We start from the raw sequence: 115,343 nt of genomic DNA, 5'->3' as shown, positions 1-115,343 counted from the left end.
TCGGTCTCGGCGCTTACCCACGTACCTTCTTTGTCAACGGTTCCCTTCCTGTAGGTCACCGCACAGTTGATCTCTCCTTTTTCGGTGTCATACCTTGCCACAACCGTGAACTTATAGACCGAGTGGTCGTACGTGTAGCGCGAGAACCGCGAACCGTCGGTTTTCTCGCGCACATAGTACGTATAGGTCTTGGAAGGGCCACCCGTGGAGTCGCCCGAGTCGTCGGGATTACCCCTGATATCAGCGAGCGAGTACTTGAGCTCAACCTCTTTATCAGTGGTGTCTTTGAACGAAAGCATCTGCTTCGTTTCTTTACCAGAGGTCACGGCAGTACCGATGATGTTTTTAAATTTGCTGTCTTTCGCAAACTGAAGTGTAAACTCCTTCATCTCGCCACCCTCAACGACCTTAGTCGCCTTAGGAGTCCAGGAGGCGGGGGGCACGATTTTGTTGGTAAAGGTCGGTTTCTTACTGTTACCGATAGTAACCGTAGTCTTCGTGCTATCTTGTGAGCTATCTTGTGGGATGTCAACGGAATAGCTTTCGGAACCAAGTGGTTTGAAGATGGGATCCTTCTCTGTCTTTTTAGAAACGGTTATTTCTTTTACCTTGTAATAATTAATAGGAATCGACATGAGATATTTAGTGTCGGATGGATTGTCCTCAACTTTTACCACGATCTTGTAAATGGTCTCGTCGAATTTGGTATCCAATTCGTTTTCGCCGCTGATGGGTTCCTCAACAAGATAGAAAACGTATTGTCCCGAAGAATAGTCCTTGCCAGAGTCGAAGGTGATATTGCCGTTTGTTTGATCAACAGGCGCCTCGCCCGCAACACTGCAATCGCCCATATCAAATGTGTCGTCATCTTTCCAAGAAGGCTCGATGTCACCATCCTGGCGCAGCAACTTAAATCTGTAATTGTGCGTGCTAAGGCCTTGCGAGATTCCCTTTTCATCTTTAAGCACCTTGGTGGCATTGAGCTTCATGCTCGGATAAACACTCAGATCCTTGACCTCGCCAACGACAAGATCGCCGTTGGTCATGATGCCGCCACCGTGGGTGTAGGAATAGTTGCCACTGATAATGGTCGTAGCCGCTGTCTGCGCCTTTCCCATGGCATCGGCAGTCGGATGGGCCTCAAGACCGAACATGTACTTGGCCTCGGCGCCGCCATTTGGCTCAATGGTGATCTTCTCGCCGTCGCAAGTGCCCTGCCAACCAGCCGAGTCGCCGCCGAGCATCTTGCCGAGCACAACTGCAATTGTCGAGTTCGCACCATCTTTTTTACGCACCAGGAAGAAATCCTTATGGCCGGATTTTTTGAAGGGCTCGGTAATGTACTCGGAGTTACTATCCTCGTTCTTCCCATATCCGCCGGCAGAGTAGTGTTCACCATTATTATCTTTATTGTTATAAATAGCGGCACCGTTGGAATGCGAAACGATTGTTTCGCCCGTAGGGCAAGCGCCAACGCCGCCGCCCCAGCCGCCAGCCTCATTTTCGGCAATCAACGTCTTTACGATATTGAGCTTGCCGCCCTTCTGGATAAAGACGCCACCGCCGCCCCAGTCGCCGCCGCGATCCTTACCCGTCATAGTCTTGTTGTTCGTAATGTAAATCTTGCTGTTCTCACCAGCGCTAATTGTTGCCATCGTACCAGTGTTGTCACCGCCAGCGATACGCAAACCGCCGCCCTCAGCGTTCTCCGCCACGTTGCCGGCAATCGTGCCGCCAGTCATTTCAAACTCGATGGTCTGGTTGTAAAAACCAGCGTAAACGCCACCGCCAGCCTCATGGGAGTAGTTAGCAGTAACTGAGCCACCCGTTATACTGAGCTTGCCACCATTTACACATGCAATGCCACCGCCACCGAGCAGGCCATTGTTAAACGATTCAGAGATATTGGAATCGACACGATTGTTAGTAATGCTTGCCGAATCGCTGATACTAACGCAAGCATTTTTGGTAAAGACGCCGCCGCCATAACCATTTTCGGGACTGCCGCCGCTGTTGCAAGTGTTTTCATACGTAGCGTTGCCAGAGATAATTCCGCCCGTAAGCTTCAGGGTGGCTCCCTTGTCAGCATAGATGCCGCCGCCAGAACCCGACTTGTTTCCCGCGACCACGCCGCCTGTCATTTCGAGACTGGCATTCGCGCCCGCCTTCTCGCCCGTTATGCACAGGCCACCGCCCCAGCCACCGCCGTTGCCATTGGTGACGTAACCGCCTTCGATTTTGACTTTACCCTCAGAAAAAATCACATGGCCGTCATCGCTCAGATTGGCGGCCGTGGTAATCATGCCGCCCTTGAGATCGAGCGTGCCGCCCTCTTTAACGGTGACCACATGCTTTACGGAACCGCTGTCCGATGCCGCATCAATAGCGCCAAAGCCCGTAACGACATGCCTGATCGTAGTCTCGGTTGTGCCGAGTCCATCTTGATTGGGCGTGCTCTTGGTCTCAAAGTAAGTAAGACTCTTAGGAGTGCCGTTATTAGAGCTGCTTCCCTTTTCCCACTCCATACTCGCAAGCTGACCCGCCGGCGCATTGGCCGTATCGACCGAACTTGGTGCATCTATTGTTGTTTGGCCTAAATCCTCGATAGTGAGCGTGGCTCCGTTTTCGACCACAAAGAAGGAGTCTAAGCCGCCAGAACGGTTACAGAGCATGTTGCCGTTAAGATCGATGGTGGTGTCTTTGCTGATAGTGATCTGCTTATCCGAATAGGCATAATCCGTCAGTCGGAACTTGCCGCCATTGGTAAACACCCCAGCAACATCGCCGCTTACCTCGGTATAGCCATCGGCACTGACGGGAGCGATAGCGTTTTCATCGTTAGTTTCATCATCAGAAGGCTGTGTATCGGAAGGCTGCGCGGCGCCCTTGGCCTCCGCGTCGCCGGACGGCAGTCCCGCGGCAGCGGCGTCTTCGCTCGCGCCATTCTCGGCATCATCGCTAATCTGCTTTTCGGCACCCCCGTTAGTGGTGCTGTCTACACCAGTAGACTCACTTGAGGAACCCCCCCCCATCACAATTTCTTCGGTAGAAACCGTCTGGTCATCGTTGGCAATGGCCTGAGAGATCGGGGGCATGACGAGCGACAATACCAGGCTCAAAACGGAGGCTCCGCACAAGACGCCTGCCAGTACACGGCGCGTCGCTTTATTACTCTGTTTAGATTTGTCTGAATTTGCTTTCATCGATGTCTCCTCCCCAAGAGACCGCAATCTTGCTCTTTCACTATCAAACGTATCTGCGCAATCTGTAATTGCGCACGCTTAGTAATCCATATTGTAGCGATTGTTTGAACATCTGAACAAGATAACCGATTGTTTTGTAGCGAATTCTCAATTCTCTTGACATTTGCTCAGATTTACCTTCGTTTATTCGCTATCTTTTTTTGTTTCTGCTGGTAATATAGTTGTCTATCATTTTTTAATAGCATTAGATTTATTTGCACAACATTTTGCTCAAGAGTAAACATCCTGTAAACAGTCGAAAATCGACCATGAGCGGTAGGTCATTTACCGGGAGTAATACCCTGCCAAACTGATGAGAATATCTTTAGCCCATCGGTGGTTGGAAGCGTAATGTTCAGACAACCATATTTGAATTTACGCGCAGATTTTAGGCATCAATTCGCCCAAATCGCCTGAGGCCACCGCAAAGGCGCCTGTCCCCTTTGTGATGGTTCTCCCCCGGCGCTACAGCAGATGCTCCTCGACAAAGACCGCGATGCCGTCTTTGTCGTTACTCGCGGTTACAAAGTCGGCGGCGGCACGGGTGGCGGCGCTGCCGTTTGCCATGGCCACGCCCACGCCGGCGTCAGCCACCATGCAGGTGTCGTTGTCCGCATCGCCAAACACGCAGATGTTCTGGAGCTCCATGTCGTTGAGCTCCGCCACGCGCACAAGGCCGCGCGTCTTAGACACGCGCGGATCCATGAACTCGTAGAGCCGCTGCGTGGTTTGCAGAGCCGCCGCCTTAACGGTGTCGTCGGCAAACGTCGACGCCCGCTCGATGACCCGCGGCATTACCTCGGGCGCCATGGTAAACATCACCTTGGGCTGCGGCTCGCGCAAAAACTCGGCAAAATCGACCACCTGGTAGGGCACACCGTCGACGCGCGACAGGTGCTCGACGCACGCATTGCTCTCGGGCACATAGAACACGCCGTCTCGGGGGCAGACGGGCGTTGCCGGAAGGTCCGCCATGTGCTTACAGATGCGCGCGATGGTCTCGCCTGGCAGTGGATAGCTCAGCTCGTTGATGTCGTGCGCGCGGTCGATGACCTCGGCGCCACCACAGCCCACCAGCACGTCCACCAGACCTTCGATGCCCCAGAGCTCGTACATGGCCTCGGTCGCGTGGGCATCGCGCCCGGTGCACAGGCCAAAGAGTACGCCGCGCTCGCGCAGGGCGCGGATCGCCGCCACGGTGCGCGGGGACACCGTGTGCCCGCTCGTGAGCAGCGTGCCGTCGATATCGCAGAACACGGCTTTGATGTGGGTGAAGGTGGCGTCCATGGGAGGCCTTTCTGGGTTGTGCGGGGGTGTGGGATGTATTCGTGAACGGCGTACATGGTATACCAAGGCGCAGGCGCGGCCTGCCAAAGCAAAAACCACCACAAAGATGCCTGGCCCCTTTGTGGTGGCCGGACTCGCAGGATGGCCTGGCCGGGGCGCAAACCATCACAACATTCGACGTTTTTCGGCAAAATCGCGATTTTCATCGAATGTTGTGATGGTTTTTACTCCTTTGCGGCACGATCCAAATGCCGGCGTCCAAACAGCAGCAGCGCCGCGGGAACCGCCGTCACGACCATGCCCGCCCCCACGAGAGTCCGTTGTACGCCAAATGTTGCCGCCAGCCACGGTGCAACCGCCAGAGGGGCCACGCCAGCGAACATATTGCCAAAGCCCATGACCGAGTTCACGCGGCCGAGCTGCTCGAGCGGGGCCGTCGTTTGCACGATTGTGTTGTGGAGCGGGTTGACGATGCCCCAGGCCACGCCCAGGGCAATCTGGCCGACAAGGGCTACGCCCACGTACGGCGTTCCCACATAGAGCAGGCTTCCCAGACCCACGGACATGAGCGCCACAAGCAGCGTTTTGAGGCTGACAAAGCGCGCCGGCAAGCGGAGCGCGGCCACGGCGCCCAGCACCGCGCCCACACCGCTGGCCGACGAGAGCCAGCCCATCCACTCAACACCGACGTGCAGGACATCGCGGTAGAAGAACGACTCCAGCGGATCGAAGGCACCATAGCCAAAGTTCGAGAGGAAGATGATGCAGAAAAGTAGCGCGAGGACGCTGTTGGTAAAGACCGTCTTGATGCTTGTCGCGAAGGTGGCACGGGAGGACGCGTTGGGATCGGAGCTTTGGCTGGCCTTGTCCGATGTGATGTCACCGATCGCGGGTTTGCCTTCGTGCGTGACGGCCTGACCCGCACTTGGTCTAAAGCCCCAACCGGCAGTGAGCGCCAACGCGGTAAAGAGCATCATGAGCACGAACACCGCGCGCGACGACGCAGCCGCCGCGACAAAGCCGCCCAGCGTGGGGCCGACGATGATACTCACATTTGAAAACATGGCGATGGCGGAGTTGATGTCTTTGAGCTCGACAGGATCGTCGGTGAGGTAGGCTGGATAGGATGTGGCGATGGGCTGGGCGAACCCCATCACAAAGCCCAGGAGCACCGCGCCGGCAAGAACAGTTCCGGTCGCGCTGCCAAAGGTGATAATCGCCGCGCCGGTTGCCAGCGCGCCGACGATGCTCAGCAGAAAATGGCGGCGTGGGCCCAAAGCGTCGAGCGCCGCGCCGCCCGCAAAGGACCCCAGGATCACAAAGACGTTCATAAACAGAACGGCCAGCGACGTCGCGACGACCGAGGCATCGTCTGCATAGGTGAGCGTTCCGATGACGCCGATAAAGTAGCTGGTCTGAAAACCGGTGTAGATGAGAAAGCGCATCGCCACCAGGCGCTTGGCCTGCACGGGCAGCGATGATTGAGGCTTTGAGAAAAGAGGGGCGAGCATGGAGACTCCTTGTTTCATGCGAATGCGGACGACGGGCATTCGCCACCGTCTGTCAAATCAATCTATCCGCATGATACATTAAGGACGCATCGAGCCTCTTCTCTCCGTTTTTCGCCCGTCATGAACTACTTGGTAGATTGTAAGGCATGTCCCACACATCTACCAAAGCAAAAACCACCACAAAGGTGCCTGGCCCCTTTGTGGAGGAAATGACGTTTGCCCAGATAAAACCTGCCAAAATAAACCTGTCCCTTTTTGGCAGGTTCAGCGTCAAGCCTTAAAGATGGTCTTGGATGAGATCACAGATGGCTCGGGCGTCGTTGATGTTGATGGCTCGGGTCGCAAAGCCGGCGTCGAATGCCTGGCGTGCCAGGGCCTCATTGCAGGCAAGGGCCAGCGTGCGGCCGTCGACTAGGTCGAGCGAGCTCTTGCCGCGCAGACGGTCGACACCGGAGCGCGCGACCACGATGTTGTCGAAGCCCTCGGTCTTGTAGCCCTCGATGATCACCACATCGACATCGTTGTAACGCGATAGCAGCTCGCGCGCGGGCATCTCGTCCTCCTCGCGCGTGTCGGCGTACTCCGCCCAGCGCGTGGCGCAGATGAGGCCCACGTGTTTGGATCCGGCCTGGTGATGGCGCCACGTATCCTTAGCGGGCACATCGATATCAAAGCCGTGATGCCCATGATGCTTGAGCGAACCCACGCGCAGGCCGCGGCGGGTGAGCTCGGCAATGACCTTCTCAACAAGCGTGGTCTTGCCCGAGTTCTGGTAGCCGATAAACGCGATCGCGGGGACGGCCGATGCCGGAGCTGCGGGCGCGGCGGCGACGGGTGCGCTCGCGGGTGCGTTGCCCGCGGCTCCCACAGCCTCAACGGCAGTGGCCTGACGCTCTGCGCGATCCCATACGCCCGAGCGGCCGCCCTCCTTGTGCAGCAGGCGCACGTCAACGATCTCCATGCCGCGATCGACGGCCTTGCACATGTCGTAGATTGTTAAGCACGCAGCACTCGCTCCAGTCAGGGCCTCCATCTCGATACCCGTCTTACCCGTCACGCCGGCCGTAACCAATACATGAAAGCCAACCTGCCCGTCAACGCGCGCCGGCGCCCAGCCCTCGGGCACGTCCTCGGCCGGCGTCCCCGCCGAAGCAATGGGCGCAATGTCGCACTTGCTCTTGGTAATGAGCAACGGATGGCACATGGGGATGATGTCGCTTGTGCGTTTGATGGCCATAATGCCCGCCACGCGCGCGCAGGCAAGCACGTCGCCCTTTTTGGCGCGGTCCTGCAGCACCATAGCCTGCGTCTCAGGATGCATGAGGATAGTGCCCTCGGCGATAGCAATGCGATGGGTCTCGGCCTTGTCGGACACGTCGACCATGCGCACCTCGCCCTTGGCGTCCACGTGCGTCAGCTCGTCACGACGGGCGTCACGGGCGGGCTCAGTGGCAGCACCGGCAGACGGCTGCGCGCCTGCAACGGCATCGCTGGCCGCAGCCGTGGCTTTGTGGGCAGACATCGCGGCCCTGCGAGCGGCCTTGGTGGCATCGGCGTACCTGCTCTTGGCCATATGATCATCCTCCGATTTGGGACATAAATCGTTGCGTGCCCTCAATTATCGCGTGTTCCTGCGGTTTGTGGGCCACGGCATCGCGCCAAATCGAAAGTACCTGCATATCATCACCACGGCGCAGGGCGTCGCGCACCGAATACTCGGCATCGCTGAACAGGCACGGACGCACGTTGCCATCGGCCGTCAGGCGCAGACGGTTGCAGTTCGCGCAAAAATGGTTGGACATGGCGCTGATGAAACCAACCGTTCCCGCCGCGCCCGGAAAGTGCCAGTAGCGCGCAGGGCCCGCGCCGGCAGGAGCGTCGTTGATGTCGAGCGGCTCGAGCTCGCCCAGTCCCGCCGCGGCGGCCCCGGCATTGATACGCGCCCGCAGCTCGTCGCTCGGCACGGTATCGCTCGCATCCCACAGCTCGGGATTGAGCGCGGGAGCATGCGGATCCACAGCGCAATGCGAGCTCGTGCGCTCGTCACCAATGGGCATGTATTCGATAAAGCGCAGGTGGATGGGACGATCGAGCGTGAGCCGCGCGAGGGCCGCCACATCCTGGTTGAGTCGGCGCACCACAACGCAGTTGACCTTAACGGGCTCAAAGCCCCAAGCCAGTGCCGCGTCGATGCCCGCCATGGTCTGCTCGAGTCGACCCAGACGCGTGATCTTTCCAAAGAGCGTAGGGTCGAGTGTGTCGAGCGAAATGTTGACGCGGTTAAGACCGGCGTCTTTGAGCTGCGGCGCCAACTTGGGCAGCAGGGCGCCATTGGTGGTGAGCGAGATGTCCTCGATCTGCGGAATCGCGCGGATGTCGCGAATAAGCGGGATGATACGGCGGCTGACCAGCGGCTCGCCGCCCGTCAGGCGTACGCGGCGAATGCCCTCCCCCGCCACCAAGCGCACAAAGCGGGCGATTTCCTCGGCGCTGAGCAGCTCGTCGTGCGCGCGGGGCGCCACGCCATCGGCCGGCATGCAATAGATGCAGCGGAAATTGCACTTGTCGGTAACGGCAATGCGCAGGTAGTTGATATCGCGGCCAAAACCGTCATGTTGCACGTACCCGTCCACGCAGCCCTCCCCTCACGCGGCGTTTTATTCTTCGGAAAACATAATACCCCACGAGAGAATCATGCCGACACCCGTACGACAGGACAGGTCGCTTCGAGCAAAACGGACTTTCCAAGCCCATCCTCAACACAGACCATCACAACAATCGATGCTTTTTCCGTTTTTGGCAAAAAACGTCGAATGTTGTGATGGTTTGCCTGCCCACGGTACCCCGTAGAAGGACCAAAGCACCCCTAAAGGCCACCGTCCCAGTGACGGATCACGAATTCTCGCAGGTCGTTCTGCCGTTTTTGGAACGCTTCGCTTCGGTCGCACTTAAGGCCCATAGCGAGCGCGATGGCGTTCATCGCCCGGTGCAATTGCAGCTGGTGGGCAAACTGAGTCCCGGTGAGGACGATCATCTTAAAGCCCAGCGCGCTCAGCACGGTCATACGCTCCGCATCCGACGCGCTGCGCTGTTTATCAAGATGGTCCGAGCCGTTGTACTCAATCCCCGTACCGCTCGCAGGCGCATATACGTCGATTTCGAAATACCCGGCCTTTGCGAGATACTTGAACTCGTTGGGAACATCGACCCGATGGTTGAGCTCAATCTTGGCGTATCCCAGCCCGCCCTGGGAACGTTTTGCTACGATCATGATTGCGGTGGCCGTCTCCATGGGCGACCGCGCGCCATCGTGCACGCGCTTGAGCACGGCGGCCGCGCGTATAGCCCCCTGACGAGATCGGTTCTCATTGCAATAGGCAATCATGTCGGCAACGGTATACCTCTGCCCCATCTCGATATAATCGCCTGTCGACAGATGATTCAAATGATATCGGGCACAGATTTCGTAGCCATATTCCAGCTGCTCGGGCTCGCTCATCCACGAACCCGCTTGGACAAAGCACATGGCCTCATCAACCACCAGAAGGCCCTCTGCCACCTCGATAAGATGGCCTGGAGGTATCGGCGCCCCAAACACGTGGCACCTAAATCCAGCCGGCGTCGAACGCTCAAAATCGAAGTTGACGAGCGTGTCGATATGATCGAGCTTTTCTCGTGGAATACCGAGCGAAACCAGATAGTCGGTAACAATCCCAACTGCCGTTGAAGCCCTCAGCCCCTTGGTATCGAGCCCCAATTTGGGCAGGTCCGCAGTCGGCTCCGCCTCGTTAGCAAGCGAGTCCTCATCGTATAGGCTGCTTGCTCGCGAGAGCGGCTCGGACGGGCGCGCCACGTTGTGGTACAGCCAGGCAGTCTTATGGGACAGGACGATCGGCAGGTCCATGAGCCCTCCAATGGAGTCGGATAACCAACCTTATTCCCCTGCCCACGGGTCCGCACACCTTCGTGCGCAAGAAAGCGATTCCACCCGGTCGAGTGGCAGAAAAACCATCACAACATTCGATGCTTTTCCCGATTTTGGCAAAAAACGTCGAATGTTGTGATGGTTTGAGGCGAGGTGAGGAGCATGGAGGGACCAAAGCATCGTGCTCGAACGGGTTAATCCAACTCTTTTAAGCCATGCGCCAGCTGCCAGTACTCGCCGTGCTGGGCGAGCAGCTCTTCGTGGGTGCCGCGTTCGATGATGCGGCCGTGTTCGAGGACCATGATGGCGTCGGCGTCGCGGACGGTGGACAGGCGGTGCGCGATCATAATCGTGGTGCGTCCGCGCATGATGCGGTCCATACCGCGCTCGATGAGCTTTTCGGTGCGCGTGTCAATGGAGCTCGTGGCCTCGTCCAGGATGAGTACCGGCGGGTCGGCGACGGCCACGCGCGCGATGGCGAGCAGCTGGCGCTGGCCCTGCGACAGGTTGGCGCCGTCGGCCGTGACCGGTGTGTCGTAGCCTCTAGGCAGGCGGCGGATAAACGAATCCGCGCAGGCGGCCTCGGCGGCGGCGTGCACCTCCTCGTCGGACGCGTCGAGCTTGCCAAAGCGAATGTTCTGCGCAATGGTGCCGCTAAACAGGTGCGTGTCCTGCAGCACAATGCCGAGCGACCCGCGCAGGCTGGCCTTGGCAATGTGCTTGACGTCGATGCCGTCGTACGTGATCTCGCCGTCATCGACCTCGTAGAAACGGTTGATGAGGTTGGTGATGGTCGTCTTTCCGGCGCCCGTCGAGCCCACAAACGCAATCTTTTGCCCCGGCTTGGCAAACAGGTTGAGATCAGTGAGCACACGGGTGCCCGGCACGTAGGAGAAGTCCACGGCATGGAAGTGCACGTCGCCGGCAAGCGGGACCAAGCCGCACGTGAGCTCGGTACCGTCGGCGGCCAACGCGCGGCCCGACTCATCAACGGCAGCCACGTCATGCAAGTGCCCGTACGCGCCCACACCCTGGCCCTCGGGAATCTTCCATGCCCACGCGGCGTCGCCCGTCTGCACCAGCTCCACGCAGCCCTCGTCCACCTCGGGCTTAAGGTCCATGGCGGCAAACAGGCGCTCGGCACCGGCCAGCGCGTTGAGTAAGAAGTTGCCCAGCTGCGTAAACTGGTTGATGGGCATGGCCGCCTGGCGCACAAAGACCAGGTAGCTCGCGAGTGCACCCACGTCGGCAAGTCCCTTGATGCAGAGCATGCCGCCCGCCACGGCGACGATGGCGTAGTTGACGTAGCCGATCACCACGGTCATGGGCACCATCGAGTTGGCGTAGGCCTGCGCGGCGCCACCGGTGCGGCGCAGCTCCTGGTTGCGCGCGTCAAAACCTGCCACGTTGGCCTGCTCGTGGTTGAAGACCTTGATGACCTTTTGGCCCGAGACCATCTCCTCGACATATCCATCCAAGTCGCCGAGCGATGCCTGCTGGGCGGCAAAAAAGCGCTTGGAGCGGATACCCGAGTAGCGCGCGTACAGCACGATGGCCGCGTCGCACACGAGCGTGATAATCGTGAGCTGCCAGTTGAGGATGATGAGCATGGCCGTGGTGCCGATCACCTGAATGGTCGCCTGAATCACGTTGGCAAAGCTGTTGTTGAGCGCCTCGGAGACGGTGTCGACGTCGTTGGTGAAAAAGCTCATGATGTCGCCCAAGCGCGTACTGTCGAAATAGCTGAGCGGCAGCGTCTGAATGTGCGCGAACAGGTCGCGACGGATGTCGGACACCACGCGTTGGGCCGCGCGCACCATGATCTGCGAGTAGCCTAGGGCCGAGAGCACGCCCGCGGCGTAGATGATCGCCGTTACGATGACCTGCTTGGCGAGCAGCTCCTCACCGCCCGTGGCCAGGCCGTTGACGATGGGGCGCACCATGTAGGTGCCGGCGAGGCTCGCGATGGCCGCGACGGAGGCAAGCATACCCACCGCCAGCAGCGAGAACTTGGCATGGCCCATGTAAGAGAGCAAACGGCGCACAGTGCGCTTGAGGTCGGCCGGGCGCGCTTGGGCTGCGGTCTTAGGCATGGCGCTCGCCCCCTTCCAAGGGTAATCTGCTGGGGACGGAGGAAAACGGATTATTCGCGCAGCCATCGTCGCTGCCGTCGCCGGCGTCTACGTTCCCCGCAAACTCCATCTGCGAGGCGTAAATCTCCTGGTAGATGTTGTCGCCCGCTAGCAGTTCCTCGTGCGTGCCCACGCCGTGGACACGACCGTCGTCCAGCACCACAATGCGATCGGCATCCATAACGCTCGCGATGCGCTGGGCGATGATGAGCACGGTCGTATCGGGGATCCGAGCGATGTGCTCGCGAATCTTAGCGTCGGTCGCCATATCGACCGCGCTGGTGGAGTCATCAAAAATGAGCACGCGCGGATGCTTGAGCAGCGTGCGCGCGATGCACAGACGTTGCTTCTGACCACCCGAGACACCGGCGCCGCCTTGGCCCAACTCGCCGTCCAGCCCGCCGATGCGATCAAGGAACTCGTCCACGCACGCTGCGCGGCAAGCCGCGAGGAGCTCATCGTCCGACGCCTGCGGATTGCCCCACTGCAGGTTCTCGCGCACGGTGCCCGCGAACAACACGTTCTTTTGCAGCACAATGCCCACGGCGTCCCGCAAGGCGACCAGGTCGTAGTCGCGCACGTCGTGTCCGCCCACAAGTACGACGCCCTCGGTGGCGTCGTACAGACGCGCAATCAGCTGCACAAGCGAGCTCTTACCCGAGCCCGTGCCGCCGAGGATGCCCACCGTCGAGCCGCTCTCGATGCGAAGGTCGATATGCTCGAGCACATCCTCGGCTGCATCCGCGCGGTATTTAAAGGAAACGTCGCGAAACTCGACACTGCCGTCCGCTGGCGCCGCAGTCGCGAGGTCTCCCGCAGGGTTGGCGATAAAGGGCTCCTCATCGAGCACCCCTGCGATACGGCCCACACTCGTGAGAGCGCGCGTGAGCAGCAAAAACACGTTGGAAATCATCATGAGCGAGTTCATGATCAGCAGCACGTAGCTCATAAAGCCCGTGAGAGAGCCCACGCCCAGCTTGCCGGCGAGAATCATGCGGCCGCCAATCCACAGGATGGAGAGCGCAGCCACGTACATCGACAGCTGAAACACCGGCAGGTTGAGCACGGCGGTGCCGAAGGTCTTGGTCGCCGTGCCGGCGAGCTCGGTATTGACGGTGTCAAACTTGTCGCACTCGTGCTCGGCGCGCACGTAAGCCTTCACGGCGCGCACGGCGGTAAGGTCCTCTTGCACCACGCCGTTAAGGTGGTCCATCGAGGTCTGGAGTTGGCGGTAGAGCGGACTGACGCGATAGGTGATGACACCCAGCACGATTGCCAGCACGGGCAAGATGATCGCAAAGACGGTGGCGAGCGGGCGCGACAGCATCAGCGCGTAGATAAGGCCGACGATAAGCGTCACCGGGCCGCGCACCATAGGGCGAAAGCCGTTGCTCACAGCATTTTGGATAACGGTGATGTCCGTGGTCATGCGAGTGACGAGCGAGCTGGCGTCGTAGTTGTCCAGGTTACCAAAAGCGAGCGTCTGAATCTTTTTGTACTCGGCCTCGCGCAGGTTAGCGCCTAGGCCCGAGGCAACGCGGGCGGACGTGTGTGCATAACCCAAGCCCAGTACCAGCGAAAGCGCAGCGCACACCAACATGTACGCGCCCTGCAGCAGCATGTAGTTGATATCACCCGCAGGCACGCCCACATCGATGATGTTGGCCATGATGACCGGGATAAACAGCTCGAGCACCGTCTCGACCGACACAAAGAACACGCCGAGAATGGCATCGCGACGGTATGCCCCTAGATAAGAAAACAGTATTTTGAGATTGCGCACGCAGGTTCAACCCCCATCAAACGTTGTTCGCAAACGCACGTATTATTGCGCGCCGAATAATGGTGTCAAGTATTCCGAAATCGTTTTCTGCAAGGTTAACGCCGGCGGCGAGTTCTCGTGACGTGTGTCCATATTCACTCGGAATAATGGTGCGCGTGACTTTTTTCGCCCGGCACCCAACACAAACCTTGACTCTACAATCGTTGTAGGGTTTTCACTACACTGGTACATAAACAAACCCAGTCAGAAAGTGCCCCCGCTCATGGAACACGACCTCACACGCGGCAATGTCCTTAAGACCATCGCGGTCTTTGCCCTGCCCTATATGCTCTCGTACTTTTTGCAGATGCTCTACGGCATGGCCGACCTGTATATGATGGGGCAGTTTAGCGGCGCCGCCGGCATCACCGCTGTGGGCAATGGCGCGCAGACGCTCTATATCATTACCGTGACGCTCGTGGGCCTGGCCATGGGAACGACGGTCATCGTCGGCCACGCCGTGGGCTCGCGCCGCTTCGACCGCGCCGAGACCGCCATCGGCAATACCATCACGCTGTTTATGGGCGTCTCGGTAGTACTGGCCGTCATCTTGTTTGCACTTTGCCCGCAGGTTGTGGCGCTCATTGGCACGCCGCCCGAGGCGGTCGAAGGCACCGCCGCCTACCTGCGTATCTGCTTTGTCGGCATTCCGTTTATCGCCGCATACAACATCCTCTCGGCCATCTTTCGCGGGCTGGGCGATTCGCGCTCGCCTATGTACGTGATTGGCGTGGCATGCATCATCAACATCGCGCTCGACTTTCTATTTATCGGCCACATGGGGCTCGGCCCCGTGGGCGCGGCGCTCGGCACAGTGACCGCCCAGACGGCCAGCGTTGCCCTCGCGCTCGTGTGGCTCAAGAGCCACCGCACGAACATCCACGTTAAGCGCAGCGACCTGCGCCCCCAGCCCGAGGTGCTCGGCAGCATTCTTAAGATCGGCGTGCCTGTGGCTGTACAGGACGGCTGCATCCAGGTGGCGTTTATGTTTATCACCGTCATCGCCAACCACCGAGGGCTCGTCGACGCCGCCGCCGTAGGCCTGGTCGAGAAGATGATCAGCTTTTTGTTCATTGTTCCGAGTTCCATGGGCGCCACCGTCAGCGCGCTCACGGCGCAAAACGCCGGTGCAGGAAAGGGCGGTCGTGCGCGTCAGGTACTCAAGGATGCCATGACGATCTCGGTGGTGTACGGCTGTCTGATCACGATGCTGATGTGGCTGGTGGCGCCGGCGTTTATCGGCTTTTTTGCCAAGGACCCCGCGGTGGTCGCGGCCGGTACCGGCTATATGCACAGTTATATTTTCGACGCAATCTTTGCCGGCATCCACATTTGCTTTAGCGGCTTTTTCGCTGCATACGGCAAGAGCTACATCGGCTTTGCGCACAACGTGCTGGCCGTGGCGCTCATTCGCGTACCCGGCGCGTGGCTGCTGTCGAACGCCTATTCCGACACGCTGTTTCCCATGGGCATCGCTTCGCCGTGCGGATCGATTTTGTCGGCAGTCATCTGTGTTGTCGCGTTTACCGTGCTTAACCGGCGCGGAGCTTTTGACAAGTTGGTAGCGTAGCGGGACAACGCGAGATTGCCCTGATCGACGACATCATTAGCGATGATCCGGCAACCTACGTGACGCAGATCACAGTGCCGGTTGCCCCGTCCAAATAAGAACCGTCCGGAAGGCATCATGCTTCCCGGACGGTTCTTCAATTAGACTATCAATGCACTAAGCCTGGGGCACCTCACCGGTAGCCAAGATCTGCTCGAGCGCGTCCTCGTCCAACACGGGCACACCCAGCTGCTCGGCCTTAGTGAGCTTGGAGCCTGCCTTGGGGCCGGCGACCAGATAGCTCGTCTTCTTCGACACACTGCCCGAAACCTTGGCGCCGAGCACCTTGAGCGCCGCACCCGCCTCGTCGCGCGTGCGGTTTACGAGCGTACCGGTCAGCACGAAGGTCAGACCCGCAAGCGGCTGTGCGTCAGCGAGCTCGCCTGCCACGCCAGCGTCGGCTGCGGCTTGCGCGTGCGCGGCACCCAAATCGACCTCGAGCGACAGGCCCGCCTGACGCAGGCGCTCCAGCACGGCAAGGTTCTCGGGCACGGCCAGGAACTGCTTGACGCTCGCCGCAATCTTGGGACCGATGCCCTCGCACTCGGCGATGTCCTCTTCACTCGCCAAGACGAGCTTGTCAATCGACAGGAATCGTTCGGCGATGACCTCGCCCACGCTCTTGCCCACGTGGCGGATACCCAGGGCAAACAGCACGCGACCGAGCGGCTGGCTCTTGGACTTGTTGAGCTCGGCGATGATTTTCTCGGCCGTCTTGAGGCCTACCGGAATGGGGTCACCCTTCTTGACGCCCTTTTTGCTGTTGGAGCTGGCATAGGTGCGCCCCGTGTCCAGTCCGGCGATGTCATCAACCGTGAGCTGGTAGAAGTCCGCGACATCGTGGATCAGGCCGGCGGCGATCATCTTGTCGACAATCTCGTCGCCCAGGCCGTCGACGTCCATGCAGCCGCGGCTCACCCAGTGGAGCAAGCGTTCCTTGAGCTGTGCGGGGCAGTCGATGGAGACGCAGCGGTAGGCAACCTCGCCATCCTCGTGGACCACGGGGCTGCCGCACACGGGGCAGACCTCGGGCATATGCCAGTCAACCGAATCGGCCGGGCGCTTATCGAGCACCGGGCCCACGACCTCGGGAATCACGTCGCCCGCCTTGTGCACGATGATAGTGTCGCCCTCGCGCACGTTTTTGCGACGAATCTCGTCGATGTTGTGCAGCGTGGCGCGCGCGATGGTGGAGCCGGCGACCGTCACCGGATCGAACTCGGCGACCGGCGTGAGCACACCGGTGCGGCCCACCTGGATGCGAATTTCGCGTAGGACGGTCTGCTTTTCCTCGGGCGGGAACTTAAAGGCAATGGCCCAGCGCGGTGCGCGGGCGGTAAAGCCCAGGTCGAGCTGCTGCTGGAAGCTGTCGACCTTTACGACCACGCCATCGATGTCGTAGTCCAGGTCACCGCGATGCTCGAGGGCCTGGGCGCAGAACTCGTGGACCTCGGCCGGCGTGGCGCAGCGTGCCACGTTGGGGTTGACGCTAAAGCCGGCGCTGCGCAGCCAATCGAGAAACTCGCGCTGGCTGTGGACGTGCAACGGGTCGGTATCGGCGATGGCGTAGATAAAGGTGGCCAGGTCGCGGCGCGCCGTGACCTTGGGGTCTTTTTGGCGCAGGGATCCTGCAGCGGCGTTGCGCGGGTTGGCGAAGGGATCGCGTCCCTCGGCATCGGCCTCTTCATTCAGGCGAACAAAGCTGCCCTTGGGCATATAGACCTCGCCACGGACCTCGATGGCACGCTCGCGGTCGGCACCCATATGAGCGAGCGCCGGCTCGGACAGGTGCATGGGCACATCCTTGATGGTGCGGACGTTGAGCGACACGTCCTCGCCCGTGGTGCCATCGCCACGCGTGGCCGCGCGCACAAAGGTGCCGTTTTGGTAGGTAAGCGCCACGCCCAGACCGTCAATCTTTAGCTCGCAGGTATAGGTGACGCTGCCGGCACCGAGCGCATCCTCGGTGCGCTGGAGCCATGCGTCGAGCTCGTCCAGGTCCATGGCATCGTCCATGGAATACATGCGCGCCATGTGCGTAACCGGCATAAACTGCTCGCTCACGTAGCCGCCCACGCGCTGGGTATAGCTGTCGGGCGTCACCAAATCGGGGTAGGACGCCTCGATTTCCTGCAACTCAACGAGCATTTTGTCAAAGGCGGCGTCCGTGATCTCGGGCGCGTCGAGCATGTAGTAGCGGTACGCGTGGTAATCGAGCTCGTGGCGCAGCTCGGCCGCGCGCGCTGCCGCCTGGGCACGGGCGTCGGTCGGTGCGGCGGCTTCCGCGGTCGTGGGCGTTTCGGTATCGATGTCCACGCCGTCACCAAACAGGCTCGATTGCTCCATAGCGGCACTCCTTCGCTCGATTTCAAACGGATACTAGAGTACCACCGGTCACGATAGGGCCGAATAACCCTTTCGAACCGCACCGAATCGGCAGCCACCAGACTGGAGTGGACAGTTAGTTCAGATACGTATAAATCCTAGAGCCGAATCAAGCACGAACACCCCTGTTTCAACTAATTTGGGCTCCTCGAGACCATGTAAACGTCCCACTCTCCCTTCCAAACACCCATTCGAGCCCCATCCCAATCAAAAATTGCTCAAAACGCATCCCAAGCTGCCCCAGATTTATACGTAACTGAACCAACTGTCCAGACCATTACGAACCAGGCCTCTTATCAGCCCCAAGTGATCCGTTTTCCTCCGTCCCCAACGGATCAATAAGAAAAGAGGGGACTGCCCCACGTTGATGGGACAGCCCCCTCTGGCCTCGATATACGCGATACGGCTCGCTAGTAGCCCTGACCGTAGCCTTGACCCTGGCCCTGCTGGCCCAACAGCTCCTCCAGATACTGGCGCAGCTGCTCGTCGGTAATACCGCCGTTGCCGGTGTCGGTCGCGCTGTCATCCTGCTGCTGGTTCTGCAGCTCCTCATCGGAGCCCAGCTCGACGGTGACCTTCTTCTCTTCCTTGCCGCGCATGAGCGTGATCTCGACCTTCTCGCCCACCTCGTGGCTGCGCAGGGCGATGATCAGACCATCGGCACTCGTAATCTCGTCGTCGCCCAGCTTGGTAATGACATCGCCCTCCTGGATGCCGGCCTTGGCGGCGGGACCGTCCTCGACGACACTCGCCACGTACGCGCCGCTATCGGTGCTGAGCTTGTTAGTGCGGGCGTTAAGCGCATTGACGCTCGAAAGCGTGGCGCCCAGGTACGGGTGCACCGGCGTCTTGCCGCCGATGATCTGGTCGGCAATGTTCTTGGCATAGTTGACCGGAATGGCAAAGCCCACGCCCGAGCTGGAGCCCGAGTAGCTCTCGATAAGCGAATTAATGCCCACCAGCTCACCATTGTCGTTGACGAGCGCGCCGCCGGAGTTGCCCGGGTTGATGGCGGCATCGGTCTGGATCATGTTGGCATAGATGGTGTTACCGTTGGTAGAGCTCATGGCCGTGGAGCGATAGAGCGCCGACACAATGCCCGTGGAGACAGACTGCTCGTTGCCGAACGGCGAGCCGATCGCCATGACCCACTCGCCCACGTTGAGCTTGGAGGAATCACCAATCTCAATCGGCGTGAGCTTGGAGGCGTCAGCATCCTTGAGCTTGATGACAGCCAGGTCGCTCGAAGCATCGTTGCCCACGAACTCGGCCTCGTACGTGGTTCCGTCGTCCATGGTCACCACGTACTGGTCGTAACCATCGACCACGTGGTTGTTGGTGAGGATGTGGCCCTCGGTATCGAGCACAACGCCCGAACCGACGCTGCCCGAACTATCCGACTCGTCGGCAGACTGCGAAAGCGAGCCATTCTGGCTGCCACTCGAAGTAGCGGTGATGGAAACGACGGAGGGCAGGGCCTTGGCAGAGACGGCCTCGGCCAGCGTGGTGTCCTCGGAGTCGATGGTGATCTTTTGCGTCGATGAACCCGAAGCACCCGCCGTCACGGCGTTCCTGCCGCCGCCGATATCGAGCGTGCCGCTCATAATGAGCGCAATGACCAGCAGGGCGCCGCAGGCACAGCCGGCGAGTGCCGTAATAAAGATCGGCAGCTTTTTGGTTTTGGTCTTGACCACCGTGTGCTTGTTTACAACCTGCTGGCCGCCCAGCGGCTTGCCGGTCTGCGTGTCGTAGGCCTGCACGTAGGGAATGTTGCCGTCGGCAGGCGTCGACTCCACCTGTACGCGCGGTTGCTGCTGAGTCTCGCCGGCGTGGCCCGCATCCTGGGGACGCTGGGAATCGTTCTCGCTCATAGCTGCAATCCTTTCGTCAAATAACCAAAGGCCCGCCAAACACGTGGCGGGCCATCATTGTTCACGATGAGTTGTACCCCAATATGCGGGTGCACGTGTATGAGAACGCAATCTTTTAGGAAGGCTTAAGTTCTACTGCAAACTCGAAAGGAACCCGCACCTGCGGCAAAACCACCGCAAAGGCGCCTGTCCCCCTTGCGGTGGAAATCTAGTCCTTAAACAGATAGCCCACGCCGCGGACGGTGGTGATGTGTGCCGCGATCTGCGGGCCCACCTTGGAACGGATGCGTCGAATGTGCACGTCGACGGTGCGCGTGCCGCCGCAGTACTCAAAGCCCCACACGCGGTGCAGCAGCACTTCGCGGCTGTAGGCGCGGTTGGGGTGCGTCGCCAAAAAGCTCAGCAGCGAGTACTCCATCAGCGTCAGGTCGATGGGCTCATCGTCGAGCGTCACCTGGTAGGTGGCAAGGTTAATCTCGAGGTTATCGATGTTGAGCACATCGTCGGCGGCGACGGTCTCCTCCTCGCCCATCAGGCGCTGTGCGCGAGCCTTGAGTTCGTTGGGCGTCGCCGTGGGGCATACAAAGTCGGCATGCGCGTGATTCGGCAGGCGCAGGGTGCCGAGCGCCTCGTCGTCGACGATCACCAACATGGGGACGCCGCCGCGATCGTCAAGCCACTTGGCAATCTGATCGATGCGGTCGCTGCGGATGCCGTCGGAATCGAGGATCAGCAGGTCAAAGTCGTGCGCCGCAGTCGGCGAATCGGGGGTAGCCAGGCTCACCTCGACACCCAGGGTGGTCGTCAAGCTGCGGGCAAACTCGTGGAAGCGCGTCGTGCGCGCCATGAACAGGGCACTCTTTTCGGACATATCGGCCTCCAAGGAAATGAGCTCAATCGTACTGGAACAAGCCAGCGCGATTAGGAGTTCGCCAGGTAGTGCTTGATCTCCCACTCGGTGATCGTGGACTCAAACTTATGCCATTCGTCGCGCTTCTTTTTGAGGAAGAAGCTGTGGATGTGCTCGCCGAGGGCATCCTTCATAAACTGCGAGTCCTCAAAGACGTCGAGCGCCTCTTTGAGCGAGCGCGGCAGCGGCGTGTAGCCGGCCTCGAGCATCTGACGGTCGGTGAGTTTGAGTGTCTCGGCCGTGGCCTCGGGCGGGAGCTCCAGCTTACGCTCGATGCCGTCCAGACCAGCCGCCAGCGTGACGGCGTTGACCAGGTACGGATTGGCCATGGGGTCGGGGCTACGAAGCTCGATGCGCGTGGACAGCTGTTTGCCGGGCTTGTAGACCGGGATGCGGATCATGCTCGCGCGGTTGCGCAGGCCCCACGTGGCGTACTGCGGCACGGAGTCGCCACCCGTGGTGATGCGCTTGTACGAGTTGACCGTGGGGTTGGTGATGGCGCTGATCTCGCGCGCGTGCGCCAAGATGCCGGCCATGTAGTGCTTGGCGATATCGGAGAGATGGTACTTCTCGTCGTCCTCGCCCCAAAAGACGTTGTTGCCGTCGTGGTCGAACAGCGACTGATGCAAAAACATGGCGCTGCCGTCCTCGCCCGCCAACGGTTTGGGCATAAAGGAGGCGTGGCAACCGCTCTCGTAGGCCTGCTGCTTAATGATGAGTTTGGCCGTGGTGACGGCGTCGGACATACTCAGGGCCTCGGCGTGACGCAGGCTCATGCCGTGCTGCGAGCGGCCGGCGGCGTGGAAGGTGTACTCCACGGGCACGGACATCTTCTCGAGCGTGAGGACCGTGTTGCGGCGCAGGTCGCGGGCGGCGTCACTCACCGAAAGATCGAAGTAGCCCACGTTGTCGAGCGGCTCGGGGGTGTGCTCGTCGGGGAAATAGTAATACTCCAGCTCGGCGCCCACGTTGAGCAGATAGCCAGCCTTCTCGGCCTTGCGGAACATGCGGCGCAGGGCATCGCGCGGGTCGCCGGCAAACGGCTTGCGATCGGGAGTGCACACGTCGCAGAACACGCGGGCGACGCCGTTGTGGCTCGGGCGCCACGGCAAAATCTGGAAGGTCGAAGCATCGGGAAACGCCAGCATGTCGGCTTCCTCGGGCGTGGCAAAACCCTCGATGGCGGAGCCGTCAAAGCCAATACCCTCCTCAAAAGCGACCTCGAGGTCTTCGGGGCTAATGGCAAAGTTCTTGAGGCGGCCGAGAATGTCGACAAACCACAGACGCACAAAGCGGATGTCACGCTGCTCTACGGAGCGGAGTACGTAATCGATGTTCTGCTGGTTCATGTCGCTCCCCTTTCTTTCGGGCGGGTTTCGACTGGTCTATATCGCAGATACTATCGCAGAAAAATGTTTCCGCAGGGTTAAAGCGTATCAAGCGCTCAAAAAACGTTCGCGAACAGGCGGGTGCCAAGCACGAACAGACCGACTCGGACGGGCGACTAGCGCAAGGTCGATGCGCGGTGTTCGATGTGGCCGGGGATCTCGATGCGCTTGGGGGCGAGCTTTGCGGCATCGCCTACCGTAGTGGTAACGACGTCGATGCGCTCGGACAGACGCTCGACTACGCGCTCGGCGATGGTAAGGGTATCCTGCGCGGCCGTGGTCACGCCGCCAAAGAGCACGTGGTTCCAGGGGTAATCGTCAAATGTCGCGATCTTGAGCCCAGCCGGCAACGAGGGCCCCAGCTGTGCTAGCGCCTCGGTCAGACGCAGGAAAACCAGGCCGTTAACGGCGATAAGGCCGAGCTTTTTGCCTGCATAGCCGCGGATGGTCTCATCCAAGCAGCCGACGCCCGTGGTACCGCCATCGGCCAAGGTGATAACCTCGCCGGCAAGGCCGCGGTGCGAAAGCTCGTCGACAAAGGCCTCGGCGCGCTCGCGATGGACGGGGCTGTCGTCGCTTGCCTCGATGAGCAGGCACAGGCGCTCGCTGCCAGCGGCAACCAAGGCGTCTACCAAGCCGGCGACCAGCTCGCGGTTGTTGGACGTCACCAAGTCGATGCCGCCGTCGGCAACATCGCGGTCGAGCAGTACAACGGGCAGTCGTCCCGCTGCCGCGGCGATCGCCTCGTCGTTGCCTCCGCAGGTATTGACGACCAGGCCGTCCACGCCGGCATCGATAAGTCTGGTGAGCGACTCTGCCTCCTTGGCGGGGTCGTTGCCGCTAATGGCCGTCATGAGCGAGCAGCCGCGCGCGGCGGCACTGGCGGAAAGCCCTTCGAGCATGGCACTGGAGAACGGGTTGGCGATGTCGGCCAGAATCACGCCGATGAGGTTGGTGCGTGAGCTGCGTAGATTGCGTGCGGCGGCACGTGGGCGATAGCCAGTGCGCTCGATAACCGCCGCGATGCGAGCGCGGGTTTCCTCGGTCATCTGCCCGGGGCGGTTATTGAGATAGCGCGAGACCGTGGCCGGACTCACGCCCGCCTCGACGGCAATGTCCCTGATTCTCATCTGCGCCATAGCGCACCCCGTTTCCCAATGTCGGCAGTCTGAGCCATTTTAGGCATTTTTTAACATTCTCGGTTGCAAAACGCTGTAGGTGAGCGGCATCGTTTTTGCGCCTCGAGCAGATGCGATGATGGACTAGACTGACGAGTCTTTAGGCAGCTCAAAGTAGTCGGGATGCAAGGCGATAACCGGGCCCTGCTCCTCGGGCATCAGATGCAAGTGCGTCTCTGCCAGATAGCTCGCCGTGTCGGTATCGCCCCTCTTAATGGCCTCGAGAATCCGGCGATGCTGCCGGCGAATCGGCTCCCAATCCAGGTCCTGCGACACCATACGCAACCAGTTGTATCGCTCAAAATGCGTGTTGACGCTCTTCATCCAATCCCACAGCATGTGACGACCGGCAATCACGAAACACGTCTCATGAAACAGGTTGTCCAGATCGAAAAAGCGACGCGTTTCGCCATGGTCGAGTGACTCAGACTCGGCAAGAATCTGCTCGAGCCGATGCTTTTGCTCAGGCGAGGCGGCCGAACAGCATTTAATAAGCACGCTTCTCTCGAGTTTCTCGCGCAAGAAACAGGCGTTCTCGGCGCGCTCCATGCTGATTTTTGAGACATAGGTGCCGCTTTTGGGACGGGTTTCCACCAGCTCCTGCTCACGCAGGCGCACAAAGGACTCGCGAATGGGCGTGCGCCCGATTCCCGTCTCCTTTTCCAGACCAATCGCCGAAAGGCGCGTGCCGGGCTTGAGCTCGGCATAGATGATCTTGGAGCGCAATGCGTTGTATGCCTGGTCTTGCAGGCTCTGATAATGCTGGTGTTGTTCCATAAAGCCCTCGGATGAAGCCCACGGTTTGTCGAATTTCACCACGTAATACTATCGCATCGACACGCCCCAGCTCCCAATCAGTCTTTTTGGGTCGGGGCTCTTTTAGCTACCCTGGCCCGCAGATCGGCCCCCTTGCCACAAAAGTGGCCCATCTACTACATTAACACGGATAGCCTCGGCCATACCGAAAACCGTGAAAACAAAACCGCAGGTAGACAGCTTGTCGATTTTCGAAAAAGCCGACTATGGTTGACCTCTGCGGCTTAAACGTAGTAGATAGGCCCTTTTCGTGGCGCAGCACTACTGCACCCCAAATTGGCACCCCGAGCCTGTTATAAGTTGCTGTGAAATACGGACGGTTGATAATCAAGGCGCGCTATACGGCTTGCTATATCTCACTATACTTTGCTGTACGTCGCCATACTTTGCTATAACTTGACAATAATCGGCCCGTTACCATCCGGGACATAACGGACCCCAAGCCAACGCTGGCTTGGGGTCCGTCTTGTACCATGGCTCTTTTTGACTATGAGCGCTCGTATTTCGTGGCCCGCCCGGTTCCCTGCCTTACGATTGCATTCCGTTCAAGCAGAGATTCGAGTGCCGTCAACGTCCGCATGCGGCTCAGCCCCGTCTGTTTTTCAATCTCGCTTCGCGATATAATTCGACCGCCCGACAAGGCCTTGAGAACCTGGACCTCTTCCTCGGACCCTTCAAGGGCATCGGTAACGGGCAATGTGACGGCCACCATGCCGCCGCGAACATCAAAAATTGGTTGATTGATCGAATCGCGATAGGCACGTCTAATGCGCGCGATTCCCGTACCAAATTTCTCGATGTAATCCAGCTTTAAGAAGGCCTCTGCAACGATGGGGTTTCTGAGCACGGATATCTGCCCATACAGGTATTGTTCCGTCGTCAAACCGGCGGGCAGCGATCCGGGGGAGGTCACAACGACACGATCATCGTACAGGGCAATTTGAACGTTCGCTCGAACGTCCCACGTCCGATGCACCAAAGCATTTGCGACAGCTTCGCGAAACGCCTCGAGAGGAATTCGATCGGTTTGGACGCGCTCCATCCCTTCGATACGCTCATAACGGTAGTAGCGTGCAAACATAGCTACCGCCCTGTCCACCTGCTCAATTGCGGATACATTTGTCGCTGCCTCGCGATCCAAGATCACATCCTCGGTATCGCCAAAACGGACGCAGTCGATGCCCGGAAAATCATTCTTATCCGCTAAAATCGCCGCGGCATTGGTATAGCCATCCTTGCCGAGCAAGCGGAGCGTACGCAAGATATCCGACGTTAGCTCGGAAATGCCGAGGTGTTCAACACACTTATGCTCGAGCGTATGAAAGCTCAAGTCCTGGCGAGCCGACGTGAGCGCGTCGAACGTTACGTTGCTGCCTTCGAGCGTCAGCCTGCCATACTCAAACCGGTCGACCTCCACCGTTGCCGAATCGTTTCGTCTGTAGGCCTTTCCCTTGCTTCGATAGGGTTTGTCCTGCCCCTCATAAACCGTAAGGATTACGATCCCGTGTTTCTCATCGGGCTCAAGCGAATAACGGGGTGCGGGATCAAGACTGTCGTTAATCATGTTCTCGATGCGCAGGCATTCTGCAACCGGATCCGCAAGGCCGACAGCCACACCCTCGTCATCAACGCCAAACTCAATCTTGCCCGTCCCGTAGTTTGCATAGGCGCTCACCGTTTTAAGAAACGTCGGCGTAACGCTTTCCTTGTATTCGACTGTAGGGCTCTCTCTAACAACCATATGCACAACCCCCTCGTTTCGTACCATTCATAACCGTATTATAAGACGAAAACCGTTTGCGTACTGATTTATAGAAGACGCAAACGGTTTTCGTCTTGATTTGCGTACGGAATTAAGACGCATCATTTCGCTTTCGTATGGCTCAATACCGGACGCAGACTGTTTTCGTCTGTCAATACGTCTGCAATCCAAACGAAAAGAGCCCCGAGCTCGTATGAACTCGGGGCTCTTTGTGCCGCACATCTATGAGAGAAGAAATTCGATGCGTACGGACGCTACTCCATGAAGCCGCCCTGGGATGGCGGCAACCTCGTCAATGGGGTCAGGTTTACATGCACCAACTTGGTGCAAACCAACCTGTCCCCCACGCACCAAGGGGTTGACTAGAGCTCGCAGGCAATCTTGTAGCCGTCGCCGATGGCGTCGCGGATGTTGCCGCACTTCTGGGCATCGCCCAGTACATGGGCAGCAACGCCAGCAGCGGCAAGGTCGTCGGCCAGCTTGGTATTGGGACGATAGCCCATGGCAAGCACCAGCGTATCGGCACCGGTGATGGTGCGGACCTCGCCGTCCTTCTCGTAACTGATGGTGTCCTCGGTGATCTCGGTCACCTTGGCCTCGGTCAGCACGTGAACGCCCTTGGAGAGCATGCGCGTGATGAGCACCGCGCGACCGGCGCCGCCCTCGTTGGCGGCGAGCGTCTTGGTCATCTCGATAACGGTGACATCGCGATTGGCCGGCGAGAGGTCGTTGACCAGCGGGGCCAGGTAATCGGCCGTCTCGCAACCGACGGTGCCGCCGCCCACGATGACGATCTTCTTGCCCGGGAAAGCCTTGCCACCCAGCAGGTCGTCAGCTGTCATAACTTGCTTAAAGCCCTGCATGAAGGCCGGAGCGATGGGCTCGGCGCCATAAGCCAGGACAACCTCGTAACCTGCGTAGTCGCGCTGAATGTCCTCGGCCGAAAGCTCGGTGCCAAATACGCACTTCACGCCGGCCTCGGCCAGGCGACGGTACTGATACTTGATCACGCGGGTGAGCTCCTGCTTTGCCGGCGGAACGGCTGCGATGCGCATCTCGCCGCCCGGCTCGTCCTGCTTATCCACGAGCACCACGTTATGACCACGCTTGGCAGCAATGTAGGCTGCCTCCATGCCCGCAGGACCGGCGCCCACAACGAGCACGTTCTTGACCTCGTCGGCAGGCTCGTAGCCGGCCTCGTCGCGCTCAACATCGGGGTTGACGGTGCAGGAGATGCGCTTGCCAAACATAATGCCGTTCAGGCAGCGCAGGCAGCCAATGCAGGGGCGGATGTCGTCGGCGTTGCCGGCAGCGGCCTTGTTGCAGAACTCGGCATCGCACAGATTGGCGCGGCCCATCATGCAGATGTCGGCAGCGCCGTCCTCGATCAGCTCCTCGGCGATCCAGGCCTCGTTGATGCGGCCGACAGTAGCGACGGGGATGTTGACGTGCTTTTTGATCTCGCGCGAGCAAGCGGCGTGCGAGGCCTGCTGCGTGCCGGCGGCGGGAATCGCAGAGCCGCGCTTGATGGTGGTGCCGCCCGACACGTGAATCATGTCGACGCCAGCCTTCTCCAGGCGACGCGAGACGTAGATCATGTCGTTGAGGGTCAGGCCACCATCGGTGTACTCATCGCCCGAGATGCGGACGTCGATGATAAAGTCCTTACCGCAGCGCTCGCGAATCTCGGCGATGACCTCGAGCAAAAAGCGCATGCGGGCGTCGAGCGAGCCGCCGTACTCGTCGGTACGCTTGTTATAGAGCGGAGTCAAAAAGCCGCCGAGCATACCGTGGGCGTGTGCCGCATGGACCTCGACGCCATCGACGCCGGCCTTCTGCATACGCACGGCGGCGTCACCGAACTGATGCGTAAGTTCGTGAATCTCATCGACCGTGATGGGGCGCGGCGCCTCGCGGGCATAGGACGGGCCCACAAAGGACGGAGCAATCAGGCGCGGCGTGCCCGGAATGTTAAAGGCCATGTAGGCGGGGTGGAAGAGCTGTGGCATGATCTTGCAGCCATACTCGTGGACGGCCGCGGCGAGCTTTTCCCAGCCGGGGATAAACGTATCGTCGTAGCAGCACATGTCACCCGGCAGATAGGTATAGGTAGGCTCGACCGTCACGACCTCGGTGATGATGAGGCCCACGCCGCCCTTGGCACGGGCACGGTAATGATCGACCAAATCGTCGGTCACATAGCCATGATCGGCCAGGTTGGTGGACACCGGCGGCATAAAGACGCGGTTCTTGACCTCGGTCGTACCGACCTTGATCGGGCTAAAGAGCATCGGGTAGGCGGATGACTCCATACAGGCTTCCTTTCGTTTAAGCCGCTCGGCGGCACTTGCAGACACCCCTATCGTATCAGTACCCGCCGCATTCGCGCTCGCTCGCACTCCCCACCTTCAATCCCGACCCTCAAAAAAAGTTGCGGTGGAATACGGAGTAGATGAGGCTTTTAACAGCCAAAATAGTCCGTATTTCACCGCAACTGATGGGCGGGGTGGAATTGAGGGCTCAGATAGTCAGTCATGCCCTCATCCGCCACTCCCTCACCTACAGCGCGCCGTCCAGCATAAGGTTCACCTTGAGCACGTTGACCGTGGGCTCGCCGAACACGCCGAGGAAACGGCCCTTGGTGCACGCGGCGATGATGTCGCGCACCTCGTCCTCACTTTTGCCCGTGGCCTTGGCAAGGCGCGGGACCTGGTACTCGGCGGCATCCGGAGAGATCTCCGGGTCGAGGCCGGACCCCGAACACGTCACCAGGTCGACGGGTACGGCGTCCATATCGGCATCGGGGTTGGCGGCGCGAATCTTCTCGACGCGCGCGTCCACAAGCTGCCGGTACTCCTCACTCGCCGGGGACAGGTTGGACGGGGCACCGTACGCCATGAGCTCGCCGTCTTCGCCTTCGACAATTGACATGTTCTGGATGCGGCCCCACATGTGGTCCTCATCCTCGAAGTTCTGGCCGATCAGCTCGGAGCCCACGATCTTGTCGTCGACCTTGATGAGCGAACCGTTCGCCTGATACGGGAACGCAACCTGGGCGATGCCGGTCACGACGAGCGTATAGCCCAGGCCGCAGACAACGGTAAACAGCGCGAACACGCCCAGTGCGCGCGATGCAACACCTTTGAACATACAAACCTCCACTTACATAATGCCGCAGAACGCGAGCAGCATGTCGATGAGCTTGATGAATACGAACGGGGCAACGATGCCGCCCAGACCCCACACGAGCAGGTTGTGGATCAGCAGCTGTCCGGACGGCACCTCGCGGTACTTAACGCCCTTCAGCGCGGCCGGGATCAGCGCGACGATAACGAGCGCGTTATAGATGATGGCCGAAAGAACCGCGGACAGCGGGCTTGCCAGACCGAGGATGTTGAGCGCGCCAAGGCCCGGGTAGATCGGCGAGAACAGGGCCGGGATGATAGCGAAGTACTTCGCCATGTCGTTGGCGACCGAGAAGGTCGTGAGCGAACCGCGGGTCATGAGCAGCTGCTTGCCGATACGCACGACCTCGATGAGCTTGGTGGGGCTGGAGTCGAGGTCGACCATATTGCCGGCCTCCTTGGCAGCCTGGGTGCCCGTGTTCATGGCCACGGCGACATCCGCCTGCGCCAGCGCCGGCGCGTCGTTGGTGCCGTCGCCGGTCATGGCGACCAGGTGGCCCTCACGCTGGAACTCGCGGATCTTCTCGAGCTTGCCCTCAGGGGTGGCCTCGGCCAGGAAGTCGTCAACGCCGGCCTCGGCGGCGATTGCCGCGGCGGTGAGCGGGTTGTCGCCCGTCACCATGATGGTCTTGATGCCCATCTTGCGCAGGTCGGCGAACTTCTCCTTAACGCCGGACTTGATGATGTCCTTGAGGTACACAACGCCCAGCACGCGGCAGTTCTTGGTCACGACCAGCGGGGTGCCGCCGGCCTTGGCGATGCGCTCGACGGCCTCGTCGCACTCCTGGGAGAACACGCCGCCGGCTGCCTCCACATAGGTGCGCACGGAATCGGCAGCGCCCTTGCGGATCTCATTGCCCTCGTAGTTCACACCGGACATGCGGGTCGCCGCGGTGAAGGGGATGAACTCCATACCCTTATCCTCGAGTGTGCGGCCGCGCAGACCGAACTGCTCCTTGGCGAGCACGACGATGGAACGGCCTTCGGGGGTCTCGTCGGCCAGCGAGGAAAGCTGGGCGGCATCGGCCAGCTCCGCGGGATCGATGCCGTCGACCGGGATGAACTCGGCGGCTTGGCGGTTACCCAGGGTGATGGTGCCGGTCTTGTCGAGCATGAGGATGTCGACGTCGCCGGCGGCCTCGATGGCGCGGCCGGACATGGCCAGCACGTTGGCCTCGTTCAGACGGCTCATGCCGGCGATGCCGATGGCGGAAAGAAGGGCGCCGATGGTAGTAGGAGCCAGGCACACGAGCAGCGCCACGAGCGTGGTCACGGCCGTGGGGTTGTCCATGTCGTTAAGACCGACCGAGAAGCAGGAGTAACAATACAGGGCCAGCGTGACCAGGATAAAGACGATGGAGAGGGCCACCAGGAAGATCTCCAGAGCGATCTCGTTAGGGGTCTTCTTGCGCGCGGCACCCTCGACCATCGCGATCATTTTGTCCAGGAAGCTCTGGCCGGGCTCACTGGAGATCTTGACGATGATCCAGTCGGACAGCACCGTGGTACCGCCGGTAACGGCAGAGCGGTCGCCGCCGGCCTCGCGGACCACGGGGGCGGACTCGCCGGTGATGGCGGACTCGTCAACGGAAGCAGCACCCTCGATGACGTCGCCGTCGCCGGGAATCTGCTCGCCGGCGCGTACGATCACCAGGTCGCCGCGCGTGAGCTCGGTGCCGGGAACGACGGTGAAGTGCTCCTTGTCCTCAACGGACTCGATGCGATGGGCCTCGACATCCTTCTTGGCCGCACGCAGGGAATCGGCCTGGGCCTTACCGCGGCCCTCGGCAAGCGCCTCGGCGAAGTTCGAGAACAGGTCGGTAAGCCACAGGATGACCGCGATGGCGACCACATAGTAGGTGGGCACACCCGCGTCCTGCACACCGAAAATGGAAGCGACGGCCAGGACGGAGGTCATGACGGCGGAAAGCCACACCAGGAACATGACCGGGTTTTGAATCTGGACGCGAGGATCCAGCTTGGCAAACGAGTCGCGGACCGCGCGGCCCATCATGTCTTTTTGCATAGTCATAAATCTGCGCCCTCCTTTACGCAATCATCTGGAAGAACTCGGCAACGGGGCCAAGCGCCAGGGCCGGGAAGAAGCTCAGGGCACCGATCAGCAGAACGATGAACACGAGCAGGAATACGAACATGCCGTTGGTGGTAGACAGGGTACCGGCGCTCTCGGCGACCTTGCCCTTCTTGGCCAGCGAGCCGGCGATAGCCAGCGTACCGATGATGGGCATGAAGCGGGCGAACAGCATCTCGAGGCCGAGCATGACGTTGATCCAGGGAATGTTGCAGTTCATGCCTGCAAACGCCGAGCCGTTGTTGCCGCCGCATGAGGTGAAGGCATACAGCGCCTCGGAGAAGCCGTGCGCGCCACCATTGTTGAGCTGGTCGGCAAGACCGGGCACCATGCAGGCGATGGCCGAGCACACCAGAACGGCAAACGGAGTTGCCAAGCACAGGACAACTGCCCAGCGCATCTCGCCCGGCTCGATCTTCTTGCCCAGGAACTCAGGCGTGCGTCCGACCATGAGGCCGGCGATGAACACTGTGAGGATGGCGAAGCCGATCATGCCGTACAGGCCGCAGCCCACGCCGCCGAAGACGACCTCGCCCAGAGCAATCTGGAGCATCTGGACAAAACCGCCCAGCGGGGTGTAGGAGTCGTGCATGGAGTTAACCGAGCCGTTGGAAGCAGCCGTCGTGAAAGCGGACCAGGTAGAAGAGGAGGCGATACCGAAACGGCTCTCCTTGCCCTCCATGTTGCCGCCGGCCTGGCCGTCGGTCATCTCGATATTGACCGCTCCGCCATCGGCCAGCTGCGGGGTGCTCGCATGCTCGTTGACGGCGATGATGCCGGTGAAGATCACCAGCAGGATGAACATGGCGGCAAAGATGGCCTTGCCCTGCTTGGTGTTCTTGACGCCGATACCGAAGGCGAAGCAACAGGCGGCCGGGATCAGCAGCAGGCTGGTCATCTCGATGATGTTGGTGAAGGCACTGGGGTTCTCATACGGATGGGCGGAGTTCACGCCGAAGAAGCCGCCGCCGTTGGTGCCGGACTGCTTGATGGCGACCTGAGGAGCTGCGGGACCCTGGGGCAGGAACTGCTCGGTGACCACGCGCGCGCCCTCGACAACCTTGCCGTCGACCTTGACCGTGTCGCCCTCAATCTGGGCGCCGTCGATGACGCTCCAGCCGCCGTCTGCATTAGGCTGAACAGCGACGGGTTCTACGAGCTCAGCCTTCTGAGCTGGCTGGAAGTTGGAGATGACGCCACCGGCAGCCAGGCAGATGCCGAACACGAGGTTCAGCGGGATGAGCACATACAGGACGGTGCGGGTGAGGTCGACCCAGAAGGAACCCAGACCCTGCTCCTTGACCTGACGGAAGCCGCGGATCAGCGCGAACATGACCGCGATACCGGTGCCAGCGGAAACGAAGTTCTGCACAGTGAGACCCATGAACTGCACAAGGTAGGACAGGGTGGTCTCACCGGAGTAGGACTGCCAGTTGGTGTTGGTTATGAAGGAAGCAGCCGTATTGAACGACAGGTCCCATGACACACCCGGCAGGTGCTGGGGATTGCCTGGCAAGAAGGACTGAAGCGCCTGGAGTGCCACAAGAGTCACGAGGCCGATCCCCGAAAAGACCAGCACGCTCGCCAGATAGCGCCTACACCCCATCTGTTCTGCCGCGTCGATGCGAAGCAGACGATAGACGCCACGCTCCACAGGAGCAATCACAGGCGACAGGAACGTATGCTCACCATCCATGATATGGGCCATGAACCGACCGAGCGGAACGGCCAGGACGACGAGTACGGCAAAGTACAAGATGTACTGAATCGCAGCGTCCATAGTTTACGAATCACTCCTCATCAGAATGTAGATGTAATAGATAAGAAGTCCAATGCAGACGACTCCGATGATGGGAATGAGGATGTCCATTTACCGCCCCTTTCACACGCGGTCCGATGTCTCGGACGCCTGCCCTCGCAAGCGTCTGGGGACAGTAAACGCTTCTAGGGATTAAAGAGGCGTGAGGGCCGGGGCTCACGTCCTTAAGATGCCGTAAAGATGCAGGTAGAAAGCACTATTGCAGCTGCAGTGCGCCTATACTCGACCTCGCGAGCATACAGTGGTGTCTTCACCGCGTATGCACGCATGGACAACGCTTCAGAAAGGCTACGCTATGCAGCGCGACGCATCGGACACTCGCGTCAATCCAGACCTCATCCTCAAGGCAATTGAGAAAGACGAGGTCGCCGATGACACTCGAACCAGCCGGGGACACCTCAAGATTTTCTTTGGCTACGCTGCTGGCACAGGCAAAACCTATGCGATGCTTCAAGCCGCCCACGCCGCCAAGCGGCGAGGTGTCGACGTCGTCGCGGGATACATCGAGCCGCACGAACGTCCGGCAACTGCCCATCTTGCACAAGGGCTTGAGAACGTGCCCTGTAAACTCATCGAGCACAACGGCATTGCGCTCAGCGAGTTCGATCTAGATGCGGCTATCGAGCGCGCCCCTCAGCTCATCCTTGTCGACGAGCTCGCCCATACGAATGCGCCGGGGTCTCGCCACGACAAACGCTATCAAGACGTCGAGGAACTTCTACATGCGGGCATCGACGTCTATACGACCGTGAACGTTCAGCATATCGAGAGCCTAAACGACATGGTTGCATCCATCACCGGCGTTGTCGTGAGCGAACGAATCCCCGACCGTATCTTCGATGATGCCGACCAGGTCGAGCTCGTCGACATAGAGCCCGAAGACCTACTTGAGCGCCTTCGCGCCGGCCTCGTCTACCGTCCCGCACAAGCCGACCGAGCGCAACAGCATTTTTTTACCGTCGAGAACCTCACCGCACTCCGAGAAATCGCGCTGCGCCGCTGCGCCGATCGCACCGGTCACCTCACAGACGCCGCACGCGTGCTGGGAAACCGTGACTACTACACCAGGGAGCGTATCTTAGTCTGTGTCTCCCCGGCGCCGACCAATCCCCGCATCGTCCGTGCCGCCGCACGCATGGCGAAAGCGTTTCGCAGCGAGCTCGTCGCCCTGTTCGTAGAGAGCCCGCGCACGCAAGCCATGAGCGATGATGAGCGCGCCAAGCTTGCAGCCAATATCGCCCTAGCCGAGCAGCTCGGAGCACATATGGAAACCGTCTATGGCGACGACGTCGCGTTTCAGATCTCCGAGTTCGCGCGCCTGTCGGGTATTTCGAAGATCGTCATGGGGCGCACGGGCGAGCACAGCAGCGTCCGTCAGGCCCTCTTCGGCCGCAAATCTCTCGTAGAACAGCTCATAACATTCGCCCCGAATCTCGACATTTACATCATTCCAGACCAGTCGACTCCGCCCTCCCGACCCAAAGGACGCCGCCATGCGCTCGCCCTGCAGCCGCCCAGCAGCCGAAACGTGCTTCGCACGCTGGCCCTCTCTCTTGCCGCCACGGCGATCGGCACGGCTTTCCGCCATCTGGGATTTGCCGATTCCAGCATCATATCCCTCTATATCCTCACGGCCCTGCTGACCGCCGTCACCACGACGGGACGTATCTGCACAATCGTATCGAGCGTGCTCTCTGTAGTGCTTTACAACTTCTGCTTCGTCACGCCTCTGTTTTCGCTCGCCAGCTACGACCGAAGCTATCTGGTCACGTTCGGCATCATGTTCGCTACCGCTATGGTCGCCGGCGAGTTAACTGCGCGCATCGCCGACAACGCCCGTACATCCGCCGAGAACGCATTCAAAACGCGCGTACTCCTCGAAACGAACCAGCTCTTGCAGCAAGCCCATAGCGCGGAGGAGTGCGCCCGCGTCGCCATGAACCAACTCGTCAAACTGCTAAAACTCGACGTGGTCTTCTACCCCGCCGAACACGGCACGCTCGACAAGGCGCTCTATGAGTCCGCTGGCACCGAAAACCGATCCGCGTCGCTGCTCACCGACTACGAGCGCGCCGTTGCAACCTGGGCCTACACCAACAACAAGCGCGCGGGCGCAAGCACGCGGACCCTGCCTGAGGCGCGCTGTCTCTACCTCGCGGTTCGCACCGGCGACAAGGTATTCGGTGTCATCGGTATCGCCCTGGAGGGGCGCGAGATCGAAGCCTTCGAGCATTCGATCGTCCTATCTATCGTAGGTGAATGCGCCTTGGCGCTCGAAAGCGACCGAGCGGCGCAAGAGCGCGAAGAGGCTGCGGTCTTGGCGAAAAACGAGCAGCTGCGCGCCAACCTTTTGCGCTCCATCGGCCACGATTTGAGAACACCCCTCACGGCTATATCCGGATCTGCGGCAATCCTTCGGAAGAGCGACGAGAGGCTCAGCCTCGAACAACGCTGCGATCTTGCCGATGCCATCTACGATGACTCCCTCTGGCTTATCGATACCGTGGAGAACCTCCTCGCCATCACACGCGTCGAGGACGGCACCATTCGCCTCAACCTCACATCCGAGCTCATCGACGAGGTCATCGAGGCCGCCCTCAGCCATGTCGCCCAAGCATCGCATGGACATGCCGTCACCATCGAGCACACTGACGACATCCTGCTGGTACGCGTCGACGTCCATCTCATCATGCAGGTGCTTACGAATCTCATCATGAACGCCTTCAAATACACGCCCGAGGACTCGACTGTCACCGTCAGCGCACGTCGCGAGGGCGCGTTCGTCGTGGTGGACGTCGCAGACGATGGGCCGGGTGTGGCAGACTGCGACAAGCCTCATATCTTTGAGCGCTTCTTTACCTCAGGCAATACGCGGCCCGTGGATTCGCGTCGAAGCATCGGCCTTGGGCTGTCGCTCTGCCGCTCCATCGTGGAGGCGCATGGCGGCGTCATCGAAGTTCGCGACAACCACCCCCATGGGGCCGTCTTCCGTTTTACCCTGCCCGCTGAGGAGATCGAGATTCATGAATAATGCCGCTAAGCCACGCATCCTCCTGGTCGAAGATGACCTGACCGTTCAAAACCTCGTTTCGACCGCGCTTGACCTCCACGGCTATGTCGTGAGCAAGGTTTGCAACGGCCAGGCCGCCATCATGGATGCGGTGTCGCACGGCCCCAGCCTCATCATGCTCGACCTCGGCCTTCCCGACATTGACGGTATCGAGGTCATCACGAAGATCCGAAGCTGGTCGGCAGTCCCCATTATCGTCATTTCAGCGCGCACCGAAGATTCCGACAAGATTGCAGCACTTGACGCAGGGGCAGACGACTACCTCACCAAGCCCTTTTCTGTGGATGAGTTGCTCGCGCGCGTCCGTGCGAATTTGAGGCGCTCCTCGATGGCGTCGAGCGAGTCGACAGAAGCGAGCACGTTTGACAACGGTCCGCTGCATATCGACTACGCCGCGGGATACGCGACGAAAGACGGACGCGAGCTCTCGCTCACCCCAACCGAGTACAAATTGCTCGTCCTTCTGGCGAAAAACGTCGACAAGGTGCTCACCCACACCTTCATCACCCACGAGATATGGGGCACGAGCTGGGACAGCGATCTGGCGAGCCTGCGCGTGTTCATGCGCACCCTGCGCAAGAAGATCGAGGCAGACCCCTCTCACCCCAAGATGATTCAGACGCACATGGGTGTCGGGTACCGCATGCAGCGTCTCTAGCCCACTCCACAAAAAGTTGCGGTGGAATACGGAGTAGATAAGGCCTTTGACAGCCAAAACAGTCCGTATTTCACCGCAACTGATTTAACGATACCCCAAAAATACTCTTCGACTCGCCGTGCTCTCCCTCAAATGCACAAAGCGCCCCGCGAACGGATGCCCGCGGAGCGCTTGAATGTCCGGACCTTATTTGATACCGCGGCCCAAGTCTTCGGCGATTTTGTCCACGCCCTTAAGCGCGGCACACGTCTTTTTGTTGGAGCAATGCCCCGTGCAAACGCCACCCTGAGCGCAGTCGGCGCAGGTGCCCTTGCGGTAGATGCGCACGCACACGGCGACAAACGCAATACCGATAACAGCCAGTACAACAATATCGATAGGTGCCATAGCAAGCCTCCTCTAGTTAACCATCACTTACTTTACCCCATTCTCCACCTACCAAAAAGGGACAGGTTTATTTTGGTCGGTTTTATCTGCGGAAACGCCACATCTCTCCCATCAAAAAAGCCCGAGTATCACTGAGACACCCGGGCTCGTGGAAAGGGGTTGATACTTATTCGGACTTAGGCGGAAACTGCAGCGGAAGCAGTGTTGGTCTCGTCCTCGTCGGTCCAAGCGTGCTTGGGCATAGGACGGAAAATCTGGAAGAGCATCGCGACCAGCAGCACGATAGCCACAACCGTCCAGAAGCCAAACTGCCCAAGGACAAGCAGGTTATAGAACTGGTTGATGAACAGGCCGATGACCCAAGCGAAGGCGCACTCGTAACCGATGGCAATCGCGGTCCATTTGCCGGAGTCCATCTGGTTGCGGATGGTGCCCATGGCGGCAAAGCACGGAGCGCACAGCAGGTTGAACGCGCCAAAGGCAACGCAAGCGCCCATGGTCGGGAACATGCCGGCGAACGCGGTCCACAGGCTCGGGTCGGTCTCGGCGGCATCGGCAACGGACAGCAGCGAACCGGCGGTGGCGACGACGTTCTCCTTAGCGACAAGGCCAGAGACAGTCAGCGCGGTGGCCTGCCAGGTGCTAAAGCCGAGCGGGGCGAAGATCCAGGCAACCAGGTTGCCCAACATAGCGAGCACGGAGTAGTCCATAAACTCCTCGGGGATGCCGTCCATCGCAGGCAGGAAGCCAAAGGAACCGTTGTAGCTACCAAAGTTGGAGAGGAACCAAACGACGACGGTGGAGGCGAAGATGACCGTGCCGGCCTTCTTGATAAAGGCCCAGCAGCGCTCCCACACGTGCAGCGCCCAAGAGCGGATCGCCGGGAAGTGGTAGGCAGGAAGCTCCATAACGAACGGCGTCGGGCGGCCGGCGAAGAGCTTGGTCTTCTTGAGCATGAGGCCCGAGGCGATGACGGCAAAGACGCCCAGGAAGTAGAAGAGCGGGCTGATCCACGCGGCGGTGGTAGAAGAATCGCCGATGATGGAACCCATGAGCAGGGCGATGATCGGCAGCTTGGCGCCACAGGGAATAAACGTGGTGGTCATGACCGTCATACGGCGGTCCTTCTCGTTCTCGATGGTCTTGGTGGCCATAACGCCGGGGACGCCGCAGCCCGAGGACACGAGCATGGGGATAAAGGACTTACCGGACAGGCCAAAGCGGCGGAACACGCGGTCCATGATGAAGGCGACGCGGGCCATATAGCCGCAGTCCTCCAGGAAGGACAGCATGACGAACAGCAGGAACATCTGCGGGACAAAGCCGAAGATGGCACCCAGGCCGCCGACGATACCGTCGCAGACCAGCGAATCGACCAGGCCACCGTCCTCGGTGCCGCCCGCCACAAGGGCGTCGTGCACCACGGTGGTGATACCCGGGACATAGGGGCCGTACTGCGCCGGGTCGACCGAATCGGCAGCATCGCCCGCTGCCTCGACGGCCGCATCGTAGGCGTCGCGGCCCTGACCGAGCACATACCAACCGTCGGTACCGAAGAGCTGGTCGTTGGTGAAGTCGGTCACCGTGCCACCCAAGGTGGAAACGGCGATGTAGTACACGCAGAACATGATGACCACAAAGATCGGCAGGCCCAGGATACGGTTGGTAACCACGCGGTCGATCTTCTCGGAGGTGCTCATCTTTGCCGGAGCCTTGGTGAGGCACTCGTCAATGATGTGGGCAATCACGCCGTAGCGCTCGCCGGTGATGATGGACTCGGCATCGTCGTCGCAGTCCTGCTCACACTGGGCGACCAGCTCCTCCACGCGAGCGGCCTTCTCCTTGGTGAGGTTGATGAGCTTGCAGGCGTCCACGTCGCGCTCAAACAGCTTGACAGCGTAGTAGCGGCGCTTGTTGGCGGGAACGCTCGCCGGAAGGTTATTCTCGATATGCGTCAGAACGTCCTCGATGGAGGAGTCGAACTTGTGCTCCGGCACCTGGCCCTTAGAAGCAGCGGACTTCTTGACCTGCTCGAAGAGCTCCTTGATGCCCTTGTTCTTAAGAGCCGAGATCATCATGACCGGGCAGCCGAGCTTCTTGGAGAGCTTGTCCGTGTCGATCTTATCGCCGTTCTTCTCGACCAGGTCGGCCATGTTGAGGGCAACGACCACGGGCAGGCCGGTCTCGATAACCTGAAGCGCCAGGTACAGGTTACGCTCGAGGTTGGTGGCATCGACGACTTGGACGACAACATCGGGCTCGCCGCTCATGAGGTAATCGCGCGAGCATTGCTCCTCGGGGCTGTAAGGGGAAAGCGAGTAGATGCCAGGGAGGTCCGTGATGGTAACGTTCTTGTCGCTTAGGAGCTTGGCTTCCTTTTTCTCAACCGTGACGCCGGGCCAGTTGCCAACGTAGCCGTTGGCGCCGGTGATCAGGTTGAAAAGCGTGGTCTTGCCGCAGTTGGGGTTACCCGCCAGCGCGACATGGATCTGAGAATCCGCCATTCAATCCTTCTTCCTTGTGTGCCTGCGCTGCTTTCTCCGCGCAGGCTGGATAATGTGCTTCAAAGATGCTGCATTAAGTTAGAAAAACCTAACTTTATCTGCAGAAATATACGTCGTGAGCCCTTACTGGACCTCGACGACGGCGGCCTCCTCCTTGCGGATGGAAAGCTCGTAGCCGCGCACGTTGATCTCGACCGGATCACCGAGCGGCGCGACCTTCACGACCTTGAACGAAGTGCCCTTGATGAGCCCCAGGTCCATAAGGTGGCGGCGAAGCGCACCCTCACCGTGAAGCTTGACGATGGTAGAGCTCTCGCCCACCTTAACGTCACCCAACGTCTTCATCCTCTTGTCCCCCTTTCGGTTTTTATGAAATGCTGCAGACTAACCGACGGTCATGATGTGCATGGCAACCTTGGAATCGATACCAAAGCGTGCGCCCAGCACGGTGACGATGATATTGGCGCCACTCGAGCTCACCACGTGGATTTCGTTGCCCTCGACAAAGCCGAGGTCCTTGAGGTGGTGTTTCATGTCCTCATTGCCCTTTACACGGGACACGCGCACGGTTTCGCCCGCTTTTACCATCGAAAGCGGCATTGCCGGCATCTGCGGTCCGCAAGACATGACTGGGCTCCTAACATCGATTCGTCCTCCACATCGGCGCAGTAAAAGTTAACCACGTCTATGTTCGCTTTAGTAAACTAACACGTGGTTAACTTTTTGGAAAGGGTCCCCATTCAGATTTCGAAAAAGTTTCCTATACGAAACAAAGGCGCCGCAAAGACTGTCTCTTTGCGGCGCCTTGCCATACCAATTGATGCAACAGAGGGGACTGCCCCTTTGTCACATTGTTGAGGTTAGAGCGAGAGGTTTCTGATCGACGTAACGCAGGAGGCCTCATCTACGCCCGAAACGCGGAAGATGATGTCCTCGCCGCACTCGCCGTAGAGAGCCATGAGTCCCATGACATCGCGGCCATCCGTGTGGCGATCGCCGATGCTGACTGACACGTTGCTACGATGCTTGGCAATGATGTCATAGAGCAATGCAACCGGGCGGGCATGTAGTCCCAACGGATCTTTAATCGTCTTTGTAAACTCGACCATGTCCCCTCCCGCGACATCGCACATCGGCCGGCAAAACCCAGCCACGTGGTAGTTATTGTAGCGTTAGATGCTTCTCGAGAGCTCCTCTGAACACCTCGTGGTCAAAAAGTGGCAAATATGAGTACTGTCACCAATTTAGTAGCAGCAAAATCGAAAGCAAATTGCCAACTTTGAGCGATTTGAAGAGGTTGAAAGCCGTCAAACGCCCTTTAAAGGGGGCTAGATAAATTGATTATGAGCCCATTTTCGCTCAGAGCAGGCCGAAAAATATGACACCTCTTTTGCAACATTACTCATATTTGGCATTTTTTGACCACAGGGTCCAAAACATGTCTCAAAACACAAAAGGAGGGGCCCGAAGGGCCCCTCCTTAGGAAAGGGAATCAAGTTGTTCCTCAGCTGTGAATAAATCCCAGCTTCTACTCCATCATGTCGAGAACAGACGGACGCAGCTCGCTCTCGGCAGCCTCGGGATCGGTCTCGCGCAGACGGTTGATATAGCGGTTGTACCACATCACGGCAAGGCCCAGGAAGACAACCACACCGCCAACGTTGTAGACCAGCGTCAGCCACAGCGGCTGATCGAGCGGAATGGTGCCGCAGATAAGCACGAAGCAGAAGACCACAAGCAGGAATGCGGCAACGACCAGGCCAAAGCTGCGCGAGCCCATGCGGAAGTCACGGGGAGCGGCGTCGAAGTTCTTGCGCAGCATAAAGTAGGCAAGCAGAATCAGCAGCGGCGGGAGCAGAGCGGTGGCAGCCGTCATGTTGGTGACGATCATGAGCAGGTCGTCGAGGTTGCCGGAGCCCAGGGCCGGGATGATCAGGATGGGGACGACGATGGCGAACTGCAGCCAAGCAGCGCGGGCAGGAATGCCGTGCTCATTGAGCTCGACGATCTTGCTACCAAAGACGCCCTTGGGAATCTCGGTGAAGAACACCTTGATGGGAGCGGAGGTCCACATCATGAGGGAGCCCAGCGTAGCGGCGAGAAGGATCAAGCCGATGGCGCGCGTAGACACTTCCATGGGAATGCCAAAGTGGGCAAAGACAGCGCCGAATACGTCGAAGATACCGGTGGAGATGGCAACGCCGCCCTCGGGGATGAACAGGTTAACCAGCAGCGAAGCGCCTGCATACAGAAGGCCGATGGTCAGGCCGGCGATAACGACGGTGCGCACGAAGGCCTTGACGCCACCCTTAAGGTCGTTAAGGAACACGCCGACAGACTCAGCGCCGCCAACGCCCTGGATGATCCAGGCAAGCGTACCGAAGAAGCCCCACGCAGTTGCGAAGTTGCTCATGTCGGGAGCCATGTTAGCGGGAGTAGGAGCCGTAGCGAACTCAACGCCGCCAAAGGCAGCAGCCAGGGACAGCAGGATGAACACGGCGGTCAGGCCGAGAGCCGCGGTCGAACCGAAGGAGGAAATGGAGCCGATCCACTTAGCGCCCTTGGTCGAAACCCACGTGGCGATAGCAAAGACGACGATCTCGATAATGGTGATCCACAGCTGCGAAAGCTCGGCGTTGGCACCAAAGAACACGTAGCTCGCGTAGATGATGACGTTGGGCAGGACGGACGCAAAGAAGAACAGGTTAACAAACCAGTAGCTAAATGCCGTCAGGAACGCCCAGCGACCACCCATCGAGGTCTTAACCCATGCGTACACGCCAGACTCGGAGTCCTTGTTGAGGCCGACGAACTCGGCGGTAACCAGGGTATAGGGGACAAAGTACAAAAGCGTGGCGAAGAAGAACGACGGCGCAGCTGCCAAGCCGATGGCCGCGTTGTTATTGATGATGTTCTTGATACCGAACACGGCGGCGACCGTCATGCCCAGCAGAGCGAACGAACCAATCGTTCCTCGTTTTTCAGAGCTCATAAGCCCTCCCAATCATCTGTTAAATGTCATCTAAAACCGTCCGAGCTGCAAGTGCAAACACGGACGGCGCACCTGCTAAGGGGAATGGGGAAAAGGGAGTCAACAAAGCCATCCCCCTTAACGGCGCGAAGCAAACGTCCAGGCGGACGAATACTACTTGTTGGGGAAGGAATAACCTTCGACTGTCACGTGCAGTACCACGACGCGGGGATCCGCGGCATCGGCCACGACACGGTAGGCCTCGTCAATTTCGACGACGGCAACGCCGCCGGCGGGAATCGTCACGGTCTCCCCCGTACCCTCAAAGCGCTCGCGATCATCGATATCGCTGTAGGCGCGGGTGCAGGTGAGGCCTGCCTTGGGGGCAACCTCGACAGTCAGGTCGCCGTCGAGCGGGGCGAGCACGGCATGATAGCGACGGTGACCGACCAGATCGGCGGTAGCCGCCTCGTGGGCGTTCACCCACCAATACACCAGCGAGTCGCCGATGGAGTACGCCACATCGTGCTGCAGTTCAGAAACGCCGTCGAGCGCCTGTCCGGTACGCATCCACTTCTTGACGGAATTCATCTGAGCGTCGAAATCGGCGCGCGAGTTAAAGACATGCATGACTTATGCCTCCTTAATGGGTGCCAGTACCTGAGCCAGATCGGCAGACGTCAGCGGTCGCAGGGACACCTCAAAGCTGAAGCTCTCAAAACGGGTGCGATAGGAATCGAGCACCTCGGAACCCCAAGAGTTCGAACCAAGGCCGAGCAGCTGGTCGTTGATGTTGACCGTAACCGTGTCGCCCTTGACAAGGTCGTAGACGTGCTTGGCGTTATCGATGGCCTCGCAGCTATAGGGCCATGCCGAGAACGAGAACGGATTGGAGGCAGCGTCAGCCGGACGCGTCACCAGCACGCCGTCACCGTGGCTAGAGCGCAGGGCAACCCAGCGGGTACCCTCGCGGTTGGCACAATCCTGGGGCATGACATACGGCGTGAACATGTCGTCGACCGTAGTGCGGTAATGACCGACCGGGTTGGCGCGCAGCGAGTCCGGATAGTTCTCGCCCGGGCCGTGGCCATACCACTCGACGGCACGATCGCAACCGGGGACCTCAAAGGAGATGCCGATGCGCGGGATGATATCCGAGTAATCGCCGTAGGGCTCGCCGGAAACCTTGAGGTCGACGCGACCGCTCGGAAGCACGGTGTAGACAAGCTCGACGCGCATGCCGAACGCACGGACGGGAGGAGCAATGCGTTGGCTCACGGTAACGGCGACCGCATTGCCGTCCTGCTTCCAAGAAACCTTGCGGGTGGACGTCTGCATTACATCGATGAAGTTGTCCTTCCACAGGGAGTCGTACTCCTGGGCGTGGTTGTCGACGAGCGGATGCCAAAAACCAACCTGGGGGCCAGAGGCCATGACGTCGCGGCCGGATGCCTTCCACTCGCTCACGGTGCCGTTTACCTTGCTGAAGGTCAGCTCGCCGTTGAGGGAGTGAATGCGAATCTCCTGCTCGGTCTCCTCGACCGTAAGCTCAGGACGAGTGGGGGCCGCAATGGCCGGCGCCGGATGGTTTGCGATGGCAAACTGGTTTGCGCCCAGTTGGAACATCGGCTCGCACCAGACGTGAGCGGCCATGGTGTAGGCGCGCACAGTCAGCAGGGTCTCGCCTACCGCGGCCTCGTGAATCACCAGCGGAAGCTGGACGGACTCACCGGGGGCAACCGCACCGGGCATGAGCGTCTTGCGGCAGACCACGTCGCCGTCCACCAGGGTCTCCGCCGACAGGCAAACATCCTCGAGGGTGGTAAACCAGCGCTTGTTGGTGACAGTCAGCTCGCCCGCCTCGGCGTCATAAGCCATGCGAACCGGGCAGATGACCTGGCCGTACTCGGTAAGGCCCGGGCTCGGCTGCTGCCAGGGGAACACCATGCCATCGATGCAGAAGTTGCTGTTGTTGGGGTAATCGCCGTTGTCGCCGCCATACATGTCGTAGGCAACGCCGTCCTCGGTCACAGCAGCCAAGCCGTGGTCGCACCATTCCCAAATGAACTGGCCCTGGATGCAATCCCAGCGATCGAAGACCTCCTGGTACTCGGACAGGCCTCCGGGGCCATTGCCCATGGAGTGACCGTACTCGCAGTTGATGCGCGGCTTGGGGAACGGATGTTCACCAAAGTCGTTCATCTGCGACACGCGGGAGTACATGGTGGAGATAACGTCGACGGTATCGGCGTTGCGGTCCTCCTCGTAGTGGACCGGACGACCATCGAGCTCGTGAGCCTTGGCATACATTGCACGGATGTTGCAGCCATAGCCGCTCTCGTTGCCCATCGACCACATAATGATGCAGGCGTGGTTGCGCTCCTGCATCACCAGGCGCTCAATGCGGTCGACGTAGGCCGGCTCCCATGCCGGGTCGTCGGTGACCAGGGCGATATTGCCGATATTCTCGAAGCCGTGGCTCTCCATATCGGTCTCGGCGACCAGCATGATGCCGTACTCGTCGCACAGCTCGTAGAAGCGCGGGTCGTTGGCATAGTGAGAGGTGCGCACCGCGTTGATGTTGTGCTGCTTCATGAGCTCCAGGTCGCGGCGCATGCGATCGAGGCCCACGGCGCGGCCCTTGTGATCGTCGTGATCGTGGCGGTTGACGCCATGCATCTTAAAGTAAGTGCTGTTGAGGTAGATATGATTGCCCTCGACCGTCACCTCGGCAAGACCCTGGCGATGCGGGACGTACTCGCTCACCTTGTCGCCGTCGTAGACCTCAAACGTAAGGTCGTAGAGGAAGGGGTCCTCGGGATTCCAGAAGTGGGCATCGGTCACGCTGCACTCGGCATGGCCGTCGACGCACTCACCCGTAGCCACCACGTTCTCGCCATCGCTGAGCGTATACACAACGCGGGTAGCGCCCTCGGCCACCGTATCGAGCGTAATCAGAGCGGTATCGCCCTCGCGGTGCGTGCGGAACCTAAAGTCGACCAGGTGCGCGGCGGGACGCTGCACAAGGTATACATCGCGGAAAATGCCCGAGGCCCACCACATATCCTGGTCCTCGATATAGCTGCCATCGCTGTACTGCAGGACCTTGACCGCAAACAGGTTGTCGCCCTCGACGAGCGCGTCGGTCACGTCGAACTCGGCAGACAGGCGCGAGCCCTTGGTCATGCCGATAAACTGGCCGTTGACGTACAGCTCGCCATAGCTCTCGATGCCGTCGAAGCGAATGATCTCGCGAGCGCCGGCGGGAACAGCGGGAAGATTGACGATGCGCTGGTAGACGCCCGTGGGGTCGTCGGAGGGAACGAACGGCTGGTCCACCGGGAACGGGAAACCCTCGTCGGTATAGGCAAGATTGCCATAGCCGTCCACCTGCCACAGGTGCGGAACCTCCACGTGATCCCACTCGGGCTTGTACGTGGAGAGTTCCTCGTTGGAGACGGCAGCGGGGCCCTCAAAGAGGCGGAACTGCCACGAGCCGGACAGCTGGACAAACCCGCGCGACAGCTCGCGGCTGTACGTTGCAGCGAGATCGGCGGTCTCATAACCCATAAAGTACGCATGGGGTGCCAGGCGGTTCCTATGGGTGAGCGCTTGGTTTTCCCAATCGTTAATGGTGTCCATGGTGATGCTCCTTCGTCATCGTAGTGATTCTTGTGCAACCGGTTGTCCTTATCTTACGGGCGATGCAAAAAACTGTGCAACCGGTTGTCCGCTGAACGGTCGATTTGGTCGGGTTAACGGTGCAACCGGTTGTACAACCGCGACACTTATGTCACCCTGAGTATCGAAACTCAGCGCAAGACATCGTTCTCAAGCTCGTAGGCAACCGCCACGCCCGCTGATATCTCACCCATACGAGACGTATTCAATTGCGGCTTGGTTGCAAAACGACACCGGTCACCGGATATCATGAACGCTGTTCAGGCGCACTATAGTAAGCTGTATCCGCACCAGCCCGTATCAGCGACAACATCGACCGCATTCTCCAGGAGACGCCATGACCCAACCAGTTCGCACCGCACCTACGCTTGCCGAGGTTGCCGCAGCTGCCGGCGTGTCGCGCTCCACGGCATCGCGCGCTCTCAACGATTCGCCCCGCATTAGCGAGGAAACCAAAAGGCGTGTCCGCGCGGCGGCCAAGGAAGTCAATTTTGTCCCCAACGCTCGTGGCCGAGCGCTCGCTGTCGGGCGCACGGAAATCATCGCCGTGCTCGTGACCGAGCCCCTAAGTGAACTCTTCAGCGACCCCACCTATAGCGAGTTTTTGAGCGGCATTACCGAGGAACTGTCGGAGTCGTCCTATCTGCCCGTTATCTTGCAGGCGTCTTCTACGCATGAGCGCAACCGCGCACGCGAGCACTTTGAGCGCCGCTCGTTCGACGCCGTGATCGACGTCTCCCCCTACAAGGGCAGCGAGCTGCTCGAGGTACTGTGCGAGCTGGGCGTACCCACCGTGTTGTGCGGCCAGCTCGAGGGCCACCCCTATCGCGATGTGTTCTCGACAGTCTACTCTGACGACGAAGAGGGCGGACGCTTTGCGGCACTCGCCATAAAGGATCGCGGGCGCAAAGATATCGTCGCCGTGTTGGGACCGCAAGACAACCCCGCTGTTGCCGACCGCCTGCGCGGCTACCGCGCCGTCTTGGGCGAAGACCTCCCAGACGCAAACGTTATCTATACCGGCTGGAACAGCGGAGACGGCTATCAGGCCATGCACCAGATTCTCGCGCGCGAGATCGCTTTCGATGGCGTGCTCTGCGGATCGGACCGTATCGCGGCTGGCGTCATCACCGCACTCAACGAGGCGGGCCTATCCGTTCCTGCGGACGTTTCTGTCGTCGGCTTCGACGATCACGAGATTGCGACGCGCTGCGTCCCCGCGCTCACGACCGTCCGCCAGCCCCTGCGCGAAGAAGGCCACATGGCCGCCAACATTGCGCTCGACATGGTCAAGGGTGCCGAGCCTACCACCTCCGTGATGCACATGCAGCTGATCCAGAGAGACTCGCTATAAGAAACTGGGGCAGGCTTTCTGCCAGACAGTTGTTGCGGAAAGCCTGCCCCGTTTTGAGCGCTCATTCTGGGGCACAGTTTCCGTTAGACAGCTCAACCGGAAACTGTGCCCCATTATTTTGCCGAATTCTGGGTCGCGCTTTCCCAGAGGACCCCCTTTGGGAAAGCGCGACCCGTTTTGGACGCAAATTCCGGGTCGTAGTTTCCGCGACGCCCGGTCATCCCATGCCCTCACGACCTCGGCGCATAAAAAACGAGGGAAGGCACGCGTCCTTCCCTCGTTACAGGCAATATGTAGCCGCTTCCCTACATCAGGCGCAGACTGACGTCCTTGAGCTGGGCACCGCTAACGGCACTCGGAGCGCCCGACATGAGGTCGGAGCCGCTGGCCGTCTTGGGGAACGCCATGACGTCGCGGATGGAGTCGGAACCGGTGAGCAGCATGCACACGCGGTCCAGGCCCAGAGCGAAACCGCCCATCGGGGGCGCACCAAACTTGAGGGCCTCCATGAGGAAGCCGAACTGAGACTCGGCACGCTCCTCGGTAAAGCCCAGGAGCTTGAGCATGGACATCTGCATCTCGGCGTTGTGGATACGCATACCGCCGCCGCCGGCCTCAAAGCCGTCCATGACAAAGTCGTAGGTGCAAGAACCGGCCGCCAACGGGTCGGCCTCGATCTTGGCGATGTCGGTCTCGGTCGGCAGGGTAAAGGGCTGATGCTCGGCAGCGTAGGCCTTGCGGTCCTCATCCCAGTGGAACAGCGGGAAGTTGACGACCCACAGGAAGTCGTGGCCCTCGCGCTTGATCTCGAGCGCGTTGGCCATGTGGGAACGCATGCCGCCCAGGATCTCGTCAGAGAGCAGGCGCGGGCCGGCGGCAAACATCACAAGGTCGCCGGGCTCGACGTCCATGCGCTCGCGCAGGGCTGCCATCTCCTCGTCCGAGAAGAACTTGACGATGGGGCTGTTGATAGAGCCGTCCTCGCGGAAGGCGATCCAAGCCAGGCCCTTGGCGCCAAACGTGGAAGCCACGCCGGCGAGCTTATCGATCTTGGCACGTGCCCAGGCACCGGCGCCCTTGGCGTTAATGGCCTTGACGGCAGAGCCCTCCTCGTTTGCGGCAGTCGCAAAGACCTTAAACTTGGAGTTGGCAAAGATGTCGGTCAGGTCGACCAGGTGCATGCCATAGCGGGTATCGGGCTTGTCGGAGCCATAGGTGTCCATGGCCTCCCAGTAGTCCATGCGACGCAGCGGCGTGGGCATCTCGACGCCCATGCGGCCGAAGGCGTCGGCCAGGACCTCCTCGAGCGCGCTCATGACGTCATTCTGGTCCACGAAGGACATCTCGATATCGACCTGGGTGAACTCGGGCTGACGGTCAGCACGCAGGTCCTCGTCGCGGAAGCACTTGGCAACCTGGTAGTAGCGCTCGACGCCACCGACCATGAGCAGCTGCTTCAGAAGCTGCGGAGACTGCGGCAGGGCGTAGAAGTTGCCCGGCTGAATACGGCTGGGAACGATGAAGTCGCGGGCGCCCTCGGGCGTGGACTTGAACAGGGAGGGCGTCTCGACCTCCATGAACTCACGGTTGTGCAGCGCCTCACGAATGGCAAAGGTAAAGTCGGAACGCAGCTTGAGGTTGGCCATCATCTCGGGACGACGGAGGTCCAGATAGCGATAGCGCAGACGGGTGTCCTCGCTGGTCTCGATGCCGTCCTCGATCTGGAACGGCGGGGTGACGGACGTGTTGAGCACCTCGGCGTGGTCGGTCAGGACCTCGATCTCGCCGGTCGCGAGCTTGGTGTTGGTGGTCTCCTCGCCACGAGAGCGCACGACGCCGTGGATCTTGATGGGCCACTCGGGACGCATGGTCTCGGCGATCTTAAAGGCGTCGCCGTCGGAGTGCTCGGGGTCGAAGGTGAGCTGCGTGATGCCCTCGCGGTCGCGAAGGTCGCAGAAAATAAGGCCGCCGTGGTCACGGCGACGGCTCACCCAACCGGTGAGGGTGACCTCTTCGCCCACGTTCTCGCGGCGAAGCTCGCCGCAGGTACGGGTGTGCATGGAATGCTCGTCGATGGGACGGGTCTGGCTCATACCAGTGATCCTCCTTTATGGATCTGTGCCGCCCCGTGTCGTTCCGGGCGGCGTCGTACAGATTTGCCCAGCCTGCGTAAACCGCGCAGCCAGACATGGCGTTCTATCTTATCGCACCCGCGTCGATGTGCCGCGAAAAAGTGGCTCCTGCCCAAAGACTTGACGGAGACGAAACAATTGACGCACCGCGGCCGTCGCTCAGGCTTGCGGCGTGCGACAATATCCCCCAATATAACTGCACTCGGAAAGGCCCGCCATGACTGCACGCCTCATCGTTATGGATATCGACTCCACGCTCATTAACCAGGAGGTCATCGACCTGTTGGGCGAGGAGGCCGGCGTGGGCGAGCAGGTAGCGCAGATCACCGAGCGCGCCATGCGCGGCGAACTCGACTTTAAGCAGGCGCTCGAGGAGCGCGTGGGGCTGCTTGCCGGCCTGGACGAGAGTGTGTTCGAGCGCACCTTTGAGCACGTGACGTTTACCCCCGGCGCGCTGGAGCTTGTGCGCTCGGCGCACAGCAAGGGCTGGAAGGTCGGCGTGGTAAGCGGCGGCTTTCACGAGGTCGCCGATAAGATCGTGGCCGCCGCGGGCATCGACTTTTGCCTCGCGAACCGCTTGGAGGTCGTGGACGGCAAGCTCACCGGTAAGCTGGCGGCAGACATCGTGACCAAGGAGTCCAAGCTCATCCAGCTACTGGACTGGGCGGTTGAGTGCGGTGTCGATATGGCCAATACCGTCGCGATCGGCGACGGCGCCAACGATATCCCCATGATTCAGGCCGCGGGCACGGGCATCGCGTTTTGTGCCAAGCCCAAGACGCGCGAGGCCGCCCCGTTTGCCATCGACGAGCGCAACCTGATGCTCGCCATGGACATCATCCTGCGCGACTAGCCGATCCGTCTAACAATTGAATCAGTCTGTCCTATAGTTTCCGAACAATTTTGTCTTAGTGTTCGGAAACATACCCTTTGAGTGCTAGACTTTGCGCCGTCGAAGGGAACATATATGGATAAGCAAGATCTTGAGCAATTGCTGAGCGATGTTGCCGGCGGAGCAGTCACCCCGGCAGTCGCCCTCACGCGCATCCAAACGGCGCCAACCGCCGATCTGGGTTTTGCACAGCTCGATCTTTCGCGCGGAGTGCGCCAGGGAGCCGGCGAGGTTGTCTACGGTGCCGGTAAAACCGCCGAGCAAATTGCCGCCATTATCGAAGCGCTGCGCGATGCCGGCCAGGAGCGCATCCTGGTCACGCGCCTGGATGCCGAAAAAGCAGCCCGTACCTCGGAGCTCCTCGACAACGGCATCGACCTGGGATATGTCCCGGACGCACAGCTCGCCCTCGTGGGCGGCAAGCCCTCCCCTACCGGCAACGGACGCATCGTCGTCGCCTGCGCCGGCACGAGCGACTTACCCGTCGCCGAAGAAGCCGCGTTGACGGCCGAGTTCTATGGCAACGAGGTCGACCGCCTCTACGACGTAGGTGTCGCCGGCCTGCACCGCCTGCTCGCGCATGCCGAGGAACTTGCCCAGGCGCAGGTGGTCATCGCCATCGCCGGCATGGAGGGCGCGCTGGCGAGCGTTATCGGCGGTCTGGTGAGCTGTCCGGTCATCGCCGTTCCCACCAGCGTTGGCTACGGCGCAAGTTTTGGTGGCGTAGCTGCACTGCTCGCCATGCTCAACTCCTGTGCCAGCGGCGTTTCGGTCGTCAATATCGACAACGGCTTTGGCGCCGCCTACCAGGCAAGTCTTATCAATCATCTGAGCGCCGGCACACCCCGCGCCCGCTAAGGAGCATTCCATGTCCAATCATCAGCACACGCTTATCATCGACGGCACCTCGGGCATCAGCGGCGACATGACTGTCGCGGCCCTGCTCGACCTGGGCGCCAGCGAGGAGCACCTGCGCGAACAGCTCGCCGCACTGCCGGTCGACGGCTTTACGATTGCCGTCACGCGTGCAAACAAGCATGGCATCGACGCCTGCGACTTTGACGTTCAGCTTGCAGAGGAGCTCGAGAACCACGATCACGATATGGCCTGGCTCTACGGCAACGAAGCGGCTGCCGAGCACACACATGAGCACGAGCACCACCATCATGGCCATGGCGAGCACGAACACGAGCACACACACGACCATGACCATGAGGCCCACGGCCATGGTCACGAGGGTCACCATCATGCCCACCACCATCACCACCGTTCTTTGGCGGACGTCACCGCCATCATCGACGGCTCGCAGCTAAGCGATGGCGCCAAGCGTCGCGCCCTCGCCATTTTTTCCGTACTCGCCGCCGCCGAGGCCAAGGCTCACGGCAAAACGCCCGAGACCGTCATGTTCCACGAGGTGGGCGCCGTCGACTCCATCGTCGACGTCTGCTCTGTCGCCATCTGCCTCGATGACCTAGGTATTGAGGACATCGTGGTCGAGTCGCTCTCCGAAGGCCACGGAACCATTCGCTGCGCCCACGGCCTTATGCCCATTCCCGTCCCCGCTGTCGTCAACCTGTGCCAGGCGGGCAATATCGCCCTCACGCCCGCACCGGTCGCCGGCGAGCTCGTGACGCCCACGGGCGCCGCCATCGTCACCGCGCTGCGTACGTCCGACCAACTGCCCTCACGCTACCGCATCGAGGCCGTCGGCTACGGTGCCGGTAAGCGCCCCTACGAGGGCTGCTCCGGCACGCTCCGCTGCCTGCTCGTCCACGTGGACGCATAGCCATGGATGCCCGCAAAGAAAAAAGCCGCGCTGCTATTGTCACGGCGTTTTCCGAGCTCCTTCGCGAGGAGGACTACGGCAAGATCACCGTCGGCGACATCATCGCGCGCGCTCACGTAGGCCGCGCGACATTCTACGGCCTCTTTAAGAGCAAAGACGACCTACTTTCTGAGCTCGTGAGCGATATCTGCACCCACGCCCTCGATGACGATGGCACACCGCTCGACGACCCACTCGTGCAGATCGAGCATATTCTCAACAATCTCTGGGAGCGTCGCCAGGGCGTCCGAGCCCTCGTAGCCGGCGCCGGCTCACGCGTCTTCGCCGACTGTTTACGCAAGACCATCATGTCACGAGCAGCCGAAACCGTCCCCGCCGACCCCACAGGCCCCGCTGGCACCATGGACCGCAGTTTCTTACTACACCACATAGCCTCAAGCTTCGTAGGAATGGTCCAATGGTGGGCCTGGCACAACTTCGAAGCCCCAAAAGAGGACGTAGCCAAAGACTACCTATCAGCCATAAAACCCCTCTTCAACTAAGTAAGAAGCTCATCCCAAAGCATCGCCCCAACCCAGGCCGCCACGCATCCCAAAGTGTCACTCGCGCTTCACCGCCCCCAACAGCAACAAGCCCCTCCCATCCAAATCCAAATTCAGATTTATATGTTGGGCTGCTTGTTCCAACGCGGCCAAGATCCCGCAGCTGGCCGCATGGGGTAACTTCCCAGCGCATTCCGCAGGACGAAAGAACCCCCGCCGCACGAAGTGCGCAGCGGGGGTTCTTTCATGTCCGAGGACGCGCTGGGAAGTTACCCCATGCGGCCAGCGGACAACTATGTAGCCTCAGACTAGAACATGCCCAAGAAACCGTGCACAAACAGCGCGGCCAGAGCGGCACCGACAAACGGAGCGATGCCAGGAACGAGCAGGCCGTACTTCCAGTTGTTGTCAGCCTTGTTCTTGATCGGCAGCACCTGATAGGCCATGCGAGGACCAAGGTCACGAGCCTGGTTCATGGCGAAGCCGGTGATGCCGCCCATGCCCATGCCAACAGCCCAAACGATCAGACCGACGCAGATAGCGAGCATCAGAACGTTCTCGCCGGCGCGGTTAGCGGCAGCAAGGATGGCGCTGATGAACACGAAGGTGCAGATAGCCTCGCAGAAGAAGTTGCGGGCATAGTTGGTGCCCTCGGTGGTGGGGTTGGTCGAGAAGATGTTGCGCTGAGCAATGGGATCGATGACACCATCGGAAGCCTTGAACTCATCGGCATACATCAACCACGCGATCACGGCACCCGCAAAGCCGCCGAGCATATCGGCAATCATGAAGGGAATGCAGCTGCTCCACGGCACCAGGCCTACGATGCACTGGGCAAGCACCATGGCGGGGTTCATGCACACGGCGCCGCCAAAGATAAACAGAGCAACCGAGATGCCAAAAGACCAGGTGGTGATGGCAAACATGTGGCCGGAGCCCTGATACTTGGTGCCCTTAAGCACGGTATCGCAGTGTACGCCCACGCCAAAGATGATCATGAGGGCCGTTGCGCCGAATTCGCAGAGGAGTTTGGTAAGCATAAAACCTTATCTTTCTTGTCGGTTATAAACGATTCGTTTAGGCCGCACGCTAGTGCTGCGCGACGACAACGCCCAGGCCATCGGGGATAACGGCAACCTTGGCATCGGCACCCTTCATCTCAAAGGCGAGCTTGAGCGCCTCCTCGATAGTGTTGACCGGCGTCATGTGCATATCCTTGATCATCTGGTGATCGCACAGGTCGGTAACCATGATCACAGGGTGATGCGCCAGGATGCGGGCAAAGATCTGGCTCGTCCACTGGTCGGGCAGGGTCTCGTCCTTAGGACGGTCGATGCAGGCGCGCTCAAACTCTGCCGGATCATTGTCGGCGATGTTGTGATAGAAGCCCTCGCCACCGTGACCGTCGGCACAACCGGCGACATCGATGATCACGCCGCCCTCGGGAAGTGTGGCCTCTGCAGAGCACATGCCCTTCACGGCCTGATAGATGTTCTGGTCGAGCGGGTAGCCGCCGTTGGTGGTAATGGCAATCTCGCACTCGACGGGCTCAACGCCGGCAAGGCTCTTCACGAACTCGCAGCCAGCCTCGTGCGCCTTGTGGATGTCGCCGGCAAAGGAGCCGATGACCTCGTGCTTGCCGTTGAGCACCACGTTGAGCACAAAGGCAAGGTGAGCCATCTCGGCAGCGGCAAACATGTCCTCGCTCACGTGGTTGTGGCACAGGTTGCCGGCACGCGAATGGGAATCGTTCACAAACTGACCGTTGTGGTTGTACATGATGGTCTTGTAGCTGGCGATACCAGGCAGGACGGACTTGCGGCTACCAGAGAAACCGGCAAAGAAGTGCGGCTCAATAAAGCCCTCGGCAAGCAGCAGATCGCAATCGGCAGCAATCTTGTTGATGATGCACTCGCCGCCAGAAGGCAGGGTGCCGATCTTTTTCATCATGCTGTCGTCAGTCGCGACGTGCATAACGATTTCCTCGTTGGCAACGATCTCCTCGCCATACTTGTTGACGAGCTCCTCGTGCGTCGACGGACGATGCATACCCGTAGCAACCAGAATGCGAACGCGCGCCTCAGGCGCAGCGGAGTGGATGTGATGCAGCAGAATAGGCATGGTCACACGCGAGGGAACGGGACGCGTATGGTCGGAGCTAATGATGACAATGTCCTTCTTGCCAGCGCAAAGCTCCTCGAGCGAAGGCGAGCCATAAGGGTTGGCAAGTGACTCCTCCACAAGCTCTTCCTGCGACTTCGTGGTCTTAAACTCGTTTTGATGACCTTCCATCACACCCGCGAAGTTCTTATCCTCGAGCTCCAGATGCAACGTCTTGTGGTCAAACGGCAGTTCACATTCAAACAATGACGAGCGCCCTCTTCCTTTCAACTGACACACTAGATAAACCGTTGGAAGGATACGCCGCTCACCGAAAAACACCACCGTCCACCGACTCATTAACACAACGTTCATATTTGACCCACAACAAAACGGCCGCGACCCCAAACGGGACCGCAGCCGCTACAGTCGTAAGGCGAGAAGCGCCAAATGCGCCACCGGGATAGACCCCATCCAAAACGCGCGAAGCGCGCCAGCTTTTCCCAGCCAGTAATCCGCCGAAGACCGAACATCGCAGGGCCCGCCATTAGTTTACTTTTAGGCACACTCCGCAGGACGCAAGAAGCCCTCGCCGCACTCCGCATTAGGCGCGAAGCGCACCTTATTCTCATCAGCTTAATCCCTGAAGACCGAGGACGAAGGGACCCGACGGGTTTCCCTCTGAATGCACTCCGCAGCACGAAGCCCCCTTATCCGCAGCTCCAAAGGAGCAGGATAAGGGGGCTTCAAGTGCGAGGACGCATTCAGGGGGAAACCCGTCGGGTCCCGGTAAGAGCCACAGGGCTATCGATTACCCCGTGTTCTGCAAACCTGCCGAGACGCCGGTCACAGTCGAAAGAATCAGGCTCATGTACTCGGCCTTCTTCTCCTCGGCCATCTCGTCCTGATTCATGCGCACCTCGCGAAGGGCGCGGACCTGGGCGATGGACAGAGCGTCGACGTAGGGGTTACGCACGCGAACGGCGCAGCCGAGCACGCGACGACGCTGCAGCGGCCACTCATCGCCGACGATGGCAAGGACCCACTTACGCGTGAGCTGCATCTCGGTGAAGACCTTCTCGGACAGATCCTGGCGATCGCCCAGGTGCAGATACATCTTGGCAATGCGCTGATCGGTCTTAGCAATCGACATCTCGATGTTGTCGATAAAGGTGCGGAAGAACGGCCACTCCTGATAGGCAGCCTTGAGCTGGTCAAGGTCACCCAGCTGCTCGCAGGCGGTGCCCAGGCCGTACCAAGCGGCCAGGTTGATGCGTGCCTGGCTCCAGCTGAAGATCCACGGAATAGTACGCAGGTCGTCAAGCGACTTGGCGCCCAGGCCGCGCTTGGCGGGACGCGAGCCGATCGGCAGCAAGCCGACCTCGGTCAGCGGCGTCACAGTCGAGAACCACGGTGTAAAGTCCTCGGTGTTCAGCAGGTCCAGATAGCGCTCGTGGCTTGCGGTGTTAAGCTTCTCGGCCATATCCCAGAACTTCTGCGTGGTCTCGGTGTTGGTCTTCTCGACGCTCGGGGCCGACTGCAAAAGCGTTGCGGCGGCAACGGACTCAACATGGCGCTGAGCCAGCGTGCGGTTGCCGTAACGGGCAAAGATGACCTCGCCCTGCTCGGTGAGCTTAAAGAAGCAGTTGACCGAGCCCTTGGGCTGCGCCAGCACGGCCTTGTTGGCCGGGCCGCCGCCACGACCCACGGCACCGCCGCGACCGTGCATGAGCACCAGGTCGATATCGTTCTTCTCTGCCCACTTGGCGATGCGCTCCTGCGCGGAGTGCAGCGCGAGCATGGCCGTGGTAGGACCGGCATCCTTGGAAGAGTCGGAATAGCCCAGCATGACCTCCATGCGGCGGTTGGTCTGGGCAAGGCGCTTTTGCACCACGGGCAGCGTAAGCATCTGATCGAGCACGTCGACGCAGCCCTCGAGGTCCTCGAGCTGCTCGAACAACGGGATCACGTCGAGCTCGGGGACATCCTCCTCGTGTGCAAAGGACAGGTGCGCCAGCTCAAAGACGTCGGCCACATGCTGAGCGCTCTTGGTAAACGAGATGATGTAGCGGTGCGCCATCTTCTTGCCGTAGCGCTTTTGGATGGAGCCGATAGCGCGGAAGGTATCGATGACCTCGCGCGTCATGGGCTGCAGGTCGCCATGGATACCGTTCTCGTGGATATCCTTAAGGGCGCGGGCATGCACCACGGAGTGCTGACGGAACTCCATCTCGACCATATGGAAGCCGAAGGACTCGACCTGCCAGATGATGGTTTGGACCGGGCCGTAGGCAGCACGGACGGCACCGCAGGCGGCCAGCGAACGCTGGACGACGCGCAGGTCATCCAGGAACTCGTCGGCGCTGTGGTACATGGTGTCGGTGATACGACGGACGGTGGCGTTCAGGCGGTCGGCCATGACGAGCATGACGGCGCGATGCGGCTCGTGCTCGGAGATCAGCTCGGCGCGGGCCGTGTAACGAGGGCTCATCTCGACCTGATGGTTCCACAGGTTAATGAGCTCGGCCGACGGCTTGCTGTAGGTAGCCTCGAGCGTGAGGTTGCGGCCGATGTGGCGGCACTTGTCCTCGAGCTTGAGCACCATGTGCGTAAAGTACTTGGCGGCAACCTCACGGCTCACCTTGGCGGTGACGTTGGGGTTACCGTCGCGGTCGGAACCGATCCAGCTGCCGGGATGGAAGAACGCCGGGCACAGCGGCGGCACAGTACCGGCCTTGTCGCCCAGCACCCAATCGTCAAAACGACGATAGATAACGGGGATAACGTCGAACAGCGTGTTATCGAAGATGTCGATGATGGTATCGGCTTCCTCGACCGGCGTGGGCTTCTTGAGCGCGATGGGACTCGTACGCACCAGGGCGTCGATCTCCTGCAGCATATGGCGCTCGTTCTCCACCAGGTCGGAGCCGCCCAGACGCGGACGCTCCTCCAGCAGGTTGGAGATACGGCGGATCTTGCCCTCGACGGCCTTACGACGGGCCTCGGTGGGATGTGCGGTAAAGACAGGGTGGAACTCGAGCTTGTCGAGCAGCTCGTTGGCACCCTCGACACCCAGCTCATTCACCAGCTGGTGATAGGCAACGGTAAGCTCGTTGGCAGGATCGACCTCGGTATCGGTCGACGCACCGGCCTCGCGCTCGCGCAGCTGCGCCACACGGTAGTTCTCCTCCGACAGGTTTGCCAGATGGAAAAAGCTCGTAAAGGCGCGAACGATGACCTGCTGCTTATCGAGCGGCAGGCTGTCGATCAAATCGACGACCTCACGAAATGCCACGGCAGTGGGCTCGTCGGCGGTGGGCACGCCCTGCTCGTCGACGGCTTCGTCGGCAGCGCAGGTACCGGGGTTGCCGGCATTGACCACAATCTCGGCTGTCAAAATCTTGTCGAACAGGTCCGCGATCTCGGGATCATACTCGCTAAGCACACGGCGCTCCAGGCGCAAGAACAGCGCCAGATTGTCGCGCAGCTCCTCGGGGATCTCGATCTCGGCGAGACGCTCCCTGGACTCGGCATTCGAGCCGATTCGGTTAACGAGGCGGTTGACCACGGCAGCGACGCGCGCCGCGGCTTCGGGTACAGACTGGTTGCTTAGGTTCTCAGCCACGTTTCCTCCCATTCCTCCTTCTATGCACGTAACATGCGGTATTCATTATAGGCGCTTGAGAAATACTTTCGACACTGATTGCGCTTTACCACACAAAAGTATTTTCTGCATTGCAAAGGTTTTTGCCCTAAATGGTCGTATTTCTCGGTGGGCGGCATACGTAAACGGGGGCATTCCGCATAAAAGCGAAACACCCCCGTAACAATCGCTCTCCATGAGCAGGGCACGTTAGCAGGCCCGAAGCTCAAAAAGATGCGCTACAGGCGCTCGCGAACCGCCTCGACGACGTTGTCCAGATCGGCGAGCACCTCGTCATGGCTCTGCATGTCGCGCACTTTGACCTTGCCGGCGGCAAGCTCGTCGCCACCCAGGACCAAGATGAGCTTGGCGCCTACCTTATCGGCTTGCTTAAACTGGGCCTTGAGCGAACGACCCTGATAGTCGGCCTCGGTCACGATACCTGCGGCGCGAAGCTCCTGCGTAATGGCAAAGACGTTCTGACGCAGCTCCTTGCCGGCGTTGGCGACATAGACGCACGGGGCCTCATCGGCACCCAAATCGCTGCCAAAGGCCTGCAGGGCCAGCAGGGCGCGCTCAAAACCGACAGCAAAGCCGACGCCCGCCGTGGGCTTGCCACCCTCGAGCTCGACCAGGCCATCGTAGCGGCCGCCGCCGCCGATGGAGCCGACGCCGGCGCCAGGGGCCTCGACCTCAAAGACAGTACGGGTGTAGTAGTCCAGGCCGCGCACCAAGGTGGGATCCTCGACATACTCGATACCGGCGGCATCCAGATAGCGCTTGACCTGCTCGTAGTGCTCGCGGCACTCATCGCACAGGTTGTCACCCATCAGCGGAGCCTCGGCCATGATCTCGCGGCAGTGGTCGTTCTTGCAGTCGAAGGCACGCAGCGGGTTGAGCTCGGCGCGCTCGCGGCACTCATCGCACATCTCGTCGGCGTGATCGAGGATGAACTGCTTAACCTGCTCGCGATAAGCCGGACGGCACTGGGCGTCACCCATCGAGTTGATGAGCAGACGAAGCTTGGAAAGATCGAAGCCAAGGCGCTTGTAGAACTCCATGAGCATGATGATGCACTCGGCGTCTGCCGCCGGATCGGGAGCGCCGAGCCACTCGATGCCCACCTGGTGGAACTGGCGCAGGCGGCCCTTCTGGGGACGCTCGCCGCGGAACATAGCCTCGGCGTAGTAAGCCTTAAACGGCGTGGAGCCCTGGGGCACCAGGTTGTTCTCCACGACGGCGCGCACCACACCGGCCGTGCCCTCGGGACGAAGCGCCAGGCGCTGCTTGGGCTTGAGCTTGGTGTCGGTGCCCTCGGTAAAAACGCGCTCCAGATTGGCGCCGCTAAAGACGCGGAACATCTCCTTACGCACGACGTCGGTCGACTGGCCGATGCCGTGGACAAAGACGTCCACCTGCTCGATCGCGGGCGTTTCGATGGGCTTAAAGCCAAACGGCTCGAATACGCCGGCCGCAATCTGCTGCATCTTTTGCCAAGCGCGCATCTCGGCGCCGATAAGGTCGCGGGTTCCCTCCGCCTTCTGTGCCTGCATGGGCAAACACCTTTCTTTTGTATCGCGTCATAGGTAGTGGACATTATACGGCACAAAGCAGCAACGCGGCGGCGCGTCTGACCGAACGAGGGTATGGGGACTCGTTCGGCCAGACGCGCCGCCGCTATTTGTAATCCCTTTTCCTCCGTCTCCTTCGGGTCACATGATCTGCTGGGGACGGAGGAAAACGGATCATTCTTAGGCCCGTGGCCGCCTTGGAAACCGAATGACGGTACGAGCATCCATTCGGCTTCCAAGGCGACCACGGACAGAACGGGACAAACAGAAAAGAGCGACGGACGTCTATTCCCCCGCCACGCTCGCGCGCAGCTTGGCGGCGATGGGCTCGGATGCCAGCAGGAACACGAGCATAACCATGGAGCACACCAGGCACACGATCCAGGTGCTCGCAAAGGAGCCCGTAGCGTCGAACAGCACACCCGAGACGATGGCGCCCATGGTACCGCCGACCATCTCGAGCGAGGTAATAGTGCCCGTGACCTTACCCAGGTCGGCCATGCCAAACTGCTTAGACGCAGCGATCGTGGGCGTAATGGTGCCCATGCACGTTCCGATACCAAAGCTCACGGCAGCCACGATGGGGCCGAGGTCGGTTGCGGGGAAGCACAAGGCGACGCAGGCGACGATGCACGCAACGGACCCCAACACATTGCCAAAACGCAGGCCAAATCGATCATAGATGGCGCCAAGGGAGATCTTAGCGATAACGACGGTAACCATGTAGGCCGAAAGCACGGTGCCTGCCCACATGGGGTCGTGGCCGCCCGTGACGATCTTGGCGCCGTTGACGGTGACGCTCGTCATATTCGTAACCTGGTTGGGCAGGATGGCGCCATTGACAAGGCCCATAAAGAGGAATGCCACGACGAGCAGCCAGAATGCCGGGCTCTTCTTAATGCGCGACCAACCGACGCTGACCTCGGGGGCCGTATGCTCGTCCTTATCGCCCGCGGTGGAAACAGACGGATCGCCCGGGTTCTCGCCGAGCGGCTTAAGGCCCATCTCGGAAGGTTTGGTGCGGAAGGAATACGCCGTAATGGGCAGCGCCGCCACAATGCAGACGGCGGCAAGCACCAAGAAGGCAGAACGCCAGCCAACGCTCACGATAAGCGAGCTCACGATGGGAGACAGAATAGCGCCGCCAAAGCCCGAGCCCGAAAGTGCGATGGAGATGGCAAGGCCTCGCTTGGCCGTAAACCAGTTGGCAGTGACGAGGCTAATGAGCAGGCGGGTCGAAGCCACGGCGAAGCAGCCCGAGACGGCAAAGAGCACGTAGACCTGCCACAGCTCACCGACAAAGCTCATGCCGGCAAGAACGGCAGAGGTGGCGATAACAGTGAGGGAGCCCAAAACGCGACCGCTCACCTTGTCGGCCACATGACCGATCACAAGTGAGCCGATAACGCTCACAACGGTAGAGATGGCGTTGGAGATGTTGTACTGCGCAAGAGAAATGCCCAAGTCGCTGACGATGAGCGGCTGAAACAGGCTCATGCAGTTAACGAAAATCGTGTAACACGTGGCCATGATGACAAAGCCAGGCGCCGGTAGTGCCCAAGATTGCCTTGAAAGACAAGGGCATAGGCCTTATGGCCATGCCCGCAGGCTTGAAAGGCAAGGTTGGGTACTACCGGTGGTCGGCGATGTAGCCCAAAGCGACGGCGGCATAAGCCGCGGCGCCAAGGGGAAGCTCGGCATCGCTAAAACGTGCCTTGGGATGGTGCTGGGCAAAGTGTTCGTCCGTGTCGGTTACGGCCGCGCCCACGGTAAAGTACGCACTCGGAATCTCGCTCGAGATAAGCGCGAAGTCTTCACTCGCCATGGCATGGAAAAGCGGCAAGAAAGCCGCCTTGGGCAGCACTGCGCCCACGTAGCCAAGCGACGCCTGAGTCATATCGCTGTCGAGTACAAGCGGCGGAACATCCGAAAGCGTCTCGATGGTCGCCGGCGTACGATATGTTGCAGCAACGCCGTTAACGACCTCGGCGATGCGGGTCTTGAGGTGAGCCATGAGCTCAACATCAAAGCCGCGCAGCGTTCCCTCGAGCACGCAGGTGTCGGGGATGACGTTGGCCGCCAGGCCGCCAGCAAACTTACCGACGGTAAGTGCGACCTCCTTGGCCGCCGGCACTTCGCGAGCGATAAGCTCCTGAAGCGCCAGGTGCACATGGACGCCGGCCGTGATGGGGTCGATGCAGATCTCGGGGCTCGAGCCATGGCCGCCCTTGCCCTGCAGCGTGATGCGAAAACCGTACACGCCCGAGAGCGCCGGGCTCCCATAGAGCACCAGGCCAAGCGGCGATTGGCTGTTAACATGCATGGCAAAAGCCGCCTGAGGACGCGGGTTCCGCAGCAGACCGTCGGCGATGGCGGCGCGGGCACCCTCAAAGGTCTCCTCGCCTGGCTGGAACAGCAGTTTGACAGTAGCGTTGGCGTCGACAAGCTCGGCCTCGCGGGCCTTGAGCAGGCGCGCCGCACCAAGCAGCGCCGTCGCGTGCATATCGTGACCGCAAGCATGCATGCAGCCGTTCGTAGAGGCGAAAGGCTCGCCCGACTCTTCGGCAACGGGCAGGGCATCCATGTCGCCACGCAGCATAATGACCGTACCGGCCTGTTCGTCCGCGCAAACGCCATTGCCCTGGGCCGCGGCGGCACCGGCACCGACAAGGCCCACAACACAGGAACCATCGACGAGCGTGGCAAACGGGATGTCCATCTCGGTCAGGCGCGCCTGGATATACGCAGAGGTCTGCGGGAGGCTATTACCCAGCTCGGGCATCTGGTGCAAATCGTGTCGCCACGCAGCGAGCTCGCCTGAAAAAGCCTGAGCCTCTGCAACAAGACCGTCACCGATAGCGGCCTGCGCCGCCGCGGTGGCCTTGGGCGCTGATTGCGGTTGAAAATCGGACAGAGCTGGTGCCATAGATGCCCTCCAGTGAAGTTTTAGCAGTAGGCACTTTCATGTTCTAAAGTGCAATGCATAACTTTAAAGGCGAGGCATAAAAAAACGCCACCCCAGAAGGGCGGCGCAACAAGTTGTTTACAATCGCGTTCGCGGCTTTTTGCGCAAAAAGTCGAAATGCGTCTCGCTCAAAATAATCGATAGGAAGATGAGGGCGAAGCCGGCGAGCAGGCGCGAGGTGAGCGCCTCCCCCATCAGCAGCACCGAGAACAGCGCACCCGAAGGCGACTCCATGGAAAGGAGCAGCGAGCCCGTCGAGGCCGGGACATGCGCCAGGCCGACGTTTTGGATGAGCAGGGCCACGCACGTACAGCCCACCGAGAGAAACGCCATCGCACCGATAAAGCTCGGCGTCCACACGGACAGAGGCGCTTGGGTCTCGAATAGCAGCGACGAGACCAGGCTCAGCACGCCGTTGCCCATAAACATCCAAAACGTGATGACGTTGATGTCCATTTTGCGACCGTACTTGGCGGTCACCGCCATCTGGATGGCGAAAAAGACCGCACCCGCCAGCGTAATGACGTCACCGATGTTGAACTCGACGCTATCGAGCGCCACCAGGCCAATGCCCGCCAAGCACAGCAGTGCTGCACCCAGGTTGTAGCGGGTGAGCTTTTCGCCGCTCAGAAAATAGCTCGCGAACGGCACAAGGATGCAATACGTGCCCGTCAAAAAAGCATTCTTGCCTGCCGTGGTCTGCGCCAGGCCGACCGTCTGCAAACCGTAGGCACCCCACATGAGCGCGCCCATGCCAAGCCCGACGATCAGGTTGCGGGCATTGAAATGAGCGACGATGCGCTTATGGAAAATGGCAAACATTACCAGTGATGCCGGGAGAAAGCGAACGTAGACCAGCTCGAACGCCGGAATGGTGTCGAGCGCGCCCTTCATAGTGGTAAAGGAGTAACCCCAAACGACCGCCACCGAAAGTAGCAGGACCTTCCAGAACAGCGGCGAGCGTGCGCCGGCGCCGCGAGAGGCACCACCGGCACCCAGGTCTTCGCGGGCTACAGGGCTATCGGGCAAGTTTTCGATTTCGTTGGCAGCGTATTGGGCCATGGAACATCCTCACACTCAATCTGGGCGTGGTGTCCGCACGCGTATGGCTGCGTGCCGCCTCATGGTCAAATAAAAACGGGGCGCACCGGACCCCCGGCACGCCCCGCTACTGTAGCAACAACCAAGCAACCCACGCAATCCAGCCCGCTAAAGCGCTTTGTTCCGCCGTTCTACCGAACGGCGGACCGGCCGACGCTGCATCAGCGTTAACGCTGCCGCATCAAATTAGCTTTGTCGACTCCAGCTTTTCGATAATCCAGTCGTTGGCTTTGATGACCGGACGGCGGAAGACGACGCCCAGGGCTAGCGACGGAACCAGATAGCTCGCCAGAATACCCAGCTCAACCCAGTACTCCATATGGTAGGCGCCAGCCATGGCGGCATGCATGGCGTTGATACCGTGAGTGAACGGCAAGAACGGATAGATCGCCTGGAACACAGGGCCGGTCATCTCGATGGGGAATGTGCCGCCCGAACCACCGACCTGCATGACCAACAGCACGACAGCGAGCGCCTTGCCGATATCGCCAAACGACACCGTAAGCGTGTAGACGATATTGGAGAACACGAGACTCGCGACCCAGCCCGCCAACACAAACTGCAGCGGGTTGTCGCACTGAATGCCAAAGAACAGGATGTCGCCCGCGCACACGAGCGTCGCCTGTAGCAGGGCCAAACCGCCAAAGAACAGGTAACGACCCAGGTAGATCTCGTGCAGGCGCACGGGGATGAGCTCGTTGATGAGCTCATCGTCAACCGAGACCTTCATCATGGCCGCCAGTACGATCGAGCCGACCCATAGCGACAGAATCGTGTAGAACGGCGCCATGGCCGAACCGTAATTGCGAATCGGATAGACCGGCTTGCGGTCGAGCGCGACGGGGCCGGAAAGCGACACGGCCAGACCCTCGGGATCATTGCCGATCATCGTCTTGATCGTAGCGAGGTCATCCGACATCAAGGCGCCGTCGAGCTCGTCCTTAAACGCGCTGATCTTGTCCGACGCCTCGCCCAGCTGATCGGAAGCCTTGTTGACCAGCTTTACAGCCTTAGAGAGGCCCTTTGCCAGCGAACCGGATGCGTCGGTCAGGTCGTCTACGGCACTATCCAGATCGCCCGAAATACCATTCAGTGAATCCAGAACCCCCGAGACGGTCTTCTTGAGCTCCTTGGCCTTAACCGAGAACGTGGAATCGTAATCGGATTTGGCACCCGCGACACCGGCCTTGGCATCGGCGATAGCCTGATCGACCTCGGCACGCGAGTTGTTGACCTCGGCCATGCTATCGGAGAGAGACTTCGCGGTGGCCGCCAGATCCTCGGCATTGTTGCGGTACTCAACGGCGATTCTGTCCAGCGACGTCGCGGCGGACTTGAGGCCGCCCTTCAAATTCTCATCGCTCACCTGGTCGGCAAGGCTGCGGAGCTGATCGGCCATCTCATCGATATCCTTGGCGCGCGTATTGAGCGCCGCCGCGGCATCGTTGAGCTGAGACACCGTAAGGTCCACATGCTGGTTTGCGGCATCGAATGCCTTCGCAAGCTCGGCGGACACGTTGTCGAACGAGCCCGCGCTTCCGTCAATCGCGGCGTTGATGGCGTCGTTGGCGGCCTTCAGCGCTTCTTTGGAATCGCTCATGCCGCTCTTGGCATGCTCCATCAACTGCTTGGTCGACTCATCGACCGTACCCGTCTGCTGGAGCATACCGCTCGCCGACGTCAGCGAATCGGACGTAGAGCTCAAAATGCCCGCGAGCGACGAAGCATTAGCCTGAACGTCTTGCAGGTCCTCAATCGAATCGCCGAGCGTCGAGGACAGGTTGGCGATAAAGTTGCTGACCTGGTCGGTGCTCATGTAATCGAGCAGGCTGGACACCGTCTTAAGACCGATGCTCGTAATGGTCTCGGTAAAAGATTCGTTAACCTGGTTCTGAACGGCGCTCGAACCCTTCTCGGTCACGATCTGCGCGATGGCGTTGGCCTTCTGGTTCTCGTAAAACTCGATATCGGCGTGTTTCACGTCGGTCGAGAAAAGCGTCATCATGTCAGCGCTAAACGTTTTGGGAATAACGACGGCAGCATAGTACGCGCCCGACTTAACGCCCTCGATAGCCTTTTCGCGATCGTTAAGCACAACCCAATCGAAGCTCTCGTTGCCACGTAGGGTGGCGGTCACGTTTTCGCCCACGTTAACCTCGACGGGGATCAGATCGCTCTCGTAACCCTCATCGGTGTTGACCACGGCAATCTTAAGATTGCCGGTGTTGCCGTACGGATCCCAGCTGCCGGCGATGTTAAACCACGCGTACAGGCACGGCACGATAATGAGGCCCATCACGACAATCAAGCCGATCACGGAGCGAGACACGTTTTGGACATCGCGCCTAAACAGATGCAGGATGTTCTTCATTTATGCCTCACCTCCTTTGGAGTGCTTGCCGAACGGGGCGGTATCTCCATCATTTATGGCTGTGTTGTCGCTGCCCTGAGATTTATGGTGCGAGCCGATATGCGGCAAGCGGCCCGTGGACTGATCGCCGCCCTTGGCACCACGCTCGCTGGCGTTGAGACCAAACATGTGGCGGGCGGCAGGAATGGCGGCCGTGTGCTCGCGCATCTCGCGACGAAGGTCCTCATCCGAAAGCGCCGAGATGCGCATCTGGGTATTGAGGCTCGCACGGATATATTCGATATTGATAAGCCAGCCGCAGATGGCAATAACCGAGATGATCCAAATGACAAGCAGGATGATCTTGCCGTTATTGTCGATATCGAGAACCGTCGACAGGACAAAGAGCAGGACCTGAACGCCCACCACGGCGGCAAAACCGCCCTTGATGTAGTACGGGTAGCGATGTTCAAAGGCGACCGCATGATCGAGCAGTTCGCGACGGTACGAATCGGAATCGAGCATGACACGCATGGCCGTGCGCAGCGAGTAGCGCTGGCGCGGCAGGTCGTTGGACTCGCAAATCATCATACCGGTCGTGGAAAGCTGTTTATCAAAGAGCAGGTTGAGGTTGAGCAGCAGCGGACGCAGCTGCAGGCCGATAAAGAGCGCCACGATCAAGAACACGCCCAGAATGCACAGGTTAAACAGGTAGTTGAACGAATACATGCCGCCGACCGTCTCGCGCAGCAGATTGATGCCGTAGGTAAAGGGCAGCAGCGGGTGCAGCCACTGGAAGAAGCCGGGCATCATCTCGATGGGGTACATGCCCGACGAACCCGGGATCTGCACGATGACGAGAATGACGCCGATAGCCTTGCCGATATGCTTAAACGTGGTGGACAGCGCATAGATGATATTGACGTAGGTGAACGAGATGGCGATGCCGCCCAGCACGAACAGCAGCGGGCTGACGCACTGCACGCCGATCACCAGATCGCCTACCGTAACGATGATGGCCTGGAACGCGCCCAGGATCACCAGGAGCAACCAGCGGCCAAAGTAGCCCTGACGCGCGGTAAAGCTGCCGATGCCTTCGCGGTCGACCTCGAGCTTGTAGATGGCGATAAGCACGTAGCCGCCCACCCACAGCGCCAGATTGGTATAGAACGGGGCAATGCCCGAACCAAAGCTCTTGACCGGATAAATTGACTTTGAGGTCAGCTCGACCGGAGATGCCATGAAGTCTGCAACGTCATCGACGTCGACGCCCATCAGGCCGGCCAGCTCGCCCATGGACTCGGAGGTCTGTAGCGCCGCGATGTCGTTGGCGGCGGTTCCGAGCTTGTCCTGGACCTTGGCAAGCGAGGCATCGGTCTGGGACAGCGTGGTCTTGGCCTGACCGAGCGTAGCGTTGAGTTGCGAAAGCGTACCGCGCGCACTTGCAATCGTGGGCGTGAGGCCAGACACGATTCCCGTCAGATCACCCGAGACGGCGGCAAATGAATCAAGCGCGCTCGAAGCCTTCGACAGCGCGTTTTGACCCAGGTCCGTCTGGGCCTGGCCAAGGTTGGTCGCACCGGTCTGGATTGCGTTATTGATAGCGTCGCTGGCGCCCGAGACAGCCGCGGCGTCATTCGCCATGGCGCTCGACTGCGCAGACAGACCGTCCTTGATGCTCTGAAGCTTTTCATTCTGCTCGCGGAGCAAATCGATGGTCGATACAATGCGCGCGTCAATTTCCTTGGAACCTGTCGACGTGTCATTAACGAGAATTTCCAAGTGCCCGATAACGGCCTTATTGTGGTCGATCGTCGCTTGGAGAGACTCAAGCGAGTTGTCGATGCGGGTGGTCGTAGATGTGACCGCGCCCGTCAGCTTGCCAATCGCAGCGTTCGCGGAGGCTGACGTCTTGGTGAGCGCAAGGCTGCCTTCCGAGAGTGCCTTGGAGAGCGAGGCGACAGAGTTGCCCGCCGTAGCGCGCGCCTCGCCCAGCAGGTCATTGCCCTGAGCGATTGCCTGCGTTAGAGAGGGCGTCTGACCCTGCAGGCCCGCCAACGCGGCATCAGCCGAGGCAATGGAACCGCTCGTCTTATCGATGGCGGCATTCATGTCGCCAATCGAATCGCGCACCTCACCCAAGGTACCGGATGCCTCTGATACCGAACCAGCCAACGAATTCTGAGTCTGGGTTGCCTTGTCCTTTAAATCGACCCCGGCATCCTTGGCGATGCTGGCAACGGTCTCGCCCACTGTGGAGACAAATTCCGAGTTGATCTGCTCCTCGATGGTGCTTGCACCGGTGTCGGTAACCTTGGGCGCAATGGCGCTCTTCTTCTCATTGACGTAGTACGTAAGCTTGGGCTGATGGTAGTTGCCGTCGAGCATCGAAACCAGGTTATCCGAAAAGTTCTTGGGGATTACGATGGCCGCATAGTACTCACCGCTCTCGACGCCCTCCTTGGCATCGGCCGCCGAATCGACGAAGGTCCAGCCCAGCTGATCGTTCTCCTTGAGCCGATCGACGACCTGGTCGCCCGCGTTGAGCTCGCCCACCAAGTCGTTTTGGGTGCCCTGATCGTTGTTGGCGATGGCAATCTTGATACCCTGGGTGTTTCCGTACGGATCCCAGTTAGCCACGATGTTGTACCAGGCATACAGCGAGGGAATAACGCACACGCCAAGGGTAACCACCAAGGCGACGGGGTTCACAAGCAGTCGCTTAATGTCGCGCTTAAATATCGCAAAGGACACCTTTGCATTGGATAGTTTGCTGCCGAGACTCACGCTTGGACCATCCATCCTGTCGTTAAATCGAATCGTACTATCGACAACCATTGTACGTAGGCGCTTTAGCGTCTCAGAGCACAATGGTATTGAGTTTTGCGGGTAGCAATATACTACGAAGACAAATTAACGTACAGTTGTACAGTATCTTTAATTTCAGCAGGTCACAAAACCACAACCCCGACAAATAATTGATCCCTTGGGGACGGAGGAAAACGGATCACCGAATCAGACCGACCCCCTCGGTGATCCGTTTTCCTCCGTCCCCAAGGGATCAATCAAAAGGAAACGAGAGTGGAAAATCTCTCACCTCAAGCCCGCATTCGAGCCAAAAGTGGGAGATTATCCACTCTCGTTCTAATCTAGTTACGGTGCCGTATCCCCGAACTACATCAAGTTGCAAACAGCTGCCGCGAAGGCCACGGGGTCCTCGGGCAGAATACCCTCGACCAGCAGGGCCTGGTCATAGAGCAGACCGGAGTACTGCTTGATCTTGTCGGCGTCGCCCGCCTTCTGAGCAGCGACGAGCTTGGCAAAGACCGGATGCTTGGCGTTGAGCTCGAGTACGCGCTGGCTCTTGGGCATGCCGTCAGGCGCGCCCTCGGGACCCTTCTGGAGTACCTTCTCCATCTCGAGCGAAAGCGGACCCTCAGTGGTGATGCACGCGGGAGCATCGGTCAGGCGCGCAGAGACGGCAACCTTCTCGACCTTATCGCCAAGCGCTTCCTTCATAGCGCTAAAGAGGTCCTCGTTCTCCTTGGTGGCGTCCTCGGCCTCTTTCTTCTCATCCTCAGTCGCCAGGTCAAGATCGCCGGTCGCGACGTTCTTGAGCTCCAGGTGACGATCCTCAACCTCGGGCTCGGCACCATCGGCCACGGCCTTCTCGGCAGCCTCGCGGGCAGCATCGTCCTCGTAGATCTTGGGCATATCGGCGGCAACGTACTCACGCATAGCCTGGAAGGTGAACTCATCCACATCCTGCGTCAGCAGCAGCACGTCATAGCCGCGGTCGAGCACGCCCTTCACCACGGGCATCTTGGCCAAGCGCTCACGCGAGTCACCGGCGGCGTAGTAGATGGCCTTCTGATCCTCGGGCATGCCCTTGGCATACTCGGCCAGGGTAATCATCTTCTGCTCCTTGGCAGACCAGAACAGCAGCAAGTCGGCAAGCTCATCGGCCTTCATGCCATAGCTCGAGTAGATGCCGTACTTAAGGCCGCGGCCAAAGTTCTCAAAGAACTTCTCGTAGGCCTCGCGGTCGTTGTCACGCATGTCCTCAAGGTCGGCGGTAATCTTCTTTTCCACGCGCTTGGCGATGGCCTTGAGCTGACGGTTCTGCTGCAGCGTCTCACGCGAAATATTGAGCGTCACGTCGGCAGAGTCCACGACACCGCGCACAAAGTTGTAGTAGTCGGGCAGCAGGTCGTCGCACTTCTCCATAATCAGCACGTTGGAGCTATAGAGCGCCAGGCCCTTCTCGTAGTCCTTGCTGTACAGATCGAACGGGGCGCGACCCGGCACAAACAGTAGTGCATCGTACTCGAGCGTACCCTCGGCATGGAAGCTGATGGTGCGCGCGGGATCGTCAAAGTCATGGAACGTGGACTTGTAGAACTCGTTGTAATCCTTCTGCTCAACGTCGGAGCTTCGCTTTTTCCAGATCGGCGTCATGGAGTTGACGGTCTCAAGCTCCTGGTAGTCCTCGTACTCGGGCTTGTAATCCTCCGGCGCATCCTCGGGCTTGGGCTTTTGACGGCTCTTGGACACCATCATCTGAATCGGGTAGCGCACATAGTTGCTGTACTGCTGAATCAGGCTCTTGAGGCCCCACTCGGTCAGGAAGCGATCGTAGGACTCGGCCTCGCCGTCGGCGTCGAGCTTCTCGTTCTCACGCAGCGTCAGAATGACATCGGTACCGTGCTCGGCGCGCTCGCCGTCCTCGATGGTGTAGCCCTCAAGACCGTCCGACTCCCACACATGGGCGACATCCTCGCCGTAGGCGCGGCTCACGACCTTCACATGGCTGGCGACCATAAAGGCCGAGTAGAAGCCCACGCCAAACTGGCCGATGATGTCGACATCCGAACCCTGCTGCTCGGCGTTCTCGGTCTTAAACTCCTCAGAGCCGGAATGGGCGATGGTGCCCAGATTGCGCTCGAGCTCCTCGGCGGTCATGCCAATGCCGTTATCTGAGATGGTAATGGTGCGGGCGTCTTTATCAAAGGAGACGCGAATAGCCAGGTCGCCCTGGTCGAGCTTGACGCTCGGGTCCTGCAAGCTCTTAAAGTTGAGCTTGTCAACAGCATCGCTCGCGTTGGAGATAAGCTCGCGCAGGAAGATTTCCTTATTGGTGTAGATGGAATTGATCATAAGGTCGAGCAGTTTTTTGCTCTCGGTCTTAAATTGACGCATGTGCAGTCCTTTCGCGCTACCCCTGCCCGCAAAAACGGCCCGGTTGCCCGAGCCGTATTGCAGACCTGCTATGTTCAGACTTAGATTTTATAACCCATTAGCGCGCATATATACATACGGAATCGAAAAACTGTATGTTGGAACACCCATGCGTCGATTGCCAAGGAGTGTCCCCAACTGCCAGCAGAAAAGGAACGTCCCTATCTGTCGCCCATGCGCTTGGCCATCCAGGCATGAGGCTGGCCTTCGTCTTCGTAGTCCACCGGCGCGATCTGCGTGTAGCCCGCCTTGACGTAGAGAGGCAGCACGTACTCCTGTGCATGCAACTTTATGAGCTTGGCGCCGGCATCGCGCGCAGCAGCTTCGCTGGCTTCGACAATCTTGCTTGCCAGACCGCGACGGCGCATGGTGGACAGCACGGCGACGCGCCCCATAATATAGGTCTCCCCCGCCGCAACGCCTTCGTCCAAGTCGCACGCCGGCGAAACCGGAGCCTCTGCATCTGCCGCGCGCTCCAGTTCCTCGGGAAACACGCGCGAACAGCCGGTGAGTTGACCATCCACGTACAGCGTCACATGAATGCAGTCAGAAGCCTCATCGATCTGGTCGAACTCGATTTCGTAACCCTGTTCGTCCACAAAGACGGCGCGGCGCACCAGCGCTGCATCCTCAAAGCATCCCGCCTTGATTTGAATATCCATGGTCGCCCCTCCGTTCAAAGCAAACGTTAGGGACAGATTTTAGCGAAAATGAGCGCCTCGCACGCTAAACTTGGCCCGCGCCTTTGCTAGGTAATCGTAGTGACGAACATTGTGGGCGTCGCTTGCGATAAAGCTGTACAGGCCCTTGTCAAACAGGCGCTGCGCCGGCTTTTTCTCGCGACCAAAGCGCCCGCCGGCAATAAAATCAGCCGAAGCCTGCAGCTTACAACCCATATCGACCAGACGCTCGGCAATGCCCACGTCCTTTTGAATGGCGCGATAACGCTCGGGATGGGCAATAATCACCTGGTAACCGCGGCACTGCAAGTCGTAAATCGTGTTCTCGTATTCCTCAAAGTCATACGAATCGGCACGTGTCGAGAGCTCAAGCAAAAACTCATTCGATCCATCAAAGTGCAGGCGATCGGACCATTCGATGCCCAAATCCATAAGCTTGGCGTAGTTGACCTCAAAGCCCATCTGGAGCTGCATATCGCCCGCATGGGCACACAGCAACCGATAGGCCTCCCACATGTTGGCGTAGTCAAAGTATGGGTCCCGGCAGTGCGGCGTGCACACCATGTGCGTTACGCCGACGGCGCGAGCCGCCTCGAGCATCGCCAAGCTTTGCTCGAGGTTTGCCGCGCCGTCATCGACTCCGGGCAGGATATGGCAATGGATGTCTCGCATATCGCCCTCTTATCTGCGTCGTTGCTTATTTCTTAAAGCGTTTCGCCTTCGCAGGGGCGCCCGTTGCAGCCGCGCCGCCGACAGCGGGATTGACCCCAGCTGCAGCGTCGTTCTGCCCCTTATCCCCGCCATAATACGAGTAATAGTAGTCGTGACTCGAAGTCTCGCAGCAGTTCATGACCGTACCGATCACGTTGACCTCGGCCTTGTTGAGCTGATCGAAGGCAGCGAGGATCTCATTGCGCTTGGCAAAGTCCTGACGGATGACATAGATGGTGCCGTCGGTGATCGCAGCGACTTCGGCAGCGTCGACAAACGTACCCACGGGCGGCGTATCGAAGATAACGTACTGGTACTTTTCCTCCAGCGCGGCGACAAGCTTGGCAAAGCGGCGCGAGGCAATGATGTCTGCCGGATTGGGAATGCGCGGCTCGGCGTCGAGGAAGAAGAGGTTGGGCTGGCCGGTGTCGATAACGGCCTCATCGATCGACATCTGATCGGAAAGCACAGCGTACAAGCCGCCGGCATGACGGACGCCCAGCATGTTGGCAAGCGTACGGTGGCGCATGTCGCATTCAACGAGCAGAACGCTCTTGCCGCTGGTTGCGATGGCCTGGGCCAGGTTGAGCGCGATGGTGGACTTACCCTCGTTGGGAATGGAGGAGGTCACCGTAATGGACTTGATGGGCGTATCGACACTCGCAAAGCGAATGTTGGCGAGCAGGGTCTTGGCTGCGTTGTTAAAGGCAAGGGTATCGCCAGTTTTCTTTTTACGGGCCATGGATTACTTACCGCCCTTCACAACGGGGAAGCGGCCGATGACGGGCACGCCGAGCAGCTCGACGGCGTCATCGACAGAACGAACACGCGTGTTGAGCATGTCGAGCAGCACAACAATCGCGACAGCGACAAACAGACCGGCCAGGGCGGCAACTGCAATGTAGAGCTTGCGGTTGGGGCCGCTGGGCTGGGTGGGGACCTTTGCCTTGTCGATGACGTTGACGGCCTGGGCGGCGTCGACGTCCTGGGCGACGGTAGAAACCGAGTTGGCCATGGCGTTGGCGACAGCGGCGGCGCCATCGGGGCTGGCACCGGTCACAGACAGCGAGATAACACGGGTCGTGGTTTCGCTCGTAACGCTTACCTTATAGTCGGCCAGGCTGGAAAGGCCCAGCTCCTTGGCGGCACCGCTCTTGACGCTATCGCTATCGAGCAGCGTGGCGATGTCGTTGGAGAGCATCTGGCTTGCAGACAGATCGTTGTAGTAGCTCGTCTGGCCGCCATCGGTCTTGGCGAGAATGTACATGCTCGTCGTGGCGGTGTAGGTGTTGTCCATCATGGTGAAGGAGACGACGCCCATGGCAATCGCGCAGACCACCGGAAGGGCAATGACCAGCTTGAGGTGCTTTTTAAGCAGCTGGAACAGTTCAAGAAGGGTCATGCAGTTTGCCTTTCATTTCCCTAGTTCGTATCGACAAAACTGCTCGTATAATATCGTATCTTTCTGCCATGTCCGAACTCTATACATAAGATACAGCGTCCGTGTGTAAGTTGCGCAACGACTAACGCGGCAGCGGAGGCGCGGGTAAATCGTCTAATCCTCGGTTTTTGCCATATCGCTACGCGAACGGTCCCTCTTATTGCACGGGAAACGTTACCGTAACGGTGGTCCCCACGCCCGGTTCACTCGACAGGTCAATCGCGGCGTGATGGTACAGAGCGGCGTGCTTGACGATCGCCAAGCCCAGGCCGGTTCCGCCACGCGCCTTAGAACGACTCTTGTCCACGCGGTAAAAACGTTCGAACACTTTACCCTGCTCCTCGGGCGCAATGCCAATACCCGTATCGGCAACCGACAGATACGGGCGCCCGTCGTCGTGGGTTCCACAACGCAGCATGACCGTACCGCCAGATCGGTTGTAGCGAATGGCGTTGCTTGCCAGGTTATAGATCAGTTCGTCGATCAGACGCGATACGCCTTCGATCACCACGGGCTTCGTCTCGTGCCCAATGGTCACATTCGACTGCCGGGCAACCTGCTCAAGACGCTGTTCCACCGTCAAAATGGCGCGAGATAGCTCGATGGGCTCCGTGGACCCAATAGGCACCGCCTCGCCCTCGGATGCTCGCTCCGCCTCATCCAAGTTGGAAAGCGTGAGGATGTCGTTGACGAGCGCTGCCAGGCGTCCTGCCTCGCGGTAGATGCGGCCGCCAAAGTTGCGCAGGTCGTCCTCGCCTTCAACCATACCGTTTGCAATAAGCTCGGCATAGCCCGAAATCGCGGTAAGCGGGGTCTTGAGCTCATGAGTGATATTGGCCGTAAACTCGCGACGCATGCGGTCATTATCGGCCAGCACAGCCATCTGGCGTTTAAGCTCCTGGCGCTGCGACTCAATGCGCTCGAGCATGGGAACCATCTCGGTGTAGGCATGTTCATAGCTACGGCGCGGGTGGTCCAAATCGACCTCCTGCAGCGGCGCAATGATGGCACGGGATTCGCGGCGCGCAAGGAAAAACGAGAGCACCGCGCCCGCCGCTGCAATAAGCAGCATCGGCGCCACCAGCGAAAGCAAAATCGCCGCGACGCCAGGCTGGGCCTGTGCCAAACGAACAACCTGACCGTTATCAAGGGCGACGGCGCGATATAGCATAATCTCGTCGAGCGTGGTGCTCGAGCGCTCCGCGGAGCCCGAACCGCTCTCAAGGGCCTCAACGACCTCGGGGCGATCGCCATGGTTGGGCAGCATGGAAGGAGACGCCTCGTTATCGTAGGCGACCGATCCATCCCTATTGATCAGCGTGATACGAAGGTCCTCGCGATCGAGGCTTCGCAAGAATGCGATGGGTTCCTTCTGCTCGTTTAAGGCGGCGGCAATAAGCTCGGTTTCTTGCGAAAGGTTGGCACTCGTGGCATCTGCCAGGGTGTTTTGCACAAAGAACGCGCCCAGCACTGTAAACGCCAAAATGACGGACATAGCGCAGACAAATATCGTCGCAAACACGCGATGCGAGAGCGTGTGTTTTCCCTGAGGGGCAAAGACCACGGATTACTCCTCCGTTGCGGCGTCTGCAATGCCGGCATCTTCGACATCGCTACCGGCGGAAGGCTCGGCCAGACGATAACCCACGCCGCGCACCGTCTCGATAGCGCTGGCACGCTCGCCGAGCTTTTGGCGAAGCGTCTGCACGTGAACGTCGACGGTACGCGAGCCACCATCGAAGTCCCAACCCCACACGCTCTGCAGCAGCGACTCGCGAGTAAAGACCACGCCGGGCTTGCGCATAAGATATTCGAGCAAATCGAACTCGCGCAAGGTGAGTTTGAGCGGCTCGCCGGCAACGGTCACCTCGCGATGGCTGGGCGAAAGCACGATATCGCCCACGCTGAGCACATCGCTCGCCTGTTTGACCATACCGCCGCGGCGCAGCAGCGCACGGCAACGGCTGGCAAGCTCCATGAGCGAAAACGGCTTGGTCAGATAATCGTCGGCACCGCCATCGAGCGCCATCACCTTATCGAGCTCGGTATCCTTGGCAGTGAGCATCATGATGGGCACCGTCGCCGTCAGACGATCGGCGCGCAGGCGACGCATAATTGCCAAACCATCGGTATCGGGCAGCATGATGTCGAGCAGAACAGCATCGGGTACCCGTCGCGCCACGGCGGCCTTAAACTCGCCATCGCACGAAAAGCCCTCGGCCTCGATTCCCTGCTTGCGCAGCGCATAGACCGTCAAATCCCTGATGTTGTCATCGTCCTCGACGTAATAGATCATGTTGAACCCCTTTGCGGCCGGCATGACCGCATCTTAACCCTAAAGGTACCTTTACTAGATGGTATCAGCCAAAACGTCCCGTCAAATAATCCGCCGTGCGCGGGTCGGTGGGTTTTTTGAAGAGCTGAGCGGTGGGCGCGTGCTCTACCAACTCACCCAGCAAGAAAAACGCGACCGAGTCGGAGATACGCGCCGCCTGCTGCATATTGTGCGTAACGACCACGAGCGTGCAGGTCTCCTTGAGCTCGCAGGCCAGCTGCTCAACCACCAGCGTCGACACGGGATCGAGAGCGCTCGTGGGCTCGTCCATCAGAAGAATATCGGGTTGCACGGCAAGCGCGCGGGCGATGCACAGGCGCTGCTGCTGCCCGCCCGAAAGGCCCAGCCCCGACTCCTTGAGTTTGTCCTTGACCTCGTCCCATAGCGCAGCGCGACGAAGAGAGTCCTCGACCAGCTCATCCAGCACGGCGCGGTCGCGCACACCCATGCCGCGCGGGCCATACGCGACGTTGTCGTAGATGCTCATGGGAAACGGGTTAGGGCGCTGGAACACCATGCCCACACGCTGACGCAGGCGGCAGATGTCGTAGTCGCCCAGGATATCCTGGCCGTCGAGCGCGATCTTGCCCTCGATGCGGCAGTCCTTGATGCCGTCGTTCATGCGGTTAAAGCAACGCAGCAGCGTTGACTTGCCGCAGCCCGAAGGACCGATAAACGAGGTAATCTGCTTGTCGCGGATCTTGATGGACACGTCCTTGAGCGCGTGATGGTCGCCATAGAACAGGTCGAGGCCCTCGACGTCGATGCGTGTCGGCGAGGCGGCAAGATCCTGCGCCGTGGGGCGAGTCGCATCCCCGACTTCGCGCTCGTGCGCAGCCTCGGCTTGCGCCTCCATTAGCTCCTCGAGCTCCGTGGGCTCCATAGCCGCAGCAGCCGTCATACCGTATACCTCCACATCGATATCAATCCAGCAGTATCGATAGTAGAAATCGCGACTCATACGCACGTGAGCGCATTGTTAGGTGTTTGTAAAGGCGCCTACGCTACGCGGCGGGCAGCTCGATGGTAAAGACGGTATGCTCGGGCGTCGATTCGCACGCGATGGTGCCGCCATGCGCGCATACAATCTCCTTGGCGATGGCAAGCCCCAGCCCAGCACCGCCGCGATTGGTCGCACGCGCTGCATCCAGGCGATAGAACTTCTCAAAGATCACCTTGAGCTTTGGCTCAGGGATCGGATCGCCCTGGTTTACAAATCGTACGCGTACGCCACCGTCACCCAAACACCTGGCCTCGATCGTGATAATCGAGCCTTCATAGCTATAGGCAACGGCGTTTTTCATGATGTTATTGAATACGCGAGCCATCTTGTCGCCGTCCACGAGTACCGTCAGGTCCTCGCAGATATCAACCTGGGCTTCCTTGTGCTGCTCGTTGAGAATGGGATAGAACTCATCGGCCACCTGCGCCAGCAATAGCCCCAAATCGACGTAGGCGCGGGTAAGCACGATATCATGGAAATCGAAACGCGTGATGTCAAAGAACTCCTCGATGAGAGCGTCGAGCCGGTGGGCCTTGTCGAGTGCCACGCCCGTAAAGCGTGCGCGCTGCTCAAGTGGCAAATCGGGAGCCTCCTGCAGGAGCGAAAGATAACCCACCACGCTGGCAAGCGGCGTGCGCAGGTCGTGCGCCAGGTACGTAACCAGGTCATCTTTGCGATGCGATTCGTCACGCAGGGCCTGTTGAACCTTACGCTCGCAATCGCGTGCCCGATTGAGCGCGCCCTCGACCTCGAGAAAATCGCCGTCGATGGTATCCCACGTGTCGGGGTTGTCGATCAGACGGTCCCGAATACGAGCGGCGATTACGCGGTCGGCATGCTGCTCGCCCTGCTCATAACCCTGGTAATACAGGGCGCGTCCGCAAAAGAACAGAACGCACACGGCAAGCGCCAGCACAAAGCCGAGCATGTTGAACACAAAGGCGGCATCAAAGAACACGGGCTCGCCAATATCGCCAAGCGCCATGGCCCCGATTGCCAGCATAATTGTCCACGCGGCACCGCCAATTACCACGCAGCGGCGAACGATTTCAAATCGATCGATCAGCAAGAAGCCAATGAGCAGAACTGCCAGGATGCCAACGATATTGTCAATGCCAATGAGTAGCAGACTCAGCAAAAAGAGCAGCACCGTCGCAAGTGCGCGGTTGTCGACGACCGCCCTTGTGTATTCAAAGAGTCGATCGGGCACCTCGAATACCCGCCTATCGTCTTTTGTCATATCCACTTCCCCACCATCAAAGGCGTTATTCGATTATGTAGCCGACGCCCCAGACGTTTTTGATAAAGCGCGGTTTTTGAGCATCGTCGCCGATCTTTTCGCGCAGATGGCGGATGTGCACCATCACCGTATTGTTGGAGCCGGGCATAAAGTCCTCGTTCCACACCGCGCGGAACAGGTCCCCCACGGCCACCACGCTGCCACGATGCTCGACCAGATACAGCAAGATGGAATACTCGATGGGCGTGAGGCGCACCCGTGCGCCGTCCACCGTCACACAACGAGCGTCGCGGTTGATCTCGAGGCCGTCGAGCTGGATGGTCGGCGACTCAACCGCCTGTGCGCGGCTGCCGTAGCTGGTATAACGACGGAGTTGAGCATGAACGCGCGCTATGAGCTCCAGCGGACGGAACGGCTTGACCACGTAATCGTCTGCGCCCAGCGAGAGGCCCTCGATCTTATCCTGCTGGGCATCGCGCGCCGTCAGCATAATAACGGGATAGGTATGGCCAGCGCGGATGGTGCGCAGCAACTCAAAGCCGTCAATATCGGGCAGCATGACGTCCAGTAGCGCCAGATCGAACTCCTGCTCCAAAATCGCCTTGGCGGCATCTGCTCCGCTATAGGCAATCTGAACATCAAAGCCCTCTTTTGTAAGGTAGATACCGACCAGGTCGGCGATGGCCTTCTCATCATCAACTACCAAAATGCGCTCGTTCATGCGTGCTCCTCTCGCGCTCCATTATGCCCGAGGCAGTGTGCGCCACACACAACAAGCGCGGGCGATTAAGTCGACCTTAAGCACCTATATGTCCGTTCGGGCGCAGACATGGGCCGCGCACGCCCGCGCACTGATTGTCCGCGCCGGTAAACGATATACTTTGAACTCTAAAGAGACCATCCCGTCGAAAGCGAAATCTGTGAAGACCCTTAGTTCTCTTGTAAAGCGCTCCGCGCAACTGACCACCGGCATTGCCTGCGCTCTCGCCCTTGCTGCCGGTGCGCCGTCTATCGCCAATGCCCAGGTGCTTACGACCGATATCGTTTGCGGTAAGACCGCCGACGCCCGCGGCATCACGGCCGATAATCTGCCCGATATCGATGCGACCAACGCCATCGTCATGAGTAAGGACGGTTCCATCTATTACGCCCGCAGTGCCGACGAGCAGGTCAAGATCGCCTCAATCACCAAGGTCATGACCGCAATCTTGACCATCGAGAACTGCAAGATGGACGAGAAGGTCACGGTGAGCAGCGCCGCGGCAACCGTGGGCAATTCGACCGCCGGCCTGCTCGAAGGCGACGAGCTCACAGTGGAACAGGCCCTGCGCGGTCTGATGATTCCCTCGGGCAATGACGCCGCCATCGTGCTTGCCGAGCATGTGGGCAAAAAGATCGGCCCCAAGACCAAAGATGCTGAGGCCACGTTTGTCAAGGCCATGAACGAGCGCGCTAAAGAGCTCGGCTGCACGGGAACGCTTTTTGAGAATCCGCACGGTCTGGACTTTGATGAGTGGGCCGGCGACATGCACTCGACCGCGCACGATGCGGCCCTGATGATGCAGGAAGCAATGAAGAGCGATGCGTTCCGCGAGATCGTGGCGAGCGATGATTCCTGGATTGAGGTTACAGGCGCCGATGGCTCCGACCACTCACATTCAATGGATACGCACAACGAGCTGCTGGGGCAGGACGGCAATATCGGCGGCAAGACCGGCACTACCGACGATGCCGGCTACTGCTTTACGGCAGCCTACGACCGCGATGGCGACGAGACCTATACCGTCGTTTTGAACTCCAGCACCAACGACCAGCGCTTTGCCGACACGGCCGCCCTTGCCAACTGGTACTACGGCCACAAGGTGACGGTTGCGATCGCCAACACGCAGGAAAAGACCGCCAACGGCAATCCGCTCATCGCGCGCATAAGCCAGACCGACTGGACGGACAAGACGATCGACGCCACACTCGCCGATCCCGCAGCTCAGGCGACCATCTTTTCGCTTGCCGGAGAAGTAACCGAAAAGGTTGCCTACGATGACCTTTCGGGCACGGTGCATGTGGGCGACAAAGTAGGTAGCCTCACGCTCAAACAAGACGGCATCAAGGTCGTTGTCACGGATTTGGTTGCCGATGAGGAAGGCTCGGGGCCGAATCCCATTGAATGGCTTCTTGTGAAGCTCGACCGCCTGAGTCGTCGCATCGAAAACCGTCCGCTTGCGGCAGAAAGCGAAACCGTAGCCAAGGCACCCGAGGTGTAGGATCGAAGAACAATACGCTCGCTGAAAGGAGACGTCCGAAAGGATGCCTCCTTTTTGAGGGTTCGAATCCCCAGCCGCCATTCTTGATAATAAAAAAGGGCCCCAAATGGGACCCTTCTACAAATTCATACTGGCGGAGAGCTGGGGATTCGAACCCCAGATGCCCTTTTGGGGCATACTCGCTTAGCAGGCGAGCACCTTCGGCCTCTCGGTCAGCTCTCCGTAACAGCCGTTCTATAGTAACCAAACAGCCGAAGTTGAGCAAGAGGGAATTTTCTAATTGCCTAGCGGCCTTTCCTCCTTGCAGTTTTCGCCCCTACCCCAGCGAGCGATTGAGGGAGCCGAGCTCATCGTTGCCCATGGTGCGCCACATTTGGAAGATGCAGACGCGCGCCAGGAAAAAGAAGCCGCTATCGACCAACTGCACGGCAGCATCCGCCAGCTGGTTGGCCACGGCGGACACGGGAGGCAATTCAAGCCCAGCCTTGCGGATGGTCTCGACGGCCTCCTCAAACGTCGGAGGCTCATTGACACCCATCTCATTCATAAGGCCCTGCATTTCCTCCAGTGCGTTGCTACCCGACTCCTCGCCGCGCGGTACCAGGCGGTAGCATGCCAGCGCGAGCTCGAGCTGGTCGCAGTTCCAATAGGCAAACGCCAAGCGATAGAACAGATAACCGATTGCGGAACGGTCGCTGGCAATGCGCAGGCCGTGGCGCGCCACCTCGATAATCTCGTCAAAGCGTTCCAGGCGCGCCAACACGTTGATGAGCGCAAAGTGCGATTGCATGGACGAGCGAGCCAGATCGTAAAGACGACGCACCTCGGGCAATGCCCGTTCAAAATCCTCCTGATCGGCGTAATAACTGCAGATCTCGTGCTGAGCAAAGTAGAGCGCGTCGGGAGCGCGCAGGATGCGCACCGAGCGATCTTCCTCCATTACCGGCAGCACCATACGCACCAGCTGGTTGTCGCAAAACTGCGTCTGAACCGGACCCGTTGCCAAAAGCTCGGCGACGGCGCACTTTGCCTCCAGCTCCTCAACAAGACGGGAAAAACCCTCAAACGCACCCATGCGGTCAACTTTGGCCTGCTCGCGCAACTCAACGACGCGCGCCACATACGGGTCATCGTCCATCTCCATGACCTCGAGCTCATCAGCCGTATCGGCAAGCAGCAGGTCGCGCAACGCCGGCGGCAGCGAACGGTGGTCGTCACGCGGGCGAGCGTGAACCTCCGCAGGCTCAATCGCATCCGGCGCGTCCGACTCATATGCCTCAAGCATGCGCTTGCACGGCATATCGTCCATATCCATGCTCTCAAGATCCTTGGCGACAGGCACGCAATTGGCCAGATAGGCCGCACGTCCAAAGGAATATGTTGCAATGACGCGCTCGCCCTGCTCGCCGTCGGGAGCCGCAATCTGAACATAGCAGCGCGCAATGCAGGCACCTGCGGCAAAACACGCCGCCGCAAGCGTAAGCGCCACGCGCGCGTCGTGCTCCGCAGCCCAAATCGCACGCGCGTCCTCGTCCAACTCGCGCCAGACGTCATCCTGGGCGTCGTATTCACGTTGCGGCATGGCATCCACGACAGAGTGCCCAAACCGAACGAGCATAATCCCCTCGGCAACGTTTGCCCGATAGGTATAGTCGAGCCGTGCAACCACGTTGAGTGCCTCGACGATACGCGCGAAGCGGGTGCGCACGTCCCACTCACCGCCCGGCTGGCAAGCCACCGTTCCCGGTTTGCCCCACGGGTTGTCGCTCGAGGCCGTATCAAGCAGTCGGGGAACATCGTTGGTCGTCTTGGCGATATGCCACGCGTCAAAGAGTGCGCAGCCCTCAAGGCTCGGCGAGGATGCCGCGGGGACCAATCCAGCCCCAATGCGCTCAAGGATGCCGGAGAGGCGGTTGAGATGGCACTCGACGGCAAGCAGCATGTCAATCTCGTCCTGGTCCAGCAGACTACGATCAAAATTGAGATAGAAAAGCTTTGAGCGGTCGATGCGCGCTAGGCTCATTTCGGACTTGGCAGCAATGGTGCGCAGGCGGGGCAAGTCGATCTCGCTCATCAGGGCGGCGGCATAACGCTCGATACCGCTCGGATTCTCGGCATGGTCAACACGGTAAAGCAGCGTCTCGATAGCATCGGGGAGCGGCGCCGTGTCAAAGCCCAAAAACACCTCGACCGGCTCGGGCAACTTTACGAGTTTGATCTTGTCGACAACGTTTTGCATGTCTGCATCGAGACCGTCGACGCCCGACGTGTTCGCAATAGTGCTTTCGGAGTTGGCAAATATCACGTAGCGCAAGAACATCGAGGCCATAAACTCGCCGTAAGGAAGGGCGCGGGTCGAATTCCATGTCTCGAGGTCGGACTGCTCGCGCATGGGGCCTTCGGGAGAGCCGGCAGTTCGCGCACACGCGCGCATTGCTCCGTTGGCCTCCCTCACCATAATCTCGCCAATACTGGAATCGGACTCGTGAAGGACCAGCTCCATGTCGGGGTCCTCGGGCAACGGTGCTTCCCGAACAGGGCGGTCAACCTTATAAACCTTGCCCGACACGCTCACGTAGCCCAAGAGCGATATGTGGCTTTTGCCGACGAATTCGACGACGTAGCACGACTCTTTAGGATCCTCGCCAAAGACTTTCCAGACAACACCATACGAGCGCCCCGTGGGCTGCTCGGGCATCGATGGAAAACGCTTTTTGGGGTCGAGAAACCTGAGCTTGTATGTCGGACGCTCTGCCACGAAATATCACCCTGATCGGTCGTCTAGAGAAGGAGTGGTCGCGGATGGGCCGCGACACCTACTCGGAATCTTACACGAGTCGATAAGAAATAGTCTCCCGCGGGCGGAGGTGCACGATTCCAGCCGCGTATCAAATATCGAGTGCCGGCGTAAAAGAAAAGCCCCCGTTGCCGGAGGCTTTAAGTTCAAATGGTGCGGCGTATAGGATTCCGCGCATCCGCTTCGCGGATCCGCGCCGGCTTCGCCCGCCTGCCGGCGTGCTCGCCCGCTCGCTACGGACGCTCCGCGTCCGCTTCACGCTCGCGCCTCGACCGAGGTTCGAATCCATGGGATGCCGGCGTAAAAGAAAAGCCCCCGTTGCCGGAGGCTTCAAGTTCAAATGGTGCGGCGTATAGGATTCGAACCTATGACGTTCTGATTCGTAGTCAGACCCTCTATCCAGCTGAGGTAACGCCGCGACTTGTTGATTATTATGCACAGGGACTGAATAATGGTCAAGCATTTTTTCAAAAAAAGTTATTGAATTTGATTTTTACTCATTTGGGACACTTGGCGCGATCTTCGACGCATCGCGATATAAGAAAAGCCCCCGTTGCCGGGAGCTTCAAGATCAATTGGTGCGGCGTATAGGATTCGAACCTATGACGTTCTGATTCGTAGTCAGACCCTCTATCCAGCTGAGGTAACGCCGCAACGCACGGTTTATTATGCACGCGAGCCCCCGATGGGTCAAGCGACAATTTGAAAAAATTTTACGAAGTAGTGATTAAACCGTTCGTGCCTCGACCGAGGTTCGAATCCATGCGGTGTTGCCATAAAAGAAAAGCCCCCGTTGCCGGAGGCTTCAAATTCGATTGGTGCGGCGTATAGGATTCGAACCTATGACGTTCTGATTCGTAGTCAGACCCTCTATCCAGCTGAGGTAACGCCGCAGCGCAAAACATATAAAACCACTTTAGTTAGTTGGAGTCAAGCACAATCTCAAACTTTTTTCGAGAATATGCTCCTCACGCAGCTCCGCATGCGCCAACATCCCCAATGCGATCAATCGGTTTTTCAACCACATCGAACCCGGCACCGAGTTCCCTCAAAAGCGAACGCACCCGCTGGGCGCAGTCATAATCGGCAAACGAGATGCTCAGCATGCGCGCTACCTGGTTAGAAGTCCCAACTCCATAGAACTGCTCAAGCGCCACAAGCCCCTCGTGCGTCACAAAGGTCTCAACTACATGCAGCGACTCCTCAAAGCACCATTGGGTTAACGGACCCTCGCTCGTCTGCCGCACCACCAAACCACCCATACCGGATGGCTCACACGTAACCAGTAGGTGCTCCCCACCTTCATCGCTCTCAAACAAAACTACCCGCTCATCAAACAGCTCCATCGCATCCCCTTCCTCTCGCTTCTATTTAACAAAAGCATAGCAGGTAGTTAGCTGTATACAGAACGTTTGTTCGTGTGTTTTCTATTGAGCTGTCCGCACGATATGGTAAGGCTTTGCGCACAAAAAGGGCGCCCCAAAAAGGAGCGCCCTCGCAAATCGCTTATGCAGGCAACCTACGCGACCGGCTCGATCTTCTCGAGGCCGCCCATGTAAGGACGAAGAACCTCAGGGATCGTGATGGTGCCGTCGGCGTTCTGGTAGTTCTCCAGGATGGCGGCCATGGTGCGGCCAGCCGGCAGGCCGGAACCGTTGAGGGTGTGCAGGTAGCGCGAGCCCTTGAAGTTCTCGGGGTCGCGATACTTGATGTTGGCGCGACGGGCCTGGAAGTCGCCGCAGTTGGAGCAGGAGCTGATCTCCTTGTAGGCGTTGTAGCTCGGCAGCCAGACCTCGATGTCGTAGGTCTGACGGGCAGAGAAGCCCAGGTCGCCGGTGCACAGGCTAATCACGCGATACGGAAGGCCCAGCTGCTGAAGCAGAAACTCGGCCTCGGCGGTCATGCTCTCAAGCTCCTCGTCGGACTCCTCCGGCTTGGCAAACTTGACCATCTCGACCTTGTCAAACTCGTGCTGGCGGATGATGCCGCGGGTGTCGCGACCAGCGGAGCCGGCCTCCTCGCGGAAGCAGGGGGTGAAGGCGGTGTAGCGGCGCGGCAGGGTGTCGGCGTCGAGAACCTCACCGGCGTGCAGGTTGGTAAGCACGACCTCGGCGGTGGGAATCAGGAAGTTATCGCCCGAGACGTGATAGGCGTCGTCCTCGAACTTGGGCAGCTGACCCGTGCCAAACATGGTCTGACGCTTGACGACGATGGGCGGCCACCACTCCTTGAAGCCACGGCTCGTGTGCGTGTCCAGGAAGAAGTTGATAAGGGCGCGCTCCAAGCGGGCGCCGGCGCCACCGAGAACAGTGAAGCGGCTGCCGGAGAGCTTGTTGCCACGCTCGAAGTCGAGGATGTCCAAATCGGTACCCAGATCCCAGTGCGGCTTAAAGTCGAAGTCGAACTCGCGCGGGGTGCCCCAGCGGCGACGCTCGATGTTCTCGTCCTCGTCCTTACCGTACGGGGTAGCCTCGCACGGAATGTTGGGCAGGTGAGACATGAAGTCGTACTGCTCCTGCTCAAGAGCGGTACGGCGCTCGGCCAGACCGTCGATCTTCTCGTTGACGGCGCGCACGGCCTCCTTGGCGGCCTCGGCCTCGTCCTTCTTGCCCTCCTTCATCAGGGCGCCAATCTTCTTGGACTCGGCGTTACGCGTGGCCTGGAGCTCCTCGACCTCGGTGATGACGGCACGGCGCTCGTCGTCGAGTTCAAAGAACTTCTCGCGATCCCAAGACGTCTGGCGATTTGCCATGGCGGTATCGATGGCATCGGGGTTCTCGCGAACAAACTTGATATCAAGCATTAGATCCTCCGGCGATATACATTCCATTTAGGTTGCAACCTTGTACATGTATGGGCAAGTATATACTTATGAGCGTTTACGACCCAACTCAACTACGCAAGAAGGCACCCAATGGACGCAGTTTTTTCCTTTTTGTTTGGCACCCGCACCGGTTTTGCCATCCTTTTCGCCGGCGGCATCCTGCTGTTTGCGATTCTTGCCTTTGTAATGGAGAAGCGCACCCATAAGATGTACGTCGACCGTGGACCCAAGTCCGAGGACGAGGAAGACAGCTTCTGGGACTAACCTGCCAAAAAGGGACAGGTTTATTTTGGTCGGTTTTATCTGGGCAAACGCCGGCGCCCCGCAACCGGAATCGAGCCGGTTGCGGGGCGCTTTTTGCTAAAGGGACAAAACCGCAGGAAAAACCTGCCAAAATAAACATGTCCTTTTTAGTCGGTTTTACTGGAGGGTGGCGTCAATGGCCTTGACCAGGGCGCTGCGCATGCCGGCATCCTCGAGCGCGACGACGCCCTTGATGGTGGCACCACCGGGCGAGCACACGGCGTCCTTCATTGCGGCGGGATGCTGGCCGGTTGCCAGCTGCAGCTTTGCCGTGCCCAGCACCATCTGGCTCACGATGCGATAGGCGTCAGCACGCGGAATACCGTGCTTGACGGCCGCGTCACCCAGCGCCTCAATCGCCATGGCGACAAACGCCGGCGCGCAACCGCCCACGGTACCACCCACAAACAGCAGGCTCGTGTCGAGCTCGACGACGGTGCCAAGCTTACCGAGCAGGTCGAGCACAACAGCACGCTGCTCGTCGCTGAGCGTAGAGGACTTCTCGCAGGCGATGACGCCCTCGCCCACCGAAACCGGCGTGTTGGGCACCGTCGAGATGTGTGCGACACCCGGCAGGACCTGCTCCCACTTGGCGCTATCCCAAGTCCAGGCAACCGAAAGGACAACCTTGTCGGCTAGGACGTCCTTGAGCGGAGCGAAGACCTTCTCGATCATGTACGGCTTGACCGCAGCAACCACGATATCGGATGCGGCGACAACCTCCGCCGCGTCACGACAGGCAACCATCCCACGCGTCTCACAGCGCTCAACCAAGGCGTCGTAGCGGCCCGCGCAGGCGCACATATCGCTCGCAGCCACACCGGCGGCGATCCAGCCATCAGCCATAGCGCTCGCCATATTGCCAAAACCGACAAATCCAATCTTCATATCTCATAGTCCTCTCAGACACGCTCTTCAAAACGAAGGCTATTGTCCCACGGCATTGTTTCGTATTGCCGACCTATTTGTGATACGGCTCGCCACGGCTGATCTTGCAGGCGCGGTAGATTTGCTCCAGCAGCACCACGCGCGCCAAGTTATGCGGCAAGGTAATGCGTCCAAAGCTGAGCATCTCGTCGGCTCGTGCGCGCACATCATCGCTCACGCCGTCCGATCCGCCAATCACAAAGGCGATGTCGCTGTTACCACGTAGCATAAGATCATCAAGCCGCGCCGAAAGCTCCTCGCTCGAGCGCTCTTTGCCCTCAATGGCCAGCAAGATCACATGCGCTCGAGGCGGCAGGGTTGCAAGAATCGCCGCCCCCTCCTTGTCGCGCGCGGCATCCACGCCGCCCGCTTTAACCGGGTCGATATCGGCCACCTCGCGGATATCCACCTTGGCATAGGCACCTAGGCGCTTGGTGTACTCGGCACACGCGTCCTTCCAAAAGCGCTCCTTGAGCTTACCGACGCAAACGACGGTATATTTCACGCGCGTCTACTCCTTCGAATCGTTTTGAACTTTGCCGGCGGTCAGCATCTGCTCGAACATCGAGGCCGACTGCGAGAAATCGCTCGGCAGCACGACCGTCGAGGTTTTACCCGTACGAGCAAACTCCGTCATCATCTCGGACCACTGCGTAAACATGAACAACTGGTTGGCCTCGTCGTTGCCGACACCCGTCTCCTGGATGATCTCGAGCGAATCCTTGATGCCCAGCGCGATGGCCTTGCGCTGGTTGGCGATGCCTTCGCCCGCCTTTTCCATCGCCTCGGCCTCGGCGGTCGCCTCGGTGACGCGCTTGATGCGGTCGGCCTCGGCGAGCTCCTGCGCAGCAGCGCGCTTGCGCTGGGCGGCGTTGATGTCGTTCATGGAGTTCTCGACCTCGGTCGGCAGCGCGATCTTGGTGATGAGTGTCGACACGAGGGTGAAGCCGTAGGCGGCCATCTGCCCGGACACGGTGGCGTTGACGTCCTTGGCGATGTCATCCTTCTTGGCAAAGACCTCATCGAGCGTGTAGACAGGGATGGAAGAGCGCAGGGCATCGGTGATGAAATCGCGCATCTGGTCGACGGGCTCCTGCAGCATGTAGTAGCTCTTGTAGATGCCCGAATCTGCCGGGCCGGCGCCCATGTCATAGCTCACGTGGTACTGAGCGGATACCTCAAGGCCGATGGTCACGTTGTCCTGGGTCTTAACGTCGATGCCGAAGCCGTTTTTCATGGTGCGCAGACTCACCGTGGCGGCCTTGCGGTCGATCACGGGCACCTTCATGTGGAAGCCCGCGTTGACGATGCGGTTGAACTTGCCCAGGCGCTCGATGATTACAGCATGCTGCTGTTCAACGACATAGCAAGCGTTGGGAAGCAGTAGCAACAAAATGATGATGGGAAGCAGAAGGCTCGTAAGAGCAGCGATAATACCGGACAACAGCATGGTCTCTCCTCTGATAGGTACACGTTGGCACTAGGATACCCGCAGGAAGCAGCCACGTGACACCAACAGGAGGCCCATAACAAAAAAGCCCCCATTGCTGGGAGCTCTTTCATTTAATGGTGCGGGCGAAAGGACGTCCGCGTATCCGCTTCGCGGATACGCACCGGCTTCGGCCGCCTGCCGGCGGACTCGCCAGCTCGCTAAAAACGCTCCGCGTTTTCTTTACGCTCGCTCCTTCACAGGTTCAAGTCCCTGCGATGGGCCCATAACAAAAAAGCTCCCATTGCTGGGAGCTCTTTCAATCAATGGTGCGGGCGAAAGGACTTGAACCTTCATGGGGTTGCCCCCATACGGACCTGAACCGTACGCGTCTGCCAATTCCGCCACGCCCGCGTGCAGGAATTAGAATAACGGAGCGCCATCGCGAACGCAAGAACTATTTTTGAAAAAGTTTGCGAGCATTTTCCCAAGCGGCCTGCGCAATCGTCTCAGCATCCTCGCCGGTACGATCGACGCGGTCATTGACCAGCGTGTTTGCCGTGATAGAAATCATTGCCGGCTCGCACTCAAGACCACGAATGGGCTCCGGCGCCATATACGGGCAATCCGTCTCGAACAAAATACGATCGAGCGGGGTTGCCGCAAATGCCTCGCGCACGTCGTCGTTGCGCTTAAAGGTGGCCGCGCCGCCATAGGCGATATAGCAGCCCAAACCCACAAAGCGCTCCATTGTGGCGCGATCTTCGCCAAAGCAGTGCAGCACGCAACCGGCCTGAGGCACACCTACCTCGCGCAGCACGTTGTACGCATCAACGTGCGAAGTGCGCTCCCCATCCGAGTCCTCGTGCCGCAGGTGCAGCTCCACCGGCACATTGCGGCGCACGGCAACTTCGAGCTGACGTGCCATGCAATCAATCTGCACGCTATGGGGCGCCGGCGCGATGTCGTCATCGTAATCCATGTGGTAGTCCAGGCCGATCTCGCCGATACCGGCGCACAAAGGATTATCGAGCGCGGCAACGACCTGCGCGTGAATGTCGTCGGTATAATCCGGCGCGCCATAGGGATGAACGCCAGCGAGATACTTGATCTGCGGAATATCCCGCATCGGTAGAATTTCGCGCACCAGCCAGTCGCTATAGTCCGTCACGCTGCGCTTGTCGGCGATGGGGTCGAGCATCGTCACCAACAGGTCGACGCCCGCGGCTTTCGCGCGCACGAGCGTCTCGGGCACTTCTTTGCCCCAAAACGAAAGCAGATGCGCATGCGTGTCGGCAAGCGGTGCCAAGGGCACGGGGCAGGCAACCGTCTTCTTTTTCTTGGTAAACGTCACGCGTTCGGCATTAGGCGTCATGGATTAGCTCCTGGGCCAGGCGGACAAAGTCAGCAACATCGAGCGTCTCGGCGCGCGTGGTGGGTGAGATACCGCAAGCCTCAAAGGCGGCATCGAGCACGTCCTTGGCAAAGCCGTTGGCGCTCATGGAATTGCGGATGGTCTTGCGACGCTGAGCAAACGCAGCGTCAATCACGCGGGCCACAAACTCGCGATCGAGTCCTTCGGGCACCACGCCGTCAACACGGTCGATACGCACGACGGCCGAGTCCACGTGCGGTGCCGGCATAAAGCAACGCGGCGGCACCTCAAAGCGACCCGTCACCTGCGCATACAGGCCGAGCTTTGCCGTATAGCCGCCATAGGTCTTATTGCCCGGCACTGCGGCAATGCGATCGGCAACCTCCTTTTGAACCATGACGACGGCGTGCTTGAGCGCGGGCATCGTCTGGAAGAACTGCAGGATGATCGTCGCCGCCACGTTATAGGGCAGGTTCGCGACAAATACCGTCGGCTCACCGCCCGCAACCTGCTCAATCTGCTCCGGCGTCACCCTGAGCGCGTCGCCCATGATAAAGCGGAAGTTGGCGTAGTCAGCGGCATGGGCATCGAGCACCGGCTCGAGCTCGGGGTCGGCCTCGATCGACGTGACGCACGCCGCCTCCTGCAGCAGCGCAAGCGTGAGCGTACCAACGCCCGGACCGACCTCGAGCACGCGCTCATCGCCCGCAAGCTCGGAAAGCTCGCAAATGCGCTCAATTACATGGTTGTCGATCAGGAAGTTCTGGCCCAGGCGATGCTTGGTCGCAAGGCCAAACTCCTCCAGCAGCTCCCTTGTTGCCGTGGGGTTTGCCAAAGGCGAAGTTGTCATAGTTGCCTCCTTAGCATGGTGGCGGCGTCTTGAAACAAAAGGGCATGGACCGTTGCGGCCATGCCCTTACATCTAAACAGCAAATTGCCGATATGGCGCGCGGCGGCTTAGCCCAGACGCGGGAACAGCGGCTCGCCCTTCTCGACGGGCTGACCACCGGCAAGCAAGCCCCAAGCGCAAATGCCCTTGAGGTCGTCGCTCGCGGCCTCGTCCTCGCAGGACAGGCGGCGCAGGACCTCGGCAGAGGTCTGAGGCATGAGCGGCATCAGCAGGTGAGCGGCAATGCGGATGGCCTCGAGCAGGTTGTAGATCACAAATGCCAGCTCGTCAGCCTTGGCCTCGTCCTTGGCAAGCGCCCAGGGCTCAGAGTCCTCGATGTAGTGGTTGGCGGCGTGGATGAGCTCCATGACCTCGTCCTTAGCTCCACCGTAATCGAGCACGTCCATCTTGGCCATGTAGCGCTCGACCAGGCCATCGGCGATCTTTGCCAGCGGGTTGTCGAACGCATCGAACGACGCGGGCTTGGCGGGCGCGCAACCGTCAAAGTACTTGCCGCTCATGTTGAGCGAACGCGAGATCAGGTTGCCCCAGCTGTTGGCCAGGTCGGCGTTGTAGACCTGCTCCATGCGATCGAAGCTGATGGCACCGTCGGTGCCGGGGACGACGTCGGTCATAAAGTAGTAGCGATAGCCCTCGACGCCTAGCATGTCGATAACGTCCTGCGGAGCGATGGCGTTGCCGCGGCTCTTGGACATCTTCTCTGCCTTGCCGGTCTCGGCATTGCGCACGGTCAGGAAGCCGTGGGCAAAGACATGCTCGGGCAGAGCCTCGCCGATGGCCATGAGCATGGCGGGCCAAATGACGCAGTGGAAGCGGATGATGTCTTTACCCACGATGTGGAACTGCGCAGGCCAGCGATAGGCCAGCTCGGCACGCGCCTCGTCGGTGTCGACACCGTAGCCGACGGCCGTCATATAGTTGAGCAGCGCATCGAACCACACGTAGGTCACGTGACCCTCGTCAAACGGGACCTGAATGCCCCAGTCAAAGCTCGTGCGGCTCACGGAAAGGTCGTTAAGGCCGCCCTCGACAAAGCTGCGCACCTCGTTCATGCGGAACGCAGGCTCGACAAAGTCGGGGTGCTCGTCATAGAGCTTGAGCAGCTTGTCCTGGAAAGCGGAAAGCTTAAAGAAGTAGGACTCCTCCTGCACGCGCTCAAGCGGACGGTGGCAGTCGGGGCACAGGTGCTGGCCGACGCTGCCGTACTCCTCGTCGCCCTTCTGGACCTGCGTATCGGTGAAGTAGGTCTCGTCAGGCACGCAATACCAGCCGTCGTAGCTGCCCTTATACAGGTAACCGGACTCCTTCATGCGCTCCCACAGGTACTGCACGGCATGATGCTGGCGCGGCTCGGTGGTGCGGATGAAGTCGTCGTTGGAAATCTCGAGCTTGTTCCAAAGCTCCTTGAAGTGCGGGGCCTGGCTGTCGGTCCACTCCTGCGGCGTCATGCCATGCTTGGCTGCGGCCTCGGCGACCTTCTCGCCGTGCTCGTCCATGCCGGTCAGGAACTTGACGTTATAGCCGGCGGAGCGGCGATAGCGAGCCTGAACATCGGCGATGATGGTGGAATAAGCCGTGCCCAGGTGCGGATCGGCGTTGACGTAGTAGATGGGCGTCGTGATAAAGAACGAAGGTTTGCTTTGATCCATGGGGTTTGTCCTCCAGAAAAACGTTGCATACAGGGGATGATTCTAGCGCAAGGGCTGGATATCCTCCATCTATTGCATATCGAGCACCATGGCATAGACATCGCGCTTGCGGCGCGAATACTTCTGAGACAGGCGCTTGGCCACCGCAGAGGCGGGCTCCCCCTCCTCAAGCGCGGCGCGGATATCCTCGCGCAGGGCCTCGTCGGGATCCGCTGCCGCGGCGCCAACCGGCACGATGCCGGCCTCCTCATCCTCGCTCGGCGGTGCGATGATCAGCGCAATCTCGCCCTTTACCTCGCCGCGAGCACGCAGCTCCTCGGCAAGCTGGGCGGCGGGTCCGCGCAAGACTTCCTCGTGCAGCTTGGTGAGTTCGCGGCAGACGGCAACCTCACGCTGGGGAAAGACCTCTGTCACGGCCTCGAGCGTCGCCACGATGCGATGTGGAGACTCGTAGAAGATGAGTGCGCCGGGCACCACGGCAAGGCGCTGCAAACGGCGCACACGGTCGCCGTGCTTTCGGCCCAAAAAGCCCTCGAAGAAAAAATGCTCGCAGGGAATGCCGGACGAAACGAGTGCCGTGACGCAAGCAGAGGGTCCGGGAATAACTTCGACAGGCACATCGGCCTCACGTGCTGCCTCGACCAGCGCCTGGCCGGGATCGGACACACTCGGCATGCCGGCATCCGAGGCAAAAGCGAGGGTCTCCCCTGCCAGCAGGCGGTCGACCAGGCCGGCGGCGCGGCTCGCGATCACATTCTCGTCGCAACGGACAAGCGGCTTGGAAATGCCCAGGTGCATCAGCAGCTTTGACGTCACACGCGTGTCTTCGCAGCAAATGGCATCGGCGGCGGCAAACGCCTCGCCAACGCGCGGGGACAGGTCGCCCAGATTGCCGATGGGTGTGCCGACCACATAGAGTTTGCCCGTATGGGCGCTGTTTTGCGTCATATCAACCTATTCAATCATGCCGCGCTCGAGCGTGCCGAGTGCCGCGCGGGCGTCCCATGCTGCAATGCGCTTCTCGGTCTTCCACGTTTGAAAGAACCAACCGGCAGCCGGCGCAAACGAAGCCAGCTGGTTGGCGATAAACACGCGTTCGTAGGCATTGCGGCCCTCGGGCGTGACCGACGAGTTGGCAAAGATCGCCGCACCCGACCATTCGCCCACCAGCACGGGGAACCCAGTCGAGATCGCTTCTTTAAGCTCGCGCTTGTTACGCGAAATCGCCGTCGTCAGCCCGCGGGGGCTCGTGATGTCGAGCGCATACTCGTCACGGTAATGGTACAGGTGAAGGTCCATGTAGACGTTCTTGTACTTGGCGCCGCGCATAAAATGCTTCCACTCGCTGGGATGCCCCGACGACGAGAAGACGACGATCTTATCCTCGGGCATATACGAACGGACGAGCTCGTAGGCATCGCGATAGAAATTACGCAGGTAGTGGGCCGGAATGCCATCCGTCATGGTAAAGAGACTCTTGCGGACACTCATCTGCGGCGTATCCAGCAGCTCAATGCCCAGCAGGCTTTCGGCCTCGCCGTAGCGATCGGCCAAGCGCTCGAGCACGTCGAGTGCGACATGACGGCCGTTGGTGGACGAATGCCACTCGGCAACAGCCTCCGGCGTAGTGGGCGAATCGTTGGAATCGCCCTGGCCACCGGGCACAGTTGCCAGATCGAGCAGCACGCGGATGTTGTACTTGTCGGCCCACTCAATAGCACGGTCAATATAATCGACGACCGAGATGTAGGAAGCGTCGGACTCCTGCGAGCCAAAGGCATACCACGGCACCGGCAGGCGCACGGCGTTGAGACCGATCTGCGCCATGCGGCGAAAATCGTCCTCACTCACAAACGTCTCGTAATGACGGCGCATGCGCTCGTTATAGGCGGCGGTGCCCATGGCCTCCTGCAGCTCGGCCGCGTTGGATGCACCGGTCGCCGCGTATAGCGACGGGGTCACCCAAGGCTCGGGAATAAACCAGCCAGAGAGATTAACGCCGAGTATCCTCTCCATCACTGCCCCCTTCGGATCGTGCAGGTCGAGCCTGCATCGTATTGCATAGGAAAAGTATCGTTTTGAGTATACCCGCGCGTGAGGACAGACGACCGAACGGTCTGCAAAGTGGCGCAAAAGCGGGAGGAATGTCTGGGGCGGACCCGAGCTAGTGCGCCGAGATGCGCACGCACGTCGGAAGCAAGCGCCGGAAAGCGCATCCCGCCTTCTCGTTCAATAACGGGATGCATTTTCCGCGGGTCCAGATAAAAGAAAAGGACCCCTTTGCAGAGGTCCTAGTCAATTCAAGGTGGCGGGGAAGGGAATCGCGTCCGCGCGCTGCGCGGACGGACCGCTGCGGCGCTTGCGCGCCTTGCGAGCTACGCTGGCAAACGCTTGCGCGTTTCCTCAGCTCCGCGCCCTCACGGGGTTCGATTCCGTGCATGGGCTACATTAAAGAAAAGGACCCCTTTGCAGAGGTCCTAGTCAATTCAAGGTGGCGGGGAAGGGAATCGAACCCCTGACACGAGGATTTTCAGTCCTCTGCTCTACCAACTGAGCTACCCAGCCATTTGAGGTGTGCCTTGTTTCAAGGCTTGATTAGTATAACCAAGGACGCGCTCCGGTCAACCGAGAATTTGAAAAAAGTTTTTGAGCACGACATCGGCCACGATCTCGCTCCTATAGAACGGCACGTCAGAAGCATCAACCAGCCGCAAGAAGTTTTTCACTCAGGGCCGCACGGGCAAACTCACTTGGCGTCATCCCCTCGGCAGCCGCCCGTCGACGAATAGCCTCCTTCATTCCCAGAGGAATCTTGACCGATAGCGTTGCCGTTCCCTCACCTGAGAGTGGAGGCCGTCCATGCACGATTCCGCCAACGGTGTGTTCGCCATCCGGAAACTCTCCGCGCTCGTACGACTCACACCACGCGTCAATCATTTCATCCGTTACAACCTGACCACTAGCGGTCGTATATGTCTCGCCCATCATTGACCCCTTTGCCGAGCTCGCTCGATCTCTTGTCAGAATTTCATCTGAACCGGAGACAAGGCATGAATAATGAGCCATCCACGAATAAGTTCGACCGCAACGAGCTCCACACTCCGTCCGTCCGGAAGTCATCCAATCGCAAGCCATCTCGGCGGCTCGTCTTCCGACTCGCGACGAATGCACTCGGTAATCGCAAGCCAAGCGCTAAGCACCTGCTTTTCCGTCAGGTGCTTTTTGGCGTTGGGATGAATCTCGACGTCCATGCATCTCCTCCCCCATCTTACCCAATTTCGTATGACGAAATTCCGCTGTCGCCAATTCTTAAGCCGGCACGCGTTGAAGAACAGCGGGCGAAACAATGACTGAAGGGCGCTCGAGTGCCGCCCAGGCACCGGGACAGGAACACATGCGCCAGGGGCGGACGTTTTCGTAGCGCGCGAGAATGTTGCCGCTACGGTCGATAAAGGCAATGTCGATGGGGTAGGCCATAAAGCAGGTGTGGACCGAAGAGCAGCGTGGGAACGCCATGACGAGCGGCAACCCGTTTGCGGCAATCGGCGACCGTCCCAGCATGCCGCGCAGGCGCACGGCAAACGACTCCGCCACCACAAACTCGGCAGGCGTCCAACCCAGCCTGTTGAGCGCCCGCGCGTAGGCAATGTAGGATGAGACCGCGGTCACATGACCACCCCCGGACGCCACGGGTCAACTGTCACTGCGCGCTCGTGCGACAACTGTGCCGGTGCCCCCAGCGAAACGCCGGCGATGCTGAGCGAGCTCGGCCACGGCTCGTAGCGCATGGTGCAGGTATAGGTCCTAAACGTACCGGAAAGCGAAAGCAGACCGCCATCCGATGTCGTCGTACCCTGCTCGCTCGAGACCTCGATCTGCAGGTCATAGCCTTCCATGGCATGTTGAATCTGAGCCTGAACGGTCACGGAGGCATCGATGGAGTCGTCGTCTCCCTCCCCGCTCGGAGCCACGGCGTGCGCCAGCACGATATCGGGCACCACGCGGTCGAAGCGCGCGACCGCACCGGCAAAGACCATGACGTTGTATACGATAAGCGCCAGAACCAGCAGGACGGGCGTGACCACGGCCATCTCGACCGTCGCCTGGGCGCGCTCCTCGCGCAGGCGCTTGCGGATACCCATTACGACCCACCGCCCAGGGCACCCGCCAGCGTGGCAACATCGACGGTAAGTGGGATGGAACCGCCGCCGGGCAGCGGAATCTCCGCTAGCGTGAACACCGTGCCGCTGATAGTGCGCTCGACTTGATATTCCAACGCCTCGCAAAGTGCCTTGGGGTCGGTCACGCCCAGCGGAATACTTCGTAGCTTGTCCTGCACTTTAGAAAGACCTGTGATGTCAGACCCAGGGCTCTTAATGACATTGGCGGTGTCGGTCAGCACCGGCTTTCGCAGGCGCAAGTCGCACGGCTCCAAGCCCAGCGCCGCCACGGACGCCGAAACGGTATCGCCGAGCCACGATGCAATGGAGCCCAGCCCGCCACTGTTCCCTCCCAGGCCATCGATCATCTCATCCATAAGCTCGTCGGCCGAGCCCTGGATGTCTCCGTATCCCACAAGCAGCCGTCCCCAAACATCCATGACACCATCGAGTACGCCGGCAACGCCACCCGAACGCTCCTCCAGCGTCGAGAAAAACCGCGAGAGAACGTTGTTCTGCGCCGTCGCGTCATCGGGCGCCAGCACCGCAGCAGAGATCGCGCCGTGATCGCCAAGCCTGACTGCCGTGTTAAACGAAGAGTTGAGCTCATCGGGGCTCGAGATGGCACCCGAAACCGCAAAGGCAACCACGCCGTTGCGACCGGGCGGGGCGATACGCGGACGCTCGCCCGAAAGCGCTTTAATGGCCTCGTCAAACGCATTGCCCGCACGGTCAGCCTCGTCCTCGGTCTGGCGCATGAGCTCAAGCTCTTTGTTGCGGCATTCGACGTAGTCTTCCAGAGCGTCTTTGAATCGATCAAAGTGGTACTCGAAGCCGTTTTCGATAGAAGTCGAAGGCGCTGCAACGGCGCCGAGCGACGAAACACCAAAATGGCATCTGTTGCATTTGTCCTGCCCGTCATAGGCAGCGACCGAGGCTAGCCCGCCTGGCGTCCCTTTCTTATAGTTGGGGCAGCTCGTTCCATAATGCAGATACGTTTTGCCATCATTGGCACTGGTTGGCCACACCGCATCGGTATAGAGTTCCGTCGCTCGCACCTCGTCAGTGTTGCGCGGCAACAGCGGGATATAGGAAGCGACTTCATCTCCGTCCTCGGTTACATATGCACGATTGACCTCTGTACTCGCATAGGTGTAAAACGCCTTGCGCGCCGCCGACTCCGCCTTCGTCTCGACGCTTGAACCCTGAGGTTTTTCGTCTGCCAGACGCTGACGGTAGTAAGCTTTTGCGCGGTCGAGCGCCACCTGTGGCTCCCACGCAACGCTCGAGGCATAATGCGGGTTCTGCTCACCTGAGAGCTTTGCCAAGCTCCCCGCGCGTTCCCACATGCATGAACAGCTACCGACCGAAGCCGGAACCGACCCGCCGCAATCCGCAAGCCAGGCGCGTTCTTTTGCTTTCGCCGTCTCCTCCGAGGCTTTCCGCAGCTCATCTGCTGCGCGTTCCAGATCTTTCGATGTGTCTTTAATCGCATCGGTCGAAATCTCGGATCCCTCGAGCGCAGCAAAATCCGACTCGGACGTCCTGGGCACGGCAAGCGCCGTACCGGTATAGGTCACGCCCTCGGTATCCTGCGCCGACACGGCCTGCGTAGCTCGCGCAGCGACCAGATACGGCAGAGCCGTCTCGATTTTCTGCAGGCCCTTGGAGGCGCTTTTGGCAAACTTATTGCGCGTTTTAATAATCTCGATTCCTGTGTCGACCATATCGCCCGCGGCAAGCTCGGCGCCTGGAATAAGAATGGCGACCAAGCCGGCGCCGATCGTAGCAAACCCCGCCAGCCCCAAACTCAAAATGCTCGCATCCACCACCGTCGCAGCCGTGTGGTAGGACGACACCACATTGGCGCCTGCCAGCGCGCCGCTATCGGCAGCCACCTGGGTGTCCCCCGCGCGCGACATGCTCCATATCGCCGCCGTCGACGAAAACAGTAGCGTAAGCACCACCAAGATGACCACCGCAGAGGAGAGCGTGGTGTAGGCACCGTCTTCGATAAACAGGTCGATCCCGGCTTGACCCATAAAGCCGCCCCGCTTGCAGCGAGCATGCGGTCGGCAACGGCACGCCAACCCCCTCGTCACCTTCAACAGGCAGCGCTTAATCCCATGCAGCAATCCATGAATCATAGTCTCCCTCCAGCCACTCGGGACGCGATTGGTACGAGACGTCGACCTTAAGCTCGACATAACCGTTTTGGCCTGCACTACCCATAGCCTGCGCAAACGCGCCGATCACAGGCAGCGGTTTAACCTCACCGGTAACGGAAACGGACGAGACGCCGCCCGCGCCGGCCCGGCCAAGCTCGATATCCCACGACAGGGGCCCGCCGGCATGAAAAATCGAAACGTCGGGAACCGCGGCAAGACGGCGGCGGGCGAACTCCTTAATATCCTCGTCATTTCCCACCGTCGTCGTGGTCATGAGCCGCGCGGTCTCGGCGGCGGCAGACTCCATGACGGCGCGCGTATAGAGCAGGCACACCGGCTGCAGCGCCAACAGGACGAGCGTCAGAAACGTCGGCAGCAGGAACGCCGCCTCGACCGTAGACTGCGCCCGGTCCTCGCGCGCGGCATCAATACAGCACGATGTCCTCAGCGCCCGCAGCGGCATCGATAACCGATGTCGAGGCGACGCCGTGAGATGCCGCCCGCTCGACCAGCGCCGCCAAGCGCCCATCGGCACCGGCACGCCAAAGCCCAGCGATCGCCAGCACGATGGAAAGCAGCGCCACCGTGACGATGGCGTATTCGACCGTCCCCTGGGCAGATTCCTCACACAGGACGTCATGCATTTCACAGTCCCTCCTTTGAGTTCGTTGTCTGCGGGGTCAGGCGGACCACGCGCAGGCGACACGAAGTATCACCAGCATCCGCGGCAACCGTCACCATATCGACCCAGCCGCGTCCGTCGCGCACGATGACGCCCCACACGTTGCCCTTGATGTCGAGATAGCCGCTCAGAGCAAGTTGCGCCGTGGGCACTTCGCGATAGGCGCGCAATATATCCGCCGCCGCTTCGGTCATCGGTCGGTACTCGGACCATGCGAGACGAACAGCGACGGCATTGTTTGCAGATGAACCCGTTGCAGCACCCGCTCGCTCGTCGAGTGCTTGCAAGAACGTTTGCGTCGTGACGGCGGCACTCGCATCGTCCGCGTCTCGCGCATCATCTTTTTGAGATGCCACAGCCGAACCCGAGCCCGCATCCGCGGCAACCCCTAAACGTTGTTGCCGCGCCGTGTTAAGCCCCCAAACCGCCACTGCCACCGCCACGACCGCACAGGCGAGCACCAGCAACGCGCCGACGGGACGGGCACCCTCTACAGGCTGTTGATGCCCTCGCTGATAGCGCTCCATAGATCTTGGACCTTGCCCTTAAATGCGACGATGGCAATGATGGCGATCACCACGAGCACACCGACCAGGATGGCGTACTCGGTGGTGCCCTGCGCGCTCTCCTCCCGCAGCAGTTCCTCGGCACGCTGGCGAGCGCGAATTGACTGGCAAAACGCCCAGCTCCAGACCTTGCCAGCAACGTCAGTCATCGTATTCATGTATTCCTCCCTACATCATCCCGCCTGCTCCCAGCAGCGGGCCCAATATGGACAGAAGCAACGCCGGCAAGATGAGCGTGCCGGTAGGAATCAGCAGCTTGACCGGCGCGCGCTCGATCTCGCGCTCGACCGCGGCGCGATGGGCCGCGCGAATCTCACAACTTTGAGCCGCCAGCGTCTCGGCAAGCGGGGCACCGAGGGCAAGCGCCTGCCCCGCTGTGATGGCAAAGGTCTCGAGCGCCCGCACATCCAGGTCGCGCGCGGCCACCAGGAGCTCGTCCTCGCGCGTCCCCACGCCCACCTGCCACGCCATGCAGGCTTGCTCAAGGCGGAGCGCCAACGTCGATTGGCGATTGGCGCAAAAAACCTCAAGCGCCGCATCGAACGAAAGGCCAGCCGAAAGCCCCAGACGCACCACGTCGATCATCTCGGACACCTCGCCAAGCGACACCTGCGCCGTACCACCCGTGCCGAGCATGCCCTTCAACCGTGCTACCAGGGCATCGGTTACCGAGCGAGCAGCCGCAACAACCAGCAGCGCCTCGTGTTTGCAGGCCTGGGCGATCTTGTGTGCGTCTGCACGATTGAGCCCCGTCACGATAAACACGCTGAGCGCGCACAGGCACGCCGCGACCCCGACCAGGGCGCTCATAGCTCCACCCGCATAATGCGTCGGATGACCACCAGCGCGGCGGCGTTGAGGGCAAGGCCCAGCACCACGGCACCGGCACCCGCCGGCGTTGCAAGGCCGCGGCGAAAGTCGGCCGAAAGCAGCGCCAGCACCGCACACATGCCCGCCGGCATCGCCGAGACCATGTGTGCCGACATGCGAGCCTGCGATGTCTTGACGTCCAAGCGGCGTTTGAGCTCAATGCGCTCCCCCACCATACTCGACGCCTCGGATAACAGGTCGGCAAGCGGGGCACCGGTTCGCTGCGACACCTTGAGCGCCAAAGTGACAAGCGAAAGGCCGGGGGCATCGATACGGTCGAGTAGGTCATCCAGCGCATCAGTCGCCGAGACGCCGCAGTCGATCGCCGCCGCCACGCGCAAAAACTCGGTATGCACCGGCTCTTGCGCGTGAGTTCCCACAAACCTCATGCCCTGGGCCAGCGAATGACCCGAGGCGAGCGACATGGAGAGTGCCGTAAAGGCCTCGGGCATGGCTTCTTCCACATCGTGTTGCTCGCGGCGACGGTCGTAGGTGTCGCGAGCGGCGCCTACGCCAAACGGCGCGAACAGCCCCAGAACAAAGCCGATAGGCGACAGCGATACGACAGTCAGGGCAATGCCGCAGACGCCACTCGACAGCAGCAAGAATGCCAGTCGCGCCTCATCATCCTCGATGACAAGGCCAAGGCGATGTGCTGGAACCAGCGCAGCCCAGGAGCGGGCGATCTTTTTTAGCAGGTCGTTATCTACCAGCCCGCGCGGCAGCTTCTCGGCAACCGATTCAAACGCATGGCTGACCAGCTCCGCTGGCGGCACGCGCGGCGCACGAGGCTCCGCCCCACACGCCACCGCGGCAGAAAACCCTGTCAACCCCCCTACGACGAGGGGCACAACGATCTCCATTCGTCCACCTCCTCTTGCGTGAGCGTTCCCGAGCGCAGGCCCTCTGCGATAAACGGAGGCTCGCGATCGAGCGTCCAGGCGCGCGTGGCGGCATCGAACGTCACGTAGCGCTCAAGCTCCACGCCGCCCGACGCGCCGCGTCGCACCCCCGAATAGGAGGACACGAAACGCCTGCCGTCCGCATGGCGCTCGGACATCACGATGCCGTCGAGCGCCATGGCAATCTGCTCCTCGATAAGCTCGCTCGGCAGGTCGATGCCATAGCGCGCAAGCAGCGTCAAACGCACCACGGTCTCCTGCTCGGTGCCCGCATGAAGCGTGGTGAGCGATCCGTCGTGCCCGGTATTCATGGCCTGCAACATGTCGCAACATTCCGCACCGCGCACCTCGCCCACCACAATACGGTCGGGACGCATACGCAGGGCGTTGGTCACCAGGTCGCGGATTGTCACCGCGCCCTCGCCCTCAATTGAAGCCTCGCGCGCCTCCAGGCGAACCACATGCGGGTGATGCGCAAACTTGAGCTCGGCGGAGTCCTCGATCGTCACGATGCGCTCGCCGGTGGATATCTCGCACGATAGCGCGTTGAGCAGCGTGGTCTTGCCCGACCCCGTGCCACCTGCAACCGCCAAATCCTGGCGCAGCGATACCGCGCACGACAGCAGCTGTGCATACCAAAGCGGTAGCGACCCCAGGCTCACAAGCTCGTCCAGCGAACAGATGCGGTCCGAGAACTTGCGGATGGTGAGGATCGGCCCATCGATCGCCACAGGCGGGATCACCGCGTTGACGCGATAGCCCGTCTTGAGGCGTGCGTTGACGATGGGGCTGCGCTCGTCGATGCGCCTGCCCAGCGGCGAGATGATGCGGTCGATGAGCACGCGGATTTGCTCGTCATCCTCAAACGCATGCTCGATGGGATATAAGACGCCGCCGCGCTCAAAGAAAGCCGATCGGCAGCCGTTGACCATGATCTCGGTGACGGTGTCGTCCTCGATGAGCGGCTGCAGTGGGCCCAGGCCCACCACGTCGTCCAGGATCTCATCGATGATGGTCTCGCGCTCGGGCGTCGCCAGGTCGGTCGGCTCCTCCACGTTGAGCGCCGCCTCCACCGCAGGACGCAATTCCGAGCGGGCGCGCACCGGATCGATGTATGCGCTGATACGCGCCACCTCGTCATAGCCCATGCGGTCCATCACGGCGCGTTTGGTGCGGCGCTTGACGGCACGGTGGCGCCCCGCGTCAACAGGCACTGCCGCCGCGGCCGCGCCGGCCGCCCTAATCCTTGCTTGCAAACTCATCGCGAATCACCCTCGCGCGACCAGGGAAGACGGATACGCGGGCGCTCGGTGCGCGTCGCGCGGTCGGTGACCATATCACTCCAGGGACCGACGGCGCAGCCCAGCTCCACGAGCATCTCGCGCGTGGCTTCGCGCACGCTGGTGGCAAAAGCGCTGGTCTGGCCCACTGCCTCGTCAGCACGTCCGAATGCCATGAGCGCCGCCAAGTCCTGCCCGCCGTCGGCGATGCGGATCTTGGAGCTCAACGCACAGGTAATCTCAAAGCGCATGGCGACATCCTCGTCGGCACCGCGCGCGCCAAACCGGTTGAATACGGCGCTCATGCGCGTACGCGGCACGCCCACACGGCTCGCCAGTTCGATAACGCGTGCCGCGGACGTCGCAGACGACACCGACGGATCGCCCACGACCAGGCAGCGGTCGCTTGCCGCCACCGCGGCCGCCACGGCGTCACCCCAAAAGACCGAGGTGTCGACAAGAACCACGTCGGATTCGCGACGCAAGACGTTGAGCAGCAGCTCCACCGGACGTGCCATCAGCTCGGCCTGTTCGGGCGCAGCGACCGGACCCCAAAGCGTAACGCCCGGGGCCACGCGCATCGAGGCGGCCACGATGTCCGATTCGGCGAGTGCGCCCGCAGCCGATGGCTCGATAAGCGTCGCCATGTCATGCGGGGCATCGGCACCCAACAGGTCGTAGAGGTTTCCAAACATCAGGTCCAAGTCGAGCACGGCGGCACGCAGGCCCAGCAGCGACGCCGCGTGCGCCATGGCGGCGACGATCATCGACTTGCCGCAACCGCCCGAACCCGAGACGGCGCAGACAACCGGGGCTCGATGCGACGGAGCGGCGGCATCCGCCGGCGACGTGGGGACAAGCGGCGCTGGCACGGGCTGCAACGTCCCCGTCTCTCCGGCAGCGCTCATATGCTGCGCCCAAGCCGGCATGGCAGGCTGCTCGGCCCGCGGGGCCGAGTCTGAAGACTTCACGGTCGCATCGACACGAACATTGTCGTTTCCGGCAAGCCCCTCAACCTCGTCGAGCTCATCGACCAGGCTCACGCCATGCACGTATCCCATATCTACAGCCAGAAGCTCCTCGCCATACGGCACCGGCTCTCCGACATCATCGTACGCAAGGGGGTCCCGGGGACACCGATCATGCTCGGCTTCCGCTTTTCCACAATCATCAACACGCGGGCCTCTTGTAGCGCGAGGCGCCCCGGGTTCCCTATCAACAAAAGCATCGGGCTCAATCGTCATACACCGGTCGTAACCAACCGTCCCCTCGCCCGCGCGTCCGTTGCCGCAAATGCTGCGCGCAGCGATAACCTCGGTCGCCCCTGCGCGAAACAGCCCCTCGATATCCGAAGGATCGAGCGTCTCTATCAGCACGACCACGCGGCTCACGCGGCCCTCGGCCGTCAGACGCGCGACGGTCTTTCGCACGTCTTCGGCATCGAACAGGGCTGCCGCGATAATCGCCGCCCCGCGACGCGACGGAAACGCCCGCGTCATGGACACCAGCCCATCCAGGTCGCCCACGCGAAGCACCTGCGCGCCCGCATCGCGGCCCTCGACTTCCCGCTGCAGCAATCCGTAATCACCGCACGCGCAGCATGCAAGCCAGATCACCTTCATCACTCGTCGCCTCCGCTCTTTTTGCCGCGCACCGTGGCGGGAATCGTCAAACTGACCGTCCCCTTGCCCGAAGCCCCCAGCAATTCCTTAACGTCTTCGGGGTCGGCCGCCAGCGTCACCCATTCGATCTTGCCTTCGCGCGTGGCACCGGCCACTTCGCTGGTATCGATCACACGCGCGCCGCACAGCCGATCGGTCACGCCGTCCTTTTGCACGTACACGTCCACGTAGCTGCCCACGCCCGTGGCGCCCCCGACCGAATGCTCGGCATCGACCGCTACTGAAACGGCAACCTTGCCTTTGGGCACCTCGAGCGTGTGGGTTTCGGCCTTGGTGTAGACATCACAAATCACGGCATTTTTAGGGATGCGCGAGGTCGTCACGTCGCCGCGCACCTGGCGCAGCTCGGTCGCCGCATCGCGCGGCAGCAGGCTCGCCAGCCATTCCTGGGTTATGACATTGGTCTCGTCGAGGGTCTCGCCCGCATCGATATCGCGCGCCGCGACGCACACCTCAACGCGATCGCCGCCGTACTTGGCCAGCGTCTCGGCCTGGGCCTGTTCGGCCTGCGAGCGAATCGATGACGCGTAGACCATGCAGAGCAGCGCTGCGAGCACGCCCGCGATCAGACTGATGGCGATGCGCTTGCTCTTGTTCACGGCCGCTCCTCTCAAGGTAGCACCGGGCAGATGCCCGTACCACCATTGTCCGAGCGGACAAGCAACAAAACGACGCGATCGCGATCTTGGTTTTGTGTGTCAAACCAAATGCCGACCAAAAGCTGACCGGCCCGTCAAGCTCGTGGCAAGGTTTTGGTCAGCACGTCAGTAAAACGCATATTTCGAGGCGCTTTGACAGCAAAAAGCCGCCTCCCGAACAGTTGGGAGACGGCTGTCATAGATAGATTTAATTACAGATGAACGTCAGGATCGAGCATCTGAGCACTCACACGCATGGATGACGCCAGGTTTTGGAACGTCTCCAGGCGCAGGCTGTCGATCCGCCCGGCGTCCTCGGCCTCGCGAACGGCGCAGCCCGGCTCGTGGGTATGCGTGCAGTCGCCAAACCGGCACGCACGCGACGCCTCGACGATCTCGGGAAACGCACGCGCCAAGCCCCGCTCATGCCCCACGAGCGGCAAACTGCGCAGTCCCGGCGCGTCAGCAATAACGCCGGCTTCGCCCGGCAGCACCACCATCACGCGCGCGACCGTGGTGTGGCGACCCTGGTCATCGCGCTCACGCACACCGCCGGTAGCCAACGTATCGTGGCCCAACAGCGCGTTGAGCAGCGTCGACTTGCCGGCACCCGATTCACCCAGGATCATGGCGCAGCTCCCGGCGGGCACGCAGGCGCGCACCTCATCCAAACCACGGCCCTCGGCAGAGGATGTCACGATTACGCGCACGTCCGGACCCACCAAGCGGTGCACGCGGTCCAGATCGCGCTCGAGCTCATCTGGCTCGCAGCGGTCGGCCTTGGTGAGTACCACCACCGGCTCGGCATCGCAGTCGAGCGCCAACACCAGCGAGCGCGCCACGCGGTCGAGCAGCACCTCACCGGCGCCGAGCGCCTGCACGATCAGCACGCTATCCACGTTGGAGCAAAGCACCTGACGCTCGCCGCGAGCGCGTCCGCGCCAACGCTCAAAACTCGTGCGGCGCGGCAGCACGCACTCGATCACGCCCATGTCGTGCCCGGGAGCACGACGAACCGCCACGCGGTCGCCCACGGCGGGCAGCAGAACCTCATCCTCGCCACGCGATTTGGCAAACCCCACGGCATGCTCGGCACGAAAGGTGTCGTCGGCAGTCGCCACCAACGGAAACCCGCGATCCAGGCGCACCACGGCACCAAGTTGCATCTGCTCGGGCTCCTCGGCCTGGGCGCAAAAGTCGTCAAATGCCGCTTGCTGAGCATCATCGATCGGCAGGTCATCGAACGCCGGAACATCCTGTAGCGCGTCGAGTCCCGGCACGCTTGCCAGCAGCTCCTCGGCAGACGCGGGGGCCTCGGTCGCAAGCTTCCGACGACGATCACGCTTAGCCCGCGCCCCCGTCGTCTTTTTCTTCGCCTTAGCCTTAGCCTTGCCCACAAGCGCCTCCCAGCACCACAAATCACAACTGAGCAGGTATTTTACCCACAAAAAAGAGCCGGTCGAGCAAACGCTCGACCGGCTCACATACTTTCCCTCAGCCCTTTATCATCCGCACGGGAGAAAAGCCAACAAGGATACCGCAGGGCCCGCCCCGGAAGCCCTTTCTCCCGAACGATCCCGCAGCGCGAAGCGCGAGGACCAGTGAGGGAGAAAGGGCGTGGGGCGGGCCCGGACAGGTACGTTACTCTTTCTCCACAGCGCGCATGATCGCCTTGTAGATCTCCATCAGCGGAATAATCAGGAAGGCAAGGCCCAGCGCGGCGACAACGCCCTTGAGTTCAAGCGTCACGGGACCAAAGAACATCTCGGCAAGCGTCGGCTGCACGGTAACGATCACCGTCAGCACCAGCGCCAGCGCGGCAGAGGCCCACAGCCACTTGTTCTGCTTCTTCATGCTAAACAGCGACGCACGACGGCTGCGCATATTGAAGCAGTGGAAGATCTCGACCATGTTGAGCGTGATGAAGGCCATCATCACGCCTTCCTCGTCGGCATTGCCGGCGATCATATCGGCGATGTGGATGTAGCCCATGTCAAAGTACACGCCCACAAAGAAGCTCGCCAGCACCAGCACGGTGATGATCAGGCCCTGGACCACGCAGTCCAGGCCCATGTTACCGGCAAAGACGCCGTCTTTGGCGTTGCGCGGCTTGCGCTTCATGATGTCGCCCTCGGCGTCCTCCATACCCAGCGCGAGCGCGGGGAAGCAGTCGGTAACCAGGTTCACCCACAGCAGCTGCACCGGCTGGAAGATGGTAAAGCCGATGAGCGTGGCGATAAACACCGAGAACACCTCGGCAAGGTTGGCCGAAAGCAGGAACTGGATGACCTTGCGGATGTTGTCGTAGATGCGACGGCCCTCTTCGCAGGCACCGATGATGGTGGCGAAGTTATCGTCGGCGAGCACCATATCGGCGACGTTCTTGGTGACGTCGGTGCCGGTAATGCCCATGCCCACGCCGATATCGGCGCGCTTGATGGACGGGGCGTCGTTGACGCCGTCGCCCGTCATGGCCACGATCTGGTCGCGCGACTTCCAAGCCTCGACGATGCGGGTCTTGTGCTCGGGCTGGACGCGGGCGTACACGCCGTAGTCCTCGATGTGTGCGTCGAGCTCCTCGTCGCTCATGCGATCGAGGTCGGCACCGGTGATGGCATGGCTGCGATCGGTGACGATTCCCAGCTGCTTGGCAATGGCAACGGCGGTGTCGATATGGTCGCCCGTGATCATGACGGTGCGAATACCGGCGTCGTGGGCCTCGCGGATGGCGTCGGCGACCTCGGGGCGGACAGGGTCGATCATGCCAGACAGGCCGCAGAAGACCAGGTCGTGCTCGAGCGCAGCGGGGCTGCAGTCGCTCGGGACCTCGGTGTAGGTGCGGCTTGCCAGCGCCAGAACGCGCAGGGCCTCGTCGGCCATGGCCTTGTTGGCGGCCACGAGCTCGGCGCGACGCTCCTCGGTCAGGGGGACGACCTTTTCGCCCTCGTAGATATGGGTGCACAGGCCAATCACCACGTCGGGTGCGCCCTTGGTGTACTGCTCGTACTCGCCATCCAGGGTCTCGACGACCACGGACATCATCTTACGGCCCGAGTCAAACGGGGCCTCGCCCACGCGCGGATGCTCGGCAGTCAGGCCAGTGAGGCCCGCCTTGCCGGCATCGTTGACGAGCGCGCACTCGGTCGGCTCGCCCACGGCCTCGCCCAGCTCCTCGTCCCACTGGGCATCGGAGCAAAGGGCCATACCGGCCAGGAACTTCTCCTTAGGCGCGGCGAGCTCGTGCTTGACGACGGTCATCTTGTTTTGGGTAAGGGTGCCGGTCTTGTCGGAGCAAATAGTCTGCGTGCAGCCGAGCGTCTCGACGGCAGAGAGCTTGCGGATAATCGCCTGGCGCTTGGCCATCTTGGTCACGCCAAGCGACAGCACGATGGTCACGACGGCGACCAGGCCCTCGGGGATGGCGGCGACGGCGAGCGAAACGGCGACCATAAAGGTGTCGAGCAAGGCAGTCGGATCGGTAAGGACGTTGCCCACGCCGTGGCGGAGGATATCGACGCCAAAGATCACGACGCAGATGACGATCACCATAATGGTGAGGATGCGGCTGAGCTCGGCAAGCTTCACCTGCAGCGGCGTAAGCTCTTCCTTGGCCTCGGCCAGGGCACCGGCAATCTTGCCCATCTCGGTATCCATGCCGGTGCCGACCACGACGGCGCGGCCACGGCCGTACACAACGGTGGAACCCATGTAGCACATGTTCTTGCGATCGCCGAGCGGCACGTCATCGGTGCCCGCGGCAAGCTCGATCACGTTGGCGTGCTTCTCTACGGGCACGGACTCGCCGGTGAGTGCGGCCTCTTCGATCTTCATCGTGGCGCTCTCGAGGACGCGGCAGTCGGCCGGGACGGAGTCGCCCGCCTCGAGCATGATCACGTCGCCGGGCACGAGCTCGGCGCTCGGCAGGTGCACGAGCTTGCCGTCGCGCAGTACCTTGGACTGCGCCGCGCTCATCTCCTGCAGGGCCTCGAGGGCCTCCTCGCTCTTGGCTTCCTGGACCACGCCCAGCACCGAGTTGACGATAACGACGAACATGATGATGACGACATCGGCAAAGTCGGGCTCGCCCTTGACCATGCCCGTGAGCGCGCTGATGACGGCGGCAACGATCAGCATGATGACCATGGGGTCGGCCATCTGCTCAAAGAAACGCTTCCACAGCGGCGTCTTCTCGGCTTCCTCGAGCTTGTTAAGGCCTGTCTTGGCGAGGCGCGACGACGCCTCGTCGTTGCTCAGGCCAAGGTGCTCATCGACACCTTGGTCGCTGAGCACCTCCGCCGCAGCGGACAGGTATTCCTTTTGCATATAGAGTCCCCTCCTGGGATTCGGGCCACTCAGCAGATTGATGCCCGATCATAATTCCCAGGAGAAGGGCAAGGGCTCATCAAGGCTGCCGTGCTGAGCGGCAGTTGATAGTGGAGCTATGGTACCCCAAAGCAACGCGTCTAGCCAAAACAATCCATTTGGAAATACGGTCCATAAGCAACGGTGCAGACCGTGTGATGCTCAACATTGATAAAACGTTTTTTCTTCGGCGCATCATCGAACTAAAATATCGCCCAGATAGCAGCGGTTAGAACGGTTGGTAAAGTTTTTGCATATACCGTTTTTCCGCAAAAAAATGAACTTCTAATTCGGCATACGGTCGATTTTTTGGGGTATTCGGTCGTCATTTCGTTATAATCATTTCAGTTTTATTTCTTATGGTTTATCTATCAGCGCAAGACGATGTCAGATGGAGGTCTGAATGTACAAGCGCACTAAGATTGTATGCACCATGGGTCCCGCCTGCGATAGCGACGAGACCATCCGCGAGATGATCAAGGCGGGCATGAACGTCGCCCGTTTTAACTTCTCGCACGGCTCCTACGACGAGCACCACGGTCGCATCGAGCGCGTCCGCCGTATTTCCAAGGAGCTCGGCATGCCCGTCGGCATCCTGCTCGACACCAAGGGCCCCGAGGTCCGCACCGGCCTTTTGGTCGATGGCAAGAAGGTTGCCGTCAAGACCGGCGACAAGATCGTCGTCACCGCTCAGCCCACGTCCGAGGATTTCCACGGCACCGCTGAGCACATCTCCCTCGACTACCTGGCTCTGCCCTCCGAGGTCGAGAAGGGCTCCCTCATCCTGATCGATGACGGCCTGGTTGCCCTCGAGGTCGAGTCCGTCGACGGCCAGGACATGACCTGCGTCGTCAAGAACGACGGCCTGATCGGCGAGCGCAAGGGCGTCAACATGCCCAACGTCAACATCTCGCTGCCCGCCATCACCGAGCGCGATCGTCAGGACATCCTCTTTGGCCTGACCGAGAACATCGACTACATCGCCGCTTCCTTCATCCGCGACGGCGAGTCCGTCCGCGGTATCCGCGAGCTTTGCCGCGAGAACGGTGGCGAGCACGTGACGATCTTCCCGAAGATCGAGTGCGCCCTGGGCGTCGAGAACTTCGATGAGATCCTCGAGGCATCCGACGGCATCATGGTCGCCCGTGGCGACCTGGGCATCGAGATCAAGCCCGAGCTCGTTCCCCACATCCAGAAGGAGATCATCGCCAAGTGCAACGCGGCCTACAAGCCCGTCATCACCGCTACGCAGATGCTCGACTCCATGCAGCAGAACCCGCGCCCGACGCGCGCCGAGGTTGCCGACGTTGCTAACGCCATCTACGACGGCACCGACGCCGTTATGCTGTCCGGCGAGTCCGCTGCCGGTAAGTACCCGGTCGAGGCCGTCAAGATGCAGGCCAGCATTGCTCTCGAGACCGAGAAGTACCTCCCGGCTCACGCTCCGCTCGAGGTTCCGGCCGACGCCCACGGCACCCGCGTCGTCAACAACGTTGTGGGTATGTCCGCTGTGAACATGGCCACCACCGTTGGCGCCAAGTGCATCACCGTGCCGACGACCACCGGTCGCACCGCTCGCCTGATCTCGCACTTCCGTCCCAACATGCCGATCTGCGCGTTCTCCCGCCACGAGTGGGCCGTCCAGCAGATGATTATGTACTGGGGCGTTATCCCGCACCAGGCCGAGATCACCCAGGGCACCGTCAACGGCACGATCGTCAAGGCGATCGAGACCGCTAAGGAGCTCGGCTACGTTGAGGCCGGCGATCTGACCGTCGCCACCGCCGGCGATCCCCGCATGAGCGTCCAGCTCGAGGACAAGGTCTCCTCGACCAACGTCGCTTACGTCGCTCAGGTGCGCTAAATCGCACTTGCAAGCACACTTGCATTGCAAAGGGCCCGGAAGGCTTTGCCTTCCGGGCCCTTTTTCTGTGCCAATGCCGGCGCACGGCAAAACACGCACTCATTTCTTTACCAAAAGTGCGAAATCCACTCTTCGAGGCTCAAAGAATAAAGTCCCAAGCGCTAAAAATGTTCGCCCGGTGGCAAACCCACACCTCACGCAGGGCTGATAAATCGTTTTAGCAAGGTCCAAATCGACCGCGTTTTCGGAAGTGCGGGGAAAAAATCGCTCACCCCCGAGCACAAGCCCTTTTATTTCGACAAAACCCCTGATAAAGTTGGCTCAAATACCGCTTGTGCTTAGCCTGTTTCTCTTTTCCCCGCACTTCCGAAACCGATAGCTTTTCTAGCCCAAACAACGCTCAAACGATCGGATTGCTATGTCATTTCTTGCCTGCGGACCCACGGCTTTTCAGTACTATCGCATCCCGCCCCAGATACTGGGACTCTATCCGGCAATCCTGCCGCCCAACCATGACCATCGCTTGGTGCATTACTCAAAACAACCAGTATTTAAAGACTTGCTTGGCACACCAGTTTGGAGATTCGTGAGCGAAAGAAAACAGCGCGCGAACGGAAAGCTATTTCATAGCCGTCTGCTGACCCAAGAGCCACCTCCTGGATCATTTAGACAGACTGAGCATGGGTTTGATGTCACATCGCCCGAGTTCACGCTGCTCAACCTCGCTACACAGGTCTCACGCAACCAGCTGCTCATGGCATGCTATGAAATGTGCAGCTCCTTCGCAGTGTTTAAGCCCTGCAAACGTGCACAACAACAGCTTGATGAAGCAATATCGCTTAAGCTCATCCCGCCCGACTGCGGTTGGGAACGCGTTGTCGACACCAAGGGCAACAACACCAACCTTTGGAAGCACCCACCACTCCTCAGCGCGGCGAATATCGCCACGTTCGCTAAACAGGCCGCAGGCCTACGCGGCATCAAGCAACTCCGTTGGGCCGCCGAACGCATGACGGGACAGACCGCCTCACCCTTCGAAGTCCAGACCTCCATGCTCGTCTCGCTCCCCCGCGACGAAGGCGGCCTGGGCATCGATATCGCCAACAATGTGCGCATCCCGCTCAGCGACGCCGCACGTTCGCTGTATGACAAAACCTGCTGTTACGCCGATATCCTCATCGAAAGCGCCACCGACAGCATGGGCGTCATTCTGGAATGCCAAGGCCGCTCCGCCCACGGCAGCGAAGCCGCGAGTCTCTCCGATGCCGAGCGCGCCACCGCACTTACAAGCATGGGCTACGATGTCATCCAAATTACCTATGGCCAGATTAAGGATAAGAAGAGCTTCGACCACATAGCCGAGCTCATCCATAAAAAGGCTGGGCTTACCTACGTCCCAAAGACTAAACAGGAGCGCACTGCCGAAGATGTCCTTCGGCAAGAGCTACTTGTCGATTGAGTTGAGCTATTCACTGCCGGGCCGGCCAGCTAGCAGCTAGCGATCAGGGGCAGAGCGGGCACACCGGGTGATGCGACGCGGGCGGTAAAACCCGCCTCGGTTAGCTCGACGACCTCGGTAAACGTTGTGTCAAAGAACGCTTCGCTCAGCAGGCGGTACGGTGGATGATCCGGCTCGCCGGGGTTCTCGCGCACGATCTCGTGCATGACGCCAATGGTCTTGAGCACATAATCTTGCGGAATCGAATACTGACCAAACTGGGCCGCCGCGGTATACAGGCGATCGGTCGCACGCGGGATAGAAACAATGCCGAGCGTCTTGCCAAACCAGTCAAAGTCGCCTTGCTTTTTAATGCGGAATTCCTCGCACGGCTTGCCGCCGTGCGCCCCCAGATACTGATTCACGCGCGTATTCCACACGGTATCGGCCACGAGGTGAGACCAAACACCCAGTGTCAGATCGAGCAACGACTGCGCCACGTCCTCGGGCGCGAGCGAAAGCTCGCTTGCGCCGGGACCGGCAACCGGCTCGGCGTCCTTGTAGCGTTGGGGATAATGCACCCGATTGAGCCGCTCGCGCTCCTCGGCAATCGAGGTCGCGGCAGCCGGCGTACCAACAGGCGCCCCTTTGAGCAGCGGCGCCACATAGGTGTCCCAAAACTCATGCTCGCGCGGCTTAGGGATGGGCTCAGGCTTGGCAAAGTGCGTAATGCGGTACGGGATGGGATCGGCGATGCCAGGGACCATAAAGCCCACGAAGATATCCGGAACCACGCAGCCAAACAAAAAGGCATTGCGGTCGCGCACGTTATCGGCAAGCGTGCCAGCACGCGCCAGCAGTCGTTCCGTCTGAGCGATATGAATATTCCAACTTGGCATAGCCACCCCCGTAAAACCCGGATAACTATACCATTCACGGCAAGCCACGCGCGCGGCCGCAGCCCTAC

Annotated in this window: 87 protein-coding genes and 6 tRNA genes (1 of these 93 only partly in view); 12 read left to right on the top strand and 81 right to left on the bottom strand. The window is 60.1% G+C overall.

The features are described 5' to 3' along the window. From V2391_RS05940 to V2391_RS05900, 8 genes are all read right to left on the bottom strand, one after another. Nucleotides 1–3,203 carry the 5' portion of a hypothetical protein gene (locus V2391_RS05940; protein WP_329738580.1) on the bottom strand. Its footprint begins 184 nt before the window's first position, so only the first 3,203 of its 3,387 coding nucleotides appear in the window; it begins with the start codon at nucleotides 3,201–3,203; its stop codon lies beyond the left edge, outside the window. 504 nt (nucleotides 3,204–3,707) lie between these two features. Next, nucleotides 3,708–4,529, bottom strand: a complete 822-nt coding sequence (locus V2391_RS05935; RefSeq protein ID WP_329738579.1) for an HAD family hydrolase — start codon at nucleotides 4,527–4,529, stop codon at nucleotides 3,708–3,710. A gap of 224 nt (nucleotides 4,530–4,753) precedes the next feature. Beyond that, the gene (locus tag V2391_RS05930) at nucleotides 4,754–6,040 is read right to left on the bottom strand and encodes an MFS transporter (RefSeq protein WP_329738578.1); all 1,287 of its coding nucleotides are present in this window, start codon (nucleotides 6,038–6,040) and stop codon (nucleotides 4,754–4,756) included. Nucleotides 6,041–6,317: 277 nt separating this feature from the next. Then, nucleotides 6,318–7,613, bottom strand: coding sequence for a molybdopterin-guanine dinucleotide biosynthesis protein B (gene mobB / locus V2391_RS09645; protein WP_442877999.1), 1,296 nt, complete (start codon nucleotides 7,611–7,613; stop codon nucleotides 6,318–6,320). Nucleotides 7,614–7,617: 4 nt separating this feature from the next. After that, a complete protein-coding gene (gene moaA / locus V2391_RS05915) occupies nucleotides 7,618–8,673 on the bottom strand; it encodes a GTP 3',8-cyclase MoaA (RefSeq protein ID WP_329738577.1) in 1,056 nt (351 codons plus the stop codon). A 233-nt stretch (nucleotides 8,674–8,906) separates the two neighbouring features. Next, nucleotides 8,907–9,944, bottom strand: a complete 1,038-nt coding sequence (locus V2391_RS05910) for a hypothetical protein (RefSeq protein WP_329738576.1) — start codon at nucleotides 9,942–9,944, stop codon at nucleotides 8,907–8,909. A 215-nt stretch (nucleotides 9,945–10,159) separates the two neighbouring features. After that, the gene (locus V2391_RS05905; protein WP_329738575.1) at nucleotides 10,160–12,058 is read right to left on the bottom strand and encodes an ABC transporter ATP-binding protein; all 1,899 of its coding nucleotides are present in this window, start codon (nucleotides 12,056–12,058) and stop codon (nucleotides 10,160–10,162) included. Then, on the bottom strand, nucleotides 12,051–13,880 hold the full coding sequence (locus tag V2391_RS05900; RefSeq protein ID WP_329738574.1) for an ABC transporter ATP-binding protein: 1,830 nt from the start codon (nucleotides 13,878–13,880) through the stop codon (nucleotides 12,051–12,053). The genes V2391_RS05905 and V2391_RS05900 overlap by 8 nt, the downstream gene beginning before the upstream one ends. Nucleotides 13,881–14,142: 262 nt before the next feature. On the opposite strand from V2391_RS05900, the gene V2391_RS05895 reads away from it, so the two are divergent. Beyond that, the gene (locus V2391_RS05895; RefSeq protein ID WP_329738573.1) at nucleotides 14,143–15,489 is read left to right on the top strand and encodes an MATE family efflux transporter; all 1,347 of its coding nucleotides are present in this window, start codon (nucleotides 14,143–14,145) and stop codon (nucleotides 15,487–15,489) included. A gap of 156 nt (nucleotides 15,490–15,645) precedes the next feature. Here V2391_RS05895 and ligA read toward each other — a convergent pair whose 3' ends face one another. The 11 genes from ligA to kdpA form a co-directional block, all read right to left on the bottom strand. Next, on the bottom strand, nucleotides 15,646–17,874 hold the full coding sequence (gene ligA, locus V2391_RS05890) for an NAD-dependent DNA ligase LigA (RefSeq protein WP_329738572.1): 2,229 nt from the start codon (nucleotides 17,872–17,874) through the stop codon (nucleotides 15,646–15,648). A gap of 449 nt (nucleotides 17,875–18,323) precedes the next feature. Further along, nucleotides 18,324–19,784: a S1C family serine protease gene (locus tag V2391_RS05885; protein WP_329738571.1), complete on the bottom strand. Its 1,461-nt coding sequence runs from the start codon at nucleotides 19,782–19,784 to the stop codon at nucleotides 18,324–18,326. 208 nt (nucleotides 19,785–19,992) lie between these two features. Beyond that, a complete protein-coding gene (locus tag V2391_RS05880) occupies nucleotides 19,993–20,655 on the bottom strand; it encodes a response regulator transcription factor (protein ID WP_161145500.1) in 663 nt (220 codons plus the stop codon). A 50-nt stretch (nucleotides 20,656–20,705) separates the two neighbouring features. After that, nucleotides 20,706–22,043 carry a glutamine synthetase family protein gene (locus V2391_RS05875; protein ID WP_329738570.1) on the bottom strand — a complete coding sequence of 446 codons (1,338 nt, stop codon included), beginning with the start codon at nucleotides 22,041–22,043 and terminating at the stop codon, nucleotides 20,706–20,708. A 155-nt stretch (nucleotides 22,044–22,198) separates the two neighbouring features. Next, nucleotides 22,199–23,221 (bottom strand): LacI family DNA-binding transcriptional regulator, encoded by a 1,023-nt coding sequence (locus V2391_RS05870; protein WP_329738569.1) that lies wholly within the window; start codon nucleotides 23,219–23,221, stop codon nucleotides 22,199–22,201. Nucleotides 23,222–23,344: 123 nt separating this feature from the next. Then, nucleotides 23,345–24,037 (bottom strand): GntR family transcriptional regulator, encoded by a 693-nt coding sequence (locus V2391_RS05865; RefSeq protein ID WP_329738568.1) that lies wholly within the window; start codon nucleotides 24,035–24,037, stop codon nucleotides 23,345–23,347. 526 nt (nucleotides 24,038–24,563) lie between these two features. Beyond that, a complete protein-coding gene (locus tag V2391_RS05860; RefSeq protein ID WP_118080882.1) occupies nucleotides 24,564–25,817 on the bottom strand; it encodes an ATP-binding protein in 1,254 nt (417 codons plus the stop codon). Nucleotides 25,818–26,200: 383 nt separating this feature from the next. Beyond that, nucleotides 26,201–28,150: an NAD(P)/FAD-dependent oxidoreductase gene (locus V2391_RS05855; RefSeq protein ID WP_329738567.1), complete on the bottom strand. Its 1,950-nt coding sequence runs from the start codon at nucleotides 28,148–28,150 to the stop codon at nucleotides 26,201–26,203. A gap of 247 nt (nucleotides 28,151–28,397) precedes the next feature. Continuing rightward, on the bottom strand, nucleotides 28,398–28,988 hold the full coding sequence (gene kdpC, locus V2391_RS05850) for a potassium-transporting ATPase subunit KdpC (RefSeq protein WP_161145092.1): 591 nt from the start codon (nucleotides 28,986–28,988) through the stop codon (nucleotides 28,398–28,400). Nucleotides 28,989–29,000: 12 nt separating this feature from the next. Next, on the bottom strand, nucleotides 29,001–31,055 hold the full coding sequence (gene kdpB, locus V2391_RS05845; protein WP_161145093.1) for a potassium-transporting ATPase subunit KdpB: 2,055 nt from the start codon (nucleotides 31,053–31,055) through the stop codon (nucleotides 29,001–29,003). Nucleotides 31,056–31,071: 16 nt separating this feature from the next. Beyond that, nucleotides 31,072–32,895 (bottom strand): potassium-transporting ATPase subunit KdpA, encoded by a 1,824-nt coding sequence (gene kdpA, locus V2391_RS05840; protein WP_329738566.1) that lies wholly within the window; start codon nucleotides 32,893–32,895, stop codon nucleotides 31,072–31,074. A 334-nt stretch (nucleotides 32,896–33,229) separates the two neighbouring features. On the opposite strand from kdpA, the gene V2391_RS05835 reads away from it, so the two are divergent. Further along, nucleotides 33,230–35,965: a sensor histidine kinase KdpD gene (locus V2391_RS05835; RefSeq protein WP_329738565.1), complete on the top strand. Its 2,736-nt coding sequence runs from the start codon at nucleotides 33,230–33,232 to the stop codon at nucleotides 35,963–35,965. After that, nucleotides 35,958–36,662 (top strand): response regulator, encoded by a 705-nt coding sequence (locus V2391_RS05830; RefSeq protein ID WP_161145096.1) that lies wholly within the window; start codon nucleotides 35,958–35,960, stop codon nucleotides 36,660–36,662. Before V2391_RS05835 ends, V2391_RS05830 begins: the two co-directional genes overlap by 8 nt. A 186-nt stretch (nucleotides 36,663–36,848) precedes the next feature. Here the strand turns inward: V2391_RS05830 and V2391_RS05825 are convergent, their stop codons facing one another. The 8 genes from V2391_RS05825 to V2391_RS05790 all read right to left on the bottom strand — a co-directional run bounded on the left by V2391_RS05825 (nucleotide 36,849) and on the right by V2391_RS05790 (nucleotide 46,166). Continuing rightward, nucleotides 36,849–37,049 (bottom strand): hypothetical protein, encoded by a 201-nt coding sequence (locus V2391_RS05825; RefSeq protein WP_035136858.1) that lies wholly within the window; start codon nucleotides 37,047–37,049, stop codon nucleotides 36,849–36,851. A 176-nt stretch (nucleotides 37,050–37,225) separates the two neighbouring features. Continuing rightward, nucleotides 37,226–39,553: a ferrous iron transporter B gene (feoB, locus tag V2391_RS05820; RefSeq protein WP_329738564.1), complete on the bottom strand. Its 2,328-nt coding sequence runs from the start codon at nucleotides 39,551–39,553 to the stop codon at nucleotides 37,226–37,228. Nucleotides 39,554–39,676: 123 nt separating this feature from the next. Next, nucleotides 39,677–39,898, bottom strand: coding sequence for a FeoA family protein (locus tag V2391_RS05815; protein ID WP_006234774.1), 222 nt, complete (start codon nucleotides 39,896–39,898; stop codon nucleotides 39,677–39,679). Between the two features lie 39 nt (nucleotides 39,899–39,937). Beyond that, nucleotides 39,938–40,180, bottom strand: a complete 243-nt coding sequence (locus tag V2391_RS05810) for a FeoA family protein (RefSeq protein WP_022094360.1) — start codon at nucleotides 40,178–40,180, stop codon at nucleotides 39,938–39,940. Between the two features lie 233 nt (nucleotides 40,181–40,413). Beyond that, nucleotides 40,414–40,662: an HPr family phosphocarrier protein gene (locus V2391_RS05805; protein WP_158559602.1), complete on the bottom strand. Its 249-nt coding sequence runs from the start codon at nucleotides 40,660–40,662 to the stop codon at nucleotides 40,414–40,416. 419 nt (nucleotides 40,663–41,081) lie between these two features. After that, nucleotides 41,082–42,545 carry an amino acid permease gene (locus V2391_RS05800; RefSeq protein WP_329738563.1) on the bottom strand — a complete coding sequence of 488 codons (1,464 nt, stop codon included), beginning with the start codon at nucleotides 42,543–42,545 and terminating at the stop codon, nucleotides 41,082–41,084. Between the two features lie 153 nt (nucleotides 42,546–42,698). Further along, complete coding sequence (locus V2391_RS05795; protein ID WP_329738562.1) at nucleotides 42,699–43,154, bottom strand: hypothetical protein; 456 nt, start codon at nucleotides 43,152–43,154, stop codon at nucleotides 42,699–42,701. Nucleotides 43,155–43,157: 3 nt separating this feature from the next. Further along, the gene (locus V2391_RS05790; protein ID WP_329738561.1) at nucleotides 43,158–46,166 is read right to left on the bottom strand and encodes a glycoside hydrolase family 2 TIM barrel-domain containing protein; all 3,009 of its coding nucleotides are present in this window, start codon (nucleotides 46,164–46,166) and stop codon (nucleotides 43,158–43,160) included. 376 nt (nucleotides 46,167–46,542) lie between these two features. Between V2391_RS05790 and V2391_RS05785 the strand changes: the two genes are divergently transcribed. Then, nucleotides 46,543–47,559 carry a LacI family DNA-binding transcriptional regulator gene (locus V2391_RS05785; RefSeq protein WP_329738560.1) on the top strand — a complete coding sequence of 339 codons (1,017 nt, stop codon included), beginning with the start codon at nucleotides 46,543–46,545 and terminating at the stop codon, nucleotides 47,557–47,559. Nucleotides 47,560–47,864: 305 nt separating this feature from the next. Here V2391_RS05785 and aspS read toward each other — a convergent pair whose 3' ends face one another. Then, nucleotides 47,865–49,652, bottom strand: a complete 1,788-nt coding sequence (gene aspS, locus V2391_RS05780) for an aspartate--tRNA ligase (protein ID WP_329738559.1) — start codon at nucleotides 49,650–49,652, stop codon at nucleotides 47,865–47,867. Between the two features lie 256 nt (nucleotides 49,653–49,908). On the opposite strand from aspS, the gene serB reads away from it, so the two are divergent. The 4 genes from serB to V2391_RS05760 all read left to right on the top strand — a co-directional run bounded on the left by serB (nucleotide 49,909) and on the right by V2391_RS05760 (nucleotide 52,911). Beyond that, nucleotides 49,909–50,544 carry a phosphoserine phosphatase SerB gene (gene serB / locus V2391_RS05775; protein ID WP_329738558.1) on the top strand — a complete coding sequence of 212 codons (636 nt, stop codon included), beginning with the start codon at nucleotides 49,909–49,911 and terminating at the stop codon, nucleotides 50,542–50,544. 114 nt (nucleotides 50,545–50,658) lie between these two features. Then, entirely contained in the window at nucleotides 50,659–51,441 is a 783-nt protein-coding gene (larB, locus tag V2391_RS05770; protein WP_329738557.1) for a nickel pincer cofactor biosynthesis protein LarB, read from the top strand. 10 nt (nucleotides 51,442–51,451) lie between these two features. Next, a complete protein-coding gene (locus V2391_RS05765; protein WP_329738556.1) occupies nucleotides 51,452–52,369 on the top strand; it encodes a LarC family nickel insertion protein in 918 nt (305 codons plus the stop codon). 2 nt (nucleotides 52,370–52,371) lie between these two features. Beyond that, a complete protein-coding gene (locus V2391_RS05760; protein WP_035136846.1) occupies nucleotides 52,372–52,911 on the top strand; it encodes a TetR/AcrR family transcriptional regulator in 540 nt (179 codons plus the stop codon). A 308-nt stretch (nucleotides 52,912–53,219) separates the two neighbouring features. Here V2391_RS05760 and larD read toward each other — a convergent pair whose 3' ends face one another. The 19 genes from larD to V2391_RS05665 form a co-directional block, all read right to left on the bottom strand. Then, nucleotides 53,220–53,951: a D/L-lactic acid transporter LarD gene (larD, locus tag V2391_RS05755; RefSeq protein WP_329738555.1), complete on the bottom strand. Its 732-nt coding sequence runs from the start codon at nucleotides 53,949–53,951 to the stop codon at nucleotides 53,220–53,222. 49 nt (nucleotides 53,952–54,000) lie between these two features. Further along, a complete protein-coding gene (gene larA / locus V2391_RS05750) occupies nucleotides 54,001–55,278 on the bottom strand; it encodes a nickel-dependent lactate racemase (protein ID WP_329738554.1) in 1,278 nt (425 codons plus the stop codon). A gap of 544 nt (nucleotides 55,279–55,822) precedes the next feature. Continuing rightward, nucleotides 55,823–58,636: a phosphoenolpyruvate carboxylase gene (locus V2391_RS05745; RefSeq protein ID WP_370446102.1), complete on the bottom strand. Its 2,814-nt coding sequence runs from the start codon at nucleotides 58,634–58,636 to the stop codon at nucleotides 55,823–55,825. A 257-nt stretch (nucleotides 58,637–58,893) separates the two neighbouring features. After that, complete coding sequence (gene hisS, locus V2391_RS05740) at nucleotides 58,894–60,207, bottom strand: histidine--tRNA ligase (RefSeq protein WP_117640032.1); 1,314 nt, start codon at nucleotides 60,205–60,207, stop codon at nucleotides 58,894–58,896. 303 nt (nucleotides 60,208–60,510) lie between these two features. After that, a complete protein-coding gene (locus tag V2391_RS05735; RefSeq protein WP_329738553.1) occupies nucleotides 60,511–61,755 on the bottom strand; it encodes an MFS transporter in 1,245 nt (414 codons plus the stop codon). Nucleotides 61,756–61,855: 100 nt separating this feature from the next. After that, nucleotides 61,856–63,151, bottom strand: coding sequence for a M20 family metallopeptidase (locus tag V2391_RS05730; protein ID WP_329738552.1), 1,296 nt, complete (start codon nucleotides 63,149–63,151; stop codon nucleotides 61,856–61,858). 117 nt (nucleotides 63,152–63,268) lie between these two features. Next, nucleotides 63,269–64,252 (bottom strand): DMT family transporter, encoded by a 984-nt coding sequence (locus tag V2391_RS05725; protein WP_273377248.1) that lies wholly within the window; start codon nucleotides 64,250–64,252, stop codon nucleotides 63,269–63,271. 220 nt (nucleotides 64,253–64,472) lie between these two features. Then, nucleotides 64,473–66,662 (bottom strand): YhgE/Pip domain-containing protein, encoded by a 2,190-nt coding sequence (locus tag V2391_RS05720; RefSeq protein ID WP_329738551.1) that lies wholly within the window; start codon nucleotides 66,660–66,662, stop codon nucleotides 64,473–64,475. Next, nucleotides 66,663–69,428, bottom strand: a complete 2,766-nt coding sequence (locus V2391_RS05715; protein WP_329738550.1) for a YhgE/Pip domain-containing protein — start codon at nucleotides 69,426–69,428, stop codon at nucleotides 66,663–66,665. It lies immediately after the preceding gene. A gap of 387 nt (nucleotides 69,429–69,815) precedes the next feature. Beyond that, nucleotides 69,816–71,840, bottom strand: a complete 2,025-nt coding sequence (gene htpG / locus V2391_RS05710) for a molecular chaperone HtpG (protein ID WP_329738549.1) — start codon at nucleotides 71,838–71,840, stop codon at nucleotides 69,816–69,818. A gap of 200 nt (nucleotides 71,841–72,040) precedes the next feature. Beyond that, nucleotides 72,041–72,541: a GNAT family N-acetyltransferase gene (locus V2391_RS05705; protein WP_329738548.1), complete on the bottom strand. Its 501-nt coding sequence runs from the start codon at nucleotides 72,539–72,541 to the stop codon at nucleotides 72,041–72,043. A gap of 39 nt (nucleotides 72,542–72,580) precedes the next feature. Next, entirely contained in the window at nucleotides 72,581–73,231 is a 651-nt protein-coding gene (locus V2391_RS05700; protein WP_329738547.1) for a tyrosine-protein phosphatase, read from the bottom strand. A gap of 25 nt (nucleotides 73,232–73,256) precedes the next feature. Continuing rightward, nucleotides 73,257–74,012, bottom strand: coding sequence for a CpsD/CapB family tyrosine-protein kinase (locus V2391_RS05695; RefSeq protein ID WP_329738546.1), 756 nt, complete (start codon nucleotides 74,010–74,012; stop codon nucleotides 73,257–73,259). Nucleotides 74,013–74,015: 3 nt separating this feature from the next. After that, nucleotides 74,016–74,672 carry a YveK family protein gene (locus tag V2391_RS05690; RefSeq protein WP_329738545.1) on the bottom strand — a complete coding sequence of 219 codons (657 nt, stop codon included), beginning with the start codon at nucleotides 74,670–74,672 and terminating at the stop codon, nucleotides 74,016–74,018. Nucleotides 74,673–74,868: 196 nt separating this feature from the next. Further along, nucleotides 74,869–76,275, bottom strand: a complete 1,407-nt coding sequence (locus tag V2391_RS05685) for a sensor histidine kinase (protein ID WP_329738544.1) — start codon at nucleotides 76,273–76,275, stop codon at nucleotides 74,869–74,871. A 3-nt stretch (nucleotides 76,276–76,278) separates the two neighbouring features. Further along, nucleotides 76,279–77,007 carry a response regulator transcription factor gene (locus tag V2391_RS05680; protein ID WP_329738543.1) on the bottom strand — a complete coding sequence of 243 codons (729 nt, stop codon included), beginning with the start codon at nucleotides 77,005–77,007 and terminating at the stop codon, nucleotides 76,279–76,281. A 64-nt stretch (nucleotides 77,008–77,071) separates the two neighbouring features. Continuing rightward, nucleotides 77,072–77,947, bottom strand: coding sequence for a phosphate ABC transporter ATP-binding protein PstB (gene pstB, locus V2391_RS05675; RefSeq protein WP_329738764.1), 876 nt, complete (start codon nucleotides 77,945–77,947; stop codon nucleotides 77,072–77,074). Nucleotides 77,948–78,050: 103 nt separating this feature from the next. After that, a complete protein-coding gene (locus V2391_RS05670; protein ID WP_329738542.1) occupies nucleotides 78,051–79,289 on the bottom strand; it encodes a sensor histidine kinase in 1,239 nt (412 codons plus the stop codon). 25 nt (nucleotides 79,290–79,314) lie between these two features. Next, nucleotides 79,315–80,010, bottom strand: a complete 696-nt coding sequence (locus V2391_RS05665; protein ID WP_329738541.1) for a response regulator transcription factor — start codon at nucleotides 80,008–80,010, stop codon at nucleotides 79,315–79,317. A gap of 199 nt (nucleotides 80,011–80,209) precedes the next feature. Between V2391_RS05665 and V2391_RS05660 the strand changes: the two genes are divergently transcribed. Further along, the gene (locus V2391_RS05660) at nucleotides 80,210–81,550 is read left to right on the top strand and encodes a D-alanyl-D-alanine carboxypeptidase family protein (protein WP_329738540.1); all 1,341 of its coding nucleotides are present in this window, start codon (nucleotides 80,210–80,212) and stop codon (nucleotides 81,548–81,550) included. A gap of 131 nt (nucleotides 81,551–81,681) precedes the next feature. On the opposite strand, the gene V2391_RS05655 is transcribed toward V2391_RS05660, so the two are convergent. From V2391_RS05655 to serS, 7 genes are all read right to left on the bottom strand, one after another. After that, nucleotides 81,682–81,772, bottom strand: a tRNA-Ser gene (locus tag V2391_RS05655). 94 nt (nucleotides 81,773–81,866) lie between these two features. Further along, entirely contained in the window at nucleotides 81,867–84,308 is a 2,442-nt protein-coding gene (locus V2391_RS05650) for a tetratricopeptide repeat protein (protein WP_329738539.1), read from the bottom strand. Nucleotides 84,309–84,688: 380 nt separating this feature from the next. Next, nucleotides 84,689–84,765 (bottom strand) — tRNA-Arg (locus tag V2391_RS05645). A 158-nt stretch (nucleotides 84,766–84,923) separates the two neighbouring features. After that, nucleotides 84,924–85,000, bottom strand: a tRNA-Arg gene (locus V2391_RS05640). A 163-nt stretch (nucleotides 85,001–85,163) separates the two neighbouring features. Continuing rightward, nucleotides 85,164–85,240 (bottom strand) — tRNA-Arg (locus V2391_RS05635). A gap of 75 nt (nucleotides 85,241–85,315) precedes the next feature. Continuing rightward, entirely contained in the window at nucleotides 85,316–85,693 is a 378-nt protein-coding gene (locus tag V2391_RS05630; protein WP_195624895.1) for a hypothetical protein, read from the bottom strand. Nucleotides 85,694–85,866: 173 nt separating this feature from the next. Then, a complete protein-coding gene (serS, locus tag V2391_RS05625; RefSeq protein ID WP_195568363.1) occupies nucleotides 85,867–87,150 on the bottom strand; it encodes a serine--tRNA ligase in 1,284 nt (427 codons plus the stop codon). A gap of 111 nt (nucleotides 87,151–87,261) precedes the next feature. Between serS and V2391_RS05620 the strand changes: the two genes are divergently transcribed. Continuing rightward, nucleotides 87,262–87,435: a DUF6724 family protein gene (locus V2391_RS05620; protein WP_006235069.1), complete on the top strand. Its 174-nt coding sequence runs from the start codon at nucleotides 87,262–87,264 to the stop codon at nucleotides 87,433–87,435. A 156-nt stretch (nucleotides 87,436–87,591) separates the two neighbouring features. Here V2391_RS05620 and proC read toward each other — a convergent pair whose 3' ends face one another. The 26 genes from proC to V2391_RS05490 all read right to left on the bottom strand — a co-directional run bounded on the left by proC (nucleotide 87,592) and on the right by V2391_RS05490 (nucleotide 111,035). Then, nucleotides 87,592–88,362, bottom strand: coding sequence for a pyrroline-5-carboxylate reductase (proC, locus tag V2391_RS05615; protein ID WP_329738538.1), 771 nt, complete (start codon nucleotides 88,360–88,362; stop codon nucleotides 87,592–87,594). Nucleotides 88,363–88,435: 73 nt separating this feature from the next. Then, a complete protein-coding gene (gene rlmH, locus V2391_RS05610; protein WP_329738537.1) occupies nucleotides 88,436–88,906 on the bottom strand; it encodes a 23S rRNA (pseudouridine(1915)-N(3))-methyltransferase RlmH in 471 nt (156 codons plus the stop codon). 6 nt (nucleotides 88,907–88,912) lie between these two features. Beyond that, nucleotides 88,913–89,851 carry an SPFH domain-containing protein gene (locus tag V2391_RS05605; protein WP_329738536.1) on the bottom strand — a complete coding sequence of 313 codons (939 nt, stop codon included), beginning with the start codon at nucleotides 89,849–89,851 and terminating at the stop codon, nucleotides 88,913–88,915. Nucleotides 89,852–90,157: 306 nt separating this feature from the next. Continuing rightward, nucleotides 90,158–90,244, bottom strand: a tRNA-Leu gene (locus V2391_RS05600). A 43-nt stretch (nucleotides 90,245–90,287) separates the two neighbouring features. Next, complete coding sequence (locus tag V2391_RS05595) at nucleotides 90,288–91,205, bottom strand: TatD family hydrolase (protein ID WP_329738535.1); 918 nt, start codon at nucleotides 91,203–91,205, stop codon at nucleotides 90,288–90,290. Beyond that, complete coding sequence (rsmA, locus tag V2391_RS05590; RefSeq protein ID WP_329738534.1) at nucleotides 91,195–92,055, bottom strand: 16S rRNA (adenine(1518)-N(6)/adenine(1519)-N(6))-dimethyltransferase RsmA; 861 nt, start codon at nucleotides 92,053–92,055, stop codon at nucleotides 91,195–91,197. The genes V2391_RS05595 and rsmA overlap by 11 nt, the downstream gene beginning before the upstream one ends. Before the next feature lie 107 nt (nucleotides 92,056–92,162). After that, nucleotides 92,163–93,764 carry a methionine--tRNA ligase gene (metG, locus tag V2391_RS05585; RefSeq protein ID WP_329738533.1) on the bottom strand — a complete coding sequence of 534 codons (1,602 nt, stop codon included), beginning with the start codon at nucleotides 93,762–93,764 and terminating at the stop codon, nucleotides 92,163–92,165. Between the two features lie 69 nt (nucleotides 93,765–93,833). Beyond that, nucleotides 93,834–94,712, bottom strand: a complete 879-nt coding sequence (gene rsmI / locus V2391_RS05580; RefSeq protein WP_329738532.1) for a 16S rRNA (cytidine(1402)-2'-O)-methyltransferase — start codon at nucleotides 94,710–94,712, stop codon at nucleotides 93,834–93,836. Between the two features lie 6 nt (nucleotides 94,713–94,718). Further along, nucleotides 94,719–95,780, bottom strand: a complete 1,062-nt coding sequence (locus tag V2391_RS05575; RefSeq protein ID WP_329738531.1) for a glycoside hydrolase family 5 protein — start codon at nucleotides 95,778–95,780, stop codon at nucleotides 94,719–94,721. Nucleotides 95,781–96,256: 476 nt separating this feature from the next. Then, nucleotides 96,257–96,329: transfer RNA gene (locus V2391_RS05570), tRNA-Phe, on the bottom strand. Between the two features lie 135 nt (nucleotides 96,330–96,464). Continuing rightward, nucleotides 96,465–96,749, bottom strand: a complete 285-nt coding sequence (locus V2391_RS05565; RefSeq protein WP_329738530.1) for a hypothetical protein — start codon at nucleotides 96,747–96,749, stop codon at nucleotides 96,465–96,467. A 131-nt stretch (nucleotides 96,750–96,880) separates the two neighbouring features. Continuing rightward, the gene (locus V2391_RS05560) at nucleotides 96,881–97,015 is read right to left on the bottom strand and encodes a hypothetical protein (RefSeq protein WP_329738529.1); all 135 of its coding nucleotides are present in this window, start codon (nucleotides 97,013–97,015) and stop codon (nucleotides 96,881–96,883) included. 58 nt (nucleotides 97,016–97,073) lie between these two features. Further along, entirely contained in the window at nucleotides 97,074–97,433 is a 360-nt protein-coding gene (locus V2391_RS05555) for a DUF192 domain-containing protein (RefSeq protein ID WP_329738528.1), read from the bottom strand. After that, nucleotides 97,430–97,906 (bottom strand): TadE/TadG family type IV pilus assembly protein, encoded by a 477-nt coding sequence (locus V2391_RS05550; RefSeq protein ID WP_117746898.1) that lies wholly within the window; start codon nucleotides 97,904–97,906, stop codon nucleotides 97,430–97,432. Before V2391_RS05550 ends, V2391_RS05555 begins: the two co-directional genes overlap by 4 nt. Continuing rightward, nucleotides 97,906–99,966, bottom strand: a complete 2,061-nt coding sequence (locus V2391_RS05545) for a hypothetical protein (RefSeq protein ID WP_329738527.1) — start codon at nucleotides 99,964–99,966, stop codon at nucleotides 97,906–97,908. The genes V2391_RS05550 and V2391_RS05545 overlap by 1 nt, the downstream gene beginning before the upstream one ends. 76 nt (nucleotides 99,967–100,042) lie before the next feature. Then, on the bottom strand, nucleotides 100,043–100,555 hold the full coding sequence (locus V2391_RS05540; RefSeq protein WP_329738526.1) for a TadE/TadG family type IV pilus assembly protein: 513 nt from the start codon (nucleotides 100,553–100,555) through the stop codon (nucleotides 100,043–100,045). After that, on the bottom strand, nucleotides 100,518–100,736 hold the full coding sequence (locus V2391_RS05535) for a hypothetical protein (RefSeq protein ID WP_329738525.1): 219 nt from the start codon (nucleotides 100,734–100,736) through the stop codon (nucleotides 100,518–100,520). The genes V2391_RS05540 and V2391_RS05535 overlap by 38 nt, the downstream gene beginning before the upstream one ends. A 1-nt stretch (nucleotide 100,737) precedes the next feature. Next, nucleotides 100,738–101,301 (bottom strand): hypothetical protein, encoded by a 564-nt coding sequence (locus tag V2391_RS05530; RefSeq protein WP_329738524.1) that lies wholly within the window; start codon nucleotides 101,299–101,301, stop codon nucleotides 100,738–100,740. After that, nucleotides 101,265–101,498 carry a Flp family type IVb pilin gene (locus V2391_RS05525; RefSeq protein WP_329738523.1) on the bottom strand — a complete coding sequence of 78 codons (234 nt, stop codon included), beginning with the start codon at nucleotides 101,496–101,498 and terminating at the stop codon, nucleotides 101,265–101,267. The genes V2391_RS05530 and V2391_RS05525 overlap by 37 nt, the downstream gene beginning before the upstream one ends. A gap of 10 nt (nucleotides 101,499–101,508) precedes the next feature. Further along, entirely contained in the window at nucleotides 101,509–102,150 is a 642-nt protein-coding gene (locus V2391_RS05520) for a type II secretion system F family protein (RefSeq protein ID WP_329738522.1), read from the bottom strand. Continuing rightward, nucleotides 102,147–103,073 carry a type II secretion system F family protein gene (locus tag V2391_RS05515; RefSeq protein ID WP_329738521.1) on the bottom strand — a complete coding sequence of 309 codons (927 nt, stop codon included), beginning with the start codon at nucleotides 103,071–103,073 and terminating at the stop codon, nucleotides 102,147–102,149. The genes V2391_RS05520 and V2391_RS05515 overlap by 4 nt, the downstream gene beginning before the upstream one ends. Further along, on the bottom strand, nucleotides 103,046–104,374 hold the full coding sequence (locus V2391_RS05510; protein ID WP_329738520.1) for a CpaF family protein: 1,329 nt from the start codon (nucleotides 104,372–104,374) through the stop codon (nucleotides 103,046–103,048). The genes V2391_RS05515 and V2391_RS05510 overlap by 28 nt, the downstream gene beginning before the upstream one ends. Then, the gene (locus tag V2391_RS05505; RefSeq protein WP_329738519.1) at nucleotides 104,371–106,014 is read right to left on the bottom strand and encodes an AAA family ATPase; all 1,644 of its coding nucleotides are present in this window, start codon (nucleotides 106,012–106,014) and stop codon (nucleotides 104,371–104,373) included. Before V2391_RS05505 ends, V2391_RS05510 begins: the two co-directional genes overlap by 4 nt. Further along, nucleotides 106,014–106,673: a Flp pilus assembly protein CpaB gene (cpaB, locus tag V2391_RS05500; protein WP_329738518.1), complete on the bottom strand. Its 660-nt coding sequence runs from the start codon at nucleotides 106,671–106,673 to the stop codon at nucleotides 106,014–106,016. The genes V2391_RS05505 and cpaB overlap by 1 nt, the downstream gene beginning before the upstream one ends. Before the next feature lie 251 nt (nucleotides 106,674–106,924). Continuing rightward, a complete protein-coding gene (gene rsgA, locus V2391_RS05495; RefSeq protein WP_442878001.1) occupies nucleotides 106,925–107,878 on the bottom strand; it encodes a ribosome small subunit-dependent GTPase A in 954 nt (317 codons plus the stop codon). Between the two features lie 475 nt (nucleotides 107,879–108,353). Next, nucleotides 108,354–111,035: a cation-translocating P-type ATPase gene (locus V2391_RS05490; protein ID WP_329738517.1), complete on the bottom strand. Its 2,682-nt coding sequence runs from the start codon at nucleotides 111,033–111,035 to the stop codon at nucleotides 108,354–108,356. 442 nt (nucleotides 111,036–111,477) lie between these two features. Here V2391_RS05490 and pyk point away from each other — a divergent pair, with 442 nt between their 5' ends. Then, nucleotides 111,478–112,938 carry a pyruvate kinase gene (gene pyk, locus V2391_RS05485; protein WP_099432613.1) on the top strand — a complete coding sequence of 487 codons (1,461 nt, stop codon included), beginning with the start codon at nucleotides 111,478–111,480 and terminating at the stop codon, nucleotides 112,936–112,938. Between the two features lie 754 nt (nucleotides 112,939–113,692). Beyond that, complete coding sequence (locus V2391_RS05480; protein WP_329738516.1) at nucleotides 113,693–114,397, top strand: hypothetical protein; 705 nt, start codon at nucleotides 113,693–113,695, stop codon at nucleotides 114,395–114,397. Nucleotides 114,398–114,426: 29 nt separating this feature from the next. On the opposite strand, the gene V2391_RS05475 is transcribed toward V2391_RS05480, so the two are convergent. Then, nucleotides 114,427–115,275 carry a hypothetical protein gene (locus V2391_RS05475; protein ID WP_329738515.1) on the bottom strand — a complete coding sequence of 283 codons (849 nt, stop codon included), beginning with the start codon at nucleotides 115,273–115,275 and terminating at the stop codon, nucleotides 114,427–114,429. Nucleotides 115,276–115,343: the final 68 nt, after the last annotated feature.

The organism is Collinsella sp. CM84Y_54, from assembly GCF_036317945.1.
Classification (GTDB): domain Bacteria; phylum Actinomycetota; class Coriobacteriia; order Coriobacteriales; family Coriobacteriaceae; genus Collinsella.
This window is presented reverse-complemented; position numbering and strand designations above follow the sequence as displayed.

What these genes read in the sequence shown, in the direction of transcription:
- V2391_RS05735 (WP_329738553.1), bottom strand. Translation starts at nt 61,755, where the DNA reads ATGGCCACGTGTTACACGATTTTCGTTAACTGCATGAGCCTGTTTCAG.
- V2391_RS05540 (WP_329738526.1), bottom strand. Translation starts at nt 100,555, where the DNA reads ATGCCGCTGCGGGCGCTGAGGACATCGTGCTGTATTGATGCCGCGCGC.
- larD (WP_329738555.1), bottom strand. Translation starts at nt 53,951, where the DNA reads ATGCTTACCAAACTCCTCTGCGAATTCGGCGCAACGGCCCTCATGATC.
- ligA (WP_329738572.1), bottom strand. Translation starts at nt 17,874, where the DNA reads ATGGAGCAATCGAGCCTGTTTGGTGACGGCGTGGACATCGATACCGAA.
- mobB (WP_442877999.1), bottom strand. Translation starts at nt 7,613, where the DNA reads ATGGCCAAGAGCAGGTACGCCGATGCCACCAAGGCCGCTCGCAGGGCC.
- V2391_RS05565 (WP_329738530.1), bottom strand. Translation starts at nt 96,749, where the DNA reads ATGGGCGAGACATATACGACCGCTAGTGGTCAGGTTGTAACGGATGAA.
- V2391_RS05475 (WP_329738515.1), bottom strand. Translation starts at nt 115,275, where the DNA reads ATGCCAAGTTGGAATATTCATATCGCTCAGACGGAACGACTGCTGGCG.
- kdpA (WP_329738566.1), bottom strand. Translation starts at nt 32,895, where the DNA reads ATGGACGCTGCGATTCAGTACATCTTGTACTTTGCCGTACTCGTCGTC.
- V2391_RS05520 (WP_329738522.1), bottom strand. Translation starts at nt 102,150, where the DNA reads ATGAGCGCCCTGGTCGGGGTCGCGGCGTGCCTGTGCGCGCTCAGCGTG.
- rsgA (WP_442878001.1), bottom strand. Translation starts at nt 107,878, where the DNA reads ATGCAACTTGGTGCCGTGGTGCGCCTGGATCGCGGGTTTCCGTTGGTG.
- V2391_RS05490 (WP_329738517.1), bottom strand. Translation starts at nt 111,035, where the DNA reads ATGCAAAAGGAATACCTGTCCGCTGCGGCGGAGGTGCTCAGCGACCAA.
- rsmI (WP_329738532.1), bottom strand. Translation starts at nt 94,712, where the DNA reads ATGACGCAAAACAGCGCCCATACGGGCAAACTCTATGTGGTCGGCACA.
- V2391_RS05895 (WP_329738573.1), top strand. Translation starts at nt 14,143, where the DNA reads ATGGAACACGACCTCACACGCGGCAATGTCCTTAAGACCATCGCGGTC.
- V2391_RS05535 (WP_329738525.1), bottom strand. Translation starts at nt 100,736, where the DNA reads ATGCATGACGTCCTGTGTGAGGAATCTGCCCAGGGGACGGTCGAATAC.
- V2391_RS05705 (WP_329738548.1), bottom strand. Translation starts at nt 72,541, where the DNA reads ATGGATATTCAAATCAAGGCGGGATGCTTTGAGGATGCAGCGCTGGTG.
- V2391_RS05690 (WP_329738545.1), bottom strand. Translation starts at nt 74,672, where the DNA reads ATGACCCTTCTTGAACTGTTCCAGCTGCTTAAAAAGCACCTCAAGCTG.
- V2391_RS05810 (WP_022094360.1), bottom strand. Translation starts at nt 40,180, where the DNA reads ATGTCTTGCGGACCGCAGATGCCGGCAATGCCGCTTTCGATGGTAAAA.
- V2391_RS05880 (WP_161145500.1), bottom strand. Translation starts at nt 20,655, where the DNA reads ATGTCCGAAAAGAGTGCCCTGTTCATGGCGCGCACGACGCGCTTCCAC.
- V2391_RS05545 (WP_329738527.1), bottom strand. Translation starts at nt 99,966, where the DNA reads ATGGGTCAAGCCGGGATCGACCTGTTTATCGAAGACGGTGCCTACACC.
- larB (WP_329738557.1), top strand. Translation starts at nt 50,659, where the DNA reads ATGGATAAGCAAGATCTTGAGCAATTGCTGAGCGATGTTGCCGGCGGA.
- V2391_RS05870 (WP_329738569.1), bottom strand. Translation starts at nt 23,221, where the DNA reads ATGGCGCAGATGAGAATCAGGGACATTGCCGTCGAGGCGGGCGTGAGT.
- V2391_RS05765 (WP_329738556.1), top strand. Translation starts at nt 51,452, where the DNA reads ATGTCCAATCATCAGCACACGCTTATCATCGACGGCACCTCGGGCATC.
- V2391_RS05695 (WP_329738546.1), bottom strand. Translation starts at nt 74,012, where the DNA reads ATGGCCCGTAAAAAGAAAACTGGCGATACCCTTGCCTTTAACAACGCA.
- V2391_RS05830 (WP_161145096.1), top strand. Translation starts at nt 35,958, where the DNA reads ATGAATAATGCCGCTAAGCCACGCATCCTCCTGGTCGAAGATGACCTG.
- V2391_RS05815 (WP_006234774.1), bottom strand. Translation starts at nt 39,898, where the DNA reads ATGAAGACGTTGGGTGACGTTAAGGTGGGCGAGAGCTCTACCATCGTC.
- rsmA (WP_329738534.1), bottom strand. Translation starts at nt 92,055, where the DNA reads ATGACAACTTCGCCTTTGGCAAACCCCACGGCAACAAGGGAGCTGCTG.
- pyk (WP_099432613.1), top strand. Translation starts at nt 111,478, where the DNA reads ATGTACAAGCGCACTAAGATTGTATGCACCATGGGTCCCGCCTGCGAT.
- V2391_RS05680 (WP_329738543.1), bottom strand. Translation starts at nt 77,007, where the DNA reads ATGATCTATTACGTCGAGGACGATGACAACATCAGGGATTTGACGGTC.
- V2391_RS05835 (WP_329738565.1), top strand. Translation starts at nt 33,230, where the DNA reads ATGCAGCGCGACGCATCGGACACTCGCGTCAATCCAGACCTCATCCTC.
- V2391_RS05795 (WP_329738562.1), bottom strand. Translation starts at nt 43,154, where the DNA reads ATGCATGTCTTTAACTCGCGCGCCGATTTCGACGCTCAGATGAATTCC.
- aspS (WP_329738559.1), bottom strand. Translation starts at nt 49,652, where the DNA reads ATGAGCCAGACCCGTCCCATCGACGAGCATTCCATGCACACCCGTACC.
- feoB (WP_329738564.1), bottom strand. Translation starts at nt 39,553, where the DNA reads ATGGCGGATTCTCAGATCCATGTCGCGCTGGCGGGTAACCCCAACTGC.
- V2391_RS05725 (WP_273377248.1), bottom strand. Translation starts at nt 64,252, where the DNA reads ATGGCCCAATACGCTGCCAACGAAATCGAAAACTTGCCCGATAGCCCT.
- serS (WP_195568363.1), bottom strand. Translation starts at nt 87,150, where the DNA reads ATGCTTGATATCAAGTTTGTTCGCGAGAACCCCGATGCCATCGATACC.
- V2391_RS05910 (WP_329738576.1), bottom strand. Translation starts at nt 9,944, where the DNA reads ATGGACCTGCCGATCGTCCTGTCCCATAAGACTGCCTGGCTGTACCAC.
- V2391_RS05515 (WP_329738521.1), bottom strand. Translation starts at nt 103,073, where the DNA reads ATGGAGATCGTTGTGCCCCTCGTCGTAGGGGGGTTGACAGGGTTTTCT.
- hisS (WP_117640032.1), bottom strand. Translation starts at nt 60,207, where the DNA reads ATGCAGGCACAGAAGGCGGAGGGAACCCGCGACCTTATCGGCGCCGAG.
- V2391_RS05525 (WP_329738523.1), bottom strand. Translation starts at nt 101,498, where the DNA reads ATGAATACGATGACTGACGTTGCTGGCAAGGTCTGGAGCTGGGCGTTT.
- V2391_RS05930 (WP_329738578.1), bottom strand. Translation starts at nt 6,040, where the DNA reads ATGCTCGCCCCTCTTTTCTCAAAGCCTCAATCATCGCTGCCCGTGCAG.
- V2391_RS05605 (WP_329738536.1), bottom strand. Translation starts at nt 89,851, where the DNA reads ATGCTGTTGTCCGGTATTATCGCTGCTCTTACGAGCCTTCTGCTTCCC.
- pstB (WP_329738764.1), bottom strand. Translation starts at nt 77,947, where the DNA reads ATGACGGCTGCTGCGGCTATGGAGCCCACGGAGCTCGAGGAGCTAATG.
- V2391_RS05560 (WP_329738529.1), bottom strand. Translation starts at nt 97,015, where the DNA reads ATGGACGTCGAGATTCATCCCAACGCCAAAAAGCACCTGACGGAAAAG.
- V2391_RS05575 (WP_329738531.1), bottom strand. Translation starts at nt 95,780, where the DNA reads ATGGAGAGGATACTCGGCGTTAATCTCTCTGGCTGGTTTATTCCCGAG.
- V2391_RS05620 (WP_006235069.1), top strand. Translation starts at nt 87,262, where the DNA reads ATGGACGCAGTTTTTTCCTTTTTGTTTGGCACCCGCACCGGTTTTGCC.
- V2391_RS05505 (WP_329738519.1), bottom strand. Translation starts at nt 106,014, where the DNA reads ATGAAGGTGATCTGGCTTGCATGCTGCGCGTGCGGTGATTACGGATTG.
- V2391_RS05550 (WP_117746898.1), bottom strand. Translation starts at nt 97,906, where the DNA reads ATGGGTATCCGCAAGCGCCTGCGCGAGGAGCGCGCCCAGGCGACGGTC.
- V2391_RS05885 (WP_329738571.1), bottom strand. Translation starts at nt 19,784, where the DNA reads ATGAGCGAGAACGATTCCCAGCGTCCCCAGGATGCGGGCCACGCCGGC.
- V2391_RS05730 (WP_329738552.1), bottom strand. Translation starts at nt 63,151, where the DNA reads ATGGCACCAGCTCTGTCCGATTTTCAACCGCAATCAGCGCCCAAGGCC.
- V2391_RS05530 (WP_329738524.1), bottom strand. Translation starts at nt 101,301, where the DNA reads ATGGAGCGCTATCAGCGAGGGCATCAACAGCCTGTAGAGGGTGCCCGT.
- V2391_RS05760 (WP_035136846.1), top strand. Translation starts at nt 52,372, where the DNA reads ATGGATGCCCGCAAAGAAAAAAGCCGCGCTGCTATTGTCACGGCGTTT.
- V2391_RS05480 (WP_329738516.1), top strand. Translation starts at nt 113,693, where the DNA reads ATGGCATGCTATGAAATGTGCAGCTCCTTCGCAGTGTTTAAGCCCTGC.
- V2391_RS05935 (WP_329738579.1), bottom strand. Translation starts at nt 4,529, where the DNA reads ATGGACGCCACCTTCACCCACATCAAAGCCGTGTTCTGCGATATCGAC.
- V2391_RS05700 (WP_329738547.1), bottom strand. Translation starts at nt 73,231, where the DNA reads ATGCGAGACATCCATTGCCATATCCTGCCCGGAGTCGATGACGGCGCG.
- V2391_RS05855 (WP_329738567.1), bottom strand. Translation starts at nt 28,150, where the DNA reads ATGGAGTCATCCGCCTACCCGATGCTCTTTAGCCCGATCAAGGTCGGT.
- V2391_RS05905 (WP_329738575.1), bottom strand. Translation starts at nt 12,058, where the DNA reads ATGCCTAAGACCGCAGCCCAAGCGCGCCCGGCCGACCTCAAGCGCACT.
- serB (WP_329738558.1), top strand. Translation starts at nt 49,909, where the DNA reads ATGACTGCACGCCTCATCGTTATGGATATCGACTCCACGCTCATTAAC.
- V2391_RS05630 (WP_195624895.1), bottom strand. Translation starts at nt 85,693, where the DNA reads ATGGAGCTGTTTGATGAGCGGGTAGTTTTGTTTGAGAGCGATGAAGGT.
- kdpB (WP_161145093.1), bottom strand. Translation starts at nt 31,055, where the DNA reads ATGACTATGCAAAAAGACATGATGGGCCGCGCGGTCCGCGACTCGTTT.
- V2391_RS05875 (WP_329738570.1), bottom strand. Translation starts at nt 22,043, where the DNA reads ATGAACCAGCAGAACATCGATTACGTACTCCGCTCCGTAGAGCAGCGT.
- V2391_RS05595 (WP_329738535.1), bottom strand. Translation starts at nt 91,205, where the DNA reads ATGACGCCTAATGCCGAACGCGTGACGTTTACCAAGAAAAAGAAGACG.
- htpG (WP_329738549.1), bottom strand. Translation starts at nt 71,840, where the DNA reads ATGCGTCAATTTAAGACCGAGAGCAAAAAACTGCTCGACCTTATGATC.
- V2391_RS05670 (WP_329738542.1), bottom strand. Translation starts at nt 79,289, where the DNA reads ATGACAAAAGACGATAGGCGGGTATTCGAGGTGCCCGATCGACTCTTT.
- V2391_RS05805 (WP_158559602.1), bottom strand. Translation starts at nt 40,662, where the DNA reads ATGGTCGAGTTTACAAAGACGATTAAAGATCCGTTGGGACTACATGCC.
- V2391_RS05800 (WP_329738563.1), bottom strand. Translation starts at nt 42,545, where the DNA reads ATGAGCTCTGAAAAACGAGGAACGATTGGTTCGTTCGCTCTGCTGGGC.
- proC (WP_329738538.1), bottom strand. Translation starts at nt 88,362, where the DNA reads ATGAAGATTGGATTTGTCGGTTTTGGCAATATGGCGAGCGCTATGGCT.
- V2391_RS05825 (WP_035136858.1), bottom strand. Translation starts at nt 37,049, where the DNA reads ATGGCACCTATCGATATTGTTGTACTGGCTGTTATCGGTATTGCGTTT.
- V2391_RS05865 (WP_329738568.1), bottom strand. Translation starts at nt 24,037, where the DNA reads ATGGAACAACACCAGCATTATCAGAGCCTGCAAGACCAGGCATACAAC.
- V2391_RS05860 (WP_118080882.1), bottom strand. Translation starts at nt 25,817, where the DNA reads ATGGTTGTTAGAGAGAGCCCTACAGTCGAATACAAGGAAAGCGTTACG.
- kdpC (WP_161145092.1), bottom strand. Translation starts at nt 28,988, where the DNA reads ATGTTCAAAGGTGTTGCATCGCGCGCACTGGGCGTGTTCGCGCTGTTT.
- V2391_RS05665 (WP_329738541.1), bottom strand. Translation starts at nt 80,010, where the DNA reads ATGAACGAGCGCATTTTGGTAGTTGATGATGAGAAGGCCATCGCCGAC.
- V2391_RS05790 (WP_329738561.1), bottom strand. Translation starts at nt 46,166, where the DNA reads ATGGACACCATTAACGATTGGGAAAACCAAGCGCTCACCCATAGGAAC.
- V2391_RS05720 (WP_329738551.1), bottom strand. Translation starts at nt 66,662, where the DNA reads ATGAAGAACATCCTGCATCTGTTTAGGCGCGATGTCCAAAACGTGTCT.
- V2391_RS05785 (WP_329738560.1), top strand. Translation starts at nt 46,543, where the DNA reads ATGACCCAACCAGTTCGCACCGCACCTACGCTTGCCGAGGTTGCCGCA.
- V2391_RS05510 (WP_329738520.1), bottom strand. Translation starts at nt 104,374, where the DNA reads ATGAGTTTGCAAGCAAGGATTAGGGCGGCCGGCGCGGCCGCGGCGGCA.
- metG (WP_329738533.1), bottom strand. Translation starts at nt 93,764, where the DNA reads ATGGATCAAAGCAAACCTTCGTTCTTTATCACGACGCCCATCTACTAC.